Origin of the sequence: Allotamlana fucoidanivorans, assembly GCF_006265225.1 — a bacterium.
Lineage (GTDB): Bacteria > Bacteroidota > Bacteroidia > Flavobacteriales > Flavobacteriaceae > Allotamlana > Allotamlana fucoidanivorans.
The window spans coordinates 1-115,343 of record NZ_VDCS01000007.1 but is presented as its reverse complement, the minus strand read 5'-3'; the positions used below and the strand labels follow the sequence as shown (position 1 = coordinate 115,343).

The 115,343-nt window shown below is 33.7% G+C and carries 117 protein-coding genes, 1 tRNA gene and 2 pseudogenes (1 of these 120 running past the window's edge); 54 read left to right on the top strand and 66 right to left on the bottom strand.

What is annotated here, in order from left to right:
- Window positions 1-54 (top strand) — tRNA-Gly (locus FGF67_RS08255); it begins 19 nt to the left of the window's first position.
- Between the two features lie 33 nt (window positions 55-87).
- Here the strand turns inward: FGF67_RS08255 and pepE are convergent.
- Window positions 88-795, bottom strand: coding sequence for a dipeptidase PepE (gene pepE, locus FGF67_RS08250; RefSeq protein WP_139696623.1), 708 nt, complete (start codon window positions 793-795; stop codon window positions 88-90).
- Window positions 796-903: 108 nt separating this feature from the next.
- Here pepE and FGF67_RS08245 point away from each other — a divergent pair, with 108 nt between their 5' ends.
- The 5 genes from FGF67_RS08245 (at window position 904) to FGF67_RS08225 (ending at window position 5,927) form a co-directional block, all read left to right on the top strand.
- A complete protein-coding gene (locus FGF67_RS08245; RefSeq protein WP_139696621.1) occupies window positions 904-1,704 on the top strand; it encodes a carboxypeptidase-like regulatory domain-containing protein in 801 nt (266 codons plus the stop codon).
- A gap of 89 nt (window positions 1,705-1,793) precedes the next feature.
- Window positions 1,794-2,564, top strand: a complete 771-nt coding sequence (locus FGF67_RS08240; protein ID WP_139696619.1) for a hypothetical protein — start codon at window positions 1,794-1,796, stop codon at window positions 2,562-2,564.
- A gap of 79 nt (window positions 2,565-2,643) precedes the next feature.
- Window positions 2,644-3,153, top strand: coding sequence for a DUF6702 family protein (locus tag FGF67_RS08235; protein ID WP_139696617.1), 510 nt, complete (start codon window positions 2,644-2,646; stop codon window positions 3,151-3,153).
- A gap of 105 nt (window positions 3,154-3,258) precedes the next feature.
- A complete protein-coding gene (locus tag FGF67_RS08230) occupies window positions 3,259-5,559 on the top strand; it encodes a M1 family metallopeptidase (protein ID WP_139696616.1) in 2,301 nt (766 codons plus the stop codon).
- An 80-nt stretch (window positions 5,560-5,639) separates the two neighbouring features.
- Entirely contained in the window at window positions 5,640-5,927 is a 288-nt protein-coding gene (locus FGF67_RS08225; RefSeq protein ID WP_139696613.1) for a twin-arginine translocase TatA/TatE family subunit, read from the top strand.
- Between the two features lie 470 nt (window positions 5,928-6,397).
- Here FGF67_RS08225 and FGF67_RS08215 read toward each other — a convergent pair whose 3' ends face one another.
- The 8 genes from FGF67_RS08215 to kynU form a co-directional block, all read right to left on the bottom strand.
- Window positions 6,398-7,045 carry an O-methyltransferase gene (locus FGF67_RS08215; protein WP_139696611.1) on the bottom strand — a complete coding sequence of 216 codons (648 nt, stop codon included), beginning with the start codon at window positions 7,043-7,045 and terminating at the stop codon, window positions 6,398-6,400.
- Window positions 7,045-8,127: an amidohydrolase family protein gene (locus FGF67_RS08210; RefSeq protein ID WP_199240671.1), complete on the bottom strand. Its 1,083-nt coding sequence runs from the start codon at window positions 8,125-8,127 to the stop codon at window positions 7,045-7,047. Before FGF67_RS08210 ends, FGF67_RS08215 begins: the two co-directional genes overlap by 1 nt.
- Before the next feature lie 41 nt (window positions 8,128-8,168).
- The gene (locus FGF67_RS08205) at window positions 8,169-8,702 is read right to left on the bottom strand and encodes a 3-hydroxyanthranilate 3,4-dioxygenase (protein ID WP_139696606.1); all 534 of its coding nucleotides are present in this window, start codon (window positions 8,700-8,702) and stop codon (window positions 8,169-8,171) included.
- 151 nt (window positions 8,703-8,853) lie between these two features.
- The gene (locus FGF67_RS08200; protein ID WP_139696604.1) at window positions 8,854-9,636 is read right to left on the bottom strand and encodes an SDR family oxidoreductase; all 783 of its coding nucleotides are present in this window, start codon (window positions 9,634-9,636) and stop codon (window positions 8,854-8,856) included.
- Window positions 9,637-9,673: 37 nt separating this feature from the next.
- The gene (locus FGF67_RS08195; RefSeq protein WP_139696602.1) at window positions 9,674-11,113 is read right to left on the bottom strand and encodes an aldehyde dehydrogenase; all 1,440 of its coding nucleotides are present in this window, start codon (window positions 11,111-11,113) and stop codon (window positions 9,674-9,676) included.
- Window positions 11,113-11,514 (bottom strand): RidA family protein, encoded by a 402-nt coding sequence (locus tag FGF67_RS08190; RefSeq protein WP_139696600.1) that lies wholly within the window; start codon window positions 11,512-11,514, stop codon window positions 11,113-11,115. The genes FGF67_RS08195 and FGF67_RS08190 overlap by 1 nt, the downstream gene beginning before the upstream one ends.
- Before the next feature lie 2 nt (window positions 11,515-11,516).
- Window positions 11,517-12,932 carry an FAD-dependent oxidoreductase gene (locus FGF67_RS08185; protein ID WP_139696598.1) on the bottom strand — a complete coding sequence of 472 codons (1,416 nt, stop codon included), beginning with the start codon at window positions 12,930-12,932 and terminating at the stop codon, window positions 11,517-11,519.
- Window positions 12,925-14,196 (bottom strand): kynureninase, encoded by a 1,272-nt coding sequence (gene kynU / locus FGF67_RS08180; protein ID WP_139696596.1) that lies wholly within the window; start codon window positions 14,194-14,196, stop codon window positions 12,925-12,927. The genes FGF67_RS08185 and kynU overlap by 8 nt, the downstream gene beginning before the upstream one ends.
- Window positions 14,197-14,312: 116 nt before the next feature.
- Between kynU and FGF67_RS08175 the strand changes: the two genes are divergently transcribed.
- Entirely contained in the window at window positions 14,313-14,732 is a 420-nt protein-coding gene (locus FGF67_RS08175; protein WP_139696594.1) for a (4Fe-4S)-binding protein, read from the top strand.
- Window positions 14,733-14,876: 144 nt separating this feature from the next.
- Here the strand turns inward: FGF67_RS08175 and FGF67_RS08170 are convergent, their stop codons facing one another.
- Window positions 14,877-15,524 carry a hypothetical protein gene (locus FGF67_RS08170; RefSeq protein ID WP_139696592.1) on the bottom strand — a complete coding sequence of 216 codons (648 nt, stop codon included), beginning with the start codon at window positions 15,522-15,524 and terminating at the stop codon, window positions 14,877-14,879.
- Between the two features lie 33 nt (window positions 15,525-15,557).
- Here FGF67_RS08170 and FGF67_RS08165 point away from each other — a divergent pair, with 33 nt between their 5' ends.
- Window positions 15,558-16,358, top strand: coding sequence for a class I SAM-dependent methyltransferase (locus FGF67_RS08165; RefSeq protein WP_139696590.1), 801 nt, complete (start codon window positions 15,558-15,560; stop codon window positions 16,356-16,358).
- Between the two features lie 6 nt (window positions 16,359-16,364).
- Here the strand turns inward: FGF67_RS08165 and FGF67_RS08160 are convergent, their stop codons facing one another.
- The 4 genes from FGF67_RS08160 to FGF67_RS08145 all read right to left on the bottom strand — a co-directional run bounded on the left by FGF67_RS08160 (window position 16,365) and on the right by FGF67_RS08145 (window position 20,035).
- Window positions 16,365-17,159, bottom strand: coding sequence for a cation transporter (locus FGF67_RS08160; protein WP_139696588.1), 795 nt, complete (start codon window positions 17,157-17,159; stop codon window positions 16,365-16,367).
- A gap of 81 nt (window positions 17,160-17,240) precedes the next feature.
- Window positions 17,241-17,897, bottom strand: a complete 657-nt coding sequence (msrA, locus tag FGF67_RS08155; protein ID WP_139696586.1) for a peptide-methionine (S)-S-oxide reductase MsrA — start codon at window positions 17,895-17,897, stop codon at window positions 17,241-17,243.
- Window positions 17,898-18,157: 260 nt separating this feature from the next.
- A complete protein-coding gene (locus FGF67_RS08150) occupies window positions 18,158-18,937 on the bottom strand; it encodes a zinc ribbon domain-containing protein (RefSeq protein ID WP_139696584.1) in 780 nt (259 codons plus the stop codon).
- A 3-nt stretch (window positions 18,938-18,940) separates the two neighbouring features.
- On the bottom strand, window positions 18,941-20,035 hold the full coding sequence (locus tag FGF67_RS08145; RefSeq protein ID WP_139696582.1) for a Nif3-like dinuclear metal center hexameric protein: 1,095 nt from the start codon (window positions 20,033-20,035) through the stop codon (window positions 18,941-18,943).
- A gap of 162 nt (window positions 20,036-20,197) precedes the next feature.
- On the opposite strand from FGF67_RS08145, the gene lpxK reads away from it, so the two are divergent.
- On the top strand, window positions 20,198-21,178 hold the full coding sequence (lpxK, locus tag FGF67_RS08140; protein WP_317128544.1) for a tetraacyldisaccharide 4'-kinase: 981 nt from the start codon (window positions 20,198-20,200) through the stop codon (window positions 21,176-21,178).
- On the opposite strand, the gene FGF67_RS08135 is transcribed toward lpxK, so the two are convergent.
- The 7 genes from FGF67_RS08135 to FGF67_RS08105 form a co-directional block, all read right to left on the bottom strand.
- The gene (locus tag FGF67_RS08135; RefSeq protein ID WP_233244038.1) at window positions 21,168-23,366 is read right to left on the bottom strand and encodes an ATP-binding protein; all 2,199 of its coding nucleotides are present in this window, start codon (window positions 23,364-23,366) and stop codon (window positions 21,168-21,170) included. The genes lpxK and FGF67_RS08135 overlap by 11 nt on opposite strands.
- Before the next feature lie 66 nt (window positions 23,367-23,432).
- Complete coding sequence (gene gap, locus FGF67_RS08130; RefSeq protein ID WP_139696576.1) at window positions 23,433-24,449, bottom strand: type I glyceraldehyde-3-phosphate dehydrogenase; 1,017 nt, start codon at window positions 24,447-24,449, stop codon at window positions 23,433-23,435.
- 2 nt (window positions 24,450-24,451) lie between these two features.
- On the bottom strand, window positions 24,452-25,330 hold the full coding sequence (gene lipA / locus FGF67_RS08125; RefSeq protein WP_139696574.1) for a lipoyl synthase: 879 nt from the start codon (window positions 25,328-25,330) through the stop codon (window positions 24,452-24,454).
- 43 nt (window positions 25,331-25,373) lie between these two features.
- Window positions 25,374-26,594, bottom strand: a complete 1,221-nt coding sequence (locus FGF67_RS08120; RefSeq protein ID WP_139696572.1) for an Nramp family divalent metal transporter — start codon at window positions 26,592-26,594, stop codon at window positions 25,374-25,376.
- Window positions 26,595-27,140, bottom strand: coding sequence for an RNA polymerase sigma factor (locus tag FGF67_RS08115; protein ID WP_139696570.1), 546 nt, complete (start codon window positions 27,138-27,140; stop codon window positions 26,595-26,597). It lies immediately after the preceding gene.
- Window positions 27,131-28,249: a glycosyltransferase gene (locus tag FGF67_RS08110; RefSeq protein WP_199240670.1), complete on the bottom strand. Its 1,119-nt coding sequence runs from the start codon at window positions 28,247-28,249 to the stop codon at window positions 27,131-27,133. The genes FGF67_RS08115 and FGF67_RS08110 overlap by 10 nt, the downstream gene beginning before the upstream one ends.
- 7 nt (window positions 28,250-28,256) lie before the next feature.
- Window positions 28,257-28,460, bottom strand: coding sequence for a membrane or secreted protein (locus FGF67_RS08105; RefSeq protein WP_139696568.1), 204 nt, complete (start codon window positions 28,458-28,460; stop codon window positions 28,257-28,259).
- A 155-nt stretch (window positions 28,461-28,615) separates the two neighbouring features.
- Between FGF67_RS08105 and aqpZ the strand changes: the two genes are divergently transcribed.
- Complete coding sequence (gene aqpZ / locus FGF67_RS08100; RefSeq protein ID WP_139696567.1) at window positions 28,616-29,302, top strand: aquaporin Z; 687 nt, start codon at window positions 28,616-28,618, stop codon at window positions 29,300-29,302.
- 75 nt (window positions 29,303-29,377) lie between these two features.
- Here aqpZ and FGF67_RS08095 read toward each other — a convergent pair whose 3' ends face one another.
- From FGF67_RS08095 to FGF67_RS08080, 4 genes are all read right to left on the bottom strand, one after another.
- Window positions 29,378-30,166 (bottom strand): anti-sigma factor, encoded by a 789-nt coding sequence (locus FGF67_RS08095; RefSeq protein ID WP_139696565.1) that lies wholly within the window; start codon window positions 30,164-30,166, stop codon window positions 29,378-29,380.
- A gap of 12 nt (window positions 30,167-30,178) precedes the next feature.
- Entirely contained in the window at window positions 30,179-30,709 is a 531-nt protein-coding gene (locus tag FGF67_RS08090) for an RNA polymerase sigma factor (protein ID WP_139696562.1), read from the bottom strand.
- Window positions 30,710-30,777: 68 nt separating this feature from the next.
- Complete coding sequence (gene murB / locus FGF67_RS08085) at window positions 30,778-31,791, bottom strand: UDP-N-acetylmuramate dehydrogenase (RefSeq protein ID WP_139696560.1); 1,014 nt, start codon at window positions 31,789-31,791, stop codon at window positions 30,778-30,780.
- Window positions 31,791-32,981, bottom strand: coding sequence for a pyridoxal phosphate-dependent aminotransferase (locus FGF67_RS08080; RefSeq protein WP_139696559.1), 1,191 nt, complete (start codon window positions 32,979-32,981; stop codon window positions 31,791-31,793). The genes murB and FGF67_RS08080 overlap by 1 nt, the downstream gene beginning before the upstream one ends.
- A gap of 150 nt (window positions 32,982-33,131) precedes the next feature.
- On the opposite strand from FGF67_RS08080, the gene FGF67_RS08075 reads away from it, so the two are divergent.
- Window positions 33,132-34,439, top strand: coding sequence for a PDZ domain-containing protein (locus tag FGF67_RS08075; RefSeq protein WP_233244037.1), 1,308 nt, complete (start codon window positions 33,132-33,134; stop codon window positions 34,437-34,439).
- Window positions 34,440-34,475: 36 nt separating this feature from the next.
- Here the strand turns inward: FGF67_RS08075 and FGF67_RS08070 are convergent, their stop codons facing one another.
- The 7 genes from FGF67_RS08070 to FGF67_RS08040 form a co-directional block, all read right to left on the bottom strand.
- On the bottom strand, window positions 34,476-34,646 hold the full coding sequence (locus FGF67_RS08070) for an Arc family DNA-binding protein (protein ID WP_139696555.1): 171 nt from the start codon (window positions 34,644-34,646) through the stop codon (window positions 34,476-34,478).
- 3 nt (window positions 34,647-34,649) lie between these two features.
- Window positions 34,650-35,138, bottom strand: coding sequence for a hypothetical protein (locus FGF67_RS08065; RefSeq protein WP_139696554.1), 489 nt, complete (start codon window positions 35,136-35,138; stop codon window positions 34,650-34,652).
- Window positions 35,139-35,140: 2 nt separating this feature from the next.
- Entirely contained in the window at window positions 35,141-35,998 is an 858-nt protein-coding gene (locus FGF67_RS08060) for an SPFH domain-containing protein (protein WP_139696552.1), read from the bottom strand.
- A gap of 235 nt (window positions 35,999-36,233) precedes the next feature.
- Window positions 36,234-36,974: an LPS export ABC transporter ATP-binding protein gene (gene lptB, locus FGF67_RS08055; protein ID WP_139696550.1), complete on the bottom strand. Its 741-nt coding sequence runs from the start codon at window positions 36,972-36,974 to the stop codon at window positions 36,234-36,236.
- A gap of 27 nt (window positions 36,975-37,001) precedes the next feature.
- Window positions 37,002-37,346 (bottom strand): carboxymuconolactone decarboxylase family protein, encoded by a 345-nt coding sequence (locus FGF67_RS08050; protein WP_139696548.1) that lies wholly within the window; start codon window positions 37,344-37,346, stop codon window positions 37,002-37,004.
- Window positions 37,339-38,163: a twin-arginine translocase subunit TatC gene (gene tatC, locus FGF67_RS08045; protein WP_139696546.1), complete on the bottom strand. Its 825-nt coding sequence runs from the start codon at window positions 38,161-38,163 to the stop codon at window positions 37,339-37,341. Before tatC ends, FGF67_RS08050 begins: the two co-directional genes overlap by 8 nt.
- On the bottom strand, window positions 38,163-39,080 hold the full coding sequence (locus tag FGF67_RS08040) for a KpsF/GutQ family sugar-phosphate isomerase (protein ID WP_139696849.1): 918 nt from the start codon (window positions 39,078-39,080) through the stop codon (window positions 38,163-38,165). Before FGF67_RS08040 ends, tatC begins: the two co-directional genes overlap by 1 nt.
- Window positions 39,081-39,323: 243 nt before the next feature.
- Between FGF67_RS08040 and FGF67_RS08035 the strand changes: the two genes are divergently transcribed.
- From FGF67_RS08035 to FGF67_RS08020, 4 genes are all read left to right on the top strand, one after another.
- A complete protein-coding gene (locus tag FGF67_RS08035; RefSeq protein ID WP_139696544.1) occupies window positions 39,324-41,528 on the top strand; it encodes an ATP-dependent DNA helicase RecQ in 2,205 nt (734 codons plus the stop codon).
- A 250-nt stretch (window positions 41,529-41,778) separates the two neighbouring features.
- Window positions 41,779-42,711: a peptidylprolyl isomerase gene (locus tag FGF67_RS08030; RefSeq protein ID WP_139696542.1), complete on the top strand. Its 933-nt coding sequence runs from the start codon at window positions 41,779-41,781 to the stop codon at window positions 42,709-42,711.
- A 72-nt stretch (window positions 42,712-42,783) separates the two neighbouring features.
- The gene (locus FGF67_RS08025) at window positions 42,784-43,329 is read left to right on the top strand and encodes a YfiT family bacillithiol transferase (protein ID WP_139696540.1); all 546 of its coding nucleotides are present in this window, start codon (window positions 42,784-42,786) and stop codon (window positions 43,327-43,329) included.
- The gene (locus FGF67_RS08020; RefSeq protein WP_139696538.1) at window positions 43,330-43,818 is read left to right on the top strand and encodes a GNAT family N-acetyltransferase; all 489 of its coding nucleotides are present in this window, start codon (window positions 43,330-43,332) and stop codon (window positions 43,816-43,818) included.
- On the opposite strand, the gene FGF67_RS08015 is transcribed toward FGF67_RS08020, so the two are convergent.
- On the bottom strand, window positions 43,802-44,359 hold the full coding sequence (locus FGF67_RS08015) for a thioredoxin family protein (RefSeq protein WP_139696536.1): 558 nt from the start codon (window positions 44,357-44,359) through the stop codon (window positions 43,802-43,804). The genes FGF67_RS08020 and FGF67_RS08015 overlap by 17 nt on opposite strands.
- Before the next feature lie 47 nt (window positions 44,360-44,406).
- On the opposite strand from FGF67_RS08015, the gene FGF67_RS08010 reads away from it, so the two are divergent.
- From FGF67_RS08010 to FGF67_RS08000, 3 genes are read left to right on the top strand one after another with little or no spacing between them, the layout of a single operon-like run.
- Complete coding sequence (locus FGF67_RS08010; RefSeq protein ID WP_139696534.1) at window positions 44,407-44,742, top strand: tRNA-binding protein; 336 nt, start codon at window positions 44,407-44,409, stop codon at window positions 44,740-44,742.
- Window positions 44,743-44,745: 3 nt separating this feature from the next.
- Window positions 44,746-45,651 carry a bile acid:sodium symporter family protein gene (locus FGF67_RS08005; RefSeq protein ID WP_139696532.1) on the top strand — a complete coding sequence of 302 codons (906 nt, stop codon included), beginning with the start codon at window positions 44,746-44,748 and terminating at the stop codon, window positions 45,649-45,651.
- On the top strand, window positions 45,648-46,682 hold the full coding sequence (locus FGF67_RS08000) for a 1-acyl-sn-glycerol-3-phosphate acyltransferase (protein WP_233244036.1): 1,035 nt from the start codon (window positions 45,648-45,650) through the stop codon (window positions 46,680-46,682). The genes FGF67_RS08005 and FGF67_RS08000 overlap by 4 nt, the downstream gene beginning before the upstream one ends.
- A 56-nt stretch (window positions 46,683-46,738) precedes the next feature.
- Here FGF67_RS08000 and FGF67_RS07995 read toward each other — a convergent pair whose 3' ends face one another.
- Window positions 46,739-47,113, bottom strand: coding sequence for a PUR family DNA/RNA-binding protein (locus tag FGF67_RS07995; protein WP_139696530.1), 375 nt, complete (start codon window positions 47,111-47,113; stop codon window positions 46,739-46,741).
- A gap of 152 nt (window positions 47,114-47,265) precedes the next feature.
- Entirely contained in the window at window positions 47,266-49,032 is a 1,767-nt protein-coding gene (locus tag FGF67_RS07990; protein WP_139696528.1) for an ABC transporter ATP-binding protein, read from the bottom strand.
- Between the two features lie 202 nt (window positions 49,033-49,234).
- On the opposite strand from FGF67_RS07990, the gene nusB reads away from it, so the two are divergent.
- The 3 genes from nusB to yajC all read left to right on the top strand — a co-directional run bounded on the left by nusB (window position 49,235) and on the right by yajC (window position 51,065).
- Window positions 49,235-50,182 carry a transcription antitermination factor NusB gene (gene nusB / locus FGF67_RS07985; RefSeq protein ID WP_139696526.1) on the top strand — a complete coding sequence of 316 codons (948 nt, stop codon included), beginning with the start codon at window positions 49,235-49,237 and terminating at the stop codon, window positions 50,180-50,182.
- Between the two features lie 101 nt (window positions 50,183-50,283).
- A complete protein-coding gene (locus FGF67_RS07980; RefSeq protein WP_139696524.1) occupies window positions 50,284-50,754 on the top strand; it encodes a DUF1573 domain-containing protein in 471 nt (156 codons plus the stop codon).
- Window positions 50,755-50,774: 20 nt separating this feature from the next.
- Entirely contained in the window at window positions 50,775-51,065 is a 291-nt protein-coding gene (gene yajC, locus FGF67_RS07975; RefSeq protein ID WP_139696522.1) for a preprotein translocase subunit YajC, read from the top strand.
- Between the two features lie 63 nt (window positions 51,066-51,128).
- On the opposite strand, the gene cysK is transcribed toward yajC, so the two are convergent.
- From cysK to pepT, 4 genes are read right to left on the bottom strand one after another with little or no spacing between them, the layout of a single operon-like run.
- Entirely contained in the window at window positions 51,129-52,040 is a 912-nt protein-coding gene (cysK, locus tag FGF67_RS07970) for a cysteine synthase A (protein WP_139696520.1), read from the bottom strand.
- Window positions 52,041-52,074: 34 nt separating this feature from the next.
- Window positions 52,075-52,674, bottom strand: a complete 600-nt coding sequence (locus tag FGF67_RS07965) for a YdeI/OmpD-associated family protein (protein ID WP_139696518.1) — start codon at window positions 52,672-52,674, stop codon at window positions 52,075-52,077.
- A 22-nt stretch (window positions 52,675-52,696) separates the two neighbouring features.
- Window positions 52,697-53,203, bottom strand: a complete 507-nt coding sequence (gene eco, locus FGF67_RS07960) for a serine protease inhibitor ecotin (RefSeq protein WP_139696515.1) — start codon at window positions 53,201-53,203, stop codon at window positions 52,697-52,699.
- 53 nt (window positions 53,204-53,256) lie between these two features.
- Window positions 53,257-54,501, bottom strand: a complete 1,245-nt coding sequence (pepT, locus tag FGF67_RS07955; RefSeq protein WP_139696513.1) for a peptidase T — start codon at window positions 54,499-54,501, stop codon at window positions 53,257-53,259.
- Between the two features lie 164 nt (window positions 54,502-54,665).
- Here pepT and FGF67_RS07950 point away from each other — a divergent pair, with 164 nt between their 5' ends.
- Window positions 54,666-55,697 carry a quinone-dependent dihydroorotate dehydrogenase gene (locus tag FGF67_RS07950; RefSeq protein ID WP_139696511.1) on the top strand — a complete coding sequence of 344 codons (1,032 nt, stop codon included), beginning with the start codon at window positions 54,666-54,668 and terminating at the stop codon, window positions 55,695-55,697.
- 5 nt (window positions 55,698-55,702) lie between these two features.
- On the opposite strand, the gene FGF67_RS07945 is transcribed toward FGF67_RS07950, so the two are convergent.
- On the bottom strand, window positions 55,703-56,827 hold the full coding sequence (locus FGF67_RS07945; RefSeq protein ID WP_158293201.1) for a zinc-dependent metalloprotease: 1,125 nt from the start codon (window positions 56,825-56,827) through the stop codon (window positions 55,703-55,705).
- A 319-nt stretch (window positions 56,828-57,146) separates the two neighbouring features.
- Here FGF67_RS07945 and FGF67_RS07940 point away from each other — a divergent pair, with 319 nt between their 5' ends.
- The 5 genes from FGF67_RS07940 to guaB all read left to right on the top strand — a co-directional run bounded on the left by FGF67_RS07940 (window position 57,147) and on the right by guaB (window position 62,254).
- Entirely contained in the window at window positions 57,147-58,010 is an 864-nt protein-coding gene (locus FGF67_RS07940; RefSeq protein WP_139696507.1) for a hydroxymethylglutaryl-CoA lyase, read from the top strand.
- A 170-nt stretch (window positions 58,011-58,180) separates the two neighbouring features.
- Complete coding sequence (locus FGF67_RS07935; RefSeq protein WP_139696505.1) at window positions 58,181-59,359, top strand: hypothetical protein; 1,179 nt, start codon at window positions 58,181-58,183, stop codon at window positions 59,357-59,359.
- 171 nt (window positions 59,360-59,530) lie between these two features.
- On the top strand, window positions 59,531-60,058 hold the full coding sequence (locus FGF67_RS07930; RefSeq protein ID WP_139696504.1) for an FMN-binding protein: 528 nt from the start codon (window positions 59,531-59,533) through the stop codon (window positions 60,056-60,058).
- On the top strand, window positions 60,059-60,547 hold the full coding sequence (locus FGF67_RS07925; RefSeq protein ID WP_139696502.1) for a hypothetical protein: 489 nt from the start codon (window positions 60,059-60,061) through the stop codon (window positions 60,545-60,547).
- 234 nt (window positions 60,548-60,781) lie between these two features.
- Complete coding sequence (gene guaB, locus FGF67_RS07920) at window positions 60,782-62,254, top strand: IMP dehydrogenase (protein WP_139696499.1); 1,473 nt, start codon at window positions 60,782-60,784, stop codon at window positions 62,252-62,254.
- Window positions 62,255-62,327: 73 nt separating this feature from the next.
- Here the strand turns inward: guaB and FGF67_RS07915 are convergent, their stop codons facing one another.
- The 9 genes from FGF67_RS07915 to FGF67_RS07875 form a co-directional block, all read right to left on the bottom strand.
- Window positions 62,328-64,649: a patatin-like phospholipase family protein gene (locus FGF67_RS07915; RefSeq protein ID WP_139696497.1), complete on the bottom strand. Its 2,322-nt coding sequence runs from the start codon at window positions 64,647-64,649 to the stop codon at window positions 62,328-62,330.
- Between the two features lie 57 nt (window positions 64,650-64,706).
- Complete coding sequence (locus tag FGF67_RS07910; RefSeq protein WP_139696496.1) at window positions 64,707-66,953, bottom strand: TonB-dependent receptor; 2,247 nt, start codon at window positions 66,951-66,953, stop codon at window positions 64,707-64,709.
- Between the two features lie 56 nt (window positions 66,954-67,009).
- Window positions 67,010-67,342, bottom strand: a complete 333-nt coding sequence (locus tag FGF67_RS07905) for a hypothetical protein (protein ID WP_139696494.1) — start codon at window positions 67,340-67,342, stop codon at window positions 67,010-67,012.
- The gene (locus FGF67_RS07900; protein ID WP_139696492.1) at window positions 67,342-67,644 is read right to left on the bottom strand and encodes a DUF6787 family protein; all 303 of its coding nucleotides are present in this window, start codon (window positions 67,642-67,644) and stop codon (window positions 67,342-67,344) included. The genes FGF67_RS07905 and FGF67_RS07900 overlap by 1 nt, the downstream gene beginning before the upstream one ends.
- A gap of 36 nt (window positions 67,645-67,680) precedes the next feature.
- Window positions 67,681-68,124, bottom strand: coding sequence for a DUF6146 family protein (locus FGF67_RS07895; protein WP_199240669.1), 444 nt, complete (start codon window positions 68,122-68,124; stop codon window positions 67,681-67,683).
- Window positions 68,125-68,307: 183 nt separating this feature from the next.
- A complete protein-coding gene (locus FGF67_RS07890) occupies window positions 68,308-68,946 on the bottom strand; it encodes a DUF937 domain-containing protein (protein WP_139696490.1) in 639 nt (212 codons plus the stop codon).
- 185 nt (window positions 68,947-69,131) lie between these two features.
- Window positions 69,132-70,082, bottom strand: coding sequence for a D-2-hydroxyacid dehydrogenase (locus FGF67_RS07885; protein WP_139696488.1), 951 nt, complete (start codon window positions 70,080-70,082; stop codon window positions 69,132-69,134).
- Between the two features lie 47 nt (window positions 70,083-70,129).
- Window positions 70,130-71,194, bottom strand: coding sequence for a 3-phosphoserine/phosphohydroxythreonine transaminase (gene serC / locus FGF67_RS07880; protein ID WP_139696486.1), 1,065 nt, complete (start codon window positions 71,192-71,194; stop codon window positions 70,130-70,132).
- Between the two features lie 76 nt (window positions 71,195-71,270).
- A complete protein-coding gene (locus tag FGF67_RS07875) occupies window positions 71,271-72,329 on the bottom strand; it encodes an acyl-CoA reductase (protein ID WP_139696484.1) in 1,059 nt (352 codons plus the stop codon).
- A 68-nt stretch (window positions 72,330-72,397) separates the two neighbouring features.
- Between FGF67_RS07875 and FGF67_RS07870 the strand changes: the two genes are divergently transcribed.
- Together FGF67_RS07870 and FGF67_RS07865 are read left to right on the top strand one after the other, a co-directional pair.
- The gene (locus tag FGF67_RS07870; RefSeq protein ID WP_139696482.1) at window positions 72,398-72,751 is read left to right on the top strand and encodes a 4Fe-4S dicluster domain-containing protein; all 354 of its coding nucleotides are present in this window, start codon (window positions 72,398-72,400) and stop codon (window positions 72,749-72,751) included.
- Between the two features lie 84 nt (window positions 72,752-72,835).
- On the top strand, window positions 72,836-73,441 hold the full coding sequence (locus tag FGF67_RS07865) for a thiamine diphosphokinase (protein WP_139696480.1): 606 nt from the start codon (window positions 72,836-72,838) through the stop codon (window positions 73,439-73,441).
- Window positions 73,442-73,458: 17 nt separating this feature from the next.
- Here the strand turns inward: FGF67_RS07865 and FGF67_RS07860 are convergent, their stop codons facing one another.
- A complete protein-coding gene (locus FGF67_RS07860) occupies window positions 73,459-74,937 on the bottom strand; it encodes a carboxypeptidase-like regulatory domain-containing protein (RefSeq protein ID WP_139696478.1) in 1,479 nt (492 codons plus the stop codon).
- A 130-nt stretch (window positions 74,938-75,067) separates the two neighbouring features.
- Here FGF67_RS07860 and ychF point away from each other — a divergent pair, with 130 nt between their 5' ends.
- From ychF to FGF67_RS07840, 5 genes are all read left to right on the top strand, one after another.
- Window positions 75,068-76,162: a redox-regulated ATPase YchF gene (gene ychF / locus FGF67_RS07855; protein WP_139696476.1), complete on the top strand. Its 1,095-nt coding sequence runs from the start codon at window positions 75,068-75,070 to the stop codon at window positions 76,160-76,162.
- A gap of 148 nt (window positions 76,163-76,310) precedes the next feature.
- Window positions 76,311-77,207: a DMT family transporter gene (locus FGF67_RS07850; RefSeq protein WP_139696474.1), complete on the top strand. Its 897-nt coding sequence runs from the start codon at window positions 76,311-76,313 to the stop codon at window positions 77,205-77,207.
- Window positions 77,208-77,333: 126 nt separating this feature from the next.
- On the top strand, window positions 77,334-79,184 hold the full coding sequence (locus tag FGF67_RS07845) for a DNA topoisomerase IV subunit B (RefSeq protein ID WP_139696472.1): 1,851 nt from the start codon (window positions 77,334-77,336) through the stop codon (window positions 79,182-79,184).
- Between the two features lie 136 nt (window positions 79,185-79,320).
- A complete protein-coding gene (locus tag FGF67_RS17245; RefSeq protein WP_158293200.1) occupies window positions 79,321-79,461 on the top strand; it encodes a hypothetical protein in 141 nt (46 codons plus the stop codon).
- A gap of 3 nt (window positions 79,462-79,464) precedes the next feature.
- Window positions 79,465-82,089 carry a DNA gyrase/topoisomerase IV subunit A gene (locus FGF67_RS07840; RefSeq protein WP_139696470.1) on the top strand — a complete coding sequence of 875 codons (2,625 nt, stop codon included), beginning with the start codon at window positions 79,465-79,467 and terminating at the stop codon, window positions 82,087-82,089.
- Window positions 82,090-82,175: 86 nt separating this feature from the next.
- On the opposite strand, the gene FGF67_RS07835 is transcribed toward FGF67_RS07840, so the two are convergent.
- Complete coding sequence (locus tag FGF67_RS07835) at window positions 82,176-83,435, bottom strand: carboxypeptidase-like regulatory domain-containing protein (RefSeq protein WP_139696468.1); 1,260 nt, start codon at window positions 83,433-83,435, stop codon at window positions 82,176-82,178.
- Window positions 83,436-83,838: 403 nt separating this feature from the next.
- Between FGF67_RS07835 and FGF67_RS07830 the strand changes: the two genes are divergently transcribed.
- The 7 genes from FGF67_RS07830 (at window position 83,839) to FGF67_RS07800 (ending at window position 94,343) form a co-directional block, all read left to right on the top strand.
- On the top strand, window positions 83,839-85,320 hold the full coding sequence (locus FGF67_RS07830; protein WP_139696466.1) for a PhoX family protein: 1,482 nt from the start codon (window positions 83,839-83,841) through the stop codon (window positions 85,318-85,320).
- Between the two features lie 3 nt (window positions 85,321-85,323).
- Window positions 85,324-87,111, top strand: a complete 1,788-nt coding sequence (locus FGF67_RS07825) for a cytochrome-c peroxidase (RefSeq protein WP_139696464.1) — start codon at window positions 85,324-85,326, stop codon at window positions 87,109-87,111.
- Between the two features lie 178 nt (window positions 87,112-87,289).
- Entirely contained in the window at window positions 87,290-88,897 is a 1,608-nt protein-coding gene (gene bshC, locus FGF67_RS07820) for a bacillithiol biosynthesis cysteine-adding enzyme BshC (RefSeq protein ID WP_139696462.1), read from the top strand.
- Window positions 88,898-88,983: 86 nt separating this feature from the next.
- Window positions 88,984-90,357: a pyridoxal phosphate-dependent decarboxylase family protein gene (locus FGF67_RS07815; RefSeq protein WP_139696460.1), complete on the top strand. Its 1,374-nt coding sequence runs from the start codon at window positions 88,984-88,986 to the stop codon at window positions 90,355-90,357.
- Between the two features lie 62 nt (window positions 90,358-90,419).
- On the top strand, window positions 90,420-91,955 hold the full coding sequence (gene guaA, locus FGF67_RS07810) for a glutamine-hydrolyzing GMP synthase (protein WP_139696458.1): 1,536 nt from the start codon (window positions 90,420-90,422) through the stop codon (window positions 91,953-91,955).
- Window positions 91,956-92,103: 148 nt separating this feature from the next.
- Window positions 92,104-94,032, top strand: coding sequence for a LysM peptidoglycan-binding domain-containing protein (locus FGF67_RS07805; protein WP_139696456.1), 1,929 nt, complete (start codon window positions 92,104-92,106; stop codon window positions 94,030-94,032).
- A gap of 77 nt (window positions 94,033-94,109) precedes the next feature.
- On the top strand, window positions 94,110-94,343 hold the full coding sequence (locus tag FGF67_RS07800; RefSeq protein ID WP_139696454.1) for a DUF3820 family protein: 234 nt from the start codon (window positions 94,110-94,112) through the stop codon (window positions 94,341-94,343).
- A gap of 156 nt (window positions 94,344-94,499) precedes the next feature.
- Here the strand turns inward: FGF67_RS07800 and FGF67_RS07795 are convergent, their stop codons facing one another.
- From FGF67_RS07795 to FGF67_RS07755, 10 genes and pseudogenes are all read right to left on the bottom strand, one after another.
- A complete protein-coding gene (locus FGF67_RS07795) occupies window positions 94,500-94,805 on the bottom strand; it encodes an EF-hand domain-containing protein (RefSeq protein WP_139696452.1) in 306 nt (101 codons plus the stop codon).
- 65 nt (window positions 94,806-94,870) lie between these two features.
- On the bottom strand, window positions 94,871-95,323 hold the full coding sequence (locus tag FGF67_RS07790; protein WP_139696450.1) for a tRNA (cytidine(34)-2'-O)-methyltransferase: 453 nt from the start codon (window positions 95,321-95,323) through the stop codon (window positions 94,871-94,873).
- A gap of 14 nt (window positions 95,324-95,337) precedes the next feature.
- On the bottom strand, window positions 95,338-96,069 hold the full coding sequence (locus FGF67_RS07785) for an SIMPL domain-containing protein (protein ID WP_139696448.1): 732 nt from the start codon (window positions 96,067-96,069) through the stop codon (window positions 95,338-95,340).
- 21 nt (window positions 96,070-96,090) lie between these two features.
- Window positions 96,091-96,855, bottom strand: a complete 765-nt coding sequence (gene trpA / locus FGF67_RS07780; protein WP_139696446.1) for a tryptophan synthase subunit alpha — start codon at window positions 96,853-96,855, stop codon at window positions 96,091-96,093.
- A gap of 111 nt (window positions 96,856-96,966) precedes the next feature.
- Window positions 96,967-98,151 carry a tryptophan synthase subunit beta gene (gene trpB, locus FGF67_RS17640; RefSeq protein WP_317128547.1) on the bottom strand — a complete coding sequence of 395 codons (1,185 nt, stop codon included), beginning with the start codon at window positions 98,149-98,151 and terminating at the stop codon, window positions 96,967-96,969.
- A 30-nt stretch (window positions 98,152-98,181) separates the two neighbouring features.
- A pseudogene (locus FGF67_RS17635) lies at window positions 98,182-98,769 on the bottom strand (phosphoribosylanthranilate isomerase); the annotation flags it as partial.
- Window positions 98,770-98,786: 17 nt separating this feature from the next.
- Entirely contained in the window at window positions 98,787-99,572 is a 786-nt protein-coding gene (gene trpC, locus FGF67_RS07770; RefSeq protein WP_139696442.1) for an indole-3-glycerol phosphate synthase TrpC, read from the bottom strand.
- The gene (gene trpD / locus FGF67_RS07765; RefSeq protein WP_139696440.1) at window positions 99,569-100,564 is read right to left on the bottom strand and encodes an anthranilate phosphoribosyltransferase; all 996 of its coding nucleotides are present in this window, start codon (window positions 100,562-100,564) and stop codon (window positions 99,569-99,571) included. Before trpD ends, trpC begins: the two co-directional genes overlap by 4 nt.
- An 11-nt stretch (window positions 100,565-100,575) precedes the next feature.
- Window positions 100,576-101,142, bottom strand: a complete 567-nt coding sequence (locus FGF67_RS07760; RefSeq protein ID WP_139696438.1) for an anthranilate synthase component II — start codon at window positions 101,140-101,142, stop codon at window positions 100,576-100,578.
- A gap of 1 nt (window position 101,143) precedes the next feature.
- Complete coding sequence (locus tag FGF67_RS07755) at window positions 101,144-102,550, bottom strand: anthranilate synthase component I family protein (protein ID WP_139696436.1); 1,407 nt, start codon at window positions 102,548-102,550, stop codon at window positions 101,144-101,146.
- Window positions 102,551-102,813: 263 nt separating this feature from the next.
- Between FGF67_RS07755 and FGF67_RS07750 the strand changes: the two genes are divergently transcribed.
- The 6 genes from FGF67_RS07750 to FGF67_RS07725 all read left to right on the top strand — a co-directional run bounded on the left by FGF67_RS07750 (window position 102,814) and on the right by FGF67_RS07725 (window position 106,305).
- Window positions 102,814-103,359: a TlpA disulfide reductase family protein gene (locus FGF67_RS07750; RefSeq protein ID WP_139696435.1), complete on the top strand. Its 546-nt coding sequence runs from the start codon at window positions 102,814-102,816 to the stop codon at window positions 103,357-103,359.
- An 11-nt stretch (window positions 103,360-103,370) separates the two neighbouring features.
- On the top strand, window positions 103,371-103,976 hold the full coding sequence (locus tag FGF67_RS07745; protein ID WP_139696432.1) for a thioredoxin family protein: 606 nt from the start codon (window positions 103,371-103,373) through the stop codon (window positions 103,974-103,976).
- A 109-nt stretch (window positions 103,977-104,085) separates the two neighbouring features.
- A complete protein-coding gene (locus tag FGF67_RS07740) occupies window positions 104,086-104,403 on the top strand; it encodes a rhodanese-like domain-containing protein (protein ID WP_139696430.1) in 318 nt (105 codons plus the stop codon).
- A 10-nt stretch (window positions 104,404-104,413) separates the two neighbouring features.
- Complete coding sequence (locus tag FGF67_RS07735; protein WP_139696428.1) at window positions 104,414-104,815, top strand: rhodanese-like domain-containing protein; 402 nt, start codon at window positions 104,414-104,416, stop codon at window positions 104,813-104,815.
- A gap of 198 nt (window positions 104,816-105,013) precedes the next feature.
- Window positions 105,014-105,784, top strand: coding sequence for a hypothetical protein (locus FGF67_RS07730; RefSeq protein WP_139696426.1), 771 nt, complete (start codon window positions 105,014-105,016; stop codon window positions 105,782-105,784).
- A 251-nt stretch (window positions 105,785-106,035) separates the two neighbouring features.
- Complete coding sequence (locus FGF67_RS07725) at window positions 106,036-106,305, top strand: hypothetical protein (RefSeq protein WP_139696424.1); 270 nt, start codon at window positions 106,036-106,038, stop codon at window positions 106,303-106,305.
- 91 nt (window positions 106,306-106,396) lie between these two features.
- Here the strand turns inward: FGF67_RS07725 and FGF67_RS07720 are convergent, their stop codons facing one another.
- Entirely contained in the window at window positions 106,397-106,756 is a 360-nt protein-coding gene (locus FGF67_RS07720) for a hypothetical protein (RefSeq protein WP_139696422.1), read from the bottom strand.
- Window positions 106,757-106,979: 223 nt separating this feature from the next.
- On the opposite strand from FGF67_RS07720, the gene FGF67_RS07715 reads away from it, so the two are divergent.
- The 7 genes and pseudogenes from FGF67_RS07715 to FGF67_RS17695 all read left to right on the top strand — a co-directional run.
- Complete coding sequence (locus tag FGF67_RS07715; RefSeq protein ID WP_139696420.1) at window positions 106,980-108,239, top strand: tyrosine-type recombinase/integrase; 1,260 nt, start codon at window positions 106,980-106,982, stop codon at window positions 108,237-108,239.
- 5 nt (window positions 108,240-108,244) lie between these two features.
- Window positions 108,245-109,333 carry a hypothetical protein gene (locus tag FGF67_RS07710; RefSeq protein ID WP_139696418.1) on the top strand — a complete coding sequence of 363 codons (1,089 nt, stop codon included), beginning with the start codon at window positions 108,245-108,247 and terminating at the stop codon, window positions 109,331-109,333.
- Window positions 109,334-109,416: 83 nt separating this feature from the next.
- Complete coding sequence (locus tag FGF67_RS07705) at window positions 109,417-109,704, top strand: helix-turn-helix domain-containing protein (protein ID WP_139696416.1); 288 nt, start codon at window positions 109,417-109,419, stop codon at window positions 109,702-109,704.
- 157 nt (window positions 109,705-109,861) lie between these two features.
- Window positions 109,862-110,548 (top strand): DUF7833 domain-containing protein, encoded by a 687-nt coding sequence (locus FGF67_RS07700; protein ID WP_139696415.1) that lies wholly within the window; start codon window positions 109,862-109,864, stop codon window positions 110,546-110,548.
- Window positions 110,545-111,087: a hypothetical protein gene (locus tag FGF67_RS07695; RefSeq protein ID WP_139696413.1), complete on the top strand. Its 543-nt coding sequence runs from the start codon at window positions 110,545-110,547 to the stop codon at window positions 111,085-111,087. Before FGF67_RS07700 ends, FGF67_RS07695 begins: the two co-directional genes overlap by 4 nt.
- The gene (locus FGF67_RS07690) at window positions 111,059-111,901 is read left to right on the top strand and encodes a hypothetical protein (protein WP_139696411.1); all 843 of its coding nucleotides are present in this window, start codon (window positions 111,059-111,061) and stop codon (window positions 111,899-111,901) included. The genes FGF67_RS07695 and FGF67_RS07690 overlap by 29 nt, the downstream gene beginning before the upstream one ends.
- 197 nt (window positions 111,902-112,098) lie before the next feature.
- Window positions 112,099-112,315, top strand: a pseudogene (locus tag FGF67_RS17695) (transposase); the annotation flags it as partial.
- Between the two features lie 183 nt (window positions 112,316-112,498).
- On the opposite strand, the gene FGF67_RS07680 reads toward FGF67_RS17695, so the two are convergent.
- The 4 genes from FGF67_RS07680 to FGF67_RS07665 all read right to left on the bottom strand — a co-directional run bounded on the left by FGF67_RS07680 (window position 112,499) and on the right by FGF67_RS07665 (window position 115,204).
- Window positions 112,499-112,870, bottom strand: a complete 372-nt coding sequence (locus FGF67_RS07680) for a hypothetical protein (protein WP_139696408.1) — start codon at window positions 112,868-112,870, stop codon at window positions 112,499-112,501.
- Window positions 112,871-112,873: 3 nt separating this feature from the next.
- On the bottom strand, window positions 112,874-113,449 hold the full coding sequence (locus FGF67_RS07675; RefSeq protein ID WP_139696406.1) for a hypothetical protein: 576 nt from the start codon (window positions 113,447-113,449) through the stop codon (window positions 112,874-112,876).
- A 158-nt stretch (window positions 113,450-113,607) separates the two neighbouring features.
- The gene (locus tag FGF67_RS07670; RefSeq protein ID WP_139696404.1) at window positions 113,608-114,144 is read right to left on the bottom strand and encodes a cadherin repeat domain-containing protein; all 537 of its coding nucleotides are present in this window, start codon (window positions 114,142-114,144) and stop codon (window positions 113,608-113,610) included.
- A 160-nt stretch (window positions 114,145-114,304) separates the two neighbouring features.
- Window positions 114,305-115,204, bottom strand: coding sequence for a hypothetical protein (locus FGF67_RS07665; protein ID WP_139696402.1), 900 nt, complete (start codon window positions 115,202-115,204; stop codon window positions 114,305-114,307).
- Window positions 115,205-115,343: the final 139 nt, after the last annotated feature.

Genomic DNA, 115,343 nt, shown 5'->3' with positions numbered 1-115,343 from the left:
TAGAGCGTCAGCCTTCCAAGCTGAATGTCGCCGGTTCGAACCCGGTCTCCCGCTCAAAAAAGCTTCATCAATAACGGTGAAGCTTTTTTATTTTAAATGGTTTAACTCTGTACCTGGAAAGACTTCATAGGGTGCTTTATTATATTCAAATATTCTAGCACTTAAATCACCTTTTAAAATAATAGACTGCCCTTTAACGTGTATCCAGCTGCCTTCCCTTAATCCCACAACAGGAGGGGTGTTATAGTGATGAAATTCTCTTATTCTGGTCCCTCTGGTTTCTCCCATATGTGTACTTGAGGTGTCTGGATCTAAATAATGTGGGTTGATATTGAATGGTACAAGGGCCAATGCATTAAAGCTTGGGGGGTATACAATAGGCATATCATTAGTGGTTTTTATAGTTAATCCACAAATGTTACTCCCAGCGCTGGTGCCTAAATAAGGGATGCCACCATAAACCGCTTCTTGTAATAGGGAAATTAAATTATTTTTATACAACTGATAGGTTAATACAAAGGTATTTCCGCCCCCCGTAAAAATAGCATCTGCTGTTTTAATAGCTTCTGCTTTATTTTCATATTCATGAAGGCCAATAACACGTTTATTAATTTTTTGAAATCCCTTACGGGCTATTTCTGTGTAGGCGTCATGACTTATACCGCTTGGTCGGGCAAAAGGAATAAAAAGAATAGTTTGAGCCTTCTCAAAAAAGCGTTCTAAGTCGTTTACAATATAATCAAGGTAACCGCTGCCGTGAACGGTTGAGGTGCTTGCTATTATTATGTTTTTCATTTCAATAAGACATTTCAGCAAAACTAGTTAAATTTCTGTTTAGAAAAATTTTAGTACATTTTACTTTAGGAATAGAAAATTATGTGGTAATTTGAAAATAAAAAATAAATGAAGCATATTATTGTTGTTTTAGCTTTTTTAACAACTAGTTTGGGTTATTCGCAAACTATTAATAGAATTGATGTTGCAGGAAAAATTATTGTTGAAGGTAATGATATTTCGGGTATTACCATTTTCAACACCTCTTCAAATAAAGGAACTATTTCTGATGAAAATGGTCAGTTTACTATTGCCGTGGCTTTAAACGATTTAATTCAAGTGAGTGCGCTTCAATATCAAAGCATTGAATTTAGAGTCAATGAAGCTATCATAGCATCAGGAAGTATGAAATTATTTATGATTGAAGAAATTAATAAATTGGACGAGGTCATCGTTTTGGATCAGAAATTAACAGGTGATTTAGGCACAGATATTGAAGGAGCCGAAGCTTTTAATCCTAAATTAGATGCTCTGTATTTTGGTGTGAAGCATAGCAGCGATTATAATTTTGAGAAGGATAACAAAACAGAGGTGAATAATATAACAATGGCTTCACAGCAGCAGCATATGATAAATGGTCTGAATATTGTCAATGTGGTTGATCAGTTACTATTGCCTTTATTCAGGTCTGGCGCTAAAGATAAAGACAAAGTGAAAATTCCAGAAGTACCTATTGAGTCTGTGAAATATTACTTTGGTTCAGAGTTTTTGGTTGACAACTTTGATATACCAGAACATCGGGTTCAAGAATTTATACAGTATGTGCAACGAGATGATTTTGATTTTTCGTTGCTTAACTATGGTAACGAAATGGAGTTTCTTGAGTTGCTACATCAAAAGAGTAAGGTGTTTTTATCTACAAAAAAATAACTCTTTTATTTTAACATAACTTTACAAACGGTTTACAAAAAGATTAAGATTTGAAGGACTTACTTTAAACAATTAATCAACTACTGTTTTTGAAGCGTTTACTTTCTATTTTTATTTTTGGTTGTTTGTTTTGGTTTTCTACTCACAGTCAAAGCGTGATACTTTCAGGAAAAGTTGAGAGTACATCAAATGTTGAAAACATTCACGTTATTAATAAAACGGCTCAAGTATTTACCATTACAAATACAATAGGGGTGTTTGAGATTTCAGTAAAAGTTAATGATACCATACAATTTTCTTCGGTTCAACATAAAGACAAAGAATTAGTTATGACTCCAAAAATGATTTTAAGTAAAACCGTAAAAGTACATTTAGAGGAACAAGTAAATGCGTTAGATGAAGTTGTTGTAGGTAAGGTGCTATCTGGTAATTTAACACAAGATATAAAGACAACTGAAGGTAAAGCTCCAATCAATTTTTATGATGTAGGTATTCCTGGATATCAAGGAAAAATAGCAACCATAGGGGAAAGACGCTTACACGAAGCCACAACAGGAGGTGGTATTGTGCCATTAAATCCTATTATCAATGCTATTACAGGAAGAACTAAGAGATTGAAAAACCAAGTGAAAATGGAGAGAAAGGAGACTTTAATGCAACGCGTAAAAGCAAGATGGTCTGATGAATTTTTTACGTCGTATCCGTTAGAACCGGATTTAAGAATGGATTTTTTCTATTTCTGTATGGATGATGAGAATTTTATGGACAGCTGTCAGAATAAATCAGATTTAATCATTTTTACGTTTTTGAAAATGAAGTATATACAGTATCAAAAAAATAGAACAGCCTTACAGGATTAATTGATTTTCAAAATATATTTGAAGACAAGGGTTGCTTTTAGAACGTCATAAAAATCTATAAATTAACTACTTTTGCAATATGATCAGCATTTCTAAATTTCTTTTTTGTGTGTTTTTGTTCCCCATCTTTGCTTTTACAGGAGTACATAAATACTATGTAAGTGTGACACAAATTGAGTATGTGAAAGAAAAACAGTCATTGCAAATTATTTCCAGAATTTTTATTGATGATTTTGAGAGTCTTTTAAGAGAACGTTTTGATGATAAAATCATACTACTTGATAACAACGATGAGTCTGAACGTATTGATGGTTATATTGGGAGGTACTTGAAGGATAAACTCAGCATTAAGATAAATGGAACACCATATATTGTGAAGTTTCTTGGAAAAGCCTATGATACCGATGTTATAAAATGTTATATGGAAATTGAAGGCATAACAGAAATAAAGTCTTTTGAAATAAGCAATAAGGTGTTATTTGATCTTTTTGAAGACCAGCAGAATATTATTAAAACCAACATTAATAATAAACAAAAGAGCTTCATTCTTCTCTCTCAAAATGATTCGGTAGTGTTAAAATTTGATTAAAACAGCTATGTTTGCTGTATAATTTTATAATTTCGCTCCTATTTGAATAACAATTTTTGTTGTTATTGGTTGAAATAAACTACAATTTTTAATTATAAAATAGGAATGAGAAACATTGCTTGCGTTTGTTTAGTACTGATTATTGCTGCTTTTTCAGTGCATGCACAAGAGAAAGAACAAGTAAAAACAGGTCATACAAATACGAATAAATTTAGGCAGCTGTATGATGAATTTTCTACACCAAATATGTATCGTGCTGCTTCGGGAGCCCCCGGGGTAGCTTATTACCAGCAGCAGGCCGATTATAAAATGGATATTGTCTTGGATGATGAAAAGGCAAAAATTTCGGGTTTTGAAACCATTACCTATACCAATAATTCTCCAGATCAATTAACCTACCTTTGGGTGCAACTTGATCAAAATCAAAGAGCAAAAGATTCTAAATCTCCGTTGATTGAATCTGAATCGATTCCACCATATGCTGAACCTTCAAGCTTTGTTCAGAATTATATGAATAAGCCATTAGAGCGCGGGTTCACTATTGAGGAAGTTACAGATACCAATAAAAAACCATTACCGTATACTATTCATAGAACGATGATGCGGGTAGAATTACCTAAACCATTAAAGCATGGTGAGAAGTTTTCCTTTTCAATTAAGTGGTGGTACAATGTTAATGATCATGTCGTTGAAGGTGGTCGGTCTGGATACGAGTATTTTCCAAAAGATGGTAATAGAGCCTATGTTATTGCTCAGTTTTACCCAAGAATGGCAGTATATAGTGATGTTGAGGGCTGGCAAAATTCTCAGTTTTGGGGTAGAGATGAGTTTGCCTTACCGTTTGGTGATTATGAGGTGAATATTACGGTTCCTGCAGATCATATCTTAGAGGGTACGGGCCAATTAACAAATAGAAAAGAGGTTTACTCTAAAGAGATGATGCAACGCTATGAGGAGGCGAAAACGTCTTATGATAAACCAGTTATTATTGTAAGTCAAGACGAAGTTATAGCTAAAGAAGGCCTCTTTTCTCAAGAGACGAAAACTTGGAAATTGAAAGCTGTGAACGTACGTGATTTTGGCTTTGCAACCTCAAGAAAATTCATTTTAGATATGATGGCTGTGAAAATTTCTGAAAAAGATGTTATGGCGGTTTCATTATATCCTAAGGAAGGCAACCCATTATGGGAAGCATGGTCAACAAAAGCTGTAGCGAGTACTTTAGAGTCTTACTCAAGAATGACTTTTGATTACCCGTATCACAAAGCTATTTCAGTACATGCTAAGCAACAGGGAATGGAATACCCAATGATTTGCTGGAACTATGGTCGCCCTAAAGAAGATGGCACGTATAGTGATCGTGTAAAATATGGTATGATGGGGGTGATTATTCATGAAGTTGGTCACAATTTCTTTCCTATGATTGTAAATAGTGATGAGCGTCAATGGACTTGGATGGATGAAGGCTTAAATACCTTTTTACAATATATTGCCGAGCAAGATTTTGGACAAAAATATCCAGAGGCGCTATCCCCTCAAGATAAGCACTTTCCTTCAGATCGTGGACCAGCCAAGTTAATAGTGCCTTACATGAGTGGCAATCAAGATTATATTGCACCTATCATGACCAAAGGGTTAAATACCTATCAATTTGGAAATAATGCTTACGGAAAACCAGCTACCGCATTAAATATTCTTAGAGAAACAGTTATGGGAAAAGAACTCTTTGACTATGCTTTTAAGGAGTATGCCAACCGGTGGAAGTTTAAACACCCCACACCAGAAGATTTCTTTAGAACGATGGAAGATGCTTCTGCTTTTGATTTAGATTGGTTTTGGAGAGGTTGGTTTTATACTACAGACTGGGTTGATATAGGTATTAAAGATGTGAAAAGATATTTTGTATCCTCCTCACCCAATAAGTTTGTAAGAAACGTGGCTGAAAAACAAGGTTTTCCGTTAAAGAATTTAAAACCATTGGTTTATTTAGTAGAGGAGGGCAGTGAAGATTATGAAGAGTCTTTACGTGATGGCACTCTTTTGGAAAATTCCATTCCATTAAAACAGTATGTTATGGATAATTTCTCTCCAGAGGAAAGAAAAAATTTGAAAACACCAAAGTATTTTTATAACATTACTTTTGAGAAGCCAGGAGGTTTAGTCATGCCTATCATTGTAAAGTATACCTATGCAGATGGTACATCAAAAACAGAAACCTATCCAGCACAGATATGGCGATTTAATGATAGTGAAGTCACTAAGGCTGTAGCTTCTGAGAAAGAAATTGTTTCAATTATAATAGATCCTAATGAGGAAACGGCCGATATTGATACGTCAAATAATTCATGGCCTAAGCAAGAACAACCTAGTGATTTTGAACAATTCAAATCAACACTTAAAAGTTAAAATCATATTATTTTCAGAAAAGCCGATTTTTTTAAATCGGCTTTTTTTATTCTAAGAAATGAACTCACTATATTTGTGCTGTGATACAATTAGCAACATTTCTATTTATTAGCGGAGCAGAAATAGCATTCATTATGTTTATTGCTGTTATGGTTTTTGGTGCCGATAAATTACCAGAAATAGCAAGAGGCCTTGGTAAAGGTATGAGAACATTAAAAGACGCGTCTAATGAAATTAAGCATGAAATTACCAAAACGGCCGAAAATCATGGCATAGATACTAGTGTGACTTCTGATGTAAAAAAGGAGTTAGATAAAGTTAAAGATGATTTAGAAGACTTTACGGGTTCTGTAAGACGTAAGTTTTAGGTTTTTAGGACATTTCCTTGAAGCCTTTTTCCTTTATTAATCTGAATTAAAACATGTTTACATAGGAAGTTCAATGAGGCGCTTTGGCATAAGTTTCTATTTGATTTTCAAAAGTTAAACTGTCTTTAAAAGCGCGTAAATTTCCATCGGGATCAAAAAAATTAGCTACCTTTTCCTAAGAATATTCCTTATAGTTTATAGGAATATTATGTTAAGTCACTTTGTTTATCCATAATTTAACATTGGGCACATGCATTCTTAGGCATGTTTTAATGCGCTCCAATTCATTAGTTGTACTCTCATTAAAGTCATCAATTTAAACCATTAACTAGGCATCGCCAAAGGAGAAGCAGGTTAGTGTATCATTTTAAACAAACTGGGTAATTCTAAAATGTTTTGGTAAAATGATACACAAGCTTGGTAATTTATTGGTTTACATAATTATACCCACTCTGTTAAAAGCTATACGGTTATTTTATTTTTCTGCTCAAGGTTAATCCGTCTCTAATTGGTAAAACAACAGTTTCAACACGAGGGTCTTCTTTTAAAAGTTTATTATAAGCAATAAGGGCTGGTGTAGACGTGTCTTCTTTTTTAAAGGTTTTATCTAAAACCTTACCGCTCCAAAGCACGTTGTCAGATAATATGAGTCCTCCCATATTTAATTTATCAATAATCACGTTAAAATAATAACTGTAGTTTTCTTTGTCGGCATCAATAAAGACCAAATCAAAGGTTTTATTTAGTGTAGGAATGATGTCTAGTGCGTCTCCTAAATGCTGAAAAATTTGGTTGCCAAAATTAGATTTGTCAAAGTATTTTCTTTGAAAATCGTAGAGCTCCTCATTCACGTCAATAGTGTGTAATTCACCCGATCTTTGCATACCCTCAGCTAAACACAAGGCAGAATACCCTGTGTAGGTGCCGATTTCTAGAACGTTTTTAGGGTTTACTAATTTAGAAATCATGCTTAACAGCCGTCCCTGATAATGCCCACTGAGCATTCTGGGCTGTAATATTTTTTGATAGGTTTCTCTATTGAGTTCTTGTAGTAACTCTGGTTCATTTTCAGAGTGATTTACTACGTAATCATCTAATTCTTCAGGTATAAAATGCATTAGTTCAAAATTCTGTTTATCAACTTTTCTTTTGCGTTTTCATCGTCGCCACACAGCCATGTTATCACATTATCTTCCCAGATGGCTTCATATTCTATTTGGTTGATGATTTTATTTTTTATGGCCAAATCTAAAATTTTACCGGGATAGGATGATTGTTTTTCGCTTTCCATCTCACCTAACGGATACGGGTCGTCAAGGCCCATAATAACCTGTTTAGCGCCTTGGTTTTTGATAAGCAGTTCTAAGCCACCGGTATCATGTACTAAAGTGTCAAAGAAAATATTTTTGTGTCCTACGGCTTTTCTAGGGTGGTGTTTGCCTTCAAATAAATCAGGTCTACCGTCAAATCCTTGTATGCGTCTTCCTAAATTAATTTGTGATAATTGACCACCATGTGCAAAACAGGTGCGCATGTTAGGAAATTTTTCTTGATAACCATTTAAGGTTAAAAAGTGATACGCATCACCACATTGGGCTAACATCCAGATGAGGTGAAATCGCCAGGATGTGTTTTCTAGTTTAATAAATTTCTCACCATCATACGGGTGAATTTCAACGGCTAAGTTGTATGTGTTAGCCAGTTCAAAAAGCGGTTCGTTTTCTTCATCAAATATACACCGCCAGGTACCGATAGAATCCATATAATGTGTGGGCAAACAAAGTAATTGTAACCCGAGTTGTTCCACACAGCGTTCAATTTCCCAACAGGCACTTCTCAAAAAACCAGGATGCACTACAAATCCACAGGTGAATTTAGTAGGATGTTCGTGCTGTATTCTGGCATTAAAATCATTTTGAAATCGTAGTGCTTTTTTCATTTCTTCAACGCGTAACCCATTACCGTAAAGTTGTGACAGATTGAGAACAACCGCATGATCAATTTTATTACGAGCCATCCATTCTAATTTTTCATTTAAGAAAAAACTGGAATCTGTAACAGGGCGTTTCCAGTCTTTTTGAAGCATGAACTTTCTATCTTTATCTACCCAAAAAATGCCTTTTTCTTGCATAAATTCGGGAATTTCCTCTGGATAAGGAAGTAAATGAGAATGGCCGTTAATCCTTAATTTACGTTTCATGATTATATCCTGAGAGGTCAGGAATCTTTAAAATTAAAATATCAATCTATTTTAACCTGCGAAGGCGGTTGCATAATTGTACCACAATTTGGACAGCTTCGTTTTGTTGTATCTCTGTAATACTTGTCAAATATTTTGGGCATATCGGTTTCAATATTTTCCAGAGTAAAATCTTCTTCATAGAGTTTTGTGGTACAGTTTTCACAAAACCATAACAGCGCATCTCTCATGCCTTCTGGGCGTTTATACTCAATAACTAACCCAACGGTATTAGGGCCACGTTGTGGTGAGTGCGGTACTTTTGGAGGTAGTAAGTAAATATCACCCTCTTTAATTTGTACATCTTTAGGTGTTCCTTTATCAATAATTTTCAGTACAATGTTTCCCTCAACTTGATAGAAAAATTCGGGTGTTTCATTGTAATGATAGTCTTTTCTGTTGTTCGGGCCACCAACAACCATCACAATAAAATCGGCGTCTTTCCAAACTACTTTATTCCCTACAGGTGGTTTTAGCAGATGTCTGTTTTCTTCAATCCAAGCCTTAAAATTTATGGGTGATGTTAACGTACTCATTATAATATTATTTTAGGCGTTACCACGAGGGTCAGGCTATTCACTATATCTTTTTTGCTTAAACAAAAAAGGATGCCGCTTCTATCCTTAACGCGAATTCACTACTAATATACAAAGACCTCAAATCCTATTAAAGCTTCAAGGATTATTTTTACATAGACTTAGTTCGGCCACCATCAACAGGAATATTCGCGCCATTTATATAGGCAGCTTGTTCACTAGCTAAAAAAGCAATAACACTAGCGGTTTCTTCGGGTTGTGCAAAGCGTTTTGCAGGTACATAGTTTTTCATGATTTTGGTCATTTCATCAACCGTTGTTTCCTCAGCGTTTGCCTTTATTTGAATAATTTCGGCTAAACGGTTTGTATCTGTAAAGCCTGGTAAAACATTGTTTATTGTGATACCAAATGCTCCAATCTCTGTAGCTAATGTTTTACTCCAACTGGCAACGGCCCCGCGAATGGTATTGCTTACTCCAAGTCCTGGTATAGGTTCTTTAACAGATGTTGAAATTACATTAATAATTCTGCCAAATCCAACATCTTTCATAAACGGAATAGTGGCTTGGGCTAAAATATGATTACATTTTATGTGCTGCGTAAACGCTTTGTCAAACTCATCAAGACTTGCGTGAAGTATTTGACCACTTCTGGGACCACCAGTGTTATTTACCAAAATATGAAATCCATGATGATTCTCAATAAATTTTATTACTTGTTCCTGAAGGTCTCTTGGGTTAGAAAAATCGGCCACAATATGGCTATGATTTCTATGTTGTGGTAATTCGGCAAGGACGGCTTTTAGTTTTTCTCTGTTTCTAGCCACTAAGGTTACGTTAACGCCCTCTGCGGCTAGAGCCATAGCTGCGGCTTTTCCTATGCCTTCTGTGCTTCCGCATACTAGAGCGTTTTTATTATTGATTTTTAAATCCATAGAGTTTTTTGGTTAGTATATTTTATTATTTGATTGTTTAATACTTAATACAAACATTTTTAGGTTCTGTAAAAAAACGTAAAGCCTCAAAACCACCTTCACGTCCTAAACCAGAAGATTTTGTGCCTCCAAAAGGTGTTCTTAAATCTCTGAGCATCCATGTGTTTACCCATATAATTCCAGCTTGTAGGTGTTCTGTAAAATGCATGGTTCGTTTTAAATTGTTAGTCCAAATAGTGGCCGATAAGCCGTAATTTGATGCATTGGCCATGTTTAAAACTTCTTCTTCAGTTTCAAAAGGCATAATGGTTACAACAGGACCAAATATTTCTTCTTGGTTAAGTTGGCAGTTGTTCGTGTTAACTTCAATCACCGTAGGTTCTAAATAATAACCATTTTCATGATTTTTCACAAGAACTTGATGTCCACCACACAGTATATTATGTCCTTCAGAACGCGCTATGCTCATATAGTTTAAAACTTTTTCTAAATGTGTTTGCGAAACTAAGGCGCCTATATCAGTATCAGTTTCCATGGGGTGTCCAACTTTAAGTTGTTTGACACTTTGTATGAAATCTGATTTAAATTTAGTATAAATGGACTGTTCCACAAAAATACGACTGCCACACAAACATATTTGTCCTTGATTAGAAAAAGATGATTTTACCGTGGTTTCAAGCATGGTATCATAATCACAATCAGCGAATATGATATTGGGGTTTTTTCCACCCAGTTCGAAAGATAATTTTTTAAACATAGGAGCCGCTATTTTAGCTATGGTAGCCCCTGTTTTTGTTCCGCCAGTAAACGAAATGGCTTTTATATTAGGATGTTTTACAATGGCTTGTCCTGTTTTTTCGCCAGAACCGTGTATAATATTTAGTACACCAGGCGGTAAACCCGCTTCAGTACAAAGCGTTCCAAGCATGTAAGCTGTCATTGGGGTTACTTCACTTGGTTTGGCTATAACACAGTTGCCCGCTGCAATGGCTGGCGCAATTTTCCATGTAAACAGATAAAGGGGGAGGTTCCAAGGAGAAATACAGCCAACCACACCTATGGGTTGTCTTAGGGTATAGTTTATAGCCGAAAATCCTTTTGTTTCATGGCTTTCACTTGCAAATTGGGTGATGGCATGCCCGAAAAAACGAAAATTACTTGCTGCTCTGGGAATATCTATAGTTTTAGCTACAGTTAGCGGTTTGCCGTTATCTATACTCTCTGCTTCTGCAAAACGCTCTAAATGCGCTTCAAGTAATTCTGAAATGTTTATGAGTATGCGGCTTCTTTCTTCTAAAGAAGTTTGTGACCAACTAGGAAAAGCTGATTTTGCAGCAAGAAAAGCGTGTTCTACATCAACTTCATTTGAATTAGGTATAAAGCCATACACTTCGCCACTGGCCGGATTAAAATTCTCTAGCCAATCTTGAGAATTTGGGTTTTGGTATGTGCCGTTAATGTAGTTTTGAATCTTCATTATACTTTTTTGTAAGCTACCACTTTTATTTCTATGAGTAAATCAGGATGTGGTAATTGGTGTACAGCAACAGTAGTTCGTGTAGGCCCGTTTTCTTTTTTAAAAAATTCGGCATACACTTTATTATATCCCGCAAAATCATTCATGCTTACTAAGAAGGTAGTTACATCAACCACATCGGTAATAGAAACACCAACCTGAGTTAAATTCTTATTTATGTTTTCTAGAACAGCTCTGGTTTGCGCTTCAATATCAAACTTTTTGGTTCCCATTTCATCAATAACTTGAACCCCAGCAATACTATTGTCTGGTTGCCTAGCACTTGTTCCTGATACAAAAATAAAGTCGCCCACACGTTTGGTATGAGGATAAGCGCCTCTCGGTGTTACAGATTGTTTCATAGTTAATAGTTTAATCCAGCAATTCTATTGTCGTCAAGAATGGCATTGGTTTCTGTTTTTACTTTCTCTAGGATGGGTTTTAACGTTTTTAAATTAACGGTGTTTGGGTACGCAATAACACCATCGTTTAATAAATTTAAAATAGCTTTATCTTGGGCTCTTCCTTTTAGCATAGCCTCATGATAGCCCATGTTTTCGTTAAAGGTGACCAAGGCATATTTTGAAGCGTAAGCATCAGGAAAATGTTGCTCAAAAGCCATCTCTAATTTACGTTTTTCTTGAAATATAGGGTTCGCTACATGGTCTTTCATTTCATGAAAATTATCAACTGCTAAATCGGCAATAGCATCGGTGTCTTGCTTTCTTTGGTGTTCATAGGTTTGAAAAACCTCTTCCCATGTGCTCAAATTTTTATCAAGAATGTTGTCAAGTTCAACAACATCCTCAAAAGAAGCATTCATGCCTTGCCCATAAAAAGGCACAATAGCATGGGCTGCATCACCCATTAAAAGGGTGTTGCCTTTATAATGCCATGGTGTACACTTTATAGTACCAAGAGGCGACGTGGGATTCTTAAAAAAATCGCCTAACAGATTAGGCATAATCGCTAAAGCATCTGGAAATTCGTTTTGAAAAAACTCTAAAACATCATTTTCTTCCGCAAGATTATTAAAGTTGTATTTACCGTCATGATAGCTTAAAAATAGAGTTACGGTAAAGCTTCCGTCTAAATTAGGTAAGGCAATGAGCATAAAATCACCGCGTGGCCAAATATGAAGCGCATTTTTTTCTAACTGATATTCGCCTGGTGTTTTAGGCAATATGCTAAGTTCTTTATACCCATGGCTAAGGTAATTTTGAGAAAAGCTAAAAAGGAATTTTTTTTCTAAATAGTAGCTTTTTCTCATAGCCGAACCTGCGCCGTCTGTAGCGATAATAACGTCAGCATCTTCAACAAACTCTGTTTGTGTGGAATAATCTTTAAAGAGCGCTGTGGTTTTTTCAAAATTAACCGATTTACATTTTTTATTGAAATAAATATTTACGTTTTCATGTTTTTCGGCTTCGTCAAGTAGTAAAACATTTAAATCGCGTCTTGATATAGAATTGATAAATTCATGTGATTTACCACTATAATTTGATTGAAATGTATTGCCATGAGCGTCATGAATCATGCGGCCTTTCATAGGAATACAAAGGGCTTTAATTTTTTCTTCTAACTCAACCAGTTTGATGCCTTTATTACCTCGATTAGAAAATGCCAAATTTATAGAACGACCAGCACTCATTTTTACCTTACGCAAATCTGGTCGTTTTTCATAAATGGAAACATTATAACCTCTTTGGGCGAGCCTTAAAGCAAGTAAGCTGCCACATAGTCCGGCTCCAATGATAAGTATGTTTTGTTGTTTATTCATCTAAAATACTTTTGAGGGTTTCTACCAGTTTGTAAACATCTTCAAAGGAATTATAAAAGGGAGTAGGAGCACATCTAATAACATCAGGTTCTCTCCAATCAGTAACAACACCCATTTTGGCAAGCTTGTTATGTAGCAATTTATCTGCATTTTTTACCTGAATAGATAACTGGCATCCACGTTCATTAGGAGCACTAGGCGTTATTATTTTTATAGTGTCTTCTCCTAAAGTCTTTAAAAGAAACTCAAAGTAACCCGTAAGTTTTTCAGATTTTTTAGTAAGTTGTTCCATGTCCACTTCAGCAAATATGTCTAATGATGCTTTTATGGCGGCAAGCGATAATATAGGCGGATTGCTAAGTTGCCAACCTTCAGCTCCAGGTAGCTGATCAAATGCATCCCGCATTTTAAAACGTGTTTCTTTATTATGACTCCACCAACCTGTAAATCTGTTCAAATCTTTTTTATAGGCATGTCGCTCATGAACAAAGCATCCAGCCAGGCTTCCTGGGCCAGAGTTTAAATACTTATAAGTGCACCAAACGGCAAAATCGGCACCAGAATCATGTAAATTTAGAGTAACGTTTCCAGCGCCATGAGCACAATCAAAACCTACTTTACAGCTATGTTTATGACCCAATTGTGTGATGCGTTTTAAATCAAAAAACTGCCCTGTATAATAATTAACCGCACCAATTAGAATCAAAGCAATCTCATCGCCTTGTTCGTTCAGTATGGTTTCTAAATCATCACAATGTAATAGTTCTTCATTCACTCGGGGTTTCCAAAGTACAAGCCCCTCTTTATCATCAAACCCATGATGACGCAACTGAGACTCTACGGCGTATTTATCTGAGGGAAAGGCATCGCTTTCAATAAGGATTTTATACCGTGATTTGGTGGGTTGATAAAAGGAGACCATCATGAGGTGAAGGTTGGTAGTAAGGGTATTCATTACTACAACTTCAATGGGTTTGGCACCAACAATCTGCGCCATATTATCGGTTAAATATTCATGATAGTTTAGCCATGGGTTTTTAGCCTCAAAATGTCCCTCAACACCCAAGTTAGCCCAATCGTCTAATTCTTGCTGTACCAATATTTTTGTTGACTTTGGTTGAAGTCCCAGAGAGTTTCCTGTCATATAAATGAGATCCTTTCCGTTTTTGTCTTTCGGAATATAAAAGCGATTTCTATAGGCTCTTAAAGTGTCATTTTGGTCTAGTGCTAAGGCGTAATCAAGACCTAGTTTATAGTTGGACAACGTTGTTTGTTTTTGGGTTTCTAACAAAAATAAGAATTATCTGCTAAGGTATGAAGGGGCTCATGATAGAATACTTTCAGCTTTATTTTTTTGTATCTTTAGTAAAAACAAACGTTATGGCTAAAACAAAAGAATATACCAATGGGGAAGTAACTATTGTTTGGAAACCAGAATCTTGTATTCATTCAGGCATATGTGTTAAAGGACTACCTCAGGTATTTAGACCTAGAGTTAGGCCGTGGTTACGCATTGATAAAGCGACAACGCAAGAATTAATAAATCAGGTAAATCAATGTCCATCTGGAGCCTTGAGTTTTTATATGAATGCAGAAGTTAAAAAGGTATCTGCTGACATAAAGACAAAGGTAGAAGTGTTAGAAAAAGGGCCTTTGTTGGTATTTGGTGCGTTGAAAGTGGTGCATAAGGACGGAACCACAGATTTAAAAAGTAAAACAACGGCATTTTGTAGGTGTGGTGGTTCCAATAATAAACCTTATTGTGATGGTTCACATGTGAAAATAGATTTTAAAGGGTAAATTCTAGTAATGAAAAAGCGCTTAAACCTATGGATCAAGCGCTTTGATATATATAGACGCATAACGCGGAATAATCAACTATACTTTATTTACGTTACCATTGAAGGTTTAAGATGTTTTATAAATGTTAAAAAAATATAAAATTTATTGAAATTTAATAGAGATGTTGGTCAGTTGTAAATCCCAATCTCCAGAGGATTTTTTATGACTTGATGCTAGTTTTAATCCGTTATAGTCATGATAGTTTTCAAAAGTATTGATTAATCCTGCTGTTGGTTTATTTCCTTTTCTAAAAGCCCATTCTGTTATAATAAAGTTCTCATCATAATAAATATCATAGGCGTCTCCAGGTGTATAGCCTCCTTGACTACCATAGGTTAGGGTGATTTTGTGTGAGTCAATACCTTTTATGGGCGATTTAACTTTTTCAGGGTCAGAAATAGAGGTGCCTTTATCCCAAACAAGTTGAAAAGGAATAAACAACCAAAATTTATCATTTATAAAAGCTCTGTCAAATTTTATAACTGTGGAGTCTAAGGTATTTCTGTTATAAGAGATGGTATCTTGTTCGGTTATCAAGGTAACATTATTGGTTTTTGGTTGCCACTGCCATTGCCTTTTCCCTGCGAAGGTAAAGTTAACCTCAATCACATGTTTCCAGTGATCATAACCATGGGCTTTAGCTATTTTTTCCGCTACTGTTAATGTTGTTGGCGTTAATTTTTTTTTGGTAGTCTCCTGACAAGACAAGCTAAAGATTAAAATACCAACACAATAAATAAAGTTTTTCATACATTTAGTTTTTGCAAAGATAACCTTTTGAATATGGCTCTAGATAAAATTTATTTTGACACGAATAGGGATACATGGAACAAAAAAGTTGCTGTTCATGCAAAAAGTACGTTGTATGATTTAGAAGGTTTTAAAAAAGGGAATTCCTCGTTAAAGCGTTATGAACTTGAGGCTTTAGGAAATGTGTCAGGAAAATCATTGTTGCATTTGCAGTGTCATTTTGGTCAGGATACATTGAGTTGGAGTAGGATGGGAGCCCAGTGTACAGGTGTAGATTTGAGTGATGAGGGTATCAAGCTGGCCAGAAAATTAAACGATGAACTACATTTAGATGCACAGTTTGAATGCTGTAATGTTTTAGATGCTTCTAAAATTATAAACAAAACTTTCGATATTGTTTTTACTAGCTATGGTGTGATAGGTTGGTTGCCAGATTTAAAACCATGGGGTAAGATGATTGCAGAGCGGTTAAATCAAGGCGGTACGTTTTTTATAGCCGAGTTTCATCCTATTGTTTGGATGTTTGATTATTTGGAAGATATGCCCTATATGCGATTTGGTTATATGCAGAAAGATGTTATTTATGAAGAGTATGAGGGAACTTATGCTGATAAAAGTTCGAATATAGTAAGTAAAGAGTATGGATGGAATCATGGACTAGGAGAGGTGGTTTCAGCACTTACCGAAGCAGGTTTACATATAGATTATTTGCGCGAATTTGATGAAAGCCCTTATAACGTTTTGCCAAATTTGGTGGAGACTACATCGGGTATGTATGCTACAAAAGATAAGTTATACCCGTTAATTTTTACACTAAAAGCAACAAAACCGTAAAGAGAATTATTTACTCAGTTTTAAAATTCTAAAGGCTCCTTGAATGACCAAAACAAAAACAATGGTACCTATAATTAAATCGGGCTTATTTGAATTAAGCCAATTCACTAAGATGCCTGCAAGAATAACGCCGAGATTAATAATGATATCATTAGAGGTAAAGATCATGCTGGCTTTCATATGAGCTTCGTCTTTGCTTTTTGATTTTTGTAAAATAATTAAGCATAAACCATTGGCAAAAAGCGCTAAAATAGATACAATAATCATGGTTGAAAATTGAGGGAGTTGCTCTGATCCCAAAAAGCGTCTCACAACTTCAAGAAAGCCTATCAACGCTAATACTATTTGAAAATAACCAGCAAGTTTTGCAATTCTTTTTTTTCTAATCATAGTGCCACCAACAGCCAATAAGCTAATACCGTAGACAAAACTATCGGCCAACATATCTAAACTATCAGCCACAAGTCCCATTGACTTTGAAATAACTCCAGTCATCATTTCAATAATAAAAAACATGACGTTTATGGTAAGCACCCACCAAAGTAATTTTTTTTGATTTGCACTTTCTGTAAATGAGGTCTGATTTGATAAGACTGTTGAGATTTTCTTTCCTCCCAAGTTGAGTTCAAGAATAGATGTTTCAATTACATCAGTTAAATCATGATGGTAAACGGTTAGTTTGCGGTTGGGGATGTCAAAGTCTAAATGTGCAATATTTGCAATATCATCTAATTTCATTCGGATGAGGTTCTCTTCAGAAGGACAATCCATTTTGGTAATTTCAAATACTGTTTTATACATGCAATTCATTTATGTTTTGCAATTATAACGCAGACAAATCTAGTCGAAATTCTAAATTAAGTCAAGCAGTAGCAGGTTTGTTTAATGATTGTCTTTCAAAACATGAGGCATTTTTGATTTAAATCTATTTAGTCTGGGAATAGATACATTTTGAATGTAAGGATGATTGGGGTGCTTTTTTTCATAATCTTGATGATAATCTTCAGCAATCCAAAATTTCTGAAATGGATACACTTCAGCTGCTACTTTAATTTTTAATTGTTGTTCTAACTCCGTTTTCTTTTTAAGAATAATTTGTTTTTGCGCCTCATTTTGATAGAAGATGATGGAGCGGTATTGAGAGCCTTTATCATTACCCTGACCGTTTACCTGTGTGATATTTTGTGAGGTAAAATAAACATCAACAAGGGTTTCAAAACTCACTATTTTAGGGTCGTATATAATTTCAACAGCTTCAGCATGACCTGTTTTTCCTGTGTTGCTAGCTTCGTAAGTAGGATTTTTAGTGTGTCCGCCAGAATACCCAGAAATACTTTCTTCAACACCTTTTACGCTTTCATAAATAACTTCAACACACCAAAAACACCCGCTGGCAAAATAGGCCTTTGCTTTGCCGTGTTCCACAGGAACTTCAACAGGGTTGGCTTGTATTACTGCCTCTTGTGTTTTGTTAGTTTGAGCATTGTTTTGGCAGCTACAAAATAGAACCAATGTAAAAAAAGAGATTAAATGTTTCATAGTAGTTGTTTATATAATAGACGTATGGAAAATTAAATCCTTAAAACTATTTAAAAAAATAGTTTTATGTTATGTATATTTTAGTTGGAACATTAATGCTGATGCCTTAGGGGTATTGAGATATTTTTTAAGTAGGTAGCATTAGTAGCACAAATTAAAAATAAGGCTTACCTTATTTTATTTTGAGGTAATACCTTAACTAAGAGTATAAAAAAACCTCCAAATTTAGGAGGTTTTAAATATTTTGTGTTTAAAATAAACTATATTTTTGAAAACAGTTTTTCCATTTTTGCTTTTTGTTCTTCAGCTAAAACAGGGTCAACTAAAATTCTGCCACTATGCTCATCTGTAATAACTTTTTTGCGCGAAGCTATTTCAACCTGCACTTGTGGTGGTATGGTAAAGAACGAACCTCCAGAAGCACCTCTTTCAATAGGCACAACCGCCAACCCATTTTTTACATTATTTCTTATTCTGGTGTAAGCTGCTACCAAACGATCTTCAATTTGTTCTTTGTAATCGTTAGATTTTTGAATTAATGCTTCTTCTTCTTTTTCAGTTTCAGCTAAAATGGCGTCAAGTTCACCTTTTTTGTGTTTTAAGTGACTTTCTCGCTCTTTTAAGCGTTCTTTAGTGTCGGCAATAACCTGCTTTTTTTGCTCTATTTGAGCTTTAAATTCTTTAATGTGTTTTTCAGCTAATTGGATTTCTAATTCTTGAAATTCAATTTCTTTTGTTAAAGAATTATACTCTCTGTTATTTCTAACATTTTTTTGTTGCTCAGCATACTTTTTAATTAAAGCTTTTGATTCTTCAATTAAATTTTTCTTTCCAGCAATATCGTTATCTATAACTTCTAAATTAGCAACAAGTTTTTCTAATCTAATATTAAGTCCAGCAACTTCATCTTCTAAATCACGAACCTCTAAAGGAAGTTCTCCACGAACATTTCTTATTTCATCTATACGAGAATCGATGAGTTGTAAATCGTATAAAGCTCTTAAACGCTCTTCAACAGTTACTTCTTTCTTTTTAGCCATACTTTAAAAATACTTAACAGGATTGGTATTTGTCTTTGATAAAATGATTGCAAAATTACTAATTTTTTTTGTAAGATACGCTACTAAAAGATTTTTTGTGAATTGCTCACTTTCGTAATGTCCAACATCAGCTAAAAGAATACTATTTTCTGCTGTGAAAAAGTCATGATATTTTAAATCGGCTGTCACAAAAGCGTCTGCACCATGGGCTTTAGCGGCGTTAATAGCAAAACTACCCGAACCGCCTAAAACAGCAACTTTTTGTATGGGCTTATTTAAAAAAGCCGAATGTTTTACACAGGGTGTACTGAATTTTAACTTTAAATAGTTTAGGAAACCAGCTTCATCCATGGGTGTTTTTAAGGAACCTACCATGCCCATTCCAATATGCTGATTTTTGTTCTCAATGGTTATGATTTCATAAGCCACTTCTTCATATGAGTGCGTGCTGAAAAGCGCTTTCAAAACACGATGTTCTAAGTGTTTAGCAAAAGTGATAGTTATTTTTGTTTCTTCTTCAGTGTGAATTTCTCCCTGATTTCCTTTTGTGGGATTAGAATTTTCATTACCCTTAAAGGTGCCATAACCTTCTACATTAAAACTGCAATCATCATAATTTCCTATGCTTCCCGCTCCTGCTTTAAAAAGGGCTTTTCTTAAGGTGCCTGCTTCGTTTTTAGGTACATAGGTGGTTAGTTTTTTTATGGTTTGACTTTGAGGAATTAAAACTTGTTTGTTTTCTAGTTCTAATTGACTGCAAATCATATCATTTACACCAAGAAAGGCATTATCTAAGGCGGTGTGCATGCTGTAAATAGCAATGTCGTGTTTTATAGCTTTCATAACCACACGCTCCACATAGGTTTTTCCAGTAAGCTTTTTTAAGCCTTTAAAAATTATAGGATGAAAACTCACAATAAGATTGCATTGCTCATTTATAGCCTCATCTATAACAGCTTCAAGCGTGTCAAGTGTTACTAAAACTCCCGTTAGTTTTGTGTTTTTGTCACCAACTAGAAGTCCTACATTGTCAAAATCTTCAGCATAGTTTAGTGGTGAAAGCTCTTCTAGATGATTTATAACGTCTTGAATAATCATGTGCTATCTATTTTATAGTCAAAGATAAAATAAATACTTTCAAGCGTAGGTATTAAATTCTGTCATTTGAAATATGAGCGTTGGTGGAATAATTGTTATATTTCGAACTTTATTTTTAGGCGAATCATTGATCTCTTTTCCATGAACTTTATTAGGAAAATCTTGCTACCATTTGTACCCATTTATTTTTTGGTCACTTGGTTAAGAAATACATTGTATGATTTTGGTTGGAAACCGTCAAAGTCATATAGTGTACCTGTTGTATGTGTTGGTAACTTGAGTGTGGGAGGAACAGGAAAAACACCTATGATTGAGTATTTGATTCGGTTACTGAAACATGAGTATAAAATAGCGACATTAAGTAGAGGATATAAACGAAAAACGAAAGGTTTTCAATTAGCTGATGAAACATGCACTGTGGCCTCTATTGGCGATGAACCTTTTCAGTTTTACAATAAATTTAAGTCAGATGTTTTGGTAGCGGTTGATGCAAACAGGCAAAACGGTATTGAGCAGTTGCAAGAACACGATCCTGATGTTATTTTACTTGATGATGCGTTTCAGCATAGAAAAGTGAAGGCTGGGTTAAATATATTGCTAACTACTTATAATGCCCCTTATTTTAAAGATATTCTGTTGCCTACTGGAAATTTAAGAGAACCACGTAGTGGAGCCAAACGGGCTCAAATCATTGTTGTTACCAAATGTCCTCATGACCTTAATACTCTAGAAAAGAAACGTATTATTGAACAAATAAAGCCAGAAGCTCATCAAGCAGTGTTTTTTAGTTCTATAGCATATGCAGAGCAGATATGTTCTGTAAGTGAATCTATGGCGTTACACGATTTGAAAAGTGGTTTTACTTTGGTTACAGGAATTGCAAATCCAACGTCATTGATTGAATTTTTAAAGGCAAAACAGTTCAATTTTGATCATTTAAATTTTCAAGATCACCATGAGTTTTCTGAAGTCGATATAGTATTACTGGAGCAAAAAGAAATGATTTTAACCACAGAAAAAGATTTTATGCGTTTAAAACAGTATGAAACTTTAAAGGATAAACTGTATTATTTGCCTATTCAAGTAAAATTAGATTATCCAAATAAATTCAATGCTTTAATTGAAAAGGCGATTAAGCGCTAGTAGAAGGTGTTTCTTTTTTTGAAGCTAAGGCATTGTATAATTTTTTCTCAAACTCTTCTTGTTTGAACGGTTTAGGAATAATATCAGTAAATCCAGCTTCTTCAAACTCATGCATTTTATCTTCTATGGTTACTGCTGTTAAAGCAAAAATAGTAAGTTTCTTATCAAATTCTCTCACCTGTTTGGTGGCTTCTATACCACTAATGCCAGGCATATGAATATCCATTAAAACAATGTTGTAAGCGTTCGCTTTAATCATTTCAACAGCTGCTTCTCCATTGTCAACAATATCACATTTCAGATTCATTTTCGTTAAAATCTTTTTAGTAATCATTTGGTTGATTTTATTGTCTTCAACCACCAGGATTTTAACATTTGTAAGATTTAAATCGTCAGATTTGCCATCAAAATATGTTGGTGCATTTTCTTGAGCTTCTTCAACGGTAGTATGTTCAAGTGGTATTTCAAAATAAAAAGTAGTTCCTTTGTCAAGCTCACTTTTTACGTAAATTTTTCCTTTTAAAATGTCAATTAATCCTTTTACAATAGATAGTCCTAAGCCTGTTCCGCCATATTTTCTATTGATTTGAATGGACCCTTGAGAGAAGCTCTCAAACATATGGTCTTGCTTTTCTTGGCTAATACCAATGCCGTTATCTTCTATTTCAAAACGAAGTATATATGTTTTGCCTTGTTGTTCAATTTTATAAACCCGAATCCAGATATCACCATCCTTTGTAAACTTGATGGAGTTGCCTATAAGGTTGATTAGTATTTGAGAAATTTTTAATTGATCGGCAATGAAGTTTTCTGGGAGTTCTTTATCAAACTCATAGTGAATCTTTATATTATTATCAAGAGCCGAGTTGTTCAAGGCAAGAATAATGTTATTGATTTTTTTCTTTAAGTTGAAAGTTTCAGGTTCTATGTCAACTTTATTTGCTTCAATTTTATTGATTTGAAGAATATCATTTATAAACGTAAGTAAGTAATCACCAGAAAATTTAAGAGACTTAAGATGTTGCACTTGCTCAGGTCTTGGGTTTTCATCTAAAAGCATGTTGCTTAATCCAGTAACAGCGTAAAGCGGCGTTCTTAATTCATGAGTTACTGTTGATAAGAAGTTGGCTTTTGTTTTTGAGGCGAGTTCAGCTTTTTCTTTAGCAATAATTAGTTCACTGTTTTTTTTGTGAAGCATATTATTGGTTTTAAGTCTAATGTTATTGTTTTTATACAGAGAAAGCGTAAGAAGAGATAAAATAGTAATTAAAGCCACACTTAATATAGAAATTAAGGTACTCATATTTTGTTCATCTTCCGCTTTTTCTAGTTTTTCAACAATTTCCTGATTTTTTTCTTTTTCCTCATTTAGCAAATATTGTGTTTCTTGACTGTTTGAAGAACTTATTGTTAATTCTCTAATGGAGTCAGAAAGTGTAATATGCTTTTTTAAGAAATCTCTTGAGTCTTTATAAGCTCCAGTATCATTATAAAGCTCGCTAAGAAGTAAGTAGGCTTCATTAATAATTGAGGTGTAATTGTTGGTTTTTGCAATATTAAGACCTTCTAGAGCAAGCGCTAATGCTTTTTCTTGATTTCCTAATTTGCTGTAGGTTAGAGCATGATTTACTAAAGCTTCGCTTTCAGTTTTATAATAATCGTACTTTTTTGATACGGCAATAGATTGTTCTATGAGGTCTCTTGCCTTGTGGTAGTTTCTTAGTTGAATATAAGTTTTACCTTCGCTTAAAAGGGTTTCGGCCAACTCTCTATTGAGTTCCTCTTCTTCAAATTTTGATTTAGCAGCTCTGTAAGAATCTAAAGCAGAGTAAAAATCTCCTTTAGCAAAATAAACATCAGCAAAAATTTTATAAGAGCTTCCTAGATTTTTGTTGTCATTAATTATGCGTTGAATCTCAATGGCTTTGTTTAACAATTTAATAGCCTTATCTTCTTCTTGCGTTATTAGTTTTAGCTTTCCTTTAAGCGCATAAATAATACCCGCACTTTTTTTGTTGTTTGATTTTTCGGCTAAAGCTAAAGCCTTATCCAAATCTTTTTGAGCGCTAAAATAATTATAGTTTTCTAATTCTACTTCAGATTGAGCAATCCAGTGATTAATGCTGTTCTGTGTGATCTCAGGGTCATCATTGATGGAGTTTTGAGACACAGCACCTAAATTTATCAAGAAGATGATAATATATATGTAACACTTAAATTGGGACATTTTACCTAATATTATAAGCAAATATAATTATTTTATCGATAAAACGTAATTTTTTATCGACAAATTACGTATTAGGTCAATAATTCTGCTTGAGTATCCCGTTTCATTATCATACCAGCCAATAATTTTAACCATCTTTCCTATTACTGAGGTCATTTGAGAATCGAATATACAGGAGTGCGTGTTTCCAACAATATCTATAGAAACAATGGGGTCTGACGTGTATTCAATAATCCCTTTATAGTTGTTAAGGGCAGCATGTTTAAAGGTTTCGTTTATTTCTGAAATACTTACTTCTTGCTTTACATTAAATGTAATATCTGTTAATGAACCATTTATAACAGGAACGCGTATACCACAACCCCCAATAGCATTTGAAAGTTCAGGAAATATTTTGGTCAAGGCTTTTGCAGCTCCAGTTGTTGTAGGTACAATAGACTGTCCGGCAGCTCTAGATCGTCGTAAATCACGATGGGGTTCATCATGCAGGCTTTGGTCAGTAGTATAGGAGTGCACGGTAGTAATATAGGCTTGATCAATACCGCAAAGTTTATCCATAACATCAATCATAGGAGCCGCATTGTTGGTGGTACAAGAGGCATTTGATACTATTAATTCTGAACCGCTAATGATATGGTCATTAACACCTAATACTACGGTTTTAATATCATCTTCTACTGGAGGAACACTCAAAATTACCCTTTTAGCTCCATTGTATATATGGCTTTTTAATGATGATCTGGTTTTAAATTTTCCCGTACATTCAATAACAAAGTCAATATTAAAAGGGTTCCAATCAATAGCTTCTGGATGCGATTGGTTTAAAAGGGGAATGCTTCGTCCATCAACAATAATGTGTTCAGCGTCATGTGATGTGTCATACTTAAAAATACCATGAACGCTATCATATTTTAACAGGTGACTTAGTGTTTTGGCATCAGCTAAATCATTTATAGCGACTACTTGAATATCATTTTGCTTTGCTAGTAGCCTAAATACCCGCCTGCCTATTCTGCCAAAACCATTAATAGCAATCCTTATCATGGCTATTGAATGTGTTTTTGAGCACGGTAAGATGATCTTACCAAAGCACTACTTTCAACATGCCTGAAGCCAAGTTCTAAACCAATAGCTTCATATTCTTTGAATTGATCTGGATTGATAAATTGTTTTACAGGTAAGTGTTTTTTGCTAGGTTGTAGATATTGACCAATCGTAACAACGTCAACATCATTATTTTTAAGGTCGTGTAGCGTTTCAATAACTTCCTCACGAGTTTCTCCTAAACCAAGCATGATACCAGACTTTGTTCTACGCTGTCCTTTATGTTTTAAATATTTTAAAACCCCCAAGCTTCTATCGTATTGCGCCTGAATTCTAACTTCTCGTGTTAACCGTCTTACGGTTTCAATGTTATGCGATACAACTTCCGGAGCTACTTCTATAATTCTGTCAATATGTTGTTCTATACCTTGAAAATCAGGAATGAGCGTTTCTAAAGTAGTTTCAGGATTCATTCTTCTAACCGCATTAACGGTTTCTGCCCACATAATACTGCCCATGTCTTTCAAATCATCTCTATCCACACTTGTTAAAACAGCATGTTTTATATTCATTAATTTTATAGAACGGGCTACTTTTTCTGGTTCGTCCCAATCTACTGTTTCAGGACGTCCTGTTTTTACTCCGCAAAACCCACATGATCGGGTGCATATATTACCTAGAATCATAAACGTGGCTGTGCCTTCTCCCCAGCACTCTCCCATATTGGGGCAGCTTCCAGAAGTACAAATGGTGTTTAATTTGTATTTGTCAACTAGTCCTCGTAGCTCGGTGTATTTTTTTCCGGTTGGAAGTTTAACACGTAACCATTTGGGCTTTCCTTTAGGTTCGGGCAAAATATTTGAAGCTGTATTCGTTTTCATAGACATAAAATGAGTGTGCAAAGATACAAAGTATTCTGCTAAATTAAATTGCTATTGAAACAACATACCAAAGACTGAATCCGATTAAAAAAAGGATACCAAGTATACTATACACATGCATTATTTTTGAAGGTTGCCATTTTTTAGGCGTGTGCTTACTAGATATTAGTTTGTAATTAATTATGGCATAAAATGGTGCGGTTACAAATGATAAGATGGTTGCTATTTTTATCAACAAGCCCATTTCAGAAGCTAAAAACATAAAGATGCCTATGGTACCTATGGTTAAGAGCATAATCCAAAACGTATAGTTGAGTTTTTTAGTATTTTTAAAAAGTAGTGAAGCACTTTTTGCCATAGCTCTAGGTGATGCATCAAGCGTTGTAAGGGTAGTGCTAAACATGGTAGTAAATGCTGCTATGCCAATAAATACATAGGCCCAATCTCCTAAATTTAATGTGTACATTTTGATTAACTGACTAGAAAATACGTTTGCTGAATTACTAAAGGTTTCACCACTATTAAACATAACCAAAGCTCCAAGAAGTACAAAGCCAATACCTAAAAGTGTAGTGCCTAAATAGCCAATATTAAAATCAAAAAGAGCTGTTTTAGTGTGATATGTTTTAGATTCTTTGTTTTTCTCAACAGACCACAAGGACTGCCAAACGGCTATATCAAGTGGTGCTGGCATCCAGCCCATAAAAGCAATGAGAAAGGCAATTTCAATGCTGTTTTTAGGTAAAACCTGCTGAAAGGAGAGTGAGCTTTCATGATTTGATATGCCCATAGACACCGTAACAATGGTAGAAATAGTTAGGGTAACTATGATTATTTTCATCAATCTGTCTAGTAATTTGTATTTTCCAAAAATGAGAAGTACCAAACAGATTATAAGGATTATTATCGTCCAAAGTTCAAGACTAATAAAATGACCAAATAACGAAGACGCTAAGCCAGCTGTGACTATAGTTACAGCCGCTTGAATGGTAAACATGGTAGCAAGATTTAAAACAAAATACACAATCAAAATACTTTTACCAAGTTTGCTGTAGCCATCAAGTAAACTTTCGCCAGTTGCAGTGGCATATCTAGGACCAAACTGAAAGAAAGGATATTTAAACACGTTAACCAATAGCAAGGCCCAAATAAGTCCTAAACCAAAATCTGCACCAGCCCGAGTAGATTGCACCAAATGCGAAACGCCTATAGCTGCACCCGCAAACAGCAAGCCTGGACCTAGATTTTTTATGTGTTTGAACATTTAATTTCTTCGAATGATTTCAGCCAAAAGTTTTTTAGCTCTTAGCAATTTAACCTTTACACTGTTCATGGGTTCGCCAAGTTCTTGTGCGATTTCTTTGTAACTAAGTTCTTGAAAATACCTTAGGTTTATAATTTCTTGATAATGTGGTTTAAGTTTTTTTATATCACGAAGTAACTTGGCAAGATGTTGCTCGGTAATTAACTTGTCCTCTGGTGAAGGCGCTCCATCTAGTACTTCAAAGACTTCTTGGTCATCATTTGAAATGACTTGCGTAATGGAGTTTTTCTCTTTCCTTAATAAATCAATATGAATGTTTTTAGATATAGAAATTAACCACGTTTTAAAGGTGTAGATTTCATTAAACGTATCAATTTTATCAAAAGCTTTTGAGAAGGTTTGAATGGTAATGTCTTCGGCATCATTTTCATTTTGGGTACGTTTTAGCTGAAAGCCATAAACATCATCCCAAAACATATCAAGTAAAAAATTAAAAGCTTTCTGGTCGTTATTCTTTGCCAATTTAATGGCTTGGTCTATTTCCAATGGTTAGGTTTTGAAATAAGATTATTGATAAAGATAGTTAATTGTATAAAAACAAGAAAAAATTCTAACAGGGGAAATAGCAGAATCAAATCTTTTTCAAGAAGTTTTTTTGAAGATTTTCCTATAAAGATATATTGTAATAGCATTCTAAATAGAAATAAGGCCAATACCAATTGCCATTGAAAATTAAAGGCAAAAAGCAGAATTGATAAAACCCAAAAAAGCAGATTTGTTATGTATAATAAGCCTAAAATTAGTTTGTGATTTGTTTTGTAAAAAGATGCAGTTGAAACATGACGTCTTTTCTGTTTATACCAACTTTTAAAACTTGTTTTAGGTTTCGATTCTGTAAAACTCTTTTTTGAAAGACTAATAGCAGTATTTTTAGAATTTGCCACTTGATTTACAAAAAGGTCATCATCTCCAGATTTTACTTGAATATGATTTATAAATCCGTTGGCTTTAAAAAATGTGTCTTTAGTATAGCCTAAGTTTCTGCCAACGCCCATATATGGCAAACCAGAAAGAGCAAAAGAGAAGTAATGAACAGCGGTCATTAATGTTTCAAACCTAATAAGTTTGTTTAAAAAGGAATTTTTGATTTTTGCGTAAGGGCTATAGCCTAAAACAATGGTTTTTTCAGAGCTGAAATGACCAGCCATGTCTTGTAACCAATATTTTGAAAGCGGTTTACAGTCAGCATCGGTAAAAATAAAAAGATCGTATTTAGCTGCTTTAATTCCTAGAGTTAAAGCGTATTTTTTGTTTCCCCAAAATGCTTCAATACTTTTTACATTAACCACTTTAATATTAGCGTGTAAACTGCTAAAGTGTTCCATGACCTCAAACGTGTCATCATTTGAAGCGTCATTAATCAAAACAATTTCAAATTCTGGATAGTCTTGATTAATAATATAAGGTAAAAATGTTTTTAGGTTATCAGCTTCATTTTTTGCACAAATAATGACTGATAGGGGAGCACTACTAGTTTGAAAAGCCTTTTTTTTCTTTTTATAAAAAGCTAGTTTTGAAAAAACAACAACATAAAATAGAGCTTGAATAATAACTACAGCTATAAATGCGTAGCATACAATTTCAAGAATTTCCATTAACTATTTATGAATGTTTAGGTTCGTTACATTCACTAAACTGATCGGGAGTTTTGCCACAAAATCCACAAGCTTCTCCTTCTTTGTTAAGTACTGGATTTTGACTTGCACAAGTACCAGCAAATTTACCGTCTTTCTTAGCCCATAATTTTATGCCTATACCAGCTATACCTAATCCTAACAGAACAATTGTTATTAAAAGAAGTTTCATGTGAACGTTATAAAAATTTATGCAAAGATAATGTTTTTGCAACAGACAAAATGGAAGATTGAAACCAAAATTTTAAGTGACTAATTATGTGTATAGTGTCTTAATAATGAATTATTTGTACATTTAGAATATTAATCTATTAACATTGTTTTATTATGAAAAAATTATTTGCAGAGTTCTTTGGTACGTTTTGGCTGGTTTTTGGAGGTTGTGGTAGTGCGGTGTTTGCGGCAGGTTATCCGGAATTAGGAATAGGTTTTGTTGGTGTTGCTTTTGCCTTTGGTTTAACTGTATTAACCATGGCCTATGCTGTTGGCCATATTTCTGGTGGACATTTTAATCCTGCGGTTTCGCTTGGGTTATGGGCCGGAGGAAAGTTTGATACTAAAGATTTGTTGGGCTATATTGTTGCGCAGTTAGTTGGAGGTATAATTGCTGCGGGTACTTTATTTTTAATTTTAAGTAATAAATCTGATTTTGTTGATATTGGGGGGTTTGCTGCCAATGGTTATGGCGATTTATCGCCAGATGGTTATTCTATGACAGCTGGTTTTATTGCTGAGTTTTTATTAACTATGTTTTTTCTGTTAATTATTTTGGGAAGTACTCATGGTAAAGCCCCTAAAGGATTTGCTCCTATTGCGATAGGTTTGGGATTAACGCTTATTCATTTAATCAGTATTCCTATCACGAATACCTCTGTAAATCCAGCTAGGTCAACTAGCCAGGCGTTATTTGCAGGTGGAGAGTATTTGGGACAGCTATGGTTGTTTTGGATAGCTCCTATTGCTGGGGCAGTTGTAGCAGGTTTGATTCATAAAGCAATGTTTGAAGACGTTTAAATATAAGTAGACTAAAACGCAATAAAAAAGCCTCATTTTGTTTGAATGAGGCTTTTTACAATTTAGTTCAATGGATTATTGTAAACTAATTTGTGCTACTGAGTTTTCAACAGAGGCAATGGTGTTTCCTCCTTTTGGCTCAATAGTAATACTTAAAGCAAGGGCATCTTCCATGTAAGGAATATTGCGTAATTTTCTGTCGGCTTTATCTAAAATACCTAAGTTGACCATTTTACCTTGTAGCTCTGCCCAAATTTGATAACATTGCTCATTTGGTAAATCTGGAAGTGATACAACATCTATCATAGATGTTTTTTCTTTGGCATTAATGTAAGCCACCGTTTTTAAATCTTTGGCTCTATCATTACCTTTTATGATATACTTTTCAGTTTCAGGATTGTTAAGCTTTAAAAGTTGCCTCATAACATTGTCAAGCATTTTGTTATTTTGCTCAATGTCACCTCGTAAATCAAACAATTCATCAACTACCACTTGGTTTTCTTTTGATAATTTTTGATTTTGATTATAAAAGATATAAGATGTTCCTGCAAATAATAAAGCGGTAATACTAGCGGCAATACTGTATTTATACCACTTTTTATACCTGTTTTTAGGCTTTAAACTAATAACAGGAGTGTCATCTAATTCATTTAAAACAGCACTCAAAATATGTTTGGGCGCTTCAATAGCATTACTTTTTGCAACAATTTCTAAGTTGTGTTGTAATGTGTTGTATGTATTTTCAACTTCTGGATATCTAGCTATGTAAGATTCTACCATTTCTGTCTCTACAGAATTGGTTTCACCTAATAGATATTTTTCTAAAAGGCCAGAACTTAAAAATGTATTTATTTTTTCATTCATGACGTTATATTTTTACGGATTGTAAATTTTTTTTAATTCACGCAATCCAATTTTTAACCTAGATTTTATTGTTCCTAACGGAATATCTAATTCATCGCTAGCTTCCTGCTGCGTCATACCTTCAAAAAAGAGGGCATTAATCACTATTTGATACTTTTCATCTAATGTGTTTAGATGCTTTTTTATATCTAAAACATCCTGATTAAGTTCATTGGATGTTATTTTATATACGGGTGAATTTTCAATCTGGACTTCATTTCCCGTTTTATTTTTTAAAGATCTTACTTTGTCTATCGCTGTATTGTATGCAATTCTGTACAGCCAGGTAAAAAGTTTGGCTTTGCTTGCATCATATTTTTTGGCATATCGCCAAATTTTCACGAATGTTTCTTGAAGTACATCCTGTGCGGTTTCTTCATCAGCAATGATTTTTTGAATAACACCGTATAGGGCATCTGCATAGTTTTCATAAAGTAAGCTAACTGCTTTCTTGTCACCATTTTGTAACAAGTTAACAATCTCTTTTTCTATTGGTGAAATCAAAGTAAGTTATATTTATTGAACAGGGTCATAAAAATCCGTGACGCTAAAGGTAGAAATTTCTTTTTAGATTATATGATATTAACTTCAGGTTCAATGATAATGTTAAAAAGCCGTTTTACTGTTTTTTGAATTAACAGAGCAAGCTTTAAAATATCTGAACCTTGCGCCCCGCCATAATTAACAAGAACAAGGGCTTGGTTTTTGTGAACCCCATAATTATTGAATTGTTTTCCTTTAAAACCAGCTTTTTCAATAAGCCATCCAGCGGGAACTTTTACTAGGTTATCTGAAACAGGATAACTCGGTATATCTGAAAAATTATTGGCTAGCTTATCAAAATGTGTTCGTTCAATAACAGGATTTTTAAAAAAACTTCCACTATTTCCAATAAATTTCGGATCGGGTAATTTACTTTTTCTAATGCTTATTACAGCGTTAGAAACATCTTTAATGTTTGGGTTTTGAATACCTTGTTTTTCTAATTCAGAAATAATTGTTCCGTAGTTGATGCTTAGTTTATGATGCTGCCTAGTTAGTTTAAAAGTGACACTTGTAATAATAAATTGACCTTTTGCTTCATTTTTAAAAATGGAATTTCTGTAGCCAAAATTACAGTGGGTATTTGTAAATTGGTTTAACTTTCCTGTCTTAATTTCAAGTGCCTCACATGAATGAAAAACATCTTTTAGTTCTACACCATAAGCGCCAATATTTTGAATAGGCGCCGTACCTACATTTCCAGGGATTAGTGATAAATTTTCAACGCCTCCATAATGGTTTGCAATACACCAAAGTACAAACTCATGCCAATTTTCTCCAGCTTGTGCATTTACAAAAACAAAATCGTCATTTTGATTTACAAGCTCTATGCCTTTTAATCTGTTCAAAATGACCAATCCGTCATAGTCTTTGGTAAGCAAAATATTACTGCCTCCTCCTAAAATAAGTTTATTTGGGTATTCTTGGGCAGTAACATAGGTTTTTAGCTCGGTAAGTGTATTGGCAGTTGCAAAATACTTTGCATGCGCATCAATGCCAAAGGTATTAAACGGCTTTAAAGATATGTTGGTTTTAATTTCCACTAATTAGGATACACTTTTAAGGCTTCTTTCAGTATGTTAACAGCTTTTAGGAGGCTTTCTTTATTTAATACGTAGGCAATTCTTATTTGGTTTAGCCCAACGCCTGGTGTTGAATAAAATCCACCAGCGGGAGCCACCATGATAGTTTCGCCGTCAATGTCAAAGGATTCTAGTAGCCATTGGGCAAAATCATCTGAGTTTTTTATAGGTAATTCTGCAATACAATAAAACGCTCCTTTAGGAACAGCTACTTTTACACCATCTATTTTTTTTAGGGCCTCTATTAAGGTATTTCTGCGTTCTAAATATTCATTTATAACATTATCAAAGTAACTTTGAGGCGTATCTAAAGCGGCTTCGCTAGCTATTTGAGCATAACTTGGTGGACTCAACCTAGCTTGAGCAAATTTTAGTACCGTTTGCATAACGGTTGTATTCTTAGAAACCAAACAGCCTACTCTAGCACCACACATGCTGTAACGTTTAGAAACAGAATCTATCATTACAGCATGTTGTTCAATACCTTTTTCCTGTAAGATAGAGTAATGTGATTCACCATCATAAATAAACTCACGATACACTTCATCAGCAACTAAAAATAAATCGTGTTTTAAGGCAAGTTCAGCTAGCTGATGAATTTCTTCTTTACTGTACAAAGCACCAGTTGGATTGCCAGGGTTGCATATTAAGATAGCCTTGGTTTTTGGACTTATTAATTTTTCAAATGTTTCAACCGAAGGTAGCGCAAAATTGTCATCAATATTACAAATTGCAGGAACAACATTAACACCTGTAGCGGTTGAAAACGCAATATAATTGGCATAGAAAGGTTCAGAGATGATAACTTCATCTTCTGGATCCATAATACTACTAAACAGAAATAATAAAGCTTCACTGGCTCCAGTAGTTACAATGATATCTTCATGTGATACATCTATACCATGTTTAGCATAATATTTTGCCAATTTTATTCTATACGCTTCAGAGCCTTCAGAGCGTGAATAAGAAAGAATTTCAATAGTATTGTCTTTAACGGCTTGCAAGGCAACCTCTGGGGTTTTTATATCTGGTTGGCCTATATTTAAATGATAAATGTGTTTTCCAGCCTTTATTGCTTGTTCCGCAAAAGGAACAAGCTTTCTAATAGGTGAGGCAGGCATTAATTTGCCTTTTTTTGATATCGTTGGCATTTTTTCAATTTAGGCTGCAAAGTTGAGAAAATATTCTTAAAGTTTTTTTAAAAAAACGGGCTAATTCAGCACACAAGAATAAAGATTTGTAAATTGATACATAACGAACTATCTGAATACTTCATGAAAAATAAACTCTGCTTTTTTTTAATGATTTTTTGTTTGAGTCATTTAGGGTTTTCTCAAGATAGATTTGTGATTCAAAATAAACGAAATTCAGACAGAGTTAAGTTTAAACTTATCAATAATTTAGTGGTTATTCCTGTTGAAGTCAATGGCGTAACATTGTCTTTTTTACTCGATACAGGTGTTTCTAAACCCATGATATTTAATTTTTTAAATATTTCTGATACCTTAGAAATAAAAGACACAGAGACTATTTATTTAAGAGGGTTAGGAGGTGAACAATCAGTGGAAGCATTGCGCTCCAGAAACAATGTTTTTAAAATTGGAGATGCTGTAAAATTAAATCAAGATTTGTATGCCATATTTAATACAAATTTAGACTTAGCGCCAAGATTAGGCATTCCTGTGCATGGTATTATTGGTTTTGATTTGCTTAAAGATTTAATTGTTCAAATCAATTATTCCACCCAAACTATAAAGCTTACAGATCCTGAGGTTTTTACGTATAAATCTTGCCGCGACTGTGAAACTTTAAATCTTGAATTTCATAACAATAAACCTTATATCAATGCTTTGGTTAATACAAATCGGCAGAATGTTGTTGTTAAGTTATTAATTGATTCGGGAAGTAGTGATGCCTTATGGTTGTTTGAAAATGATACCATTGAGGTAAAGAAGGAAAGTGATTTTTTTTATGATTTTTTGGGGCATGGCTTAACAGGGAGTGTTTATGGAAAAAGAGCGAAACTAGAGGCTTTGTCTTTAAAGAAGTTTAAGCTAAAAGATGTTAATGTGTCTTATCCTGATGCCGAGTCTGTGTTTCATGCTCAGAAAATTAAGGATCGAGACGGGAGTTTGGCTGGTAATATTTTAAAACGATTTAATATAACATTTGACTACCAAAATGCAAAAATAACGCTTAGGAAGAATAAATATTTTAGAGATAAGTTTAGTTATAACAGAAGTGGAATAGAATTGGCTCATCAAGGTTCAAGGCTGGTGCAGGAAGTAGATAAAAGTGCTAGAAAAAAAGAGAATTTAATTCAAGAAGATTCTCAAAATAGTTTTAGATTAGACAGAAATTTAGATTATAAAATTGTCTTAAAGCCAGCTTACGTTATTGTAGAGTTACGTGAAAATTCTCCTGCCCAACGAGCAGGCTTACAAATTAATGATCTGTTGTTAAGTATTAACGGGAAAAGCACATACCAGTATTCGTTACAGCAAATTATTGAAAAGTTTTATGCTGAAGACGGAAAAAAAATAAAACTAAAAATTGAACGTGACGGGCGAATATTGAATTATAGCTTTCATTTAGAAAAATTGTTTTAATGATTCCTAATTTTCCGGAAGGTTTAAAAAGTAGATTTATTCGTCGGTGTTTTTTTTGAAGGGTATACGCTTAGCTTTTTTTAAACTTTCATTAAGCATCCATTCAATTTGACCATTGGTACTTCGGAATTCATCCGCAGCCCATTTTTCAATAGCCTTCAGCATGTCTTCATTAATACGTAATGCAAATGCTTTCTTTTTAGCCATTTTTTAATTTTGATTCAAATATCTTGAAATTACACGGTCTATCTCACTTTTTTTTTGAGTCCCGATAAGAATCCTTTTTTTGTTTTTAAGTGTCAATTGTAAACCAATATTGCCTTTTACATTAATGGCAATGTTTTTGCCTCCAAGAAGGCTTCCGCCTCTTAAGCCCCATCCGCCATATTCCTTTATTGCATTGTACTTTCTTGTTTTTGCGCTAAAAATATCTTTCCAATAAATGGTTTTTAAATTTCTGTGTATTGGAAAAAATTGGTAATGTATACCAATTTCATCAATTCGAGTGTTTAGTTTAAAGATAAAAATAAAACTACAGCATAGAATTATAAAAGAAGAGATTAGAAGATAGTTTAATAAAGATATTTGTTTTGCTATCAAACCATTAGTCAAAAAAATAAGAGGAATCATTATAGATAAGCCAATTACAATGAGAAGCCAACTCTGTGTAAAACGCTGTTCTTCTTTAAAAATTCTCATTGTTATTGGTGTAATGTTCCTGTATTCAACACAGGAGAGGCATCTTTATCTCCACAAAGAACAACCATAAGGTTGCTCACCATTGCGGCTTTTCGTTCTTCATCTAAATCAACAATGTCTTTTTTGTTTAATTCTTCTAAAGCCATTTCAACCATGCTTACTGCGCCTTCTACAATTTTATGTCTTGCAGCTACTATGGCTGTAGCTTGTTGTCTTTTTAGCATAGCATTAGCAATTTCTTGAGCATAGGCTAAATACCCAATTCTAGCTTCTAAAACTTCTATTCCTGCAATTGATAAACGCTCATCAATTTCTTTTTCAAGAGTTTCACTAACCTCATTAACACTAGATCTTAGAGTAATATCTTCGGTATAGCCTTCATCTGCAAAATTATCGTAAGGATACATACTCGCTAGCTTACGTACCGCAGCGTCAGTTTGTACCCGTACAAAATCCTCGTAATTATCAACATCAAAGGCCGCTTTAAACGTGTCTTTTACGCGCCAAACTAAAATGGTGCTTATCATAACTGGGTTTCCTAGTTTGTCATTTACTTTGAGGCGTTCACTATCAAAGTTTCTGGCGCGTAGCGAAATTTTCTTTTTTGTATAAAACGGGTTTACCCAATAAAAACCATTTTTTTTAATGGTGCCTACGTATTTTCCAAAAAGTAAAAACACTCTTGAGTTGTTTGGTTGTACCATAATAAAACCTATAGAAGTAATTAGAGCAAGAACGATTGGGATAGCTGCAAATCCTGTTCCTACTTGAATGAGTGCTATACCACCAATTAACATAAGGGTAAAAACAATTAACATAAGATAACCGTTGGCTGGCATTATAAGTTTTTCTTCTTTCATGATTTAAAATGATATTAAAATGATATCATAAATATATATAAAAATATTTGATAAATAATTGTTTTTATGAATAAAAGTTCAAAATTCTTGGGACATAAGAATATGTACTTGTAATGATTAATCATTAAAGCATTTAAATGGAAGATGGAAAATGATATAAATTGATTAGATATAACGCAGTAGTATAAAAGACAATACGGTGCGTTACTCAATAAATAAGAAGGAAATAATTAGTTTAATCTCTAATCTTCTTTTTACGAAGTTCAAAATTCTGACCTAAATACACTTTTCGTACCATTTCGTCATCGGCCAATTCTTCAGGTTTACCCGCTTTAAGAATACTTCCTTCAAACATTAAATAAGTACGGTCTGTAATAGCTAGCGTTTCTTGTACGTTATGATCTGTGATAAGAATACCTATGTTCTTTTTTGTTAACTGCGCTACAATACGCTGAATATCTTCAACAGCAACGGGGTCAACACCAGCAAAGGGTTCGTCAAGTAAAATGAAGCTGGGATCTGTAGCTAGGGCACGTGCAATTTCAGTACGTCTGCGTTCACCACCAGACAGTAAATCGCCTCGGTTTTTTCTAATATGGCCTAGCCCAAATTCTTCAATAAGTGATTCCATTTTAAGTTCTTGTTCTTTTTTACTAAGCTTGGTAAGTTGTAAAACACTTAAAATATTATCCTCAATACTTAATTTTCTAAAAACAGACGCTTCTTGAGCTAAGTATCCAATTCCGTTTTGAGCCCGTTTATACATGGGGTATTTAGTGATTTCAGTATTATCTAAAAAAATATGTCCGCCATTTGGTTTAATTAAGCCTACAATCATGTAGAACGATGTGGTTTTTCCTGCACCATTTGGGCCTAAAAGACCTACAATTTCCCCTTGGTTAACCTCTAAGGAAACATCTTTTACTACTTTTCGTCCGTTGTAGGACTTCATTAAATTTTCTGCTTTTAATATCATAACTGCAATAACGTAAAATTTAAACAATTATTGGGCTTCTAGGGCATCCCAAAACTCATAGGCTCGTCTTAAATGAGGAATCACAATGGTGCCTCCTACCAAAGTAGCGATGCTTAACGCTTCAATAACTTCTTCTTTTTTTAAACCTTCTTTATAACAGGTTTCTAAATGATATTTAATACAATCATCGCATCTTAATACCGCAGAAGCCACCAAACCTAAAAGTTCTTTTGTTTTTACATCTAAGGCGCCTTTGGCGTATGCATTGGTATCCAGGTTAAAAATGCGCTTTATTATTTTGTTATTATCAGCAAGAATTTTGTCATTCATTCTTGAGCGATACGCATTAAATTCATTAACAATATCAGACATTTTTAGCTTCTTTTCGTTTTTGATTTCTAACCACTATTTTAGAAATGTAAATACTTACTTGGTATAATATTAATACAGGAATAGCTACAATAACCTGACTAGCAATGTCTGGTGGTGTAATAATGGCTGAAAATATAAGGACAATAACCAATGCGTATTTTCTATATTTTTTAAGGAATTCAGGCGTAACTAAGCCTATTTTTGTTAAAAAATATATGATTATAGGAAGCTCGAAAATGAGTCCTGATGCCAGTGAGGAAGCTCTTACCAAGGCGATGTATGAACTAATGTCAATTTGATTGTCAACCAATTCTGAAATGCTATAATTTGCTAAGAAATTTATAGATAAAGGCGTAATGATATAGTAACCAAATAACACGCCTAGGAAAAATAACAAGGAACTAATAATAATAAAACCACGAGAATGCCTACGTTCATTATCATGCAATCCTGGACTAACAAATAGCCATAGTTGATAAATAACATAAGGAAAGGAAATAATGAATCCACCCAAAATAGCCGTCCAAATATCAGCAGAGAACTGACCTGCCATCGTTCTGTTTTGTAATATTAACGGAATCTCATCATTACAAAATGTGGTGTCAATATTGATAAAGTTGGCCGTTTTGCATAGCATATCATACGTTGGGAAATCCATGCTTAGTGGTGCAAATATTATGGCATCAAAAATAAATCTACTAAAAATAAAAGCTAAAGTGGCAACAATAACAATAGATAAACAAATTCTAATTAAATGCCAACGTAAATCTTCAAGATGATCTAAAAAAGACATCTCGTTTATATTCTTTTTTGCCATTATATAATGCCTTCTTTTATTAAATCATGTAAATGAACAACGCCTGCATATTCACCATTATGTTCTACCAATAATTGAGAAATGCTATGGTCTTCCATAACATCTAAGGCATCAATAGCCATAGCGCTAGCTTCAATAGTTCTAGGTTTTTTGCTCATAATATCACCTGCTGTAAGCCCTGTTAAATTGTCTGAGTTACTTAGCATACGTCTTAAATCTCCATCAGTGATTATGCCAATGATTTTGTTGTCTTCAACCACAGCAGTAACACCTAGCATTTTTTCAGAAATCTCAATAATGACATTTTTTATGCTTGTTTCTGGAGTTACTTGGGGTTTAGTGTTTACAGATGAAATGTCTTGTACTCTTAGGTATAATTTCTTGCCCAAAGCGCCTCCAGGATGGTATTTTGCAAAATCCTTGCTTGAAAACCCACGCAAATCTAACAAACAAACGGCTAAAGCATCACCCATAACCAACTGAGCGGTTGTACTTGTAGTTGGTGCTAAATTATTTGGGCAGGCTTCTTTTTCTACAAATGTATTTAGAATGAAATCTGCTTGCTGACCAAGGAATGAATCTGGATTTCCAGTCATGGCAATCATTTTGTTATTTGCTCTTTTTATTAATGGTGCCAAAACTTTAATTTCTGGCGTATTCCCACTTTTTGAAATACAAATAACAATATCATCTTTAAGAATTAAACCTAAATCACCGTGAATAGCGTCGGCGGCATGCATAAAAACTGAAGGTGTTCCAGTAGAATTTAAGGTGGCTACAATTTTTGAAGCAATTATAGCACTCTTCCCAATACCAGTAATAACAACGCGTCCTTTTGATTTATAAATAAGTTCAACTGCTTTAGTGAAATCATTTGATATTAAATTAGATAGGTTTAAAATGGCATCACTCTCCATTTTAATGGTTTCTTTCGCTTTGTTAATTATTACACTATTGTCTTTCAAAACTTAATTTTTTTTGGGTTCATGTTTAAAGATTTTATTATCTTTAATCACATTCGGTTCTAATATGAACTAGAGCTTGAAAATTCGTTACAAAACTAACGAAAAAATAAATGAGGGTTCTTCAATTACATTATTAAATTAACTCTTGCTTTTTAATGTGTTTGAAGAAAAGAAGTAATTAATTATTTTGAATTGATGTTAATAGCAAAAAATGACTTGCACGCTGCTCTGAAGAAATATTTTGGGTTTAATAAATTCAAAGGTCTTCAAGAAGCCGTAGTTGAAAGTATTTTATCAGGAAATCATACGTTTGTGATTATGCCAACGGGCGGTGGTAAATCGCTCTGTTATCAGTTGCCAGCTTTAATGCAAGAAGGTACAGCCATTGTTGTTTCGCCGTTGATAGCCTTGATGAAAAATCAGGTAGACGCGATTAGAGGGGTGTCAAAAGAAGATGGTATAGCCCATGTTCTAAATTCTTCCTTAAACAAAACCGAAATTAAACAGGTTAAAGAAGATATTGTAAATGGGGTTACAAAGTTATTGTATGTAGCACCAGAATCTTTAACTAAAGATGAGAATGTTGAATTTTTACGCTCGGTGAAAATTTCATTCATGGCCATTGATGAAGCCCATTGCATTAGTGAATGGGGGCATGATTTTAGGCCAGAATACAGAAATTTAAGGCATATTATAAAGCGCATTGGAGATAACATTCCTATTATTGGTTTAACAGCCACGGCAACTCCTAAGGTTCAGGAAGATATTATTAAGAATTTAGGTATTACAGGAGCCAATACGTTTAAAGCTTCCTTTAATAGGCCCAATTTGTATTATGAAGTTAGGCCTAAAACCAAAGCCGTAGATGCTGATATTATTCGTTTTATAAAGCAGAATGAAGGCAAATCTGGTATTGTATATTGTTTAAGCCGAAAACGAGTAGAGGAATTGGCCCAAGTGCTTCAGGTAAATGGTATTAATGCTGTGCCTTATCATGCGGGGTTAGATGCCAAAACCAGATCCAGCCATCAAGATAAATTCCTTATGGAAGATGTTGATGTTGTTGTGGCTACCATAGCATTTGGTATGGGGATAGATAAACCCGATGTTCGTTTTGTAATACATCATGATATTCCTAAAAGTATTGAAAGCTATTATCAGGAAACAGGTAGAGCCGGAAGAGATGGAGGTGAAGGACATTGTTTGGCCTTTTATAGTTACAAAGACATTGAAAAGCTTGAAAAATTCATGTCTGGTAAACCAGTGGCAGAGCAGGAAATTGGTCATGCTTTATTGCAGGAAGTAATTGCTTTTGCTGAAACCTCTATATCGAGGCGTAAATTTATTCTTCATTATTTTGGAGAGGAATTTGATAATGACACAGGTGAAGGAGGTGATATGGATGATAACGTGAGATATCCTAAAAAGCAAACAGAAGCAAAGGATGATGTAAAGGTTTTGTTGGAAATTATTAGAGATACTAATGAAAAGTACAAATCTAAAGACCTGGTGAATGTTATTATAGGAAAAGAAAATGCCTTAATTAACTCGCACAAAACAAACGAGCAGCCTTTCTTTGGTAAAGGAAAAGATAAAGACAAAAAGCATTGGATGGCGCTTTTAAGGCAAGTACTTATTGCAGGGTATTTAAAAAAGGATATTGAAACTTACGGTGTTATAAAGATAGTAGAAGAGGGGAAAAAGTTTATTGATAGCCCAATATCTTTTATGATGACTGAAGATCATGTCTTTGAAGGTGAGCAAGAAGATGGTTCTATAATAGCACCATCAAAAAGTGCTGGAGCGGTGGCAGATACAGTTTTAATGGGCATACTTAAAGATTTGCGTAAAAAGAATGCTAAAAAATTAGGGGTCCCCCCTTTTGTTATTTTTCAAGATCCTTCGTTAGAAGATATGGCGCTTAAATATCCCATTACCCTTGCGGAATTGGCAAATGTTCACGGTGTTGGAGACGGCAAGGCAAAAAAATACGGCAAAGATTTTATAGCTCTAATAGCCAAGTATGTTGAAGAAAATGATATTATTAGGCCAGATGATTTGGTGGTAAAATCTACTGGAAGCAATTCGGCCAATAAACTTTATATCATTCAAAATATAGATAGAAAGTTGCCACTTGATGATATTGCTTCAGCTAAAGGTATGGAAATGGATGAGTTTATTAAGGAAATGGAAGCCATAGTTTATTCGGGAACAAAATTGAATATTGATTACTGGATTGATGATATTTTAGATGAAGAGCAACAAGAAGAAATTCATGAGTATTTTATGGAATCGGAAACAGATGCCATTTCAGATGCTATTGATGAGTTTGATGGCGATTATGATGACGAAGAACTGCGTTTATACAGAATAAAGTTTATCAGTGAAGTAGCTAATTAAAAGATTTTTTTAAATCACAACACAAATAAAGCCTAGCATATGTTATGGCTTTTTTTATTGCCTTAAGCTTCTTAAAATAGGCTTGAATGCAACTTAGATGCATCATGTTTTGCAAGCCATTTTCATAAACACTATGATATTTGGTTTTTATTTAGAGGGCATACTCGTAAATTTAATTAATACTTATTGTGTCTAAACTCATAGTTTTCACTTAGTTTCCTATCTTTGCACTTTCTTAAAAATTAGAACAATGCAAGACGGTTTATACGCAAAATTTAATACCACAAAAGGAGAAATTCTTGTGGCTTTAGAGTACAAAAAAACACCAGGAACGGTTGGTAACTTTGTAGCCTTAGCAGAAGGGAACTTAGAAAACAAGGTAAAACCACAAGGAACACCTTATTATGATGGCTTAAAATTTCACAGAGTAATTCCAGATTTTATGATTCAAGGAGGCTGTCCACAAGGGTCTGGAGCTGGAAATCCTGGTTATAAATTTGATGATGAGTTTCATCCAGAATTAAAGCATGATGGTCCTGGAGTATTATCAATGGCAAATGCAGGTCCCGGTACGAATGGAAGTCAATTTTTTATCACGCATGTTGAAACCCCTTGGTTAGATAATAAACATACCGTGTTTGGTAAAGTTGAAGCAGGACAAGATGTAGTGGATGCCATAGCGCAAGGTGATACAATAGAATCTTTAGAGATTATTAGAGTAGGAGCAGAAGCAGAAGCTTACAATGCCATTGAAGCCTTCAGAACATTTGAAGGTTCTAGAGCACAAAGAATTGCTGAAGAAAAAAAAGCTGCTGAAGCGGAACTTGAAAAGTTAGCAGCTGGATTTAATAAAACAGAAAGCGGATTGCGTTATCAAATCATTCAAGAAGGTAATGGCGTTAAAGCTGAAAAAGGCAAAACAGTTTCAGTACATTACAAAGGGCAGTTGGCAGACGGAACTGTTTTTGATTCGTCATACAAGCGTAATCAGCCTATAGATTTTCCTTTAGGAGTAGGTCAAGTTATTCCAGGTTGGGACGAAGGTATCCAATTATTAAAAGTTGGAGATAAAGCCCGTTTAGTAATACCTAGTCATTTAGCTTATGGAAGTGCAGGAGCAGGAGGTGTTATTCCACCTAATGCCACATTGGTTTTTGATGTTGAATTAATGCAGGTAAAATAAAAAGCCTTACAAATATGTTTAAAAGGTTGTTCTGTAAAGAGCAACCTTTTTTATTTTTTGGTATTTTTGAGTATGGCAGAACAAGAATTAAACAAGTTAAGGTTTCCAATAGGGCAATTTGAATGTCCGCAAGTAATTACCAAACAACATATTGAAGATTGGATTTCAATATTAGAACAGTTTCCAAATCGTCTGGAAACACTAGTAAATAAGTTGACCTCTGAACAGCTTGATACGGTTTACAGACCAGGAGGCTGGACCATCAGGCAGGTTATTCACCACCTTTCTGATAGCCATCACCATAGTTATACCCGCTTCAAATGGGCGCTAACAGAAGATAAACCCCTTATCAAAGCTTATTATGAAGAACGCTGGGCTGAGCTTGAAGATTCAAAAACAGCTCCAATTGAAATGTCATTAAGTCATTTAAAGGCGATTCACTATAAGCTTGTTTATTTACTAAAATCACTTTCTGAATCTGATTTGGAAAAAAGTTTTATTCATCCTGAAACAAATTCAGAAGTGGTATTAAGTTATAATATTGGTAATTATGCTTGGCATAGCAATCATCATTATGCGCATATTGAAACAGCCATGAAAACACTAAAGTGGTTATAAATGATAAGATCATTACAAGCTAAAGATACTCAGCAATTGCTTGAGATATACAATTATTACGTGTTAAACACAGCCATAACTTTTGATATTGAACCCCTTTCTCTCAATATTTTTGAAGAAAAAATAACCAGAATCAATAATGAGTATCCCTTTTTTGTTTACGAAGAAAAGGATAAAATTTTGGGGTATGCCTATGCTAGCAGATTTAGACCTAAACCTGCTTATAGTAATACTGTTGAGTCTACCGTATATGTAAAACATGGCGAACAAGGGAAACACATAGGAACCAAACTATATACAGAGTTACTTGAAGCAATAAGGCAAACCAATGCGCACACTGTTTTAGGGGTACTCACTATTCCTAATGACTCCAGTGTTAAACTTCATGAGAAGTTTGGATTTACTCAGGTGGCCAGTTTAAAAGAGGTGGGACAAAAATTTGGAACATGGCAAAATGTAGGGATTTGGCAGCTTATTCTTTCCATTTAATATTGCAGCCAATACTCGGTTTTTGTGGTTTCGTGTTTTCTTTTTCTGTTATCAAGCAATCTAGTGCATGTCGTAAATCTTCACCCGTTACAGGTATACCATTTTGAGGTCTTGAGTCGTCTAACTGACCTCTATAGCTTAATTCAAGTTGTTTGTTGAAAACATAAAAGTCAGGCGTGCAGGCTGCGTCATACGCTTTGGCTATGTCTTGTGTCTCGTCATATAAATAAGGAAATGGATAGTGTTCCTTTTTAGCATGAATCTTCATGTGTTCTGGCGCATCTTGAGGGTAGTTCGTTACATCATTACTTGATATAGCCACAAATCCAACACCTTTAGCCTTATAGGTATTTGCAATGGAAACAATTTCTGAGTTCACATGAATAACAAAAGGGCAGTGATTACAGATAAACATAACAACCGTAGCTTGATTCCCTTTTAAAGTATTGATGTCAAGTATATCACCGCTTACAGTATCTTGTAAATTAAAGTAGGGCGCTTTAGTCCCTAGAGGCAGCATGTTTGAAGGTGTTCTGGCCATAATATATTTATTTGTTCAAAGTTCGTTATTATTTGTATTTTTAAAAAATGAATAGCACGATAACTTTTGAAGACTTTGCTAAAGTTGATTTAAGAATAGGAACCATTATAGAAGTCATTGACTTTCCAGAAGCAAGAAAACCAGCGTATAAATTAATTATCGATTTTGGCTCATTGGGCATTAAAAAAACATCAGCACAAATTACAAAGCGCTACCAAAAGGAAAATTTGATAGCCAGACAAGTTGTGGCTATAGTCAATTTTCCAAGCAAACAAATAGCTAATTTTATGAGTGAATGCTTGGTTTTAGGTGCGATAGAAGGTAAAGATGTTATATTGCTTAACCCAGAAGCAGCTGTGAAAAACGGTTGTGCCGTTAGCTAAACTATGCAAGAACTTGACCAGGTAAAAATAAATTTTGATGCTAATGGACTTTGGGTGCTTAACATAGCTTTGGCTGTTGTTATGTTTGGCGTGGCTTTAGGTATCACAAAAGATGATTTTGTACAATTAAGAAAAGAACCAAAGTTAGTTTTAGTTGGGGTGTTAGCACAGTTTTTTTTATTACCACTTCTAACGTTTGTTTTAGTATATAGCATACAACCCCGACCAAGTATAGCTTTAGGTATGTTTATGGTAGCCGCTTGTCCTGGAGGTAATATTTCAAATTTCATGACTCATTTGGCACGTGGTAATTCAGCTCTGTCTGTGAGTTTAACTGCTTTGGCAACATTTTTAGCTGTTGTTATGACCCCGTTCAACTTTCAGTTTTATAGTAACTTGTATCAGCCAACATCGCAATTATTAAAAACGGTTGAATTAAATCCTTATGCGTTAATAAAACTGGTCTTTTTAATTCTTGGTATTCCGTTGTTTTTGGGGATGCTATTTAGGATAAAAAATGAACGGCTTGCCATAAAATTATCTAACGTTTTAAAACCTTTGTCTATCTTAGTGTTTGTAGGTATTGTTGTGATTGCCTTTATGAAAAACACAGCTGTTTTTAACGGTTATGTTGGGCATGTGGTTTGGATTGGTGTGATGCACAATGCCTTAGCTTTCTTATTGGGCTTAATGGTAGCGAAGCTTTTTAAATTAAGCTTCAAAAACCAAAAGACTATAGCCATTGAAACTGGAATACAAAATTCTGGATTAGGATTGCTTTTAATATTTACTTTCTTTGGTGGGCTAGGAGGAATGGCTATTTTAGCAGCATTTTGGGGAATTTGGCATATTATTTCAGGGCTGTTGCTAGCCTTGTATTGGTCCAAACAAAACATAATAACAATATGAAAATAATTTGGTTATATCTCTTTAAGATATATGTAAACCTAGGTTTGTTCTTTTATTTTAAAGAAATCAAGATTTATAATGCGAATAGGCTGAATAAAGATAAACCAGTTGTGCTATTAAGTAATCATCATAATGCTCTTTTGGATGCTTTATTAATTGCAGCTAAAAGTACAAGGTTTGTGTATTTTTTAACTCGAGCAGGTGTATTTAAAAAGACTTTGGTTTCAAAGTTTTTAAAAAGTTTACAAATGATTCCTGTTTACAGGATTAGAGATGGTTGGGGAAGTTTAGCAAACAACAGTGCCATATTTAGCTACTGTTCATCGCTTTTAAACAATAAGGAAGTTATTGCTTTATTCCCTGAAGGAAACCATAATTTGAATAGAACAGTAAGACCTTTAAGTAAAGGGTTTACGCGAATTGTGTTTGAAACCTTAAAAACGTTTCCAGAAATTGATTTAGAATTACTACCGATAGGATTAAATTTTCAAGATGCAGCAAACTTTCCTGATCGTTGTGCCATGTATTACGGTACACCAGTGTGTGCTCGTGATTATTTTTCAGATGGCGGTCATGAAGATGTAAGGCGCTTAAAAGAAACTATTCAAGCGGAGATTTCAAAATTAACAACCGATATTCCGCTACAAGATTATGAAAAAACAGTGACCCAACTAGAAGTAATGCAGGTTGATTTTTTAAATCCTTCTGCTGTTCGAGCTTGTATTGAGAGTGGATTTAAATCATGTGCAGTAAAGCAATCAAATGCTAGAAACAGTTGGTTAATGAAACTTATAAAAATAGGCTTTGTGCTTTGTTTTTGTGTTCCTGTTTTAGTGTGGAAATATGGTGTAAAGCCTAAAATTAAAGAATTAGAGTTTATGGCTACCTTTAGGTTTGCTGTAGCCATTACCGTAGCGCCTATTTGGTTGATTTTTATGACCGTAATTTTAGGTAATGTAGTCAGTTGGAGTTTAGCGTTTGAAGTGCTTACTTTTAGTATTTTAATGGCATTATGTTATGTGAAGGCATAAAAAAACCGCTTAATATTTAATATTGAGCGGCTTTTTTGTTATTTATCAAGAATATCTTAAATATCGTCAAAATCAATATCGGTAAAGCTTTCAGGAGTTTTCAATTCATCTTCTTCGCCGTTATTATATTCTTTCTTAAAATCTTTTTGATGACGCTCACTAATAACTTCGTCTCCTTTTTCACTAATGATATAATCAGTCATTTCAGCTAGAATTTCTTTAAATTCTGTAAAGTCTTCTTTGTAAATGTAGATTTTATGTTTTTTGTAGTGAAAAGATCCATCATCATTTGTAAACTTTTTACTTTCCGTAATTGTCAAGTAATAATCATCTGCTTTAGTTGCTCTTACATCAAAAAAGTAAGTACGTCTTCCTGCTCTTAATACCTTAGAAAAAATTTCCTCTTTCTCCATCATACCGTTGTTGTTCATAGTTCAATTAAAATTATTTAAATTTCATTAAGTGTACCAAAAATCTAAAAAAAACAGTTACCAACCAACTAAATAAGATGTTTCTTTTAAAATAAATAATGAAAAATGTGTTTCTAAAAGTAAGTCTTTTTTTTAGGAAGGTGCTAATTAACTCATTGTTCTGTATTAGAGGCTGTTTCACTCAATTGCTTTTCATATAAATGTTTGTAGTAGCCTTCTATATTGACCAATGTGTCATGGTTGCCTTCTTGAACAATTTTGCCGTCGTCAAGAACAATTATTTTATTAGCGTTTTTGGCTGAAGATACCCTATGGCTTACAATGATAGCGGTTCTGCCTTTTGAAACTTTATTTAAATTTTTCAATATTTTTTCTTCTGTTTCTGTATCAACGGCCGATAGGCAATCATCAAACAAAAGGATTTTTGGCTTTTTTATAATAGCTCGGGCAATAGAAACACGTTGCTTTTGTCCGCCTGAAAGCGTGATACCACGTTCGCCTAAAATGGTGTTGTATCCTTTTGAAAACTTAATGATGTTTTTGTGTACTTGCGCATGTTTTGCGGCTTCAATAACATCTTCATCTGTGGCATTTTGATTACCAAATTTAATATTTGTTTTTATAGAATCAGAAAACAGAAAGGCATCTTGAGGCACATAACCTATGCTATTTCTTAAATCTGTTAAATTAAGTTGACTAATTTCTATGCCATTAATGAGAATGGAGCCTTTATCAATATCATAAAGCCGTCCTATCAAATCGAGAATAGTAGATTTTCCAGATCCTGTTTTTCCCAAAATGGCTAGCGTTTCTCCTTCTTTTATATCAAAACTAATCCCTTTTAATGCTTGTATATTGGTATCGTCATAAGTGAAATACACCTCTTTAAACGCAATATTTCCAATGATTTCAGAATGTGTTTCGCAATTATTTTTAATCTCAGGTTCAATTTTTAAAAATTCATTTATTCTTTTTTGAGACGCTTCTGCCTGCTGTACAATTGAGGTTACCCAACCCACGGTAGCGACAGGCCAGGTGAGCATATTTACATAAATTATAAACTCTGCAATGGTACCAATACTTTCAATTTCACCATTTATATATTGCATTCCACCAATGTAAATAACCAAAAGATTACTGGCTCCAATAAGCAATATCATCATAGGAAAAAACCAAGCTTGCACTTTGGTTAAATCTATTTGTTTTTCTTTACTCTCAAGAGCCAAAGCTTTAAAATTGACCGATGTTTGAGGCTCAATGCCGTAAGCCTTTATAACCGAAATACCACTAAAGGATTCTTGGGTAAAGGTTGAAAGTTTTGACAAATACTCTTGAACAATGGTGCTTCGTTTATGAATTTCTTTGCTTAGTTTATAAATGATGACCGATAAAATAGGCAAGGGTAAAACCGTAAAAAGTGTAAGTTTAGGTGAGGCATTGAGCATGTATATAATCACAATAACAAATAAAGTGAAGGTATTGATACTATACATAATGGCTGGCCCTACATACATACGTACTCTACTCACATCCTCTGTTATACGATTCATTAAATCGCCCGTTCTATTTTTTTTGTAGAAGTTTAAAGATAGTTTTTGGTATTGCCCATACACTTCATTTTTTAGGTCATATTCAATATAGCGCGATACATTGATAATGGTTTGGCGCATAAAAAACGTGAGTATACCACCAATAATAGCAGCCCCAATAATGTATAAAATGGCAACTGTCAATTCTGATTTTATTGTAGTTTCAGCACCGCCATCTTTGATGTAATTTTCAATTATAATGAATATTTTCTTTACATATCTTGGTGTAAAGAGTAAAAAAATTCTAGCAACAATGGTTATGATGACTCCTAAAACAAGGTGGGTTTTGTATTTAAAGAAGTATTTGTTTAAATGTTGTAATTCTTTCATTTAAGCGTATCAGTATCGTCAAGCAAATATAGGGCTTAATTGATAATTAAATAGGTATGATACTTAACCTATTTGTTAAAGATAGCTTAATAAGAAACAATAATTTAATGAATATTAACAGCGGTATTATTAAATATAGTATTATTTTTGCGGCGAAAATAAACAATGAAACCCTTCATATTTTTGTAAAAAGTTCTTTGTAATGATGTTAAGTAGAAGACATATTCGAGTAAAAGTTATGCAGACTTTATATGCTTTTAAAGGAAGTGAAAGCGACGATTTAAGTAAAGATCAGAAGTTTTTACTTTATAGTATTGACAATATGTACAATTTATACTTGTTACTCATTTCATTGCTAATTGAAGTTCAGAAAACCGCTGAAAACGATTTACAAACTAAGCAAAACAAGCACCTAGCAACTTCTGAAGACAAAAACCCAAACCGAAAGTTTGTCAATAATCAGTTACTTCAATTAATCAAAGAAAATACACGGTTAAAAGATCAATTGAATACACATAGGGTGGTTGATTGGGATTTAGATAGCGAATATGTTGATATCATTTTTAAGGCCATTACTTCAAGTGATTTATACGCAGAATACATGAAAACCAGAGTGTCTGATTTTAAAGAAGACAAGGCTTTTATTGTTGATGTATTTAAGGAAATTATTGCGCCAAATGAGAAGTTGTATGAATATATTGAGGACAAGAACTTAACTTGGTTAGATGATTTACCAACGGTAAATACTACTATTTTAAAATTACTTAGAAAGTCAAAACCATCATCGGAAGAGAGTTATTTTACACCCAAGCTGTATAAGGATTTTGATGATAAGCAATTTGCTATAGATTTATTCAGAAGAACACTTTTAAATAGATCTGCTTTAAATAAAGAAATTGAAGGTAAAACTAAAAATTGGGATGCCGAGCGTATTGCTAATGTTGATTATGTATTGTTGCAAATGGCCATATGTGAATTGAAGAACTTTCCATCCATTCCGGTTAAGGTTACTATCAATGAGTATTTAGAAATTTCAAAGGAATATTCTACCCCGAAGAGTAGTATTTTTATAAATGGTATTTTAGATAAACTTGTTAAAGAATATGAAGATGACGGAACTCTTAAAAAAGTAGGTAGAGGGTTGATGTAACTTTATTATATAAAGAGGTCATCTAGAAAGAAAAACAAAAGTTTCGCATCGTTTAAATAATTACTATTTTTACGCATCAAACGAAATAAAAAACGTTCATTATGAAAAAAATAATTTTAGGATTAAGTACATTATGTTTCATTGCATTTTCATCTTGTAAAGACAATGCAGCTAAAAAGATTGAGGAGAGTAATATTGCTGCTGCGGCTGAGCGTGATGCTACCGCATCTAAGTTTCCTGTTATCGAGTTTGATAAAAAGGAACATGATTTTGGAGAAATTGAATCAAGACAATCTGTTGAAACGGTTTTTAAATATACCAATACAGGTGATGCTCCTTTAGTAATTACTGATATAAAAAGTTCTTGTGGGTGTACTGTACCTCAAGATTGGAGTAGAGAACCATTAGCACCAGGTGAATCTGGACAGTTTTCTGTAAAGTATAATGGTAGCGGTTCTAACAAAATAACAAAAACTATTACAGTAACAGCAAATACAGAAAAGGGATCGGAAGTGGTTAAAATCACTGCATTTGTAAAACCAGATCCTAATAAAGTAAAATCTAATAGCTAAAAGTTAAATATATATAAATAATGGGAGAAGGCGGAATTGGTAGTTTATTACCATTTGTATTAATGTTTGTAGTTGTGTATTTCTTTATGATTGCACCTCAAATGAAACGCGCAAAAAAGGAAAAGAAATTTGCGGCAGAATTAAAACGTGGTGATAAGGTAATTACCAAAAGTGGTTTACATGGTAAAATTGCTGAGTTAAACGATAAGGATAACAGTTGCGTTATAGAAACGATGGCCGGAAAACTTAAGTTTGATAAATCATCAATTTCAATGGAACTGAGTCAAAAACTTAATGCGCCTGCAAAATAGTTTTTAACTACGTAAAAAAGAAAAGGCTTATCATTTTATTTTGATAAGCCTTTTTTTTAGAGTTTAGCTAAGTAAGCCTTCAATGGAGATATAACGCTCACCAGTATCATAATTCATGGTAAGTATCACATCATCAGCATTAAAATTATCCAGTTGTTTTCTCACAGCTGCTAATGAAGCCCCTGAGGAAATACCTACTAAAATACCTTCTGCTTTTGCAATATTTTGAACTTCAGCAAAGGCTTCTTCTTTTGTTATTCTGATAGCGCCATCTATAATCTCTTTATTAAATACTTCAGGGAAAAATCCAGGACCAATACCTTGTAAGGGGTGCGGACCAGGTTCACCTCCAGAAATTATAGGAGAATCATTAGGCTCAACGGCATACACTTTTAAATTTGGTAACTGTTCTTTTAAAACTTCAGCCATTCCTGTAATATGTCCACCTGTACCTACACCTGTAATGAGGTAATCAAGACCTTCTGGGAAATCATTTAAAACCTCTTGGGCGGTGGATTGTCTGTGAATTTCAGGATTGGCTTCATTGGTAAATTGTGATGGCATCCAGGCATTTTTGTTATTTTCTACCAATTCATTAGCTTTTGCAATGGCGCCTCCTAAACCTTCTTCTTTAGGGGTTAACACTAAGTTAGCGCCATAAGCAGCCATTAAAGCACGTCTTTCAACCGACATAGATTCTGGCATAACTAGTGTAAGATTATAACCTTTTATAGCGCATACCATGGCTAATCCAATGCCTGTATTCCCTGAAGTAGGCTCAATGATTTCGGTACTTTTGTTTAAGACACCTTTTTTTTCAGCATCTTCAATCATCGCCAATGCAATACGGTCTTTTATGCTACCACCTGGATTGTTTTTTTCAAGTTTCATCCAAATATTGGCATCTGGAAATAATTTGCTTAATCTAACCACAGGCGTATTTCCTATGTCTTCTAAAATGTTGTTAATTTTCATAATGGTTTTTTTATTGGTTAATAGCTAATTATTTTTAATGGGTTTTGTATTTATTGTAAAGGCCTTTTCCTTCTAATATCATAGTTGTAATCTTTTGTATACGGATTTGCTTTGTGTTGAGTCGCTTAGCAGAATCAATATATTCACAATACTCACATTGACAGGAATTAGAAAGTGTTTCAAAATGTTGCTTTAATTCAAGATTTGTATTGAATGCTGCTTGGAGCTCCTCAGGAATGCTAACTATTTTTTTTGATCGATCTGATTTCAATACTTTGCCTAGTTTATGATTTTCAATGGCTTCATCTATATATTGAGACACTAAGTCTGTATCAATATCCGCTAGGCACTCAAAACGCATTTGCCTCATGGCTTTTGTCTTGCCATCTTGCGCATTTTTGAGTATGTTCTTTTCATCTTTTAAAAAGATACCATTAAAAAACCAAATACCAAAATGGTGTTTAAAGGCGCCAAGGCTTAGTACATTTTTATTTTGTAATGTGTATACTGGAGCATTCCATTTTATGTTTTCTTCAAGTTCTGTTGATAAAATTATTGAACGCAATAGTTCTAATGCTTTATAAAAGTGCGTATTGTTTTCAATATATGTTTCAAAAGACTGAACCTTTTTCATGTTTTAAGAATTCAAGGTGTTCTTATCTGTGCTCAGCAACCATTTCGGTGTCACTTCTAGACCAAATTTTGTAACGAACCTCATATCCTTCTGGGGTATAAATGACAATAGGAAGTTTACTATTGTAACGCACTAATTTTCCTAAAGCACTTACAAAGGCATCATGATTAGTTCCTTCAGGACAAGCTTTTTTGGTGCTCATGATGTGGTCGTCTGTTTTAAAATTAAAAAAAGTATACCCCCAACCAAAAACAGTTTCTTCAGTAAATTCTCCTACTAAAGTGCTTTTGTTGCAATCAATCTCCATAATTTTTCCAACGTAAAGTTCTACTTTATAGTTGCTTTCATCTGTTTTTTTGGGCAGACTAATAATATGTCTTTTTAGCGCATTTGTTTCTTTGGGATACATACTTAAATCATGACTTGCAGGCGGATTATTTTGTTGTGTATTTGAACCCATATTTTTTTGAGATTTACAACTTACGGTGACTGCCATTATTGCGGCAAAGAACATTATTTTATACTTCATACCATTTTATTTTTTATTCAGAAGATGAATTCAAGATTCATTCCAAAGCCTAGTTAAATGAAATCTTTTTTTGCGGTTAATTCAGCAATCTTACAGATTACTTCGGTAGCCTTTATCATACTTTCTACGGGAACGTACTCATAGCGCCCATGGAAGTTATGGCCTCCTGCAAAGATATTTGGGCAAGGTAACCCCATGTAGCTTAATTGCGAACCGTCTGTACCACCACGAATAGCTTTTATTATGGGGGTAATACCAATAGCCTCCATAGCTTCTTCTGCAATATCAACAATATGCATTACGGGTTCAATCTTTTCTTTCATGTTGTAATACTGATCTTTAATCTCTGTTGTTATGACTTCACGCCCGTATTGCGAATTCAGTTCAGCCGTTAGTTTTTTCATGACTTCTTTTCTGGCTTCAAAATGGCCCTTATCATGATCACGTATAATATATTGTAATTCGGTTTGCTCAACGTCACCTCTCATGTCATGCAAGTGAAAAAAGCCTTGATAACCATCGGTATGTTCAGGTGTTTCCATTCTTGGTAACGAATTGATAAACTCTGTGGCAATGTACATGGAATTAATCATTTTTCCTTTGGCATATCCTGGATGCACAATTTTACCTTTAATTTTAATCACCGCACTGGCAGCATTAAAATTTTCGTATTCAAGTTCTCCAATTTGACTGCCATCCATAGTGTAAGCCCAATCGGCTGCAAATTTTTCAACATCAAATTTGTGGGCGCCGCGCCCAATTTCTTCGTCTGGCGTAAAACCTACTTTAATTTTTCCATGTTGAATATCTGGATGATTAATTAAATATTCCATGGCCGAAACAATTTCACAAATGCCAGCTTTGTCGTCGGCTCCTAATAGGGTAGTGCCATCAGTAGTAATTAATGTTTGCCCTGTATACTGTCTTAAATCTTCAAAGTAATCAGGAGAAAGTACTATATGTTCTTCCTTATTTAGCAAGATATCTCCTCCCAGATAATTTTCATGAATTTGAGGTTTTACATTTGCTCCAGTAAAATCTGGAGAGGTATCAAAATGAGCAATAAAGCCAATAGTGGGCACATCATGTTCAACATTACTAGGTAGAGTCGCCATGATATAAGCATGTTCATCAATAGAAACATCTTCCATGCCAATAGACTTGAGCTCTTCGGCAAGTTTTTTTGCCAAATTCCACTGTTTCTCTGTGCTGGGGGTTGTTTTTGAATTGGGGTCAGATTCAGTATCTATAGTGACATAACTTATAAATCGGTTTATGATGTGTTCTTTTGAAATCATTTGGGTAATGTTATTTAGATTAAGAAATAAAAAGGCTGATTTTTAATGGGGTAAACAAAAAATGCAACCAGCTTCTAAAATACAATTATTAATTTTTTTTAACATAGGATTTAACCAATTTTTTATTTACAGCAATTAGACTTATTTTTGCACAAATATTACTGATGTACAAAACTTTACTTCGCCCAATATTTTTTTCATTTGACCCTGAAAAAATTCATCATTTTACGTTTTGGTTAATAAAATTCACGTCAAAAATCCCTGGTTTTTCGGCTTTATTTAGATCGCTTTATGTGCTTGAAGACAAGAAGTTAGAAAGGAATGTGTTTGGACTTACCTTTAAAAACCCAGTAGGATTAGCTGCAGGGTTTGATAAAAATGCTGTGTTATATAATGAACTTGCTAATTTCGGATTTGGTTTTATTGAAATAGGTACGGTAACACCCAAAGGTCAGTCAGGAAACCCAAAAAAAAGATTGTTTAGATTAAAAGATGATCAGGGTATTATTAACAGAATGGGGTTTAATAATGATGGGTTACAAGCTGCTATTTCACAACTTAAAAAGAATAAAGGAAAACTGATTATAGGTGGTAACATCGGAAAAAATACAGCTACTTCACCAGAAGGTTACACCGATGATTATTTAGAGTGTTTTAAGGCATTACATCCTTATGTGGACTATTTTGTTTTAAATGTGAGTTGTCCCAATGTGGGAAGTCACGCGAAATTAAACGATAAAGATTACTTAGAAGAATTGATTGGAGCTGTTCAAAAAGCCAATAATCAATTTGAAAAACAAAAACCCATTGTATTAAAAATTGCGCCAGATTTAAATCAAGGTCAGTTAGATGAAATTATAGAGCTAGTAACAGCTACAAAATTAGATGGCGTTATAGCCAGTAATACCTCTACAGATAGAAGTGGATTGAAAGCCTCAGAAGAGTTATTAAACCAAATAGGTAATGGCGGACTTAGTGGGCAACCTATTAAAAGTAAAAGTACGCAGGTAATTAAATATCTTGCCGAAAAAAGTAATAAGACTTTCCCAATAATAGGAGTAGGCGGTATACATTCTGCTGCTGATGCCTTAGAAAAATTAGATGCTGGAGCCGATTTAGTTCAAATTTATACAGGCTTTATTTATGAAGGTCCTGGTTTAATAAAACAAATTAATCGGGCTATTTTAAAGCGATAATAGCGCTATTGTTTTATAAAACGTTTTATTATTTGATTATTAGAATGATTTATAAATAACACATAGCTTCCCGCTGGTAAAATACTTACGTCTATTTGGTTGTTTTGAATTCTACCAGTTTGTAATCTTTGTCCCTGAATATTTGTTATAAAATAATGAAGGTCATCACTCGTATTTATGTTTATTTGCAATGAACCATCTTTAATAGGATTAGGGTAAATACGAAGATGGGTTTCTGCATCTTCATTTGGTTTTGAATTAGCTTGTTTTTCCGAATTGATAAAATTTTCTTTGGTAGATTGAAAATACGCATACATTCTAGCTAATTGCATTGGTGAGAAACTTGTTCGGCAAGCCTTTCTAGAATATGACATGATATTGTGGGTGTCTGGTGTAAAAACAGCACCATGAGCATCCGTCAACGTTCCTGTATATTCGCAAAAATTATTAACGTTAGCCAAAGAAAGCATGGGGTCTGCGGGTGTATCACAAATACCATCACCATCGGTATCACAATTACTTCCATCAACCAATTCGGTGGTTAATTTAGTATTGCTTGGACCATGGGTATGCGATAAGGAAAAAATATGCCCCATTTCATGAGCTAGTGATGAATCATTTAAAGCACAAAGGTTCTTCATGACAATAATATGCTTGTTTTCATCATTGATACTATAGCCACATATACTATTTCCTGAAGCATTTTCAATATAGTTTATGAAATAAATGTTGATTATATTAGGTTCATAATGCGCAGATATAAACGCTTTTTCATCCCCTTTTTTAAATTCAAAATAGTCACTTTGATTGATGAAATTTATATCTTCAAACGCAAAAAACTTAAAAAACGTTTCTGCGTAAATACTATTTAAATTCTCTAAAGCAGATTCAACCTCACTACTTGTTAAACCTTCGGTACCTTCAGAATTTCTAATGATGTGAAATTTAATAGGAATAGGGTGTTCTGTTTTTTCTGGTTGATGCTTTTTTGTGCTATTTAGTTTTTTATATTCTTGTTCTAAATATTTAATTTGAGGTTTAATACTATTTATATAGGCTAAAGTTTCTTGGGGTGTCTCTGTGTCACAACCTAAATTACTAGCATCCTGAGCGTTAATAACTACACACATCAAAAGGGTCAATGATGTAAAGAGATGGGGTTTTATTGCTTTGAGGGGCTTCATGAAACTTAATAGTTACAATCAAATGTAGATTGTAGCTAGATGTTTGGGTAATAAAAACGATAAGTTGCAAGAAAAGTCGACATATAAAGAAAACATGATGTAAGTTTTATTGATATTTCAATTTAGTAGAACATCTTTGCTGCGTGATATACCTTGAATCTTTTTTAGAGCATGATTTTATGATAAGAGATTCCAGTTTAAGAAACGATGATGATAAAATATTTTCAAAAAAATAATAGTACATTTATCGACCTGTAAAATCAAAATGACAACACCAATAAAAATAATAGAGTGCCCAAGAGATGCTATGCAGGGTATAAAACAGTTTATACCTACCAGCAAAAAGGTGCAGTATATTCAGTCTTTACTTCGGGTGGGTTTTGATACTATTGATTTTGGAAGTTTTGTATCTCCAAAGGCTATTCCTCAAATGGTTGATACCGCTCAGGTATTGGAGCAATTAGATTTGAGTACTACTATAAGTAAGTTGTTGGCTATTGTTGCTAATACAAGAGGTGCTGATGATGCCTGCGTACATAACAACATTAATTATCTTGGTTTTCCGTTTTCTATTTCCGAAAATTTCCAAATGCGTAATACCCACAAGACCATACAACAATCGGTTGAAACACTTCAGGACATTTTAAACATAGCTGATAAGAACAATAAAGAAGTGGTTGTTTACATTTCTATGGGATTTGGAAACCCCTATGGCGATCCGTGGAATGTTGATATTGTAGGTCAATGGACGGAAAAGCTAGCCAATATGGGTGTTAAAATTTTATCCTTGAGTGACACCGTTGGTACATCTACACCAGAAACTATCACTTATTTATTTTCTAACTTGATTCCTGCTTATCCCAAAATTGAATTTGGAGCACATTTACACACAGCACCACATTCTTGGTTTGAAAAGGTTGATGCAGCTTATAAAGCTGGGTGTATTCGGTTTGATGGAGCTATTCAAGGTTTTGGTGGCTGCCCTATGGCAAAAGATGAATTGGTGGGTAATATGCCTACCGAAAAGCTGCTTTCCTACCTCACAACCAAAAAAAACAATCCACTGAATGCTTTGAGTTTTGAGAGTGCTCATAACGAAGCATCAAAAATATTCAAAAATTACCATTAAAAATAACTATGTAAATTGCTTTAAATAAATAGGTTATGTTTTTGTTTTAACTTTTATTTAAATTTAATCTAAATAAACTTTGTGTAAGTAATAATGAGTTTTATATTTGCAGCGTCAAATTAACATTTATTTAAAATAAGTCTAAATAAAAACAACAAATCAAAGTTAAAATGAGAAAACTAACCTTATTTTTATCAGTTTTAATAGCTACCATTTCTGGGGCGCAAACAGTACAAGATAGTATAACTTTTGACCCTCAGAAACAATTAAATGCTGCACAACGTATTCTTTCTGGAAATTACGGAAAAGCAGTAACAGTTGGTGCTTATGGCGAGTTAACCTACAATCAGCCAGAGGCAGGAAGTGGCGAGTTAGATGTGCAGCGTCTAGTATTATTATTTGGTTACAAGTTCAACGAAAAAACCCAGTTTGTAACAGAGGTTGAGTTTGAGCATGTAAAAGAAGTGTATATTGAACAAGCATTTATTAATTATAATGTGGGTTCAAACGTTAGTTTGCGAGGAGGTTTAATGTTAGTGCCTTTTGGTATTATCAATGAATTTCACGAACCAACTACGTTTAATGGTGTTGAAAGACCAGGACTTGATAACGTAATTATCCCAACAACCTGGAGAGAGATAGGTATTGGAACTGCAGGTAGATTTAATGAACTATCATTAGGTTACCAGGCCTATATTTTTAACGGATTTAAAGGCACCTCTTTTGATGGTGAAAACGGATTGAATGGTTTATTAGCAGGAAAAAACGGATTGCGTGGTGGGCGTCAAAAAGCAGCAGAATCTACAATAAGCAGTCCAACATTTTCAGCAAAACTTGATTATTATGGTATTCCTGGTTTACGTTTAGGTTTAGCGGGATATTTTGGTGATACTCAGGTTGATGATGAAGCTAAAGATATTGACGGTTCTGTTATAGGGGTTTCTATGATTGGTCTTGATGCACGTTACGCTTACCAACGTTTCACAGCAAGAGGTCAATTTGTTCGTGGTCAATTGTCAGGAACTGAGGCTTACAACAATGCTACTGGTAAAGATTTGGGTAGTGCTTTACAAGGCTGGTATATTGAAGGTGCCTACAATTTATTACCCCAGGAAAAACAACAAAGACTATTTGCATTTGTTAGATATGAGCAGTACGATACCCATGCAGAAACAGCAGGAAGTTTAATGCGTAATGACGCCTATAATAAAACTGATATAACCACAGGGTTAAGTTATCATATTGCCCCTGGTGTAGTAGTAAAAGGAGATTACCAGTTTAAGGATAATGCCGTTGATGGTGGTCATGTGGCAAACCAACTTAATTTTGGTTTAGGGGTTTGGTTCTAGTATTTGGGCGTTCCCCCTTTGGGTCGGGCTTTCGCTAGTCGCTCTTTGCAAGGAGCTCCAACAATGGCTCAATCCCTAACGCAATAAAATAAAGGCAATTACTGTAAGGATCGGTAATTGCCTATTTAACATTTTAGTTGCAAGTAGAATAAAAAACAATATTTTTGTATTATGATTTTGAGAAACGTTTTATTAGGTGTATTAGCTTTAGCTTTAATGTCTTTTGGTTGGCCTAAAAGCATTCAAAAAAAAGTGCATAAAGAAATTGAAAAAACCTTTAACCTTGAGGCCTTTAATTTAAAAAATATTTCACTATCTCAAGACATAATAGGTGAACTGCCAGCAACGTTTAATGAAGATAATTTCTTTAAAATTGAATCTAATAGTGTTTTAACGGGATACGCATATCTTTCAAAAGCGCCCAGTAAAACAGCTCAATTCGATTATTTAGTGTTACTAGATAAAGATTTAATTGTTGTAAAAACTAAGGTGCTCGTTTATAGAGAAGAGTATGGAGGTGAAATAGGTAGTTCGCGTTGGTTAAAACAGTTTACAGGAAAACAAGGTGGCGATCAATTAGATTATGGTGATAATATTATGGCTATCTCGGGGGCTACAATCTCTGTAAGATCTATGACCAATGCCATGAATAATTTATTAAAATCTTTGAAAATCATTCAAAGCAAATCTCTTTTGTAAATGAACTTAAACGGATTACTATTTACCTTTCCAAAAGAGATTAAGCTGTTAATTGGGGTGTTTTTAGTTGTTTTAAGTATTGGCTTTTTTACAGGCTTGTTATTTGTAGAAGAAACCTCATCAGCAAACCCTAATGGTATTGAAGAACAGTATTTAGGTAATGAAGATGATGAAAATGCAGCGGTCATGCGTTTTAAAAAAAGCGATCAAGAAATGCTCACTCTGGTTCATAATCATATCTTATCTATGTCTATTATTTTCTTTTTGTTAGCGCTTATAGTATCTACTACTAAGCTTCAAAAGAAAATAAAATTATTTTTAATGATAGAACCGTTTATATCGGTTGTGCTTACCTTTGGCGGGTTATACTTACTCTGGTCTGGTATGCTCTGGATGAAATATATTGTCATGTTTTCAGGTCTGCTTATGACTTTATCCTTTTCAGGATCTGTAGTATTAGTACTAATTCAGTTATTTAGAAAACACTAATAAAAAAGTTCTCTCCATTTTTTCTACACATCTTTATACTGTCTCTTTTCAAGAAATCTTAAATTCTTGAATAGCTAGACTATAAAATACAATTCTCTGTATTTATCATGAAAAATGCAAAGCATTTTCAATAGAAATTACTGTGCTTTAACATGTATAGTATTTTAGATTGTGTTAACAATTCAAACGAAAAAAATGTGTATATTTGCACGCAATTATAACTGTAATTGCATCATGACTGCACATCAAAATAAAATAGTAGGAGAAGGCCTAACCTACGATGACGTTCTATTAGTTCCGGCTTTTTCTGAAGTGCTTCCAAGAGAAGTTAACATACAAACCAAATTTACAAGAAACATTACCATTAACGTACCTATCATATCTGCGGCTATGGATACGGTAACCGAAAGCAAAATGGCTATTGCCATGGCGCAAGAAGGCGGTATTGGTGTGTTGCATAAAAATATGACTATTGAGGCGCAAGCCATGAAGGTGAGACGTGTAAAACGTGCAGAGAGCGGTATGATTATAGATCCAGTGACATTACCACTTACAGCTACTGTTTTTGATGCCAAACAGCATATGGCTGAGCACGGTATTGGAGGTATTCCTATTGTTGCTGAAGACAATACGCTAAAAGGTATTGTAACAAATCGTGATTTGCGCTTTGAACACGATAATAAAAAACCGATTACAGAGGTAATGACTGGAGAAAATCTGGTAACCGCTGCGGTTGGAACTTCTCTTAAAGATGCTGAAATTATACTTCAAAACAATAAAATAGAAAAGCTACTTATTGTTGATGATCATTATAAGTTATCAGGTTTAATTACGTTTAGAGATATTACAAAATTAAGCCAAAAGCCTAACGCAAATAAAGATCAATACGGTCGGTTACGTGTGGCTGCGGCTATTGGAGTGACTGGCGACGCTGTAGATCGAGCCGAAGCGCTTGTAAATGCTGGTGTTGATGCAGTTGTCATTGATACAGCGCATGGGCATACCAAAGGTGTAGTAGGCGTTTTAAAAGAACTAAAGATTAAGTTTCCTGAGCTTGATGTTATTGTTGGAAATATTGCAACGGGTGCAGCAGCAAAATACTTAGTTGAAGCTGGTGCAGATGCTGTAAAGGTTGGTATTGGTCCAGGGTCTATTTGTACTACACGTGTTGTTGCAGGCGTTGGTTTTCCTCAGTTCTCAGCTGTTTTAGAGGTGTCTGCCGCAATTAAAGGAACAGGCGTGCCTGTGATTGCTGATGGCGGTATTAGATATACCGGAGATATTCCTAAAGCTATTGCTGCGGGAGCAGATACAGTAATGTTAGGGTCGCTATTAGCAGGAACTAAAGAATCCCCAGGGGAAACTATTATTTATGAAGGACGTAAGTTCAAATCATATAGAGGTATGGGATCTGTTGAAGCTATGAAAGAAGGTAGTAAAGATCGTTATTTCCAGGATGTAGAAGATGATATTAAAAAATTAGTACCAGAAGGTATTGTTGGCAGAGTACCCTATAAAGGTGATTTGTTTGAAAGTATTCACCAGTTTATAGGTGGTTTACGTGCAGGTATGGGGTACTGTGGGGCAAAGGATATTGAAACGCTTAAAGAAACTGGACAATTTGTTAAGATTACTGCAAGTGGAATAAACGAAAGTCATCCGCATGATGTAACCATTACCAAAGAATCACCTAATTATTCTAGATAGGAATAAGAGGTTTATAAATCAAAAAAAAGGGTCTAGGTATTTATCATAGACTCTTTTTTTTGTTCTTAAATGTCTAGTCTTGAATGTTTAAATTTAAACCGACATTAAAGAAGAGGGGTAACCCTTTTTTATGGTTAACATAAGAAAAATCAAAATTGACCGGGCCTAATATAGAGTGGTATGAAAACGAAGAACCCACTGAAACTAGAAAACTGGTTTCAGATGTATCAATCCATTTAGCATTGATGTTGGGAGAAACCATTTCCTTTAGAAAGCTATCTGCTTGATTAAAACCAACTGTGGCTAAATTAAGATAGGGTGTGATGTATATATTTCTTAAGGGGTTTGTCTGTAAAGCAGTACGAACTTTTAAGAATTGGGGAACGAGAAGGCTATAATCACCCAAACCATTAAAATTGTATGAATCGCGTCTGTTTTGAGGTAAAAAACCTCCTAGAGTATATTGAGCACCTTGTCCGTATTCAGCATATGATACTTGATGGTCGCTGAGCTTGTCAATAAAAGTTAACCCAGAGGTTAATCCCACTACAAAAGATAAGTGATTTGAAAGAGGCAAGCGTTTTTCATAATCGAGGCTAAACTTGGTGAAATTATTTGTTTTTCCTGAGATATTAAATTCAAAATTTTCATCAAATTGCACATTAACACGGTTATAAAAAGATCTGGATAAACGCATATTAAGTGCAGAACCATTGGTTGGAAAGAACACTTTATTCATGCTGTTCTTTATAAAATAAAAACTCAGTTCTATAGTGTTGCTTGCATAGCGTCTTAAATCATAAATGTTATTATTAATACTCGGGTCAGTTCTTGGTTTTATTTTATTATGCTCATAGTTGAAATCAAAACCAACGTAACTGAATAAAGGATTTAAATCTTTGTTCAGTTGAATATTCGACCTGAAATAATTGCTTGACAATTCTTCACCTAGTTTACCATTTATATAATGTCTTTGTTTTGATTTTTGACCAAAAGCATAGGTACGCCACCACCACTGTTTTGTTTTACCTACATTTTGCTGATAGTCTATTCTAAATTTAGGTTGTTCAGCAATATCAGCCCCTAAAAGTAAGCGTGATGAATAACCAAAAACATTTCTTCTGGTGTAATTTAAAACGAGACCAACGCCTTGATTGGAATCATAATGAATGGTACCACTCAATTGACTTTTAGCTTTTTCATAACCTTTTAGCACAAGAACAGTTTCATGGTCACTCAATTTTAAATGATAAGTTATTTGATTGAATATTTCAGTACCCATAGCCTTGTCAACGGCTGCTTTCAATTCTGCCGAGGTATATTTCGTTTTAGGATAAATATTCATTCTAGCCTGAAATAAGCTCATATTTTGAGCACTAATGCCATGATACTCAATAGCATCAAAATAAAATTCATCTTTAACCTCGGGCAGTTCATGCTGGCGTTGTTTATATGTTTTAAGCCTTTGAGACAGCGCAACTAACTCAGGTAATTTTTTATGGCTTTCAATGAGACCTTCTTTGTAAATTTCAGGACTTTTTATAAAATCTTGAGTGGAATAGGTTAGGTTAGGGTAGTGGTCTATTAGAACATCACACAATTTCTGATTAGCAGGATTTTTTATGTTGCTAGTCATCATTGAGGTTTGAAATAAAATAGTAGTAATATTATTAAGATTTTCAAGAGGTTCCATACCGCCACCAACATCACTTCCTATAATAATGTCGGCACCTAATGCTTTAGCAACATCTGTGGGGAAATTATTTAAAACACCGCCATCAACCAACAAGGTGCCATTATACCTTACAGGTTCAAAAATACTAGGGATTGACATACTCGCTCTAATAGCCAAACTCAATGAACCTTCTTTAATCACTATTTGCTTTCCGTGTACCAAATCGGTTGTTACAGAACGAAATGGGATAGGGAGTTTGTCAAAATCCTGAACACGATAAACGGGGTATAATAAAATGGTTAATAGTTCTCTTAAATTTTGATCTTTTAATAGGGCTGGTTTTATTTTAGGCTTACCATCAATCACCTCTAGGTTAACTAAATACCTGTTAAATTCACTTTTTTCTTGTATGCCAACACTACGCATGGCAACGGTTCCGCCAAGAATGTCATCCCAATCAACCTGCATGGTTAGTTTTTCAATCTCATCACCAGAATACCCCGCGGCATAAAGACCACCAATAACACTGCCCATACTGGTTCCAACCACTAAATCGGGTACAATACCTAAACTATCAAGTTTTTGTAAAACAGGTATGTGAGCCACACCTTTAGCGCCGCCACCACTTAAAACTAAAGCAACTTTTGGTTTTTTATCTTGTTGTGCAGAAATGGTATGAAGGGTTAAAAGTAACCCTATAATGATGAGTTTAAATTTCATAAATCAAAAATGATATATTGAAACAAATGACGTTTCAATATATCATTTTTATTTGAGTTATAAGCTATAGGTAAGACCTATATTAATATTTCTTCCCATATTAAAAATACCATCGGGTCTCAGTCTTGATAAATGACTTATATAGGTTTTATCTGTAAGATTTGTACCTGCAATGGTAACGGTAAGTTCTCGGTTAAAAAGGTTGAAAGTACCTCCTAAGCCAGCGCTCCAAAGCGTATAACCTGAGGTTTCAAGTTCATTTGGTGCTACATTGGTCATATTAAAAGTAGATTGTGCTTTTATAAAAGCATAGCCTTTATCTATCCAATTTCTGTCAAACTCAACTCTAATGGTGTTTTTTACTGTATTTGCAGGAATTAATGGTAAATAGTCTTTGTTTTCCTGAATACCAGTAACGGTTTCAAAAGAGTTTTCATAATGTAGCCAATCCAACGGATGTGGGTGTAAATGAAAACCAAATTCGCCACCATACAAATGTGCATTATTTTGCGCGTATTGATAAACAGGACGGTCATTTATTACCTCGCCTGTTGGAGATAGGTAGATGTACTTGTTAATTTGATTTAAAAACCCGTTTATAAAAAACTCTAAGTGTTTATTTTTATATTCTAGAGTAACATCTGTTTGAAAATTTTCCTCATTGTTAAGATCAGGATTACCAATTTCAATCCTGTTAGCACCTGAATGAAAACCGTTTGATGCCAATTCAGCTAAATTGGGAGCACGGAATCCCGTTGCCAGATTAACTCTGGCAGTTAGGTTTTTGGCGATATTTGTTTTTACTCCAAAGGCACCATTGACACTATTAAACTTTCTGTATTTACCTTCTAAGTTTTCAATATGGCGTTTATCAAAACGCCCACCTATTTGTATATCGAAAGTTTCAAAATGGATGTGAGACGTAGCAAATATACCTGTGTCAAAGGTCACAGCATCTGGGATGAGCTGTTCTTCCCCATAATTGGTGTTTCGCTGATACATGCCTTGAACACCTGCAATGATTTCAAATTTTCCAAATTCAGGTAAGTGATATTGAATGTTGTAATTGGCCGTTTTTAATTTCATTTGAAGCTCAGGGTGTAGATCGGTTTCATCCTCATGGTCGTGATCATCATCTTCTTCCTCTTCTTCATCATCGTCATGGTCATCGTGCTCATCATGATGGTGGTCGTCAAATTCTTTTCTGTCGTTGTATATGTATCCTAGATTGACGTTAAGTTTAGAATCATTAAAGAATACGGTAGATTTTGAACTAAAAACATGATTGGTGATGTCTTGAAAAGGTAATAAAGGCGTTTTATTTAAGCTTTGTTCTTCAACCTCTTCAGGTATACCTAGTTTAGAATTATTCACATTATACCTAAATTCTGTTTTAAAGGTATTGACTTGATAGCCAACACCAGCTTTAAAATCTTTTTCGTTAAAGCGCGTGTTGGTAACACGATACGCTTTGGTGTCATAATCTGAATGCTCTGCTACGCTTCCTCTGAAAAGAAACTTAAAACGCTCATCAGAGGCTCTGTATCCTGCTGAGGTATTAAAACCTTCGGTGCTACTAAAATACATGGCACGCACATCACCTTCAGAAGTCCCTGCATAAGCAAAACGTTCTGGATTTAAATAAAGCACGCCTCCAATGGCATCACTACCATAAAGCAGTGAAGCCGGTCCTTTTATAACCTCGATACTTTCAATACCCGCATCATTTACACCTAAACCATGCTCACCGCCAAATTGTTGATTTTCTAAACGAACACCTTGGGCGTATACAAGCACACGGTTTGAGCTTAATCCTCTTATTACGGGTTTACCAATACCTACACCTGTTGAAATATTTTCTACACCAGCAACATTTGAAATACCATCGGCAAGTGTTATGGCGCCTTGGGTTCTTAACTCTTTTATAGTTTCATGTTCTACTTTCATGACATTCTCACTTTGCAGCTTATGAAACGGAGTAGAAATGATTATGCTTTCCATTTCTATCGCAGTAGGGTTAAGTACTATGTTTAAAGTTTCTTCTGTAGGAATTTTTAGTTTTAAAGATTGATTTTCATAACCAATCATTGAAAATAAAATTGAGTAATTCCCTGAGGGTATGTTGTTTATAGTAAATTTCCCTTCTTGATTTGATGCAGTACCTTTTTCCAGTTCAGAGATATAAATATTTACTAATTCTAATGTTTTATTAGTTTCGGCATCAGTAATAATACCTTGAATAGTGTTTTGCCCTTCCATGTTTACAAATACAAAAAAGAGCATGAGATATATGTAATATTTCATAATTTATGATTTAGTTTAATAAACGGTTGTGCTAAAAAGTTAGCAGTATGATTGTATTAAACTAAAGAAGGAGGACCCCTTAAGGAAAAATGTAAATGTTGATATTTACTTAAAAAGAAGTAATATGAAATGATTTCTTCAGGAAACTGTTTTTTACTGAAAATAGCAACCCAAAGTTTAGGAAAGGTGTAATTTGTATGAATCTTAAATTTATTGTACTCACAATCTAAATCTACTTGATGTATATGTGTAGAATCATCGCCAATACATATGTCATGCTTATGATGTTGAAAAACATGATAGAAACTAATACTTGTAGGAAACAATAATAGCCCTAAAAAGAATAAGGCTATTAATGGTACGTGCATATGTTTCTTAGTATGATGCATTAATCAACAAAGCGTTTTAAGCCTAATCTACGTAGCATTTTCTTTTCAAAATTCCAAAAGAACTCAAATTGCCCAAACAGCCATCCGTAACAAACAAGCATAATTTGATAAACAATAAATAATAGTATGATACGAAAGGTCCAATACCCGAATGATCCAAAGGATTCTGTGGTAATGCTAAGAAAGTTTAAAATAGGTTTTCCTATATATGAGGCCGTTGAACCTGTTATGGCAAATACAACAAAAATCACTGCAATTTGCCAATTACTGTCAACGCCCCAACGTTGTTTTAGTTTTTTCACAATATTAATTTGGTAGCAAAAATAAATAAAACAATATTAAATTCTAGGAACAAATGGTCCTAATCTTTGATTGTAGGTTAATTGAAAGTATATAAAGTAGTTATAGAGCAAATAGTTAACCTCATAACCATAATCAATATCTGGTTGATAGTCAATTTGCATTTCATATAGATTAGAATTATATCTTCCAGGTTGTAATACACGCTGATTCCATTCTATAACAAATAACTGGTTTCTGTTTTCTAAAAAGCTTTGCGAGTAAAATCCTCTGGGCTTTGCTCTACTAGCTACCCAAAAATTAAAACCAGGTTCAATGATGATAATTTCATATTCAACAGCTTCATTAACAATTTTTACAGTATCGTTTTGCTTTAATGCTTCAAGTTGCTCTGGGGGTTTTGAGTTATGATGAGGTGTTTTACTAGTATGGCAGCCAAGAGCCACTAGAACAACAGATATTATGTAAATGATATTTTTCATAATTAGATGACATGATTTTTACCAAATGTATGATAGAACATCTTCTTAATAAAGTAAGAATGCGTCAATGGTAAGTGTCATTGAGTAAAATATACAAAATATCGATAGAAGCACTATGTGCTTTTTGATGGGTTTAACAAAAAAGTAAGCCCAACAACTATGTTGTTAAGCTTTTACTTTGTATTATTTTCCTCCAAAAAGACCTCCAAGCATGCCGCTTAGTCCACCTTTCTTTTTGTCGCTTCCAAGGACCATACCTGCCACGTCATCAATAACACTTCCGTCTCCGTCAGCATCAAGAATAGATTCTAAAAAACTTTGTTCTTGGCTGGCTGAGTTATTGCTCAATAAGCCGCCAATTAAGTTTTCTATGCCGCCAGACGAGTTTACATTCTGTTGTCTGGTTTGTTTGCCAAGTAATCCCATTAAAATAGGAGCGGCTATTTTTAATATTTGAGCCACAGTGTCTGCATCCATTCCTACTTTGGCGCCTAAGGTGTTTTCAACTCTGCTTTGTTTTTGTCCTAATACATGCCCCAATATTTTACTACCATCATCTATAACACTAGAGTCTACACCACCATTAAATAAGCCTCCCAAGTTATCTAGAATACTACCGTCATGTTTGTTGTTTAAAGCGTTCAATAAGCCTTCAGCACCTTGTTGGGAAGTGGCATTTTTCTTCATGGCAGTCATTAAAACAGGTAATGCCATGATTAATACGTCTTGTGTTTTGTTTTGTGGTTGATTGGTTTGATTTGAAACACCACTTATTATTGTTTTTCCCAAATCACTGTTTAATAAATCTAAGATTCCAGACATGATATTTAATTTAAAATTAAAAGTTTTGAATTATCAAGGTACAAAAAAAGAGTTCACATTTGCTAGTAGGACACTTATTTATATGTGAAGTCACATACCTTTTTGAAAAGAAAAAGCCTCTGGTTTATAATTCAGAGGCTTTTTTGACTTTTAAAATTCTTTTCTAAGAATTTATAATATGTTATTTATCCTAAAATATTAACGATTTGTTCAGCTAATTCAACTCCAATTCTATCTTGAGCTTCGTTAGTTGCAGCTCCAGTATGAGGGGTTAATGATAAAGCAGGGTTCATTAATAATTGAATTTCTGGTTTTGGTTCTTTTTCAAAAACGTCAAGGGCAGCTCTAGCTACTTTTCCGCTTTCAATAGCTTTTACAAGAGCCACTTCATTAACTACACCACCACGGGCAGCATTAGCTATGATTACGCCATCTTTCATTATGCTAAACTCGGCTTCATCAATAACATAGTCTTTTTGAGCAGGAACATGAAGTGTGATAAAATCGGCTTGTTTTAAAACCTCTTCTTTAGAAATTGTTTTAATATCAAAACTTACTTTTTGACCATCAAAGAATTCTAATTCTAGGTTGGCTTCTTCTAAAAACGGATCAAAAGCCACTACTTTCATGCCAGCACCTAAAGCCACTTTGGCAGTAGCTTGACCAATACGACCAAACCCTAAAACACCAAGTGTTTTGCCTTTTAGCTCAGTACCTTTTGCATAAGCTTTCTTTAAACCTTTAAAATTACTATCACCTTCAAGAGGCATTTCTCTGTTAGCATTGTGTAAAAAACGGGCTAAGCCATATAAGTGACCAAAAACCAACTCAGCTACAGAATGTGATGAAGCCGCAGGTGTATTTATCACGCTTAGTCCTTTTTCACGGGCATATTCAACATCAATATTATCCATACCAACACCGCCGCGACCAATAATTTTTAGTCCAGGACAGGCATCAATTAAGTCTTTACGTACTGTAGTAGCACTACGCACTAATAAAACCACTATATCATTTTCATTGATATAATTTATAAGTTGTTCTTGAGCTACTGTTGTAGTGATTACTTCATATCCTTCCTTTTCTAAGGCATCAATACCACTTTGTGAAATACCGTCGTTTGCTAATACTTTCATTGTTTTGTTTTTCATTTCCGCACAAGCGAAAATATTATTGAGATTAATTAAGCTTTACTTTCTAATTCGCTCATAACTTCTACTAACGCTTTTACGCTTTCTAAAGGTAAGGCGTTGTACATTGAAGCTCTGTATCCACCAACACTTCTATGACCGTTTACACCACTAATTCCTGCTTCAACCAACATGGTTTCAAATGTTTCTTTTAAATTGTCATTAGTAAGGTTGAATGTAGCATTCATCATTGAACGATCTTCTTTGGCAGCAAACCCTTTAAATAATGGATTTAAGTCAATTTCAGAATACATTAAACTAGCTTTCTTTTCGTTTTCTTTTTCTATTGCTGCTACGCCTCCTTTTGCTTTCAACCACTCTAAAGTAAGCATAGAAGTATACACAGCAAATACAGGAGGAGTGTTTAGCATACTGCCACTTTTAATGTGTAGTTTGTAATCCATAATAGAAGGAATATCTCTTGACACTTTTCCTAAAATATCTTCTTTTACTATCACTAAAGTCGTTCCTGCTGGTCCCATGTTTTTTTGAGCTCCGGCGTAGATTAAATCAAATTTACTATAATCAATGTTTCGTGAATAAATATCACTACTCATATCGCAAACCAAAGGAATGTCTACTTGAGGAATTTGTTTTAATTGTGTTCCAAAAATGGTGTTGTTTGAAGTACAGTGCAGGTAATCATAATCTGAAGGTACGTCAAATCCTTTTGGAATATAATTGAAGTTGGCATCAGCCGAAGAAGCCACTTCATAAATGTCATCTAATTTTTTAGCTTCTTTAATAGCTTTAGTACTCCATGCGCCAGTGTTTAGGTACCCTGCTCTTTTTTCTAAAAGATTCATGGCTACCATTAAGAATTGGGTGCTAGCGCCTCCTTGCAGAAACAAAGCTTTATAACCTTTTCCTTCCAGTCCTAAAAGCTCTAAAGCTAGGGCTCTGGCGTTTTCCATAACATCAACAAAATCTTTGCTTCTGTGAGATATTTCTATAATGGATAACCCTGAATTATTATAATCAACAATGGCTTGTGAAGCTTTCAATAAAACTTCTGGTGGTAAAATACTTGGTCCTGCGCTGAAGTTGTGTTTTTTCATTTTTTTTAATAAAAATTAGGATGCAAAGTTCCTAATTAATTCAAGAAATTATACTAAAAATTCCATAATTTTTTCGTCAAATTGCTAATAAAAATTCAACGGAATCTACATCATCCGCATAATCCCAAAGTTTGGGTTTTTGAGTGGCTCCAAAGGGTACTTCGTTTTCAGAAAATCCGTTAGCCACAATGCATTGAATTTGATCTTTTTTTGCTGAAATTTCTTCTTTTAACTGAGAAATATCATGGTATGTTTCATAAAAAAGTGTGGCAATGGGAGAGGCAAAACTTTTATCTTCCTTTATCATAAAAAAACCGTTTTCAAGCATATCAAATTCACTCATTAAATACACGGCTTTATTGTAATCGTAATTGTTAGCATATTTGGCGCTGTCCATAATTGGATGCCAATGATAAATAGCTTCAAAAAACGCCTGAAAATCATACCCATGTGGGACAAAAAGTTTTGAAACGTTTCTGCAACCCAAACCATAATATCTAAAAATATCTTCTGATAGGTTTTTTAAGTCGTTTTCAGTTTCATTTCCAGTTAAAATAGCAACCGAGTTTCTGTTGTTTCTTATTATAGCGGGTTTGTTTTTAAAATAATATTCAAAATAGCGCGCGGTGTTGTTACTGCCAGTGGCAATAACGGCATCAAAATGTTCTACTTTTTCTTCTGTAAAAACAATATGTCCTTTAAATTGTGGTTCAACATACTCTAAATATTTGGCTAAAAATGGGAGTAACTGCTTGTCATTTGAGGATTGTTTTACTAAGACACTATGTCCTGTAATGAGCACAGACAAAAAATCATGAAAGCCTACTAAAGGAATATTTCCAGCCATAATAATGGCCACCGTCCTTGGATTTAATTGATTTATGTTATAAGGCTTTAACCAAGTAGTTAGGTTTTTTAGGGTTAAGGCATCACTCCATGATTTTATAGAAAACCTTATATTTTCTGGGGTAAACCACCCATTATGTTCTTTTGCTAATTTAAGTTGATGCTTAAAGCCGTCAAAGAATATGTTGTTGTGTTCAATATTATGGTCTTTTTGTATATCTTCATTAGAAAATTGCCTTAAAAAATCTCCTAATTTTACAAAAGCATCAATTCTGTCTTGTAATTGCATTCTGAATTTGGTTATGAACGGTTTTGGCTTTATTTTTGCAACTGCAAATTTAGAAAGAAAAAAACGCTATGGCAATTATTATAACAGACGAATGTATAAATTGTGGTGCATGTGAACCCGAATGCCCAAATACGGCAATATATGAAGGGGCGGACGATTGGCGCTACAAAGATGGGACTAGTTTAGAAGGTACGGTAGTTTTAACAAACGGTACAGAGGTAGATGCCGATGAAGCTCAAGAACCTATTAGTGATGAGCTATACTATATTGTGCCAGATAAATGTACTGAGTGTAAAGGGTTTCATGATGAGCCACAATGTGCTGCTGTTTGTCCTGTAGACTGTTGTGTACCCGATGAAGATCATGTTGAAACAGAAGAGGAGTTACTAGCAAAACAACGTTTTATGCATCCTGATGAATAAAAAAGTTGTTGATTGATTATAAAATTGAAATCCTGAGTTAAAAACTCAGGATTTTTTTATTCCCTTATTGTTTATTTTTGAATTATGAAATCAAAAAAAGTTTTGTTGCTATTAAACGGAGAAGTTCCCCATGCTTTTCCTGCTGTAGATGGTTATGATTTGGTTTGTGCAACAGATGGTGCGTATTGGACATTGAAGAAGCATGATATAACGCCAGACTTTATTAATGGTGATTTAGACTCGCTAAAAGAAAGCCCTGAGAATATTGAAATTATTCATACCCCAGATCAAGACTATACCGATTTTGATAAGATTCTGGATATTTTGTTTAATAAGGGGTATAATTGTATTGATGTGTTTGGGGCAAGTGGTAAGGAACAAGATCACTTTTTAGGAAACTTGCATACGGCTGTTCATTGGAGAAATAAATTAGATCTTGTCTTTTTTGATAATCATGGGTATTATTTTTTGGCAACACCGTATACTAAAATAGAGATGAGCAAAGGGAAAACCATATCATTGGTGCCTATGCATGAAGCTAAAGGTGTTAAAACAACAGGATTGCAATATCCACTTAAAAACGAAACTTTAATTTTCGGTCAAAGAATAGGTACCAGAAATAAGGCGATAAGCAATTTAGTTGAAATTCATTTTAAAAAAGGAAATTTATTCATCTTTGTAAATGATTGAGTTCTTTATAAAAAAGCTTAATCTGTGGTTGAAAATGTTTTCATTTCAGTTGAAGGTTCTAAGGTTTCTTCTTTCTCCCATAGCGTTTTGTCAAATGTGCTTAAAACAGAAAAAGTTACAATGGAGTCTTGTTTTATAGAATTAAAATCATCTAAGGTCAATTCATTACTCGAAATGAATAATAGCTCTTCCTTATTTCGGGCATCACCTTCAAGTTTAAAAGAAAAGTTTACTTTCTTTTTGGCATGGGTGTTTTCTATGAATTTAACATCACGATTCACGTAAAAGTAACTTCCATTCGTACGTTTTAAATATTTGGGGTGATACATATTATTGCTGTCTTTTTTAAAAAGTAGAGTGCCTTCACTCATATTTTCATTAAATTTTATACCTAGTAGGAACTTTAAGTTTAATTTGTCACCATGTCTGTTTTTATAAAACGCATAGTCTAGTCTGGTGATGGCGTAGGTGTTTTGATTTACATAAATTTTGCCAGTGTACTTGGCTTTACTTTTTTTAGGCGTAAAATGAATAATGTAGGTAAGTTCATTATTGTCATAGGTCATGTTTTGGTATTTAAAATTGTAATACTCAAAATCTAATAGTTTAAATAAAAATGAATTATCATAATATTGGGCGCGCTTTAAAAATGATCGTAGCTTTTTGTTTAAGCTCGCTGTTTTATATTCGTTTTTGTTATGTTCGTCTTTAAAATCACCCTTGTTTAAGGCGAGTGAGTCTTCTATTTTGAAAAGTCCAGTTTTTAATTTATAGGTTTTAGTAGTGTCAAGGTATTCTAAAACTAAGTTTTGGGCTTTGTCTTGAACCTCTTCCATAGAAAAGTCGTTTTTGTGATCTAATAGCTTAGTCGCTTTTTCTACCTCGAGTTTTGAACTGTCTTTATCTAAAACATAAAGCTCACCTTTTAAGTCGGCAAATTCTTTGATGTCACTATTTTTTATTTTGTTTGATAGCGCATTTAAACTTTTGTTTGCGGCTTCTAGCTGATGTTTTTTAATATGTGACGCTTTTTCAATTTCAAATTCTAAACTTTTAAAATCAATGTAGTCTGTAGTTCTTCTGAAAATGGCATAGTGGTTTAATTCAGATTTGTAATTTATAGGTGTATGCGCTTTTACCTTAGCAATAATAGAGTCGGCGTTTGGTGGTTTGTTGCTTAGGTATACCGCATTGAGTTTATGTACGGCTTCTTCAAGTTTTATAATGTAATTAAAAGCGATTATGTCGTCAATGGAAATTGTTTTATTTAGGTATCCTAAGCATGAAATCGTGACCGATTTTATATTGTTGTTTTCCGAATAAATAGTGAAATACCCTTCTTCGTTAGAAATGACTCCCTTGTAAACTCCTGTTTTTATTGAGGCATATGGAATAGAGCGGCCGTTGTTTTTATCTATAAGCTGAGCTGTAATATGTTGCGAAAAACAACTAAAGTGCCATGTTATAGCGATAAGGAAAAAGTAAATCTTTTTCATAGAAGATGATTTATAATCAATCAACGATTAAAGCAACAAAATGTTACAAAAAATAATCAAGGAAATGCCTACATTTGCACTCGCAAAATATAGATTTTCGTTTTGGCGGGAATTAATAAATAAAATTTTAATGAAAGCAGGCATCGTCGGATTACCAAATGTAGGGAAATCAACACTATTTAATTGTTTATCAAACGCTAAAGCACAAAGTGCAAATTTTCCATTTTGTACCATAGAACCTAATATTGGTGTGGTAAATGTACCAGATCCTAGACTGGCCAAGTTAGAATCCTTAGTTAACCCAGAGCGTGTTTTGCCAGCGACGGTTGAAATTGTTGATATTGCGGGACTTGTAAAAGGGGCTAGCAAAGGAGAAGGTCTTGGTAACCAATTTTTGGCCAATATTAGAGAAACGGATGCTATTTTGCATGTTTTACGTTGTTTTGATAACGATAATATTGTACATGTTGAAGGAAATATCAATCCTATTAGAGATAAGGAAACCATTGATATGGAGCTTCAACTGAAAGATTTAGAAACGGCTGAAAAAAAACTAGACAAGGTTAAAAGAGCTGCAAAAACAGGAAACAAAGAAGCTCAAAAAGAACAAGAAGTTTTGCTAAAGATTAAAGAAGGACTTGAAGCTGGAAAATCGGTCAGAGCCTTAGAGTTTAGTGAAGATGATTATAATGATTTTGTAAAACCATCACAGTTTATAACAGATAAGCCTGTCATGTATGTTTGTAATGTTGATGAAGGATCGGCAGTTTCAGGAAATGCTTATGTTGAACAGGTAAAAGAAGCTGTAAAAGATGAAAATGCTGAAGTTTTGGTGTTGGCTGTTGGAACAGAAGCAGATATTAATGAGTTAGATGATTATGAAGAACGTCAAATGTTTCTTCAAGATATAGGTTTAGATGAGGCTGGTTCTGCTAAATTAATTAGGGGGGCTTATAAGCTTTTAAATCAACAAACGTATTTTACGGCAGGTGTAAAAGAGGTCAGAGCATGGACTGTTGGTATTGGAGCTACGGCACCTCAAGCGGCAGGTGTTATCCATACCGATTTTGAAAAAGGATTTATTCGAGCCGAAGTTATTGCATATGATGATTATGTGCAGTATGGTAGTGAATCTAAGGTAAAGGAAGCCGGAAAAATGCGTGTTGAAGGTAAAAATTATATAGTTAAAGATGGAGATGTGATGCATTTTCTTTTTAATGTATAACGGTCACTGTTTTAAATTTATAAAGCATCTCAAATGAGGTGCTTTTTTTGTGTCTGTGTGTTTCTTGATTCAGTTTTAGCGTGCTTGAACGTTGTAAATTATATTTGTGTTATACATTTAGAGATTTGAAGCATACTACCTTCGTAGCATGCAAACAAAGACAGGATTTTGGTATGGTGTTGTTCTCGGTGTTTTAGGTGTTGTGCTTTTTTCATCTAAAGCCGTCATGGTTAAACTCGCTTATAATTACGGAGCTGATGCCGTAAGTATATTGTTATTTAGAATGCTGTTTGCGTTTCCATTTTATGTGATTATTGCACTCTATTATAAAAACAAAAACACTGTAATTCGATTACAAAGGAGGGACTATTTTTGGTTGTTTGTGTTTGGTTTTATAGGGTATTACTTAGCAAGCTATTTTGATTTTATAGGGCTTACCTATATCAAAGCTAGTTTAGAGCGTATTATTTTATTTGTCTATCCAACCTTGGTGTTATTTTTTAATAAATTGATATTTAAACAACGCATTAGTAAAACACAGATCATGGCTATACTATTAACTTATTTTGGTGTTGTAATAGCGTTCTGGGAAGAAGTGGGAGAGGTGGGGATACAGGTTTTACTTGGCGGTGGTTTTATTTTGTTGAGCGCCATTACCTATGCTTCTTATTTGGTAGGAAGTGGTTGGTTAATACCTAAGTTTGGAGTGGTAAAATTTACAGCTTATGCAATGATGGTGTCCTGTGTTTGCGTTTTTGTTCATTATAGTTTGGTTAGCCAAACAGATTTTTTTTGTTTTTCGTGGCAAGTTTATGTTTTAGGATTGCTCATTGCGGTATTTGCTACGGTGATTCCTTCGTTTTTAATATCAGCTTCCATTAAAAGAATTAGTTCTTCAAATTTTGCAATTGTAGCTGGGATTGGCCCAATATCCACTATTGTTTTAGCGGTGATTTTTTTAGGAGAAGTGTTAACGTGGGTTCAATTAATTGGAGCACTGGTGGTTATTGTAGGTATATTAGTAGTGTCTTTAAAAAAAGGCTAGGAGATATTACGTATGTTCTCAACAAAAATCAAAAGTTATTGTTAATTACTTTGTTTAACGGGTATTTTATTTTTTAAATGGTTATGCTATATTAGCGTTCTATCTTAAAAACACACCCCATATTTAATGGCTGAACAATCCAATTACACCGAAGAAAATATTCGTTCATTAGACTGGAAAGAGCATATTAGAATGCGGCCAGGAATGTATATTGGAAAACTGGGAGATGGGTCGTCACCAGATGATGGTATTTACATTCTTCTCAAGGAAGTTTTAGATAACTCCATAGATGAATTTGTCATGGGTGCAGGAAAAACTATAGAGATATCCATTCAAGGAAGTAAAGTGACTGTGCGTGATTATGGTCGAGGTATTCCCTTAGGAAAGGTGGTTGATGTGGTTTCTAAAATGAATACAGGAGGAAAATATGACTCTAAAGCGTTTAAGAAATCTGTAGGGTTAAATGGCGTTGGTACAAAAGCAGTAAATGCCTTGTCTGCCTATTTTAGAGTGGAATCTACACGAGACAACAAAAGTGCTTCTGCCGAGTTTGAGAAAGGTAGTTTAACAAACCAAGAATTTTTAGAAGAAACCTCAAGGAGAAAGGGTACTAAAGTGTCTTTTGTGCCAGATGAGACCATTTTTAAGCATTACAAATTCCGAAGTGAGTATGTGGTTAAAATGCTTAAAAACTATGTGTACTTAAATCCAGGGTTAACCATTGTTTTTAATGGCGAAAAGTATTTTAGTGAAAACGGATTAAAGGATTTATTGGCAGAAAAAATAAATGAATCTGATTTATTATATCCCATTATTCACTTAAGAGGTGATGATATTGAAGTAGCGCTTACCCATAGTAAAACGCAGTATAGTGAAGAATACAACAGTTTTGTAAATGGGCAGAATACCACACAAGGAGGTACCCACTTAAATGCATTTAGAGAAGCTATTGTAAAAACAATCCGAGAATATTACGGTAAAGCTTATGATGCTTCCGATGTAAGAAAATCAATCGTTAGTGCCATTGCTATTAAAGTTATGGAACCTGTTTTTGAAAGTCAAACAAAAACAAAGTTAGGCTCAACAGATATGGGTGGTGATTACCCAACGGTACGCACTTATGTGAATGACTTTATAAAAACGTATCTCGATAATTATTTGCATAAAAATCCTGATACCGCTGATAAAATTCAAAGAAAAATTCTTCAAGCTGAACGTGAGCGGAAAGAACTTTCGGGTATTAGAAAACTGGCTAGAGATAGAGCCAAAAAAGCGAGTCTTCATAACAAAAAATTAAGAGATTGCAGGGTGCATTTTGGCGATACTAAAAATGAAAGAAACCTTGAATCAACCCTGTTTATTACTGAGGGTGATTCAGCATCAGGTAGTATTACCAAATCAAGAGATGTAAATACGCAGGCCGTATTTAGTTTAAAAGGAAAGCCGCTAAATTGCTATGGGTTAAGTAAAAAGATTGTTTATGAAAATGAAGAATTTAACTTACTTCAAGCCGCATTAAATATTGAAGAGTCTTTAGAAGATTTGCGCTATAATAATGTGGTGATAGCTACAGATGCCGATGTGGATGGTATGCATATCAGATTGTTATTAATAACCTTCTTTTTACAATTTTTTCCAGAGGTAATTAAAGAAGGGCATCTTTATATTTTGCAAACACCGTTGTTTCGAGTTAGAAACAAGAAGGAAACCATTTATTGTTATTCAGAAGAAGAACGTGTTAATGCTATTGAAAAACTAAAGCCAAAACCAGAAATAACACGATTTAAGGGATTGGGTGAAATTTCACCCGATGAGTTTAAACATTTTATAGGGGATGATATTCGGTTAGACCCTGTTATGCTAGATGATAATATGTCTATTGACGATTTGTTGGCCTTTTATATGGGAAAAAACACACCAACAAGGCAAGAGTTTATTATTGATAATTTAAAGGTTGAAATGGATGTTGTTGAGTGATAAAGGTGATGTGAATTTCATGCCTGTCAATGGTGAAAATTTAGTTAATTTTAATGGATAAATCTGGTATAAACCTTAAATTTGTATAGAGAATAATTTATATAAATTCCCATAAATAGGGACTAAACTAAATACTATGTTATACAATAAAAGCGGAGAGTTTAAGGTTAGACGTTCTTATCAGCATTTTTATATTCATACCAGCAGTGAGCAGGTACACAGGCTGCAAACAAAAGGAAAAGTAATGCTAAACGGAAAACCTAAAAAACTGAGCTAATTAATGATTGAAAACGACGACGAATTACTTAATGAAAAAAGTGAACCTAAAGAAACCATTACCCGAGTTACGGGTATGTATAAAGATTGGTTTTTAGACTATGCGTCGTACGTTATTTTAGAACGCGCTGTACCAGCTATTGAAGATGGTTTTAAGCCCGTTCAACGCCGTATTATGCATTCCATGAAAGATCTTGATGATGGAAGGTATAATAAAGTGGCCAATATTGTGGGGCATACCATGCAATATCATCCGCATGGTGATGCCAGTATTGCAGATGCCATGGTGCAAATAGGGCAAAAAGACCTTTTAATTGATACGCAAGGTAACTGGGGAAATATTTTAACGGGAGATAGTGCAGCGGCCTCTAGGTATATTGAAGCCCGATTATCAAAATTTGCTTTAGATGTAGTTTACAACCCAAAAATTACCGAGTGGCAAGCCAGTTATGATGGCAGACGAAAAGAACCCATAAACCTACCAGTTATGTTTCCTTTACTTCTTGCTCAAGGAGGTGAAGGTATAGCTGTTGGCTTGTCTACAAAAATATTACCACATAATTTTATTGAACTTATTGATGCCTCTGTAAAGCATCTTCAAGGTAAGCGTTTTACCATTTACCCTGATTTTCCAACTGCCGGGATTGCAGACTTTTCAAACTATAATGATGGGATGCGCGGGGGAAAAGTTCGTGTAAGAGCTAAGATTTCTCAACGCGATAAAAATACCCTCGTTATTACAGAATTGCCTTTTGGAACCACAACATCGTCACTTATTGATTCTATTTTAAAAGCCAATGACAAAGGCAAAATAAAGATTAAGAAAATAGAAGATAATACAGCAGCCGAAGTTGAGATTTTGATACATCTGCCATCTGGACTTTCACCAGACAAAACTATTGATGCCTTATACGCCTTTACAAGTTGTGAGTCTTCCATTTCGCCCTTAGGCTGTGTTATTGAAGATAATAAGCCTTTGTTTATTGGGGTATCAGAGATGTTGCGTCGTTCCACCGATAATACCGTTCAACTTTTAAAGCAAGAACTAGAAATAAAATTAGGTGAATTTGAAGAGCAGTGGCATTTTGCTTCATTAGAACGCATTTTTATTGAGAATAGAATTTATCGTGATATAGAGGAAGAAGAAACTTGGGAAGGTGTTATTTCAGCTATTGACAAAGGTTTGCAACCTCATATTACACATTTAAAACGCGCGGTAACGGAAGACGATATAGTTAGACTGACCGAAATTAGAATTAAACGTATTTCAAAGTTTGATATAGACAAAGCGCAGCAAAAAATTGAAGCCTTAGAAGAAGAGATTGCTAAAGTAAAACACCATTTAGCGCACTTGATTGAGTATGCTATTGATTATTTTAAAAGACTTAAAAAAGATTACGGAGAAGGAAGAGAGCGTAAAACAGAAATAAGAACTTTTGATGATGTAGATGCTACCAAAGTAGTGATAAGAAATACCAAGCTTTATGTTAATCGGGTAGAAGGTTTTATAGGAACCTCATTAAGACGTGACGAGTATGTTTGTGACTGCAGTGATATTGATGATATTATTGTGTTTACTAAGGAAGGAAAAATGATGGTGACAAAAGTAGATACAAAAACCTTTGTAGGTAAAGATATTATACATGTAGACGTTTTTAAGAAGAAAGACAAGCGTACTATTTATAATATGATTTATCGCGATGGCAAAAAAGGACCTTCATATATAAAGCGTTTTGCGGTAACTAGTATAACGCGAGACAGAGACTATGATTTAACCAATGGTAACAAAGGGTCTGTTTGTCTATATTTTTCGGCAAATCCTAATGGAGAGGCTGAGGTGGTAGCAATAAATTTAAGACAAGCAGGTAGTATTAAAAAATTAAAATGGGATATTGATTTTGCCGATATTCTTATAAAGGGAAGAGCTTCAAAAGGAAATTTGGTTACTAAATATCCTGTAAAACGTGTTGAGCTAAAAGAGAAAGGTGTTTCCACCTTAAAACCAAGAAAAATATGGTTTGATGATACAGTACAACGTATTAATGTAGATGGACGGGGTGAATTAATAGGTGAGTTTAGAGGTGAAGATAAATTGCTTATCATTAATCAGTCAGGTGTTTTAAAAACGGTTACTCCCGAAGTGACTATGCATTTTGATGATGATATGATTGTGATGGAAAAATGGCGTCCTAAAAAACCAATCTCAGCCGTTTATTATAATGGAGAAAGAGAGCTGTATTATGTAAAACGTTTTTTGGTTGAAAATGAAGGTAGAGAAGAATCTTTCATATCCGATCATCCAAATTCACAATTAGAAATAGTATCCACAGATTGGAAACCAGTTGCCGAAGTGGTCTTTGCAAAAGAGCGCGGAAAAGAACGTAAAGATAACCTCATTGTAAATCTTGAAGAGTTTATCTCCATTAAAGGAATAACAGCTATTGGTAATCAGTTAACTAAAGAGAAAGTCAATCAAATAAATTTATTAGACCCTTTGCCTTATGAGGCGCCCGATGAGGTGCATGCAGATGATATAGAAGTTGTTGGTGAAAAAGAAGTTACCGATAAATCTGAAGGAGCTAGTGGCGAGCCAGATATTGATGATGAGGGACAAACCACACTTTTTTAACGTTCTATAAAGCACAACCTAAACAAAACTAAAAACCATTGATAATTATTATAGATCAATGGTTTTAGTATTTATACCTATTTTTTCTAGGTTTTTTTCAATTGTTTCTGAATTTTTTTGATAGCAGACTGAATAGATTTATCGGGTTCTATGACATTGTAAGCGCCCCAAAATCGTGGGTCAGAAAAACCAGAAGCCATTTCGGTTAAAATGGTTGAAGGTCTTAATAATTGGCTTTTTACATCGGCTAATTTCGTTTTCTGAACTTCCCAATCTGTAATGGCCATTTCACTATTTAATGTATAGGTGTTATTAAATAACTTTCCTTTCCAGTTTACTTTGAATGTCAGTGATATGTTGCTGTAAGCATAGTGCCATCTTCCATCTTTTGTACGATAATTTACTCTGTAGGTAGCTTCTGTTGGGTAAACATCTACTTTTCTAGGTTTTTTTCTAACATACATTTGACTTGACAATGCTCTATTTGAAACATTAAGGCTATACACAGCATTAGTTAACGCTTTCGTTTCAGCATCAATATATAGCTTACCATAATATAGAGGTGTATCTATGTCTTTACGTTGTTTAAAGTCAATAACATAAATGAGTTTATCATTTATCATGGTAGAACTGTCAAAACCAAAGACGTAATCTTCAATATTTTCTTCGTTAAAAATATATTCAGGGTATTTTATGATATCAGTATACACATTACTGAAAGGGCCGCCTTGCAGTTTTAAAGCAATGGTGTCCAATTTAGAATAATCTGTATTTTTTCTTGCCTTTACCAGTTCAATACGGTCACTTCTATAGTTATTATATGGTTGTTTGTGAATTTTAACAACAGCTTCAGACAACGAGGCATTTTTTCGACGTTTTTTTATAGTTTCTCTGTAAAAGGCGGTCATTAATGTGTTTTGGTTATTATATAAGTTGCTTTTTTTTCCAAGTGTTTCTAGTACTAAATCTTTAGCATTCTTTGAAGTAGCAGTTATACTAATGGCATCTAGTTCTGTCAAGGCAGGAATTAAGGTAATTTTTGCTAATTTTTCTACATCAGAAATTTTTACATCTTTCTGTTCATAGCCTAAGTGGGTGATATGAATATCACCTTTTAGTAAATCAATGGGAATTTTTAATAAAAATTCACCTTCACTATTAGTTACTGTGCTTATATTGGAATGTTCAATCACCACATCTGTGAATACTAGAGGTTTTTTAGTAGCTTCATCCACAATTTTACCCGTGATTTCTTTAAAGGGTTCTGAAGTTTGTTCTTGAGCTTTTGCAGTGTTAATGAAAAACCCAATGAGCAAACACCAGATTATAGATATTAACGTTTTCATAATAAAAGTTTTAGGTTTTTTTCTACCTATTAATTTACGAAAAAATAAAGTAACTATCTATAATCCAGTATGTTTTTAACATTTTGTTTAAATGGTTAAGCGATTTTTTTAAAAGTGTATTAATAAGTGAGTGATAACGTCTTTCATCAAAAAATAGTAAATAACTATCTATAATGGTGGTTGACAAGTAAATATATTGAGTTTTAAGTTTTAAATGAAGATATAGTTAAGATTAAACTGTAAATATAAGAAGCATATAATCAGGTATTTAACCTGTAATTTAATTTGATAACGTTGCGTTAACGAAATCTTCATTCAATCCCAAAGTTCTGTTAACATGCCACATATGTTTTGAAGGTAATTTTATACTGTAAATTAATTAATCACTTTTATCTTCAAAAAAATGAAAAAAACAATTCTATTATCTTTCGCTGCCCTTGGATTGCTTTCAGGCTGCCATAACGAAACTCTAGAAAATTCTGAAGCACCGTTAGATATGGCTTTAAAAAGCAAATTTAAAAATGATATTGAGTTTAAAAACCAATCTGTAACACCTAGCTTTTTAGATGTAAAATCAGGATTCAATACTATTTCTGTTACTACCTTATTATCGTCAGAAGACGTTTTACAACAATCTGCTGATTTCGTTTACGGAAGTATGGCTGATGGTGCCGGACTAATAAAAGAAAATAACGGTAAATACACCTTAATAAATAATATTGAAGCCGATTATTCTATTGCCAGAATAACCTTCGATAAAACGTTTAAACCAGTACATGGTGAGTACATTTTAAATGCCGAAGCTACAGCTAACACAGCGCAATGTTCGGGTTCACTTATTACTCCAGAAGAACATGGTTTTGGTCCTTTATACCTTTCTGGTGGAGAATGGGGAGGGGCTTCAAAAGGTGTATTCTTAACAGATCCATACAAAAAATCTAAAGATGCTGGTTCCTCTGAAATGTTATCAGCTTTCGGACAATGGTCTACTGAAAATGCTGTAGTTATTGGTAAAGACGCATACCCAGGAAAAACCGTAGCTTTTATTGGTGATGACCACTCTAATAATGAAATACCTTCAGGACAATTAGGTATGTATGTTGGTAATCATGGTGATTTATATGGCGGACAATTATATGGTTTAAAAGTTAATGGAATGGCTAACGATGTTGAAGTTGCTATGGAAGAAGGTGTGTCTTACCCTGTAGAATTTGTTGAGCTTACAGAAACCAATATTGATTTATTAGATGCTGAGTGTAAAGCAAAAGGTGTTATGGGATTCTCTAGATTAGAGGATATTGACTGGAGGCGTGGTTCTGCCGAAAACAACAGAGAAATTTACTTTTGTGTAACAGGTCGTAAAAAAGACGGATTAGTAGGTAAGGGTAGTATATATGGTCGTGTATATAAAGTTGTACTTAATGAAAAAGATCCTACAGCTGCTGGAACGATTACCTGTGTTTTAGATGGAGATTTAGATGAAGGAAAAGCTAAAATGTTCCACAGTCCTGATAACATCTTAGTTACTGAAAACTATGCTTACATTCAAGAAGATCCTAACGGATATTTTGATGGTCCATACAAACAACACTATGCGCTATTATACCAATACAACCTAAACACTGGGGAGTTAAAAACAGTATTAGAATGTGACCAAACAGCGGCCGAAACAGCTGGTTATGGCCCTGCTACAAGAACTTGGGAAATTACGGGTATGATTGATGTTTCCGATGTTGTAAACAACGAAGGTACTTTCTTATTAATTACTCAAAATCACGGGTGGGTTCCTGCTGATGGTTCTTCATTTACAGATCCTAAAGCTATTGAAACACCAGATTCTAATGAAGGAAGTGTTCTTTATTTAATTCATGGTTTAGACAGATAATCTATGAATAACATCATATTATTAAAAAAGGCACACGTATTTAGCGTGTGTCTTTTTGCCGTTATAATCTGTTCCTGTAAAAAGCCAGCAGCTAACGTGCCTGTTCAGGAACCCATCGAAACATTAAGCCTAACCTATCAGCAAGATATAGATAGCTGTGTGGCGTACTTAGAGAAGTTAAAAGAAATCAAAACAACTAACCTTAGTATTGAAAACTATATACAAGCAAGAAACTATTTTAAAAAAACAGAAGCGGTATTGGCTTTTGCTGATGCCGAAAATTATAAAACGCTTAATCAGCCCAATCTTTTAAAAGTTGAAGAAGAAGATGCGACCGATATAAAAATTATAAAACCGTTCGGGTTTCAGGTTATTGAAGAACTGATTCATGAAGATAGCTTAGATTTAAACTATCTAAACCAAATTATAAAAAAAACGCAAAACCGATTAGTGCTTATAAAAAACAACGCGCGGTTACAGTTTAAAGACTACCATGTACTATGGCTTATACGCGACGAGATAAACCGTATAGCTCTTACTGGTGTAACAGGTTTTGACTCTCCAGTATTGGAGCGTTCTTTGGATGAAGCCATTATTAATTATGAAAGCATACAAAACATTTTAAATATATATGCATCCTATTTTCAATCGGAAGCTCTGCTTAACATGTGGCAAAAGGAAATTGAAAGTAGTATAAATATGCTTAAAACCGATTTTGGAACGTTCGATAGATTTGACTTTATTAAAAACCATACGCATAAACAATTAGAGCTAATTCTTGAAACGAAGACAGACTGGAATGTAGAATTTCCATACGCTTTAGCATTCAATAACAATTTAAAGTCCTTGTTTTCTAAAAATACCTTTAACTTGAGTTATTTTTCATCGGAACAATTCGATTCCTTAGCTCCTAACAAAATCAATTTAGGTGAAAAGCTGTTTTATGAAAAAGCATTGTCAAAAGATAATTCCATAAGTTGTGCTTCTTGTCACCTACCAGAAAAACACTTTACCGATGGTAAAAAAATATCCGATAAGGTTACCAGAAACAGCCCAACCTTATTATATGCTGCTTTACAAAAAGGGTTTTTCTATGATAAACGTGCTGGAAGTCTAGAAGGGCAAATAGTTGCTGTAGTAAATAATGAAAAAGAGTTTCACTCCGATTTAAAACATTTGGAAGCCGTAATAAAAAGCAATCCAGACTATACAAAAGATTTTGATAGCACTTATGTTAATGGCCCTACGCAGGAGAATATTAGAAATGCCATAGCAACTTATATCAGGAGTCTTGTCCCATTTAATTCAAAATTCGACAATAATATTAATGGTCTAGAAAACAATTTAACCACTTCAGAAAAACGTGGTTTCAATCTGTTCATGGGAAAAGCTAAATGTGCTACTTGCCATTTTCCTCCAACCTTTAACGGTACTGTGCCTATTTTATATAAAGAAAGTGAAATGGAACTTATTGGAGTACCCAAAACCACCGATACCATTAATGCTGTTATTGATGATGATTTAGGTCGCTACTACGTGTTTAACACCAAACAGAAAAAACATTTTTTTAAAACACCAACGGTTAGAAATGCTAATAAAACGGCTCCTTATATGCATAATGGCGTATATGACACTCTTGAGGAGGTTATTGATTTTTACAATCGTGGTGGTGGCATTGGAATGGGGATGGAATTAGAAAACCAAACCTTGCCTGCTGATGCCTTAAATTTGACAAAGCAAGATACAAACGACTTAATGGCCTTCATAAAAACCTTAGATGACCATGTATAAACTGTTATTATAATTTTTGCTAAAAAAAAGGTTCTTATCAAATAACCTTGAGTTTTAGTTTGTTCAAAAACCCAATTACCTTGCAGAAGTAATTAGTTTTTCTGTAAAAATTCTTAACGTATTTTTTAGATTTTAACAAAATCAATAAATGTATATTTACATGATTTTATATTGAAATATGCAGAAAGACTACCTTACATTTCAAGAAACAGGTTATTTTTCGTCTTTAATTTGTGATTACGTAAACCAAAAATCAGAATTAGATACGTTTTATAATCGGTTTCCTAGTTTAGAAAATTTTGAGAAACAAATAGAAGAAAAGACCACTACTTTTAGTCAAGATAGTAGAACCGTTTTATCCTCAGTTTTAAAACGGCAATATAAAAATGTAGAAATGTCTAGTTTAACACTTCAAAATATTGAAGTTTTACAAGCACAAAATACCTTTACCATCACAACAGGGCATCAACTTAATTTGTTTACTGGACCTCTATATTTTCTCTATAAAATTATTTCGGTTATAAATCTTTCAAGGCGGTTGAAAGTAGCCTATCCAAAACATAATTTTGTTCCAGTGTACTGGATGGCTACTGAAGATCATGATTTTGAAGAAATTAATTATTTTAATTTTAATGGTAAAAAAATTAGATGGCATAAAGATGCAAGTGGCGCCGTTGGAGCACTTTATACTGATGGTTTAGATGATGTTTTTCAAGTGTTTTCTGAAGAATTAGGAGGCGGTAAAAATGCTGAAACCTTAAAACGACTTTTTCAGTCCGCTTATTTAAATCATGATAACCTTTCAGAAGCTACCAGATTCTTGGCGAATCAACTTTTTGCAGATTATGGGTTGGTTATTATTAACGCTAATGATGCAGACCTTAAGAAACAGTTTATACCCTTTATTGAAGATGAGTTGTTAAACCAAACATCATCTAAAAAAGTAACCGAGACTAATAAAGGTTTGGAAGCCTTATCAAATGATTATAAAATTCAGGTGAACCCTAGAGCGATAAATTTGTTCTATTTAGGTAAAAATGTACGGGAACGTATTGTTTTTGAAAATGACCGATACCAAGTTTTAAATACCAATGTGAGTTGGAGTAGAGAATCACTCCTAAAGGAAGTCCATGATTATCCAGAAAGGTTTTCGCCAAATGTGATTATGCGTCCCTTATATCAAGAAGTAATTTTACCAAATATTTGTTATATAGGAGGTGGGGGTGAAATCGCTTATTGGTTTCAGTTAAAGGCTTATTTTAATGAAGTAAAAGTGCCTTTTCCAATTTTGCTGTTAAGAAATTCGGTGTTAATAAAAACAACAAAACAACATGATAAACTAACCAATCTTGGAATATCAACGGCAGAGATATTCTTAAAAAAGCACTCACTTATTAATAAGAAAGTTAGGGATATTTCAAACATTGATATCGATTTTTCAAAACAAAAAACATATTTGAAGCAACAGTTTGAAGACCTTTACACCGTAGCTCAAGATACAGATAGATCATTTTTAGGTGCTGTTCAAGCACAAGAAATAAAGCAGCTTAAAGGTTTAGATAATCTAGAAAAACGCTTGTTAAAAGCTCAAAAACGTAAATTGTCGGATGAGGTAAAGCGAATAACTGTTATTCAAAATGAATTATTTCCAAACCAAAGTTTGCAGGAGCGCAATACGAATTTTTCTCAATTTTATTTAGAGTATGGTGAAGAACTTATTCCTTGTCTTATTGAAAGTTTAGACCCTTTAAAATTACAGTTTTTAGTGTTGACTATGCCTGATTGACCATTGCTTTTAGTTTAAAATGATGTTAAATTATAAGTGTTCTCTGCTTATAATTTTACCTTTGAGCACTTCTTAAAACTAATAAAATGCACAAGATAGATTTCGATTTAGTTGAAATGACTATGGACACCATGAAGTATGCTATTGATAGGGTGTCTTCAACGACAACTAAAATTGGTAAACCCAAAAAAGCAGAAGAATTAAAGGCTTTAGTTGGTGAAACTATTACTGAAAAAGGTATTGGAGGTGAATATGCATTTGAGTTATGGCGAAAACATTTAGCTAAAGCAAATGTACCTGTTGATCACCCTAGAAACTTGGCTTTTGTGCCAGCGTCACCAACGCGAGCTGCTATTATGTTTGATTTGGTTACGGCTGCATCAAGTATTCACGGCGCGTATTGGATGGAAGGTGCTGGAGGTATTTTTTGCGAAAATGAAGCGATGCGATGGATGGTTTCGTTAACAGGATTACCAGAAGGTGCTTTTGGCGTTTTTACAAGTGGAGGAACCGCAGCCAACCTGTCAGCTATTGTAACTGCAAGGGAATATTGGCGCGGATTAGATAGAAGTCATACCTTAGAAAAAGGTCTTATAATAACCTCCATAGGGGCACATTCTTCAGTAAAGGCTATGGCTAAGGTTGCAGATATTGATGTTGTGTTAATTGATACGGAAGATAGGTTAGAACAACAGGCACTTCAAGAAACCATAAACTCCTTACCAGTACATAAAAGGCATCGCTTATTTGCTGTAGTGGCTACAGGAGGAACAACTAATGCAGGAATTGTAGATGACCTTGAAGGTATAGCTGAAATTTGTGAACGTGAAAAGTTATGGTTTCATGTTGATGCTGCTTATGGCGGAGGTGCATTAATGGCAGATTCTGTAAAGCATCTGTTTAAGGGTATCGATAAAGCCGATAGCATTACGATTGATCCGCATAAATGGATGTTTTCGCCCTATGATTGTGGTGCTATTATTTATAAACAACCAGAACTAGCTAAAGATGCACATGCGCAGGAAGGCTCCTATTTAGATATCTTTAAAGATGAGGGGGCACACGGATTTAATCCATCTGATTATCAAATACAGCTTACAAGACGAGTTAGAGGGTTACCTTTGTGGTTCTCTTTGGCTACACATGGAACCGATCAATACAAAGAAGCCGTTGAAAGAGGTATTGAATTAGCACAGATTGCGGGTAAAATGATAGAGGAATTACCACATGTAGAGTTAGTAAGAGCTCCAAGTCTGTCTTGTGTATTGTACCGAAGAATAGGATGGCAACCTGAAGATTATACACACTGGACTTATGAAAACCATGATAAAGGTTTTGCTTTGGTAACACCAACCAAATGGAAAACAGGAGAGACCTACGAAACCGTTTCGCGTTTTTGTTTTATTAATCCTGATACTACAGAACATGATATTGAAATGATTCTTGAAACCATGGTTTAAAAATTAATTAAAAAAAATTAAGGCGTAATTCGTCATTAAAAAATCAATTCCTATTTTTGCGCATGCAACATGATAAGGTACTTATATTAGACTTCGGATCGCAATACACCCAGCTTATTGCACGTAGAGTTAGAGAACTTAACATTTATTCCGAAATACATCCATTTAATAAAATTCCAACCAACTTAAACGACTATAAAGCGGTAATTCTTTCTGGTAGCCCTAATTCCGTAAGAGGTGAAGATGCTTTGCATCCTAACTTAGAAGGTATTAGAGGGGTTAAGCCTATGCTCGCCGTTTGCTATGGTGCGCAATATTTGGCTCATTTTTCTGGTGGAGAAGTAGCGCCTTCAAGCACAAGGGAATATGGTAGAGCTAATTTGTCGTTTATAAAAGGCAATGAACCATTTTTTGCACATATTCACACGGGGAGTCAAGTTTGGATGAGTCATAGTGATACCATTAAAAAGTTACCTGAGAATGGCGTTTTAATAGCAAGTACACATGATGTTGAAAATGCAGCTTATAGAATTGATGGTGAGGAAACGTATGCTATTCAATTTCACCCAGAAGTATACCACTCAACAGACGGTAAGCAATTATTAGAGAATTTTTTAGTAAGTATAGCTGGCTTGCATCAAGATTGGACACCAGATTCTTTTGTTGAAGAAACTGTTGAAGCGATTCAAGAAAAAGTTGGCACTGATAAGGTGGTATTAGGGCTTTCAGGTGGTGTAGATTCTACAGTGGCTGCCGTATTGTTAAATAAAGCCATTGGAAAAAACCTGTATTGTATTTTTGTGAACAACGGCTTACTCAGAAAAAATGAATTTGAAAGTGTTCTCAAGCAATACGAGGGCATGGGGCTCAACGTTAAAGGAGTTGATGCTTCAGGAAGGTTCTTAGATGCTTTAAAAGGTATTGAAGATCCGGAGAAAAAGCGAAAAGCTATTGGGAATGCGTTTATAGAAGTGTTTGATGATGAGGCGCATAAGCTTACCGATGTAAAATGGTTGGCACAGGGAACTATTTATCCAGATGTGATTGAAAGTGTTTCGGCTACAGGCGGGCCTTCAGCAACTATAAAAAGTCATCACAATGTAGGAGGCTTACCAGATTTTATGAAATTGAAAATTGTAGAACCTTTACGTGCTATTTTTAAAGATGAAGTGAGACGTGTTGGAGCTACTTTAGGTATAGACCCAGAGCTATTAGGAAGACACCCATTCCCTGGCCCTGGCTTAGGTATTAGGATTTTAGGAGATATTACTGCAGAAAAAGTTCGTATCCTTCAAGAAGTTGATGCTATTTTTATTAATGGTTTAAAAGAATGGGGATTGTACGATAAGGTGTGGCAGGCTGGTGCTATGTTGCTTCCAGTGAATAGCGTAGGTGTTATGGGTGATGAACGCACGTATGAAAAATGTGTGGCACTTAGAGCTGTTGAAAGTACAGATGGTATGACGGCAGATTGGGTAAATTTACCATACGAATTTCTTCAAAAAACATCAAATGATATAATAAATAAAGTAAAAGGCGTTAATAGAGTGGTGTATGACATTAGTTCAAAACCACCAGCAACTATTGAATGGGAATAAACCTTCATGTTTTATTGTAGGTTTCGTTTTTTTTTGTTTTTTGGCATGTTATGTGATTAATAGAAATCATAGAGCATCTTATAAGGGGAAACCTGCGTATATTAAAGAGACGCTATTTTATTAAATTTATATCTACCAGACTGCAACTATGAATAGATTAGTATTAGTATTATGTTTTATGATGAGTGTATGTTCTGCCAAAGCTCAGAATTTCAGTACACATCAGGTAAAACAAGGAGAAACTATAGAAAGTATTTCAAAACGTTATTATGTAACACCTTTTGATATTTATAAGTTAAATCCGGATGCCAAAAAAGGATTAAAACCTAATACCATTCTAATTATACCAATTTCGGCAGCTAATAAACCAAAAGTGACGGTTTCAAAAGAGCTTCAAGGGTTTAAAGAGCATAAAACCAAAAAGAAAGAAACCCTTTATAGTTTAGCACAAGCGTATAATGTTGAAGAAGAGGATATAAAGAAATACAATAAGTTTCTTTATGCTAATCCTTTAAGAAAAGGGGATAGACTTCAAATACCCGTTTTTAAAATAACCGAAGTTGTTGAGAAAGTAGAAGCTACTAAACAATATACTGTAAAAGCAAAAGAGGGGAAATGGCGTATTGCATATAAATTTGGCATTACTATAGAAGAATTGGAAGCGTTAAACCCTGATTTGGAAGGTGGTTTAAAAGTGGGACAAATAATAAATGTTCCTAATCTTGAGGCTTCAGAACAAAACGTAGTAGATGATACATACAGTTATTACAAAGTATTACCAAAAGAAGGCTTTTATCGTTTAAAGTTAAAATTAGGTTTAGAGCAAGCTGAGTTGGAAAGGTTAAACCCAGGGTTGGAGGAGTCTGGTTTAAAATCAGGAATGATACTAAAAATACCGTTTTCTGATGCGGTAAGTCCATTGGTGGAGGGCGAAGCAAAACCTGTAAATTTATTGGATAGTCTTTTTACGGTAACTGAAAAGCATTTGGTTTTAATGTTGCCGTTTAGAGCAAATCGTGTTGATTTTGATTCAATTTCAGACATAGAACGCAGCATAAGAAAAGACCCTTATTTAAATGCTTCCTTAGAGTTTTATTCGGGTGTGCTTTCAGCGGTTGATTCTTTAAAAAAAATGGGCGTTTCTTTGAAGCTGGATGTTTACGATACGCAAAATCAAGTGAGTGAGGTTTCAAAGATTTTACGTGGACATGATTTTGATAACATAGATGCTGTAATAGGACCTTTAACGCCCAATTGTTTTGATAAGGTAGCATCTGAACTCAAATTACTAAACGTCCCTGTGGTATCGCCCATAGGAACTAATGTCAAGCTATACGATAATGTGTTTCAGTCTAGACCATCTGATGATTTACTCAAGCGTAAGGTGGTTAATTTTGTAAAAACAGATTCCACAAGTCATATTGTAATCATTTCAGATTCCAATAATACAAATGTTGCTAATGAGTTAAAAAGAGAATTTCCAAGAGCATCTCAGGTAAAATCTAGAAAGAATAAGGAAACAGGTAAAGATGAATTTTTTGTAACTCGAGGAGACATTGAAGCGGCACTTAAACCTGGGAAAAATTTGGTGTTTTTAGAAACTCAAAAAGAAGGCTTTGCTTCAAATGTAACAAGTATTCTAGCGTCATTAATTAGAGGAGAAGATAAAGAACATCAGCAAGAAGCTATAGATGTTGTTTTGTTTACAACAAAGATAAATGCGGCTTTTGAGGGAGATCAGGTTAATAATACACACTTATCTAAGTTACAATTTCATTTTGCCTCAGTAGCAAAAGAGTATAATGAAAATGATACTAATTCGTTTGTAACATCTTATATCAAGACCAATAATATTTCACCCAATAAAAGAGCAGTAAAGGGCTTTGATCTCACTATGGATGTAGTATTGCGTTTATTGGCTTTTGATGACCTGTATTTGTCTGTTAATAAGGCGCCTCTAACCGAGTATGTTGAGAATAAATTTGCCTACAAAAAGAAGTTGTTTGGTGGTTACTATAATGATACGGTATACTTGGTTAAGTATAATGATTTAACTATTGTTGAGGTTGAACCGTAGGAGTACATTTGGCTGTAAATAGGTCTGTCTCCCCATGAAAAACTTGAACACGAGAGCGTATAAGTGAGTTTGTAGCTATGTTACCTGATAAAAATATACTTATAGAACTGGCTAACGCTAAAATGCCCTTTGGAAAATACCAAGGGCGTTATTTAATTGATTTGCCCGAATATTACGTAGTATGGTACCGCAATAAGGGTTTTCCAAAAGGCAAACTGGGTAACCAGCTGGAACAAGTTTATGAATTAAAACTCAATGGGCTTGAGGATTTAATTAGGAATATTCAAAAACAAAACTTGAAATTAAGGTAAAAAACATAAAGAGTTTACTTCTTGCTTTTTTGTGTTTTAAAGTTTTTAAGAAAACCCAGAGATGTTAGAGTTAAAGAGGAAAAGTTGTTTTAAAAAATGGAATAATAAGAAATGCCCAAGGTTACCTTGGGCTTTTTAATTTTGTTGTCTTGTTAACTATTGTTTCTTCTTTTTACCTTTTTCTTTACCCTTTCCCCAATTAGTTTGTAGTTCTTCTAAAGTAACTTCTCCATTACTATCTGAATCTAAATGCGCAAAGTTTTTCTCTAAGCGTTCCTCAGGTACCTCATTTTTTCGCTTGGCAGATTTAAACTCTTCTAGCGAGATAGTTCCGTTTTTGTCGGCATCAAATCTTTCAAGCATTTTGTCAAAGTTAGGTTCTTTCTTTTCTTGAGCTTGAATGGAAGAAAAAGCGAAGAAAACTAGAGCACATGCTCCCAATTTTAAAATTGAATGTTTCATTCTTTTTAATGAATTAAATTGTTAATCTGAACTTAGACTCTTTTTTTACAAAATAGTTTAATGCACTATTGAATATTTTTCAACCCTTCATAGACAACAATACTAACGGCATTGGCCAGATTTAAACTCCTAACTTTTTTTGAATACAAAGGAATTTTAAACAATTTGTCTTGATGCTTATTTAATAAAGGTTTGGGTAGGCCAACAGATTCTCTACCAAAAACAAAAAACATATTATCTTGAAAATCAATATCCCAGTGGTTTTGTGTGCCGTGGCTAGATAAGAATACCATAGTTTTATCTTTGTGTGTGGCGAAAAAGTCTTGAACATTTTCATAGTAAAACACAGAAAGATGTTGCCAATAATCTAATCCAGCACGTTTTAATTTGCTGTCGTTAATTTCAAATCCAGTAGGTTTAACAATATGCAAGTGTGAACCTGTTGCCAGTGCTAATCGTCCAATATTTCCAGTATTATTAGGTATTTCGGGTTCAATCAGAACAATATTAAAAGGCATGGTAGTAAATAGAATTAGTCAACCTTGTAAATGAGTTTCATGGTAATAGATGCCGTTTTTTCCTTTGAAGACGTATTGTAAACACCACCCCAAGAATAGTTTTCATTGGAATTCTGACCTGTAATTTGAAAGATGCCCATATTGGCGCTTACTAAATCATTCAATTTTGCTCCTGAATTTTCGGCAATGCGTTTAGCACGAAGATTAGCATTTTCAGTCGCTTGTGCTATCATTTCTATTTTTAAATCTTCTAGTTTTGTGTAATAATACCGCGGCGCTATGGAATACAGTTGAATCCCTTTGTTTAGTAAATCGGTAACTTCTCTTGAAATCGTTTCAACCAATTCTACAGCTTTTGAATCTACGTGAACGGTTTGCATTAAGGTATAGCCAATAAAAGTTTCACCCAAATATTTACCATTTTCAGAGTAATTGGGTTTGGTGTTTTTTTTCGTTTCAACGGCACTAAAAACAATCACACTATCGGGTAATCCATTAGCTTTTAAATACTCTAAAATAGTAATTCTATCTTGTTTTAATTTAGAATATCCATCTTTTAAAGATAGGTTGCTTTGTGAAAATTTAGCCTCCCAAACAATAAGATCTGATGTAAAGTCTGTTTTTCCTAATCCAGTAACAGCAATGGTACCATCTTTTTGATTTCTATTTACTACGGCATTACCAAAAATAAAAGCGGCAGTTATTATGGCCACGGCAAAAATGATAGCAGTAAAATGGTTTTTCATAGTAAATAGGTTTTAAGGTGTTTAAGAAATTACTTTTTTTACAAAATCACCGATATGCTTAGTACCTGTGCTTGTAAGGTGTTTAATAAACGCACTTCCAATAATAGCTCCTTTAGTGTATGTAGTAGCAGTAGTAAATGTTTTGTTGTCTGAAATCCCAAAACCTACAATTTGCGGGTTTTTAAGATTCATATTTGATATACGCTCAAAATATTCGGTTTGGACATCACCAAAACCAGACTGGCTTCCTGTAACACTAGCGGTACTTACCATGTAAATAAATCCGTTAGAAACAGCGTCAATGTATCGTATGCGTTCCTCACTTGTTTGCGGTGTTATTAAAAATACGTTTACTAGTCCGTACTTTTCAAAAATAGCCTGATACTTTTCTTGGTACACATCAACAGGTAAATCTGGAAGGATTAGGCCATCAATGCCTAATTCCTGACATTTTTTACAAAAGGCTTCCACACCATATTGGTATACAGGGTTAAAATAGCCCATAATAATTAATGGAATACTTACTGTTTTCCTAATGTCTTTAAGTTGACTAAACAGCACTTCGGTAGTCATGCCATTTTTTAAAGCCGCAGTAGAGCTGTCTTGAATAGTAGGGCCATCAGCCAACGGATCACTAAAAGGCAATCCAATTTCAATCATATCAACACCATTTTTTTCTAAATCTTGTATGATAGAAACGGTGTCATTTAAATGAGGATATCCTGCAGTAAAGTATATAGATAATAACTTTTTGTCTTCTTGTAATTTCTTTTGAATACGATTCATTTCAGTCGTCAATTTTGGGCGTTACCACAAGGGTCGGGCTTTCACTACTTGCTCCTTCCTTTGTCTGGGAGCTCATACAGGCCGTTCAATCCCTAACGCAGGGTAACTCGTTTAAATTTTAAAATACTCAATATAGTTTTGTAAATCTTTGTCACCTCTACCAGATAAACTCATTACTACAACGTCATCAGGTTTAAATGTTTTATGTTTAAAAATAGCAAGAGCATGTGAACTTTCTATGGCAGGAATAATACCTTCAAGCTTACAAAGTTCAAGTCCGGCCTTCATAGCATCATCATCTGTTATTGCCATAAATTCAGCGCGCCCTGTTTTGCATAAGTGCGCATGCATGGGGCCAACACCAGGATAATCTAAACCTGCCGAAATAGAGTAGGGTTCGGTAATTTGACCATCTTTAGTTTGCATTAATAAGGTTTTACAACCGTGAATAATACCTTCCTTCCCTAAAACAGATGTTGCAGCACTTTCGCCAGAATCTACACCTAAACCAGCCGCTTCAACCGCAATAATATTCACATCTTCTTCATGTAAATAGTGATAATAAGTACCTGCCGCATTACTTCCGCCACCTATACAGGCTACCACATAATCTGGGTTTTCTCTACCCTCATGTGTTTTAAGTTGCGTTTTAATTTCTTCTGAAATCACAGCCTGAAAACGTGTTACCATATCAGGATAGGGGTGTGGACCAATTGCAGACCCAATGATGTAATGTGTGTTAACGGGGTTGTTAATCCAATCGCGGATAGCTTCGTTAGTAGCGTCTTTTAACGTACGACTACCCGATAATGCAGGCACAACTGTAGCACCTAGCATTTTCATTCTTGCAACGTTGGGCGCTTGTCTGGCAATATCAATTTCGCCCATATAAACAATACATTCTAAGCCCATAAGTGCACAAACGGTTGCTGTGGCAACACCATGCTGACCAGCACCTGTTTCGGCAATAATTCTGGTTTTACCTAAACGTTTGGCCATTAAAATCTGACCAATGGTATTGTTTATTTTATGAGCGCCTGTATGATTTAAATCTTCACGTTTTAAATAGATCTTTGTGTTGTATTTTTCAGAAAGACGTTTTGCAAAATATAAGGGAGAAGGACGCCCAACATAATCCTTTAAAAGCTGATCAAATTGTTTTTGAAAATCTGGTTCAGCCATGATTTTTAAATAATTTTGACGCAATTCTTCTACATTAGGGTATAGCATTTCTGGAATAAATGCACCTCCAAACTCACCATAGTATCCTTTGTCGTCTACATTGTAATTTTGCATTTTTTTATCACTCAATTTATTAATAAACTCTTTTAGTGCGGATATGTTTTTTAATCCAGGTTCTTTTTCAAATTTACTATTAACATCAATGGCATAGCAGTATTTTGAAGCCTCACTAGCTTTAAATTGCTTTATCTCATCTACTTGATCTAGGCCAATGCCACCACTTAAAAAAAATGGTTTTGTTGATGGATAGTGGTTTAAAAGGCTCCAATCAAACTGATAGCCGTTTCCGCCAGGTAACTTCCCTTTAGTGTCAAATAAAAAGTAGTCACAAACATTTTCAAAAGCTTCTAGTATCTCAAAGTTAAACCCATCTAGTACAGAAAATACTTTAATAAGTTCTATTGGTCTAGATAGTAATGTGGTAGATTGTAAAATACTGCAAAAATAAGGTGATTCTTCGCCATGCAATTGCACGGCGTCTAGCTTAAATTCGTTAACTTTTTGTATAATTGTGCCAACTTCTTCATTCACAAAAACACCTACTTTTTTTATGTTTTCAGGTAGTTCTGGAATTTTAGTGTCAAAGTGTCTCGGGGTTTTCTTGTAAAAAATAAAACCAAGATAATCAGGCTGCAATGCCGCAACTTGCGCTATATTATCTTGATATTTCATACCACAAACTTTTAATTTCATCGTTCTAAATCTTTTATGAATTGCGTTGCACTATGTCCTGGATTTTCTGTTTTCATGAAATTCTCACCTATTAAGAACCCTTGATAACCATAAGGTTGTAAGGTCTTAATGGCTTCTATATTACTAATGCCGCTTTCTGATACTTTTACAAAATCATCAGGTATTAGTTTGCTGAGATTTTTACTGGTATCTAGGCTTACTTCAAAAGTTTTTAAATTTCTATTGTTTACGCCAAGCATATCTAAACTCGGCATGATAGATTTATGGAGTTCCTCTTCATTATGAACTTCTAAAAGCACATCAAGATTCAGGCTTTTTGCAAATTCTGAAAATTGTTTGATTTCATCCCGTGATAAAATGGCTGCAATGAGTAAAATAACACTAGCTCCATAAGCTTTAGCCTCTAGAATTTGATAGTTATCTATAATAAATTCTTTTCTTAATAACGGAAGTTGACAGCTTGCTCTAGCGGTTAATAAATCGTCCAGCGAGCCACCAAAATATTTGCCGTCGGTTAACACAGACATGCCACAAACACCAGCATCTTCATAACCTTTTGCTACATCCTGCACATTAAGTTCGTTATTAATAACTGATTTTGAAGGTGATCGTCGCTTATGTTCTGCAATAATACCTGATTTACTATGTCTAAGATTATTTGCTAAAGAAATAGTAGGACTTTCAAACAGAACAGATTGTTCTAATTGAGAAACAGGAATTAATCCTTTTCTTAGGGTTACTTCTTTACGTTTGTCTAAAGTGATTTTATCTAATATATTCATGACTTACTTAACTCTATCAATGTGTTTAAACTCTCTTTTGCTCGCCCTGAAAACAGGGATTCTTTAGCTAGCTCAAAACCTTCTTGATGTGATATTTGTTTTGCAGTAGCAATGGCCAATCCTGCATTGGCACATACCACATTATTTTGTTCCTCTGTTCCTTTTGCACTAATAATATCAACAAATATATTGGCAGCATCTTTTACCGTGTTACCTCCAAAAATAGCTTCTTGTTTTACAGGCTTTAATCCTAAATCTTTTGGAGTAAAAAGTTTTTCAGTATGATTTGAAATAATTTTAGCCTTCCCTGTTAATGAGATTTCGTCGTAACCATCTAAAGCAAAAACAATATTGTAGTTTTTATCGGTATTTTGATATATAAAACTGTAAAGACGCAAAAGTTCTAAACTATAAACCCCAAGCAGTTGATTTTTTGGAAACGACGGATTTACCATGGGACCTAACATGTTGAAAAAGGTTTTTACACCTAATTCTCTTCTTATTGGAGCCACATTTTTCATAGCTGGATGAAACAGTGGCGCGTGTAAGATACAAACCCCAGCTTGGTCTAAACAGCGTTTTAAGAAGTCTTCATCATTAGAAAATTTTACACCCAGGTATTCCATAACATTAGATGAACCCGAGGTAGAAGACACTCCATAGTTACCATGTTTTGAAACATGAACACCAGCACCAGCTGTAATGAAGGACGATAGTGTAGAAATATTAAACGTATTTTTTCCATCTCCTCCAGTACCTACAATGTCAACGGTATTAAATTCACTAAGATTGATAGGAATACATAATTCTAAGAGCGCATCTCTAAAACCTTCTAACTCCTCAAGAGTAATGCTACGCATCATATAGATGGATAGAAAACAAGTGATTTGACTTGGATTATACATGTCATTTGATATATTAACAATGACTTGTTTGGCCTCTTCTCTTGATATGGTTTCGTGATTTATGAGTCTGTTTAAAATGTCTTTCATTGTCTTTTCAACTAATGGTTAACCCAATTTTCTAATATTTTTTTACCTTCTGGGGTTAAAACAGATTCTGGATGGTATTGTACGCCTCGAACATCAAAGGTTTTATGTCGTAAAGACATAACTTGTCCGTTTTCATCAAAAGAGGTAGCCTCTAAACTATCAGACAAGTCTGAGTTTACCACCCAAGAATGGTAGCGTCCTACTTCAATATCATGTTCTAGTCCGTCAAAAATGTACTCATCATTTACGGTAATATTAACATGGGTGGCAACACCATGATATACATCATCTAAATTGACTAAAGTAGCACCAAACACTTCTCCAATAGCTTGTTGACCCAAACACACCCCAAAAATACTTTTTGTTGCAGCGTATTTCTCGATAATGGGCTTTAGCAAACCCGCTTCATCAGGAATACCAGGGCCTGGAGATAGTAATATTTTATGGAAAGGTTCAACATCTTCTAAACTTAATTTATCATTTCTTACAACGGTTACCTCACAATTTAAGTCTTCTAAATAATGTACAAGGTTGTATACAAAACTGTCGTAATTATCTATAACTAATACTTTTTTCATGTTAAATGTCTTCTGCTAATTTAATCGCTTTGGTTAGCGCTCCTAACTTATTATATACTTCTTGAAGTTCACTTTCTTGATTAGATTTTGAAACCAATCCAGCCCCAGCTTGCCAATTTAGTTTATAATCTTTACTTAAAAAGGTACGTATCATAATAGCGTGGTTAAAGTTGCCATCAAAATCCATAAATCCAATAGCGCCACCGTAATACCCTCTGCTGGTTTTTTCATATTGTTCAATAAGTTGCATGGCTCTATGTTTTGGAGCACCACTTAAGGTTCCCGCCGGAAAAGTGTCTGCCACTACTTGCATGGTTGACGTGCTTTCGTGTTTGTGCCCTGTAACTTTACTTACCAAATGAATAACATGTGAGAAAAACTGAACTTCACGATAGGTTTCTACTTTTACTTGATTCCCATGCCTGCTTAAATCATTGCGAGCCAAATCAACCAGCATCACATGCTCGGCATTTTCTTTATCATCATTTTTTAAGTCTTCAGCAAGGACAGCATCTTTTTGATCATCACCCGTACGTTTAAACGTCCCTGCAATAGGGTGAATTTCGGCTAAGCCATTTGTAACAATAAGTTGGGCTTCTGGTGAGCTTCCAAAAATTTTAAAATCACCATAATCAAAATAGAATAAATAAGGAGACGGGTTGATACTTCTTAAAGCCCTGTAAATATTAAAGTCATCTCCTGTAAATTTTTGAGAAAAGCGTCTAGAGAGTACTAGTTGAAATACATCACCGCGATTACAGTGTTTTCTAGCTAATTCTACATGTTCTTTAAACTCATCATCTGTTAAATTTGACTGGATGTTACCTTCGGCATTGAATTTATATGAAGCAAAATTTTGGACGTTAATCAGCTTATCAATGGCATCAATATTGTTTTCGGCACCTTCAAAACAGTGCGCAAAAATATAAGCTTCATTCTTAAAATGATTAATAGCAATGATATTTTGATACACTGCATAAAACATGTCTGGTATGACTACCGAGTTGTCTTTTTTGCCAATTTCAACATCTTCAAAATAGCGAACCGCGTCATAGGCTGTATACCCAAAAATACCATTGTTAATGAACTTGAAATTTTCTTCAGATTTAGTGTCAAATCGTTTCGTAAAATTATAAACTTCATCAACAACATTTATATCGTCAGTAATATTCAGTTCTGTTGTGCTGCCGTCTGGAAAAGTCTGTGAAATCACTTCGTTTTCAACCTTTATAGAAGCAATAGGATTAAAACAGATATAAGAAAAGTTTTTGTGATTTCTGTGATAATCACCACTTTCTAAAAGTATGCTGTTAGGGTAGTTATCTCGAATTTTGTAATACACCGTTACAGGGGTAATGGTATCTGTTAATATGCGTTTATGATGCGTATAAAGACTAAATTTTTCCATATGTTTTTATAAAAAAAGGCTTGTCGTGAATGACAAGCCTTTTTGATATTTTAATTTTTAAATATACTAGGGTTTTACTTCACGAATTTTAGTTTCGAAAGCACCACCACCAAGTATAATTTAAAATAGCGTTCATATTTTGAATTTTTCTGTGTCAAATATAGAAATGAAAATATGATTTCACAACACTTTAAATCATTTTTTTAATTAAATCTTTGTTAAACTAGAAGATTTTCAAAGAAGTATTATATAGTTTTATACTTATGAAGTTAAACGTATTAATTGTTGTCATTTTGTTAATGGCAGGTTGCCAAAACAAAAAGAAATTTGTTGAAGTTATCGATGAATCATCTCAACTTGTTATAAATGATAGTCAGGTTAAAAATGATATAGAACTTGAGGTTTATGATTTTGAAGGCTTTAAAACGTTTTTAAACAAAAAAGATAACACGGTTTATGTTATTAATTTTTGGGCTACATGGTGTGCTCCCTGCGTGAAAGAGTTGCCTTATTTTGAAACATTAGATAAAGCATACAGAGATCAAGATGTTAAGGTTATTTTGGTAAGTTTAGATTTTCCGCATCTGTATGATAAAAAGTTGAAACCGTTTATTGAAAAAAATAAATTAACATCAAAAGTTATAGCCTTAGATGATGTTGATATGAACCATTGGATTCCACAAGTTGATAAAAATTGGTCAGGCTCCATACCTGCTACTATCATATATAAAAATGATAACCGAAAGTTTTATGAGGATTCTTTTACCTATGAAGAATTAGAAGTGGAATTAAAACATTTTCTAAACTAAACCATATAATTATGAAGAATACACTTAAATTAATTGCGGCAGGACTTATAGTTTTGGTGCTTAGTAGTTTTACCATGTTTGATGGATATAAAATTGGTGATGTAGCTGAGGATTTTTCACTGAAAAATATTGATGGTAAAATGGTTTCAATGGCGCATTTTAAAGATGCTAAAGGGTTTATTATAACCTTTACTTGCAATACCTGTCCTTATGCTGTTATGTATGAAGATCGTATTAATGCATTGAACAAGAAATATGCTCCTTTGGGATACCCTGTAATTGCAATTATGCCAAACAATATCGTAATAAAGCCAGGTGACGCCTTGCCTGAAATGAAAAAACGAGCTCAAGAGAAAGGATTTACCTTTCCTTATTTAATTGATGAAAATCAAGACGTTTTTCCTAAATATGGAGCAACAAAAACACCGCATATGTTTGTGTTAGAAAAGACCGATAAAGGTAACGTGGTTAGATATATAGGCGCCATTGATGATAATTACAAAGATGCGTCTGCTGTAACTACAAAATATGTAGAGAATGCGGTTGATGCTTTGTTAGAAGGTCATGAAGTTCCTGAAAAAGAAACAAAAGCCATTGGTTGTACCATAAAAGTCTAAAAATAAAAAAGGTTATTTTATAAAAAGTCTAAAGCTGTAATACTTTAGATTTTTTTTCGTCTATAACTGAAGTTGTATTAATTTTGTAATTTCAAATCAATTCAAATACATGGAAGATTTAACACAAGAAGAGTGGGCAGAGCAATTGGCAAATGATGATAATGCCGTGGTTTTAGATGTAAGAACGGATGCCGAGGTAGCCGATGGTATTATACCTAATGCCATTCATATAGATATTCAAAAAGGTCAAGGGTTTATTGCTGAAATTGATGAACTTGATAAAAGTAAAAGCTATTATGTGTATTGTCGTTCAGGAAATAGAAGTGGGCAAGCATGCCACATTATGGAGCAACTTGGGTTTGAAAAAGCGTATAACTTAGAAGGCGGTATGCTTCAGTGGACTGGAGATGTTGTTGATTTAGAATAAAAATAAGGTTATGAGAAGAAGCTTAAAATATCTGTATGTCTTGCTAAGTTTAGGCTTCTTTGGGTGTAATCAACTGGCATCCCAAGATGGTGTTTTTAATGTTACGGCAGAAAAGTTTAAACACTTAACAAGTCATAAATCTGTTTTAGTTGTTGATGTGAGGACTCCTGAAGAATTTGAAGAAGGCCATATACCAAATGCTATAAATATTGACTTTTTGTCAAAAGATTTTAAGCCAACCATAGAAAAACTAGATAACAAGCAACCCGTATATATTTACTGTCGTTCAGGAAGGCGTAGTAGTAAAAGTACTGTTGACTTTAAGAAGGCTGGATTTTCTGAAATTTATAATCTACAAGGCGGTATTCAAGAATGGAAATCGCTCAAATTTCCTATAAAACATTTGGAGTAATTATTGCTTTTTTAGTCTTAATTTCCTTACTTCTCGTTTTTATTGCTACAAAAATTGTATATTTAAGAGTTTCAAACTTGATCTCTATGCTAATTTGGGTAATTTAATCTCATTTAGTATTATTTCTTTTCCCCCATTATTATTTATAACCAACTATATAAAAGTTATATAGTTAATAACCAATCAAAATTTATAATTATGATTAAAAAGACTATGACAATTTTTTTTGTAACGCTATTTATTTGCGGTACAAATGTATTATTGAATGCCCAAGCGGATTCTAAAGATTACATTATGATGGAAAGTGTTTTGATGACTCCAGATAACTCAAATTTAAAAGTTTTAGGAGAAAACATGAGAAAGCATAACGCAAAGTATCATAAGGATGGTCCTTATAAGGCTAGTGTATATACAATTTCAACAGGACCTAATACGGGAAAAATAGTATGGATGATGGGGCCTTTGATGTATAAGCATTTAGATAGTAGACCAGAAGAAGGTGGTCATGATGAAGATTGGAGAGATAATGTTATGCCATACATAAAAAAAATTCATACAGCAGAATACTGGCGAATGGATGACAAGGTATCCAATATGTCTATGATGGATGGTGATAATTCAAAATATCCTATAATTTATGTGAGATATGGTGAAATTGATGAGGATCATGGTTATGCGCTTGATTCCTTTTTTGAAATGGTAGGAAAAACAGTAAAAGCAATGGATGGAGAAAATCCATGGGGCCTTTATTATAATGAGTTTAGGCAAGGTAATTTAGGAAGGCACCTAGCGTCAGTTAGCTTCTTAAAAAACTGGGCAGAACTGGATGATGAAAGGGTGTTTAAAAAAACGTTTGAAGAGACCATAGGGAAGAATAAATGGCAGAAGTTTATGGATATGAGTGATGGAGTTTTTTCAAATAGTTGGGATGAAATTTGGACGTACAGTGCTCATATGAGTGGAAAATAAAGGTTACATCTTTTACAGCCAATAAGGAGTCAATAAAGTGTAGTTTAAGGTTCATTTCTTGTATACATTTTAGCCTTTTGTTTGTCTTTTTTTAGAAATAAACTTTATAACTAGTATTTTAGTCATTCACCTTTTTTATTTTAATCACACCTATCTGGTTTTATATCTTTGACAGTAGAATCACTATAAATTATTTTTTTCATAAATTTATAGGTCTTTTTTACAGTTTAATTAAAAATTAGTTAAGAGATATGGATAATGGTTATGTTATTTTAGGAATTGTTGCTTTGTTATTTTTAAGCATGTATGGCTATTCTTATTATTCAGTGGCAAGAGAAAAAATGAGGGAGAATAAAAAGAAGAAAATGGAATTGGAAGAAAATGAGCTTAGAAGAGAAAGGCGTTTAAAACATCAAGCCATCATTGACGAAAAAGTAAGAAAGTTTAATGAGCGCAAACAAAAAATTCAAGAAGAGTTGAGCTTGTTAGAAAAGATGAAAGAAAAACAACAAGCGGGGTAAATTTAAACTTGCACTTGCAAAAAAACCATCAAAAGTAATATTTTGATGGTTTTTTTATAAAGTCAAAAAGCATAGTTGTTTTTAAAAAAAATTAATTCAACATGTTTTTTAATTCATTGATTTTAAAGCAGCGTTCAGAACCTAAATAGTTGGGGTCACCCAAATCTTCATACCAAAAGCCATCTAGAAAGTTTTTGGTCAGGCATTTATATACAACAACACCCTTGTAGATTGTGTTATTCTCACCAAGATACTGAAAATTGATAACCAAAATATTATCCTTGTAAAATCCAATTCCTGTTTGTGTTTGGGTATTATTAATTAACCATGTGGCAACAACTCTATTGTGCGCATCTGTATCCAAATTTAAGGTGCCAGTGTATGTATTACCCGTATCATTTTGGTTTGTGCCTACAATGCGGTAATCGCCACGAATACTTTTAAGGTTCATTATTCAATGCATTAAAAAAACCCTCATAAACATTAATGTTTTGAGGGTTTTTGGTGGAGTCGGAGACTATTGAATTTAACATACTTTAACATTATTAAATATAATTAACAAACCTCTAAACCCTTTGTTTTACTTCGTTTTTTATGTTTTAATATAATTTTGATTTATATTTGATGATAGGTAAATTATCCACTAAATTATCAACTGAATTATCCCCTTTAAAATGGATCATACTTTTTTTTTAAAAGAGCCAAAATCAAAAAAGAAAACCTTAATTATATTTTCATGCTATTTTAAACACGAAAATAAGCAATTCAAATATTCTACTGGTGAAAAAATTGAGCCTAAGCATTGGAGTTTTAAAGAAAACAGGCCCAAAATAAAAGGAAGTCAAAGAGACGCAAATGCTTCAGCGATAGTAACTCAATTAAATAGATATACAAACAAATTTGAGGAGATAGAAGCTTGGCATACAAAAACAGGGGAGGAATTCACCACCAAAAATTTAAAAAACTCGTTTGATATTGAATTTAAAAAAGTGTCATCTAAAAAGAATTTGTTTTATGATGCATATGATAAATTTATGGAAGAAAAGCAAAAGCGAAATGAATGGAAACCTTCAACAGTAAAGCGTTATAACAATATTAAAAACCATCTTATTCAATTTGAGGAAAAGAAAAAGTATAAACTTACTTTTAGCAAAATAAACAATAAGTTTTATACGGAGTTCATTAACTATTGTTACAATACCTTAGATCATAATACAAATACATTCTCCAGGAATATAGGTTTATTTAAAACATTTATGTTTTGGGCGTTAAAAGAAAAGTTCACATATAATGACACATTTACCAGCTTTGTTAAACCTGAAAGGGTAATAACAAAGGAGGTGGCATTGACTATTGATCAAGTTAAAGCTATTTTTGAGTTTAAGCCAAAGACAAAAAAACTTGAACAGGTTAGAGATGTTTTCGTGTTTCAATGTTTAACGGGATTGAGGTATGGAGAGCTCAAGTTAGTAAATGAGAGATGCGTAATTGACAATATTTTAATTATCCATGAGGAAAAAGATGTTTCCAAAGAACCTAGAAAAATACCTCTTTTTGAAATATCAAATTATTTACTTAAAAAGTACAGTTATAAATTACCTCTATTAAGCAATCAGAAACAAAATGAATATGTAAAAGATGTATTCGAGGAAGCTGATTTTACTCACGAAGTAGAATACAGCCGAACAAAAAACAAGCATCAAGAAATAAAGCACAAACCCTTCAATAAGCGTATTTCAACCCACTCGGCTCGTAGGACCTTTGTATCCATAATGAAAAAAAAGGGTATTGCAGATAAAACCATTATGGAAATGACAGGTCACCGGGACTTTAAAACCTTTAATACCTACTATAAAGTTGATAATATAGCCAAAGTAGATGCAATACATTTGGCATTTGGTAGTATGGAATTACCTAAATTGAAAAAAGCATAAAATCCATGGAACAAAAAGTTAAGTTTAAAGGAATTTTAAAAGATTTTGAATTTAAAGGAGTAAATAGAGAGTTAATAGATTACTTAGTTAATATTGGAGTATACTCACCAGATGATGATTTTGAATTAGCCAGTTATGGTAATTCTATGGTTCTAGAAGATATGTTGCGTTTGGATGGAATAGCATATTTTCTCAACAGACCTTTTTTAGAAGAAATTTACAATGAGTTGGAATGTTTTGTGGCTGATAGCGCTGTAGATATAATAATAGACTTACAAAAGGAAATAGAACTTAGTATTAATAGACATATAGATAAACCAAAAAAAAGAAGAGCTATAAAGAAAAAGCACAAAGAGTTATTTAAAAAACTAAATATTGATAATGAGTATTATTATTACGAAATCGATTCAGAATTAATTGGATGGTCTAAATGGAAGGAAAGAATATGCGAATTGGATGCTACAATTCCTGAGTTAGTTTTAAATCATTTGCTTAATGAAGATTATTATTTAGCTCAAATGGATGAGTTTAAAGGGTTAGGTTTTAAATACCCTGTGTTGGCCCTGAATTTGAACCGATGGTCAGCTTATTTTATATTTAAGTCGGTTTCCAAGTATCTAAACGATGAATTAGCCAAAATTGATATTCTAGAAAATACTGGTGGAAAATCTATAGATGTTAAAATAAAAGAGTTGGAAAACAGTAATCAATTAGATGCAAAAAACGTAAAAAAAGCAAACTTGAAAATCTTATTTGAGGAAGCTGGTCAGAAAGAAGTTTACAAAAATGTAATTAAAGATCTCATTGATAGAAATATAATAAAAAAAACGGAAGACTCTTATGAAGTTGTTATACCGACGAAGTATCAAATTCGAGGTGGTCAATCTTTTATTTGTTCAATAGGAATGCAATTATATAATAAAGGGTATATTCAAAAATGCCATGATGGGGAGAAAATAACCGAGGCATTAAATAATACTTTTATTAATTCGTCAGTATCAAGAAAGAATTATTTTAGCTTAAAGGAATCTCCTAGACAGTCTGAGTATTTACATTTAACTAATTTTATACCATATAATAGGTCAATAGTTTAGACTTTTGGACGGTCCAAAGCCGTCTAATTATTTATCAATAGTTACTTATATTTTTGATTCATATTTAATTTAAAACGTGTTTCATGGAAGGTATAATTCTGCAAAATGTTGATAAAAAGAAATTCACAGAACTATTTAATAAAGTACATAAATTATCTGAGGATGTTCAATTATTAATTGATAATAAGTTTAGTGAAAATGTAACTCCAGTACAGGCTGCTGAAGAACAAAACTGTTCGGTTCAAACTATTTATGCGCAAATTAAAAAAGGTGTCTATCCAGCTTCAAAAGTTGGCAGAAAACTTCTTATTAAACGTTCTGACCTTGAGAACGCTCTTAAAGAAGTAAAGTCCTTAAAATATAAACGTTAATAAAAGAAAACCCCCAGTACATAACCACATGTGCTGGGGGTTATAATTTATAGCACCAAAAGCGATAAACAGATGCAATATAAGGATTTCTCTCTTCATATAAAAAGCTGCAAAAGTTATGTTTTGGGTTGTGTTGTTACCAAAAAACAATCAACGCATGAATAGACAAAGGATAAACTATTTAGAACAAGTTGTTAATTTTTGGAGGTTTACGAATACTCAAAATTTTAAGTCTAATGATATTGCTATTTATTTCTATTTATTAGAAGTAAACAACTCATGTGGATGGAAAGAATCATTTTTTCATAACAATAAGAAGGTACAAGCATCAGTTCAGGTGTCTTTTAAAACAATGAAGTTGTCTCTAAGAAAATTAAGAGAAGCTGGACTAATAGAATATTTCACTCAAAACGGCAGTCCTAATATTAAATATAAAATAAAAACCTTGTCTAAATTTCCAAAGGTATTGGAAGAGGTTTCTGCCGAGGTTAGGGATAAGGTTAAGGATGAGATAAATAAAACAAAAGATAAACAAAACAATAACAATAATAAAGCTGAAATTAAAAGTGATATTAATATTGTCTTTAAAAATATTTTAGAGGAGTTACAATCAAAAAATGAAAAATCATGGGTAGATGTGATTTATAAAAAATTTGATTTTAAACAAGGATGCCTTTCAGCTCTTATAAATGAATTTAAACTTTCTGTATTGGCTTATGGAGATAAGGAGTATGAAGATAACTTAACTTTATTTAAAAGACATTTTACAAATTGGCTAAATAAGATTGAAAATAATGGGAAGCTTAATGGATACAAAAAACAAAAACACAAAGACTGGATATGAAAATAATAAATGCTATTAACAGAATAAAATTTAGAGTAAATAATAAACATTGGAAGGCAAATGAAACTGATAAGCAAGCTATAAATACAATTATTGAATTTGTTAATCAAAAGCATAAAAATCAAATAAATGCCAACGAGTTACTTGCAAAATTATACATACACCATTATTCTTATTTGAATAGAAAATATAGGTCAAATATTTATGATGAATTACCTATTAAAGAATTACACAAATTACTTGAAATGCCTTTAGCTGTTCACATACAAAAGTTTACAGATGAATTGAATAGTTTGGAGGTTGAAAATTTGTTCATAAAAAATGGAATTTCAACAAAAGAACACCCAGCAACTAAGGCTAAGTGTCAAAAGGAAAAGGAAACAGATAAGTTAATGCAAAGCATAATAAGAGAAGAAAATAAAGACGCTTTGTTTTTAAACACATGGGATGTTTCGCTTGTTAAAGATTTATTGATAAGTCAAATAAATAGTTTTTTAAATACGTATTATGATGCCAGACATAGAGAAAATAAAAATTAGCCCTACTGTATCCGAAGAATTAACTCCTCAAGAGTTAATAGAAATACATGATAAATGTATTGTTAGATTGGATCAAACTCTATTACCAGAGCCTATAGCACTTAGTATTGGAACCCATAGTTATAAGGATAGAATATACCCGACTCCGTTTGGAACGTATGGTAATTTTAGTTGTTTAGTTGGAGCTTCGAAGTCAATGAAAACATTTCTAAAATCAGCTTTAATCGCATCTTACATTGGTGGTAAGTCTAATTATTATTTTCCTGACATGCGAGGACATGATACTAAAGAAAAATATGTTATTGATGTAGATACAGAGCAATCTTTATGGCATACTCAACGTGTTGCAAAAAGAGCATGTGAAATGGTAGGGAATAATTATGAATATTTTAAAGCTTTTTCAACACGAGAAGAAGACCCAAAAATTCGATTTCAATTTATTGAGTGGATAATGATGGAAAGCTCTTATCGTGATAATATTGGTTTAATAACTATTGATGGAGCGGCAGATATTTTAGAATCTGTTAATGATTTGGAATATTCAAATAAAATTGTTCAAGGAATGCTTAAATGGACTTCAATTAGTAAATCTCACTTATGTACGATATTACACAAGAATCCCGGGACAGAAAAGCCCACCGGTCATTTAGGAAGTGCAATTATGAAAAAAGCAGAGACAGTTGCTTTTATTGATAGAGATAGTGAACACAATATTGTGAGGGTTTTACCATCTTATACTAGAGGTTATCCTTTTGATGAGTTTTCATTTACACTTAATGATGATTATTTGCCGAAGGTGGTTAATAGTATTTAGTAAAAATCAGTTATCTTTGAAATACCCCCTTCACTATATAAACTCAAAATATATATGTTATGTCATTCTTTAAAAACAGGCTTTCTGGGTCTCAAAATCAAAAAATTATTTATGGATTAGGGTATGGTCATTACACACCACCATATAATAATTTATCTTTGATAGTTTTAAAAGGGAAGGTTGTTGATTTTTCTACAAATCAACCATTACAGGGGCGCTATATGAAAGCCAAGCGACAAAGCACAGTAGAGCCCGTATTTGGAACCTTAACCCAGTTTATGGGACTTAGGAAAGTCAATACCATTGGCATTAAGCAAGCTAATAAGTGTATGCAGCTCTCGGCCATAGCCTACAACCTTAAAAAGTACTTGAAATTCATAGAAAAACACAGTAAAAGCGGGGCGGCAAGTCTGCAAACTCATTTTTGCATGTATAAAGGCATGATGGGCCTTGTTTTTAGCCCTAGTAAGCATCTTGATTTTAGATGGTAAATAACAACCAAAAACAACAAACGCCCTTGAAAAGGACGTTTTTGTATCACGTTTTTATAAAATTATGGGCTTGCGCAACGGCTACCGTTGTTGGCGGTAGTTTTTATTACTCAATTTTAATTCTAACATATTGTTTAAAAATAAAAATTAACCAAATTATTCCAGTTAAGATTAAAAAAGCAACAAAGTCCTCTTCTGAATAAATTGTAGCTAAAATTCGATAAGGTAAAAGTTCGGTATAGGTCTCAACTTCTCCAAATTTTGGATAATTGTTTTTAGTCAAAAAATTAGTATCGGAATACACGGAACCATCAAAAAATGTATGGTAAATCGCATAATATTTGTCGCTTCTGGGTTTTTTGTATTCAATTCTGCCGAAGTGTTCCAAAATGAAAATAACAACTAATGATATAACTATCGATTTTAGAAGGTTTGTCAGAAGTCTCTTATTAAGCTTTAATTGAATTGTTTTTGCCATATTTTAGATTAGGATTGAGCATAAATAAAAAGCAACAGAAAAACCAAAAAGAATGCTTTGTTTCTTTGTATAATTCCAAGAATTTAATCCGAGATTGTGAGCTAAATTTCTCAATTCCCTAAATCTCAAATCAAAATCAATCGTTTGATTGTAGGCTTTACATTCTTCAATGCTTATTTGAGGTTGTTTTTTAAAAATTATAAATGTTCTTTTTATTCTTTTATATTCTTCAGGTGTACTTTCATCTAATAGTTTTTCCGAATGCTCATAAGTCCTTTGTCTAATTTGGTTTATGCTTCTTGTAATGCGAAAATCTTTTAATCTTGCTATTGATGTGATTAGTCCTATAACAATTGAAAGAACTATACTAACAAGTGAAAGAGCGAGAAAAGATATTGACCAATCAATTTCATTAAATGAGAATTTTAGGTTTTTAAATAAGTCAGCGTTAAAACTAAAGGTTAAAAATCCTATACCTAAACTTAAAAGTAAGTTGTTATAAAATGAAAGTTGATTAATCGTTGTTTGAGTCCAACGAATATTTCTTTCGTGATATTCATTTTTTAATTCTGTGTTCATTTTTCAAAATGTTTGCCAACGTGTTTGTATATGGTTTGTTGCGTGTTTTAAGCAACTAATTTAGCAAATACAAACCGAATAGAAAATCCGCGAGGATTTTCGTAAGTATGCTAGAACTAGCAATAAATTATATACGGTGTTGTGCAACGGTTTTATTGTTAAGCATATCCATTAATTCCTAATTCCGAATATGTTTTGTTTGTCAAATTCACTTTTAGATTGAAATAACAATTTCCTCCATCGTGAACAAGCATTAAATCTTTTTTCCAATCATCACTTTCCCAATCGTTACAGAAAAAGTTAATCCAAACTTCTTTTTCTCCTTTTTCATTAATTACTGGAACATATTGTCTTTTCTTTCCTTTTAGTTTTAATTCAAAACCAGTTTCCTTCCATTTACTTTTTGGATATTCTTCGTTGTGCTTTTCTAAATTTATTTTTTGCCTTTCATTATTCTCTTCAACCGCAATTTTTAAAATATTTTCGATTTCAAATAATTCCGATTGAGTAAGTTCAGTCGGTTTTACATCTTTAAAAATCCAATGCCAATCTTTATTAAAAGGCAGAATAAAAAAATCCGATTCCGCTAATTTAAATTCGATTTGAGTGTTTTCGATTGACTCAATTTCAGTCGTTTTTTTCGTTCCGTTACAAGACGAAATTGAAATCAAAATTATAAATATTAATGTTTTCACGATTTTTTTTTAACTGTTGCACAAAACGGTCTCGGCTATGAACAGTTGCGTGGTTTAGCACGGACTTTTGCAAGTACACCAAAAGCTGAAAATTCCGCAGGAATTTTTAGAATAAGCCTGTAATAGCAATTGTTTATAGCCATTGTTGTAGAGCGTATTTTTAGTCCATTTTCATTGTTCGGAAAAGTCCATTCAAATAGTCTTGGTTTTTCGAGTATTCGTAATAATTCTTTTCTTTTAGAATTGAACTCAAAGCAAGGTTTTCAGCATCTTTTCTTGTTCTTCTTTTCTGATTTAAACATTGATGATGATAAATCAACGTGTTATAAAAACGATTTATGAAATAATGCTTGTAACTCTCTTTTCCTTTGTCCTTTTCAATTTGCATCTCAAAATCGGGAAAACCGAAATATTTGTACTTGTAATATTCTTGTCCATTGAATTTTGGATATTTTTCGATGCTTGATAATGCTTTTTTGTAATTAGGTGGTTTTACAACATTCATATAACCCCAAATCTGATAATAGCAAAGATTCATTGCGGTCAAGAAGAAAATCCCCTTTTCTGTTTCGTCTTTTAGATTGTAGTTGTCAATTACAAAATCTACATTCGATAGGTCAAAGGGTTGATTCTTGTTACCAATTCCGCTAAAAACCATACTATAATAGTTTTCAATCAGTTCATAGCGTTGTACATTTTTTTCTCGCCATTCCTTTAATAGTTCCGTATTGTCTTTCGGGTCTTTTTCTCTGACGTTTTCATTGACTTTCATAATCAAATACAAATTTAAAAGTGTTTGTTCGTCTGGTAATTTCAGGAATTTTTCTGAAGTCAATTCATTGTTTGGACTTATACATTCTTTGACAAAATTTTTTGTTATCAAAAGTTCGGACGAATTTATTTCAGCGAGTTTTTTAAATGTCAAATCCGTTGGGTTATTTCTAAAGACGAAATCCCGATAAATTTTTCCAAGTTCAATTATTCCGCTATCTAAATCATTTGCAAATGTTGACTGGAAGCTGATTATCAGTAATATTAAGATTGGTATTTTCTTGTTCATAGGTTTGTTTTAATATGTCTAGTCCTGAAATATGGCTACAGGTTAAAAATTGATTTACGCTGTTTTTAAATATACCATATTTGGTGTTTTATAGTCTAAAGATACATGTAATCTAATTTGGTTGTATAGATTGATTGCA

What these genes read in the sequence shown, in the direction of transcription:
- pepE (WP_139696623.1), bottom strand. Translation starts at nt 795, where the DNA reads ATGAAAAACATAATAATAGCAAGCACCTCAACCGTTCACGGCAGCGGT.
- FGF67_RS08245 (WP_139696621.1), top strand. Translation starts at nt 904, where the DNA reads ATGAAGCATATTATTGTTGTTTTAGCTTTTTTAACAACTAGTTTGGGT.
- FGF67_RS08235 (WP_139696617.1), top strand. Translation starts at nt 2,644, where the DNA reads ATGATCAGCATTTCTAAATTTCTTTTTTGTGTGTTTTTGTTCCCCATC.
- FGF67_RS08230 (WP_139696616.1), top strand. Translation starts at nt 3,259, where the DNA reads ATGAGAAACATTGCTTGCGTTTGTTTAGTACTGATTATTGCTGCTTTT.
- FGF67_RS08215 (WP_139696611.1), bottom strand. Translation starts at nt 7,045, where the DNA reads ATGCATTTTATACCTGAAGAATTAGATGATTACGTAGTAAATCACTCT.
- FGF67_RS08210 (WP_199240671.1), bottom strand. Translation starts at nt 8,127, where the DNA reads ATGAAACGTAAATTAAGGATTAACGGCCATTCTCATTTACTTCCTTAT.
- FGF67_RS08205 (WP_139696606.1), bottom strand. Translation starts at nt 8,702, where the DNA reads ATGAGTACGTTAACATCACCCATAAATTTTAAGGCTTGGATTGAAGAA.
- FGF67_RS08200 (WP_139696604.1), bottom strand. Translation starts at nt 9,636, where the DNA reads ATGGATTTAAAAATCAATAATAAAAACGCTCTAGTATGCGGAAGCACA.
- FGF67_RS08195 (WP_139696602.1), bottom strand. Translation starts at nt 11,113, where the DNA reads ATGAAGATTCAAAACTACATTAACGGCACATACCAAAACCCAAATTCT.
- FGF67_RS08190 (WP_139696600.1), bottom strand. Translation starts at nt 11,514, where the DNA reads ATGAAACAATCTGTAACACCGAGAGGCGCTTATCCTCATACCAAACGT.
- FGF67_RS08185 (WP_139696598.1), bottom strand. Translation starts at nt 12,932, where the DNA reads ATGAATAAACAACAAAACATACTTATCATTGGAGCCGGACTATGTGGC.
- FGF67_RS08175 (WP_139696594.1), top strand. Translation starts at nt 14,313, where the DNA reads ATGGCTAAAACAAAAGAATATACCAATGGGGAAGTAACTATTGTTTGG.
- FGF67_RS08170 (WP_139696592.1), bottom strand. Translation starts at nt 15,524, where the DNA reads ATGAAAAACTTTATTTATTGTGTTGGTATTTTAATCTTTAGCTTGTCT.
- FGF67_RS08165 (WP_139696590.1), top strand. Translation starts at nt 15,558, where the DNA reads ATGGCTCTAGATAAAATTTATTTTGACACGAATAGGGATACATGGAAC.
- FGF67_RS08160 (WP_139696588.1), bottom strand. Translation starts at nt 17,159, where the DNA reads ATGTATAAAACAGTATTTGAAATTACCAAAATGGATTGTCCTTCTGAA.
- msrA (WP_139696586.1), bottom strand. Translation starts at nt 17,897, where the DNA reads ATGAAACATTTAATCTCTTTTTTTACATTGGTTCTATTTTGTAGCTGC.
- FGF67_RS08150 (WP_139696584.1), bottom strand. Translation starts at nt 18,937, where the DNA reads ATGGCTAAAAAGAAAGAAGTAACTGTTGAAGAGCGTTTAAGAGCTTTA.
- FGF67_RS08145 (WP_139696582.1), bottom strand. Translation starts at nt 20,035, where the DNA reads ATGATTATTCAAGACGTTATAAATCATCTAGAAGAGCTTTCACCACTA.
- gap (WP_139696576.1), bottom strand. Translation starts at nt 24,449, where the DNA reads ATGATAAGGATTGCTATTAATGGTTTTGGCAGAATAGGCAGGCGGGTA.
- lipA (WP_139696574.1), bottom strand. Translation starts at nt 25,330, where the DNA reads ATGAAAACGAATACAGCTTCAAATATTTTGCCCGAACCTAAAGGAAAG.
- FGF67_RS08120 (WP_139696572.1), bottom strand. Translation starts at nt 26,594, where the DNA reads ATGTTCAAACACATAAAAAATCTAGGTCCAGGCTTGCTGTTTGCGGGT.
- FGF67_RS08110 (WP_199240670.1), bottom strand. Translation starts at nt 28,249, where the DNA reads ATGGAAATTCTTGAAATTGTATGCTACGCATTTATAGCTGTAGTTATT.
- FGF67_RS08105 (WP_139696568.1), bottom strand. Translation starts at nt 28,460, where the DNA reads ATGAAACTTCTTTTAATAACAATTGTTCTGTTAGGATTAGGTATAGCT.
- aqpZ (WP_139696567.1), top strand. Translation starts at nt 28,616, where the DNA reads ATGAAAAAATTATTTGCAGAGTTCTTTGGTACGTTTTGGCTGGTTTTT.
- FGF67_RS08095 (WP_139696565.1), bottom strand. Translation starts at nt 30,166, where the DNA reads ATGAATGAAAAAATAAATACATTTTTAAGTTCTGGCCTTTTAGAAAAA.
- FGF67_RS08080 (WP_139696559.1), bottom strand. Translation starts at nt 32,981, where the DNA reads ATGCCAACGATATCAAAAAAAGGCAAATTAATGCCTGCCTCACCTATT.
- FGF67_RS08075 (WP_233244037.1), top strand. Translation starts at nt 33,132, where the DNA reads ATGATTTTTTGTTTGAGTCATTTAGGGTTTTCTCAAGATAGATTTGTG.
- FGF67_RS08070 (WP_139696555.1), bottom strand. Translation starts at nt 34,646, where the DNA reads ATGGCTAAAAAGAAAGCATTTGCATTACGTATTAATGAAGACATGCTG.
- FGF67_RS08065 (WP_139696554.1), bottom strand. Translation starts at nt 35,138, where the DNA reads ATGAGAATTTTTAAAGAAGAACAGCGTTTTACACAGAGTTGGCTTCTC.
- FGF67_RS08060 (WP_139696552.1), bottom strand. Translation starts at nt 35,998, where the DNA reads ATGAAAGAAGAAAAACTTATAATGCCAGCCAACGGTTATCTTATGTTA.
- lptB (WP_139696550.1), bottom strand. Translation starts at nt 36,974, where the DNA reads ATGATATTAAAAGCAGAAAATTTAATGAAGTCCTACAACGGACGAAAA.
- FGF67_RS08050 (WP_139696548.1), bottom strand. Translation starts at nt 37,346, where the DNA reads ATGTCTGATATTGTTAATGAATTTAATGCGTATCGCTCAAGAATGAAT.
- tatC (WP_139696546.1), bottom strand. Translation starts at nt 38,163, where the DNA reads ATGGCAAAAAAGAATATAAACGAGATGTCTTTTTTAGATCATCTTGAA.
- FGF67_RS08040 (WP_139696849.1), bottom strand. Translation starts at nt 39,080, where the DNA reads ATGGAGAGTGATGCCATTTTAAACCTATCTAATTTAATATCAAATGAT.
- FGF67_RS08035 (WP_139696544.1), top strand. Translation starts at nt 39,324, where the DNA reads ATGTTAATAGCAAAAAATGACTTGCACGCTGCTCTGAAGAAATATTTT.
- FGF67_RS08030 (WP_139696542.1), top strand. Translation starts at nt 41,779, where the DNA reads ATGCAAGACGGTTTATACGCAAAATTTAATACCACAAAAGGAGAAATT.
- FGF67_RS08025 (WP_139696540.1), top strand. Translation starts at nt 42,784, where the DNA reads ATGGCAGAACAAGAATTAAACAAGTTAAGGTTTCCAATAGGGCAATTT.
- FGF67_RS08020 (WP_139696538.1), top strand. Translation starts at nt 43,330, where the DNA reads ATGATAAGATCATTACAAGCTAAAGATACTCAGCAATTGCTTGAGATA.
- FGF67_RS08015 (WP_139696536.1), bottom strand. Translation starts at nt 44,359, where the DNA reads ATGGCCAGAACACCTTCAAACATGCTGCCTCTAGGGACTAAAGCGCCC.
- FGF67_RS08010 (WP_139696534.1), top strand. Translation starts at nt 44,407, where the DNA reads ATGAATAGCACGATAACTTTTGAAGACTTTGCTAAAGTTGATTTAAGA.
- FGF67_RS08005 (WP_139696532.1), top strand. Translation starts at nt 44,746, where the DNA reads ATGCAAGAACTTGACCAGGTAAAAATAAATTTTGATGCTAATGGACTT.
- FGF67_RS08000 (WP_233244036.1), top strand. Translation starts at nt 45,648, where the DNA reads ATGAAAATAATTTGGTTATATCTCTTTAAGATATATGTAAACCTAGGT.
- FGF67_RS07995 (WP_139696530.1), bottom strand. Translation starts at nt 47,113, where the DNA reads ATGAACAACAACGGTATGATGGAGAAAGAGGAAATTTTTTCTAAGGTA.
- FGF67_RS07990 (WP_139696528.1), bottom strand. Translation starts at nt 49,032, where the DNA reads ATGAAAGAATTACAACATTTAAACAAATACTTCTTTAAATACAAAACC.
- nusB (WP_139696526.1), top strand. Translation starts at nt 49,235, where the DNA reads ATGATGTTAAGTAGAAGACATATTCGAGTAAAAGTTATGCAGACTTTA.
- FGF67_RS07980 (WP_139696524.1), top strand. Translation starts at nt 50,284, where the DNA reads ATGAAAAAAATAATTTTAGGATTAAGTACATTATGTTTCATTGCATTT.
- yajC (WP_139696522.1), top strand. Translation starts at nt 50,775, where the DNA reads ATGGGAGAAGGCGGAATTGGTAGTTTATTACCATTTGTATTAATGTTT.
- cysK (WP_139696520.1), bottom strand. Translation starts at nt 52,040, where the DNA reads ATGAAAATTAACAACATTTTAGAAGACATAGGAAATACGCCTGTGGTT.
- FGF67_RS07965 (WP_139696518.1), bottom strand. Translation starts at nt 52,674, where the DNA reads ATGAAAAAGGTTCAGTCTTTTGAAACATATATTGAAAACAATACGCAC.
- eco (WP_139696515.1), bottom strand. Translation starts at nt 53,203, where the DNA reads ATGAAGTATAAAATAATGTTCTTTGCCGCAATAATGGCAGTCACCGTA.
- pepT (WP_139696513.1), bottom strand. Translation starts at nt 54,501, where the DNA reads ATGATTTCAAAAGAACACATCATAAACCGATTTATAAGTTATGTCACT.
- FGF67_RS07950 (WP_139696511.1), top strand. Translation starts at nt 54,666, where the DNA reads ATGTACAAAACTTTACTTCGCCCAATATTTTTTTCATTTGACCCTGAA.
- FGF67_RS07945 (WP_158293201.1), bottom strand. Translation starts at nt 56,827, where the DNA reads ATGTGTGTAGTTATTAACGCTCAGGATGCTAGTAATTTAGGTTGTGAC.
- FGF67_RS07940 (WP_139696507.1), top strand. Translation starts at nt 57,147, where the DNA reads ATGACAACACCAATAAAAATAATAGAGTGCCCAAGAGATGCTATGCAG.
- FGF67_RS07935 (WP_139696505.1), top strand. Translation starts at nt 58,181, where the DNA reads ATGAGAAAACTAACCTTATTTTTATCAGTTTTAATAGCTACCATTTCT.
- FGF67_RS07930 (WP_139696504.1), top strand. Translation starts at nt 59,531, where the DNA reads ATGATTTTGAGAAACGTTTTATTAGGTGTATTAGCTTTAGCTTTAATG.
- FGF67_RS07925 (WP_139696502.1), top strand. Translation starts at nt 60,059, where the DNA reads ATGAACTTAAACGGATTACTATTTACCTTTCCAAAAGAGATTAAGCTG.
- guaB (WP_139696499.1), top strand. Translation starts at nt 60,782, where the DNA reads ATGACTGCACATCAAAATAAAATAGTAGGAGAAGGCCTAACCTACGAT.
- FGF67_RS07915 (WP_139696497.1), bottom strand. Translation starts at nt 64,649, where the DNA reads ATGAAATTTAAACTCATCATTATAGGGTTACTTTTAACCCTTCATACC.
- FGF67_RS07910 (WP_139696496.1), bottom strand. Translation starts at nt 66,953, where the DNA reads ATGAAATATTACATATATCTCATGCTCTTTTTTGTATTTGTAAACATG.
- FGF67_RS07905 (WP_139696494.1), bottom strand. Translation starts at nt 67,342, where the DNA reads ATGCATCATACTAAGAAACATATGCACGTACCATTAATAGCCTTATTC.
- FGF67_RS07895 (WP_199240669.1), bottom strand. Translation starts at nt 68,124, where the DNA reads ATGAAAAATATCATTTACATAATATCTGTTGTTCTAGTGGCTCTTGGC.
- FGF67_RS07890 (WP_139696490.1), bottom strand. Translation starts at nt 68,946, where the DNA reads ATGTCTGGAATCTTAGATTTATTAAACAGTGATTTGGGAAAAACAATA.
- FGF67_RS07885 (WP_139696488.1), bottom strand. Translation starts at nt 70,082, where the DNA reads ATGAAAGTATTAGCAAACGACGGTATTTCACAAAGTGGTATTGATGCC.
- serC (WP_139696486.1), bottom strand. Translation starts at nt 71,194, where the DNA reads ATGAAAAAACACAACTTCAGCGCAGGACCAAGTATTTTACCACCAGAA.
- FGF67_RS07875 (WP_139696484.1), bottom strand. Translation starts at nt 72,329, where the DNA reads ATGCAATTACAAGACAGAATTGATGCTTTTGTAAAATTAGGAGATTTT.
- FGF67_RS07870 (WP_139696482.1), top strand. Translation starts at nt 72,398, where the DNA reads ATGGCAATTATTATAACAGACGAATGTATAAATTGTGGTGCATGTGAA.
- FGF67_RS07865 (WP_139696480.1), top strand. Translation starts at nt 72,836, where the DNA reads ATGAAATCAAAAAAAGTTTTGTTGCTATTAAACGGAGAAGTTCCCCAT.
- FGF67_RS07860 (WP_139696478.1), bottom strand. Translation starts at nt 74,937, where the DNA reads ATGAAAAAGATTTACTTTTTCCTTATCGCTATAACATGGCACTTTAGT.
- ychF (WP_139696476.1), top strand. Translation starts at nt 75,068, where the DNA reads ATGAAAGCAGGCATCGTCGGATTACCAAATGTAGGGAAATCAACACTA.
- FGF67_RS07850 (WP_139696474.1), top strand. Translation starts at nt 76,311, where the DNA reads ATGCAAACAAAGACAGGATTTTGGTATGGTGTTGTTCTCGGTGTTTTA.
- FGF67_RS07845 (WP_139696472.1), top strand. Translation starts at nt 77,334, where the DNA reads ATGGCTGAACAATCCAATTACACCGAAGAAAATATTCGTTCATTAGAC.
- FGF67_RS17245 (WP_158293200.1), top strand. Translation starts at nt 79,321, where the DNA reads ATGTTATACAATAAAAGCGGAGAGTTTAAGGTTAGACGTTCTTATCAG.
- FGF67_RS07840 (WP_139696470.1), top strand. Translation starts at nt 79,465, where the DNA reads ATGATTGAAAACGACGACGAATTACTTAATGAAAAAAGTGAACCTAAA.
- FGF67_RS07835 (WP_139696468.1), bottom strand. Translation starts at nt 83,435, where the DNA reads ATGAAAACGTTAATATCTATAATCTGGTGTTTGCTCATTGGGTTTTTC.
- FGF67_RS07830 (WP_139696466.1), top strand. Translation starts at nt 83,839, where the DNA reads ATGAAAAAAACAATTCTATTATCTTTCGCTGCCCTTGGATTGCTTTCA.
- FGF67_RS07825 (WP_139696464.1), top strand. Translation starts at nt 85,324, where the DNA reads ATGAATAACATCATATTATTAAAAAAGGCACACGTATTTAGCGTGTGT.
- bshC (WP_139696462.1), top strand. Translation starts at nt 87,290, where the DNA reads ATGCAGAAAGACTACCTTACATTTCAAGAAACAGGTTATTTTTCGTCT.
- FGF67_RS07815 (WP_139696460.1), top strand. Translation starts at nt 88,984, where the DNA reads ATGCACAAGATAGATTTCGATTTAGTTGAAATGACTATGGACACCATG.
- guaA (WP_139696458.1), top strand. Translation starts at nt 90,420, where the DNA reads ATGCAACATGATAAGGTACTTATATTAGACTTCGGATCGCAATACACC.
- FGF67_RS07805 (WP_139696456.1), top strand. Translation starts at nt 92,104, where the DNA reads ATGAATAGATTAGTATTAGTATTATGTTTTATGATGAGTGTATGTTCT.
- FGF67_RS07800 (WP_139696454.1), top strand. Translation starts at nt 94,110, where the DNA reads ATGTTACCTGATAAAAATATACTTATAGAACTGGCTAACGCTAAAATG.
- FGF67_RS07795 (WP_139696452.1), bottom strand. Translation starts at nt 94,805, where the DNA reads ATGAAACATTCAATTTTAAAATTGGGAGCATGTGCTCTAGTTTTCTTC.
- FGF67_RS07790 (WP_139696450.1), bottom strand. Translation starts at nt 95,323, where the DNA reads ATGCCTTTTAATATTGTTCTGATTGAACCCGAAATACCTAATAATACT.
- FGF67_RS07785 (WP_139696448.1), bottom strand. Translation starts at nt 96,069, where the DNA reads ATGAAAAACCATTTTACTGCTATCATTTTTGCCGTGGCCATAATAACT.
- trpA (WP_139696446.1), bottom strand. Translation starts at nt 96,855, where the DNA reads ATGAATCGTATTCAAAAGAAATTACAAGAAGACAAAAAGTTATTATCT.
- trpB (WP_317128547.1), bottom strand. Translation starts at nt 98,151, where the DNA reads ATGCAAAATTACAATGTAGACGACAAAGGATACTATGGTGAGTTTGGA.
- trpC (WP_139696442.1), bottom strand. Translation starts at nt 99,572, where the DNA reads ATGAATATATTAGATAAAATCACTTTAGACAAACGTAAAGAAGTAACC.
- trpD (WP_139696440.1), bottom strand. Translation starts at nt 100,564, where the DNA reads ATGAAAGACATTTTAAACAGACTCATAAATCACGAAACCATATCAAGA.
- FGF67_RS07760 (WP_139696438.1), bottom strand. Translation starts at nt 101,142, where the DNA reads ATGAAAAAAGTATTAGTTATAGATAATTACGACAGTTTTGTATACAAC.
- FGF67_RS07755 (WP_139696436.1), bottom strand. Translation starts at nt 102,550, where the DNA reads ATGGAAAAATTTAGTCTTTATACGCATCATAAACGCATATTAACAGAT.
- FGF67_RS07750 (WP_139696435.1), top strand. Translation starts at nt 102,814, where the DNA reads ATGAAGTTAAACGTATTAATTGTTGTCATTTTGTTAATGGCAGGTTGC.
- FGF67_RS07745 (WP_139696432.1), top strand. Translation starts at nt 103,371, where the DNA reads ATGAAGAATACACTTAAATTAATTGCGGCAGGACTTATAGTTTTGGTG.
- FGF67_RS07740 (WP_139696430.1), top strand. Translation starts at nt 104,086, where the DNA reads ATGGAAGATTTAACACAAGAAGAGTGGGCAGAGCAATTGGCAAATGAT.
- FGF67_RS07735 (WP_139696428.1), top strand. Translation starts at nt 104,414, where the DNA reads ATGAGAAGAAGCTTAAAATATCTGTATGTCTTGCTAAGTTTAGGCTTC.
- FGF67_RS07730 (WP_139696426.1), top strand. Translation starts at nt 105,014, where the DNA reads ATGATTAAAAAGACTATGACAATTTTTTTTGTAACGCTATTTATTTGC.
- FGF67_RS07725 (WP_139696424.1), top strand. Translation starts at nt 106,036, where the DNA reads ATGGATAATGGTTATGTTATTTTAGGAATTGTTGCTTTGTTATTTTTA.
- FGF67_RS07720 (WP_139696422.1), bottom strand. Translation starts at nt 106,756, where the DNA reads ATGAACCTTAAAAGTATTCGTGGCGATTACCGCATTGTAGGCACAAAC.
- FGF67_RS07715 (WP_139696420.1), top strand. Translation starts at nt 106,980, where the DNA reads ATGGATCATACTTTTTTTTTAAAAGAGCCAAAATCAAAAAAGAAAACC.
- FGF67_RS07710 (WP_139696418.1), top strand. Translation starts at nt 108,245, where the DNA reads ATGGAACAAAAAGTTAAGTTTAAAGGAATTTTAAAAGATTTTGAATTT.
- FGF67_RS07705 (WP_139696416.1), top strand. Translation starts at nt 109,417, where the DNA reads ATGGAAGGTATAATTCTGCAAAATGTTGATAAAAAGAAATTCACAGAA.
- FGF67_RS07700 (WP_139696415.1), top strand. Translation starts at nt 109,862, where the DNA reads ATGAATAGACAAAGGATAAACTATTTAGAACAAGTTGTTAATTTTTGG.
- FGF67_RS07695 (WP_139696413.1), top strand. Translation starts at nt 110,545, where the DNA reads ATGAAAATAATAAATGCTATTAACAGAATAAAATTTAGAGTAAATAAT.
- FGF67_RS07690 (WP_139696411.1), top strand. Translation starts at nt 111,059, where the DNA reads ATGCCAGACATAGAGAAAATAAAAATTAGCCCTACTGTATCCGAAGAA.
- FGF67_RS07680 (WP_139696408.1), bottom strand. Translation starts at nt 112,870, where the DNA reads ATGGCAAAAACAATTCAATTAAAGCTTAATAAGAGACTTCTGACAAAC.
- FGF67_RS07675 (WP_139696406.1), bottom strand. Translation starts at nt 113,449, where the DNA reads ATGAACACAGAATTAAAAAATGAATATCACGAAAGAAATATTCGTTGG.
- FGF67_RS07665 (WP_139696402.1), bottom strand. Translation starts at nt 115,204, where the DNA reads ATGAACAAGAAAATACCAATCTTAATATTACTGATAATCAGCTTCCAG.